General features: G+C 43.4%; 102 protein-coding genes, 3 pseudogenes and 1 riboswitch (1 of these 106 running past the window's edge). Of the genes and pseudogenes, 63 read left to right on the plus strand and 42 right to left on the minus strand.

What is annotated here, in order from left to right:
* From MED222_RS21150 to MED222_RS21140, 3 genes are all read left to right on the plus strand, one after another.
* The coding region (locus tag MED222_RS21150) for an MBL fold metallo-hydrolase (RefSeq protein WP_009844733.1) at positions 1–957 on the plus strand (957 nt) is incomplete at its 5' end.
* 67 nt (positions 958–1024) lie between these two features.
* Complete coding sequence (locus tag MED222_RS21145; RefSeq protein WP_009844734.1) at positions 1025–1789, plus strand: fumarylacetoacetate hydrolase family protein; 765 nt, start codon at positions 1025–1027, stop codon at positions 1787–1789.
* A gap of 191 nt (positions 1790–1980) precedes the next feature.
* Positions 1981–3339 (plus strand): Na+/H+ antiporter NhaC family protein, encoded by a 1359-nt coding sequence (locus tag MED222_RS21140; protein WP_009844735.1) that lies wholly within the window; start codon positions 1981–1983, stop codon positions 3337–3339.
* Positions 3340–3482: 143 nt separating this feature from the next.
* Here the strand turns inward: MED222_RS21140 and MED222_RS21135 are convergent, their stop codons facing one another.
* Positions 3483–4043, minus strand: a complete 561-nt coding sequence (locus MED222_RS21135; protein ID WP_009844736.1) for a cysteine hydrolase family protein — start codon at positions 4041–4043, stop codon at positions 3483–3485.
* Positions 4044–4132: 89 nt separating this feature from the next.
* On the opposite strand from MED222_RS21135, the gene MED222_RS21130 reads away from it, so the two are divergent.
* Positions 4133–5065 (plus strand): GlxA family transcriptional regulator, encoded by a 933-nt coding sequence (locus tag MED222_RS21130; protein ID WP_009844737.1) that lies wholly within the window; start codon positions 4133–4135, stop codon positions 5063–5065.
* Positions 5066–5130: 65 nt separating this feature from the next.
* On the opposite strand, the gene MED222_RS21125 is transcribed toward MED222_RS21130, so the two are convergent.
* The 3 genes from MED222_RS21125 to MED222_RS21115 all read right to left on the minus strand — a co-directional run bounded on the left by MED222_RS21125 (position 5131) and on the right by MED222_RS21115 (position 8910).
* The gene (locus tag MED222_RS21125) at positions 5131–6327 is read right to left on the minus strand and encodes a multidrug effflux MFS transporter (RefSeq protein WP_009844738.1); all 1197 of its coding nucleotides are present in this window, start codon (positions 6325–6327) and stop codon (positions 5131–5133) included.
* Between the two features lie 287 nt (positions 6328–6614).
* The gene (locus MED222_RS21120; protein WP_009844739.1) at positions 6615–6995 is read right to left on the minus strand and encodes a hypothetical protein; all 381 of its coding nucleotides are present in this window, start codon (positions 6993–6995) and stop codon (positions 6615–6617) included.
* A 202-nt stretch (positions 6996–7197) separates the two neighbouring features.
* Complete coding sequence (locus MED222_RS21115; protein WP_009844740.1) at positions 7198–8910, minus strand: RluA family pseudouridine synthase; 1713 nt, start codon at positions 8908–8910, stop codon at positions 7198–7200.
* A gap of 291 nt (positions 8911–9201) precedes the next feature.
* On the opposite strand from MED222_RS21115, the gene MED222_RS21110 reads away from it, so the two are divergent.
* Positions 9202–9654, plus strand: coding sequence for an NUDIX hydrolase (locus tag MED222_RS21110; RefSeq protein ID WP_009844741.1), 453 nt, complete (start codon positions 9202–9204; stop codon positions 9652–9654).
* Between the two features lie 17 nt (positions 9655–9671).
* On the opposite strand, the gene MED222_RS21105 is transcribed toward MED222_RS21110, so the two are convergent.
* The 10 genes from MED222_RS21105 to MED222_RS21060 all read right to left on the minus strand — a co-directional run bounded on the left by MED222_RS21105 (position 9672) and on the right by MED222_RS21060 (position 20407).
* Entirely contained in the window at positions 9672–10109 is a 438-nt protein-coding gene (locus MED222_RS21105) for a bifunctional diaminohydroxyphosphoribosylaminopyrimidine deaminase/5-amino-6-(5-phosphoribosylamino)uracil reductase RibD (protein WP_009844742.1), read from the minus strand.
* 261 nt (positions 10110–10370) lie between these two features.
* Positions 10371–10898 (minus strand): DUF4823 domain-containing protein, encoded by a 528-nt coding sequence (locus MED222_RS21100; protein ID WP_009844743.1) that lies wholly within the window; start codon positions 10896–10898, stop codon positions 10371–10373.
* 76 nt (positions 10899–10974) lie between these two features.
* Positions 10975–11562 (minus strand): nucleotidyltransferase family protein, encoded by a 588-nt coding sequence (locus tag MED222_RS21095; protein WP_009844744.1) that lies wholly within the window; start codon positions 11560–11562, stop codon positions 10975–10977.
* The gene (locus MED222_RS21090; protein ID WP_032555117.1) at positions 11562–11849 is read right to left on the minus strand and encodes a putative quinol monooxygenase; all 288 of its coding nucleotides are present in this window, start codon (positions 11847–11849) and stop codon (positions 11562–11564) included. Before MED222_RS21090 ends, MED222_RS21095 begins: the two co-directional genes overlap by 1 nt.
* Positions 11850–12848: 999 nt before the next feature.
* Entirely contained in the window at positions 12849–13706 is an 858-nt protein-coding gene (locus MED222_RS21085) for a hypothetical protein (RefSeq protein ID WP_009844746.1), read from the minus strand.
* The gene (locus MED222_RS21080) at positions 13706–14560 is read right to left on the minus strand and encodes an ABC transporter ATP-binding protein (protein WP_009844747.1); all 855 of its coding nucleotides are present in this window, start codon (positions 14558–14560) and stop codon (positions 13706–13708) included. Before MED222_RS21080 ends, MED222_RS21085 begins: the two co-directional genes overlap by 1 nt.
* Positions 14557–14928, minus strand: coding sequence for a GntR family transcriptional regulator (locus MED222_RS21075; protein WP_009844748.1), 372 nt, complete (start codon positions 14926–14928; stop codon positions 14557–14559). The genes MED222_RS21080 and MED222_RS21075 overlap by 4 nt, the downstream gene beginning before the upstream one ends.
* A gap of 226 nt (positions 14929–15154) precedes the next feature.
* Positions 15155–16897 carry an EAL domain-containing protein gene (locus MED222_RS21070; RefSeq protein ID WP_009844749.1) on the minus strand — a complete coding sequence of 581 codons (1743 nt, stop codon included), beginning with the start codon at positions 16895–16897 and terminating at the stop codon, positions 15155–15157.
* Between the two features lie 847 nt (positions 16898–17744).
* On the minus strand, positions 17745–19688 hold the full coding sequence (locus MED222_RS21065) for a putative bifunctional diguanylate cyclase/phosphodiesterase (protein WP_009844750.1): 1944 nt from the start codon (positions 19686–19688) through the stop codon (positions 17745–17747).
* Between the two features lie 161 nt (positions 19689–19849).
* On the minus strand, positions 19850–20407 hold the full coding sequence (locus MED222_RS21060) for a hypothetical protein (RefSeq protein ID WP_009844751.1): 558 nt from the start codon (positions 20405–20407) through the stop codon (positions 19850–19852).
* Between the two features lie 540 nt (positions 20408–20947).
* Between MED222_RS21060 and MED222_RS21055 the strand changes: the two genes are divergently transcribed.
* Both MED222_RS21055 and MED222_RS21050 read left to right on the plus strand, forming a co-directional pair.
* Entirely contained in the window at positions 20948–21634 is a 687-nt protein-coding gene (locus MED222_RS21055; protein WP_032554994.1) for a response regulator transcription factor, read from the plus strand.
* On the plus strand, positions 21627–22976 hold the full coding sequence (locus MED222_RS21050; protein ID WP_009844753.1) for a sensor histidine kinase: 1350 nt from the start codon (positions 21627–21629) through the stop codon (positions 22974–22976). The genes MED222_RS21055 and MED222_RS21050 overlap by 8 nt, the downstream gene beginning before the upstream one ends.
* Before the next feature lie 153 nt (positions 22977–23129).
* On the opposite strand, the gene MED222_RS21045 is transcribed toward MED222_RS21050, so the two are convergent.
* Positions 23130–23681, minus strand: coding sequence for a GNAT family N-acetyltransferase (locus tag MED222_RS21045; protein ID WP_009844754.1), 552 nt, complete (start codon positions 23679–23681; stop codon positions 23130–23132).
* Positions 23682–23907: 226 nt separating this feature from the next.
* Between MED222_RS21045 and MED222_RS21040 the strand changes: the two genes are divergently transcribed.
* Positions 23908–25173 carry an HD-GYP domain-containing protein gene (locus tag MED222_RS21040; protein ID WP_009844755.1) on the plus strand — a complete coding sequence of 422 codons (1266 nt, stop codon included), beginning with the start codon at positions 23908–23910 and terminating at the stop codon, positions 25171–25173.
* Between the two features lie 155 nt (positions 25174–25328).
* Here the strand turns inward: MED222_RS21040 and MED222_RS21035 are convergent, their stop codons facing one another.
* From MED222_RS21035 to MED222_RS21020, 5 genes are all read right to left on the minus strand, one after another.
* Positions 25329–26048: a DsbA family protein gene (locus MED222_RS21035; RefSeq protein ID WP_009844756.1), complete on the minus strand. Its 720-nt coding sequence runs from the start codon at positions 26046–26048 to the stop codon at positions 25329–25331.
* Positions 26049–26171: 123 nt separating this feature from the next.
* On the minus strand, positions 26172–26741 hold the full coding sequence (locus MED222_RS21030; protein ID WP_009844757.1) for a protein disulfide oxidoreductase: 570 nt from the start codon (positions 26739–26741) through the stop codon (positions 26172–26174).
* A gap of 3 nt (positions 26742–26744) precedes the next feature.
* A complete protein-coding gene (locus MED222_RS21025; RefSeq protein WP_032555119.1) occupies positions 26745–28808 on the minus strand; it encodes a protein-disulfide reductase DsbD family protein in 2064 nt (687 codons plus the stop codon).
* Positions 28809–28903: 95 nt separating this feature from the next.
* Positions 28904–29380 (minus strand): hypothetical protein, encoded by a 477-nt coding sequence (locus MED222_RS22250; RefSeq protein ID WP_009844759.1) that lies wholly within the window; start codon positions 29378–29380, stop codon positions 28904–28906.
* 328 nt (positions 29381–29708) lie between these two features.
* A complete protein-coding gene (locus MED222_RS21020; protein ID WP_009844760.1) occupies positions 29709–29957 on the minus strand; it encodes a hypothetical protein in 249 nt (82 codons plus the stop codon).
* A gap of 252 nt (positions 29958–30209) precedes the next feature.
* Between MED222_RS21020 and MED222_RS21015 the strand changes: the two genes are divergently transcribed.
* Together MED222_RS21015 and MED222_RS21010 are read left to right on the plus strand one after the other, a co-directional pair.
* Positions 30210–31814: a mechanosensitive ion channel family protein gene (locus MED222_RS21015; RefSeq protein WP_032554995.1), complete on the plus strand. Its 1605-nt coding sequence runs from the start codon at positions 30210–30212 to the stop codon at positions 31812–31814.
* 357 nt (positions 31815–32171) lie between these two features.
* Complete coding sequence (locus tag MED222_RS21010) at positions 32172–33005, plus strand: RecX family transcriptional regulator (RefSeq protein ID WP_009844762.1); 834 nt, start codon at positions 32172–32174, stop codon at positions 33003–33005.
* Between the two features lie 111 nt (positions 33006–33116).
* On the opposite strand, the gene MED222_RS21005 is transcribed toward MED222_RS21010, so the two are convergent.
* Positions 33117–33911, minus strand: coding sequence for a response regulator transcription factor (locus tag MED222_RS21005; RefSeq protein WP_009844763.1), 795 nt, complete (start codon positions 33909–33911; stop codon positions 33117–33119).
* Positions 33912–34215: 304 nt separating this feature from the next.
* On the opposite strand from MED222_RS21005, the gene MED222_RS21000 reads away from it, so the two are divergent.
* The 3 genes from MED222_RS21000 to MED222_RS20990 all read left to right on the plus strand — a co-directional run bounded on the left by MED222_RS21000 (position 34216) and on the right by MED222_RS20990 (position 36784).
* Entirely contained in the window at positions 34216–35088 is an 873-nt protein-coding gene (locus tag MED222_RS21000) for a DUF3187 family protein (protein WP_009844764.1), read from the plus strand.
* A 155-nt stretch (positions 35089–35243) separates the two neighbouring features.
* Complete coding sequence (locus MED222_RS20995) at positions 35244–36284, plus strand: hypothetical protein (RefSeq protein ID WP_009844765.1); 1041 nt, start codon at positions 35244–35246, stop codon at positions 36282–36284.
* A gap of 188 nt (positions 36285–36472) precedes the next feature.
* Positions 36473–36784, plus strand: coding sequence for a hypothetical protein (locus MED222_RS20990; protein WP_029222827.1), 312 nt, complete (start codon positions 36473–36475; stop codon positions 36782–36784).
* Between the two features lie 94 nt (positions 36785–36878).
* On the opposite strand, the gene MED222_RS20985 is transcribed toward MED222_RS20990, so the two are convergent.
* Positions 36879–38726, minus strand: coding sequence for a M3 family metallopeptidase (locus MED222_RS20985; RefSeq protein ID WP_009844767.1), 1848 nt, complete (start codon positions 38724–38726; stop codon positions 36879–36881).
* Between the two features lie 221 nt (positions 38727–38947).
* Here MED222_RS20985 and MED222_RS20980 point away from each other — a divergent pair, with 221 nt between their 5' ends.
* From MED222_RS20980 to dbpA, 3 genes are all read left to right on the plus strand, one after another.
* Positions 38948–39541 (plus strand): hypothetical protein, encoded by a 594-nt coding sequence (locus MED222_RS20980; RefSeq protein WP_009844768.1) that lies wholly within the window; start codon positions 38948–38950, stop codon positions 39539–39541.
* Positions 39542–39758: 217 nt separating this feature from the next.
* A complete protein-coding gene (locus MED222_RS20975; RefSeq protein ID WP_009844769.1) occupies positions 39759–40667 on the plus strand; it encodes an aldo/keto reductase in 909 nt (302 codons plus the stop codon).
* Positions 40668–40815: 148 nt separating this feature from the next.
* Complete coding sequence (dbpA, locus tag MED222_RS20970) at positions 40816–42195, plus strand: ATP-dependent RNA helicase DbpA (protein WP_009844770.1); 1380 nt, start codon at positions 40816–40818, stop codon at positions 42193–42195.
* 140 nt (positions 42196–42335) lie between these two features.
* Here the strand turns inward: dbpA and MED222_RS20965 are convergent, their stop codons facing one another.
* Positions 42336–42509 (minus strand): hypothetical protein, encoded by a 174-nt coding sequence (locus MED222_RS20965; RefSeq protein ID WP_009844771.1) that lies wholly within the window; start codon positions 42507–42509, stop codon positions 42336–42338.
* Positions 42510–42771: 262 nt separating this feature from the next.
* On the opposite strand from MED222_RS20965, the gene MED222_RS20960 reads away from it, so the two are divergent.
* Positions 42772–43608 (plus strand): DUF6279 family lipoprotein, encoded by an 837-nt coding sequence (locus MED222_RS20960; RefSeq protein WP_009844772.1) that lies wholly within the window; start codon positions 42772–42774, stop codon positions 43606–43608.
* 82 nt (positions 43609–43690) lie between these two features.
* Here the strand turns inward: MED222_RS20960 and MED222_RS20955 are convergent, their stop codons facing one another.
* The 3 genes from MED222_RS20955 to MED222_RS20945 all read right to left on the minus strand — a co-directional run bounded on the left by MED222_RS20955 (position 43691) and on the right by MED222_RS20945 (position 46112).
* Positions 43691–44314, minus strand: coding sequence for a 3'-5' exonuclease (locus tag MED222_RS20955; RefSeq protein ID WP_009844773.1), 624 nt, complete (start codon positions 44312–44314; stop codon positions 43691–43693).
* Between the two features lie 84 nt (positions 44315–44398).
* Entirely contained in the window at positions 44399–44803 is a 405-nt protein-coding gene (locus tag MED222_RS20950) for a PPC domain-containing DNA-binding protein (protein ID WP_009844774.1), read from the minus strand.
* A gap of 109 nt (positions 44804–44912) precedes the next feature.
* Positions 44913–46112 (minus strand): DEAD/DEAH box helicase, encoded by a 1200-nt coding sequence (locus MED222_RS20945; protein ID WP_009844775.1) that lies wholly within the window; start codon positions 46110–46112, stop codon positions 44913–44915.
* A gap of 433 nt (positions 46113–46545) precedes the next feature.
* Between MED222_RS20945 and bluB the strand changes: the two genes are divergently transcribed.
* The 3 genes from bluB to MED222_RS20930 all read left to right on the plus strand — a co-directional run bounded on the left by bluB (position 46546) and on the right by MED222_RS20930 (position 50651).
* The gene (bluB, locus tag MED222_RS20940) at positions 46546–47202 is read left to right on the plus strand and encodes a 5,6-dimethylbenzimidazole synthase (RefSeq protein ID WP_009844776.1); all 657 of its coding nucleotides are present in this window, start codon (positions 46546–46548) and stop codon (positions 47200–47202) included.
* Between the two features lie 132 nt (positions 47203–47334).
* A complete protein-coding gene (locus tag MED222_RS20935; protein WP_009844777.1) occupies positions 47335–48990 on the plus strand; it encodes an ABC transporter substrate-binding protein in 1656 nt (551 codons plus the stop codon).
* Between the two features lie 197 nt (positions 48991–49187).
* Positions 49188–50651 (plus strand): hypothetical protein, encoded by a 1464-nt coding sequence (locus tag MED222_RS20930; RefSeq protein ID WP_009844778.1) that lies wholly within the window; start codon positions 49188–49190, stop codon positions 50649–50651.
* Between the two features lie 119 nt (positions 50652–50770).
* On the opposite strand, the gene MED222_RS20925 is transcribed toward MED222_RS20930, so the two are convergent.
* Positions 50771–52402, minus strand: coding sequence for an NAD(P)/FAD-dependent oxidoreductase (locus MED222_RS20925; RefSeq protein WP_009844779.1), 1632 nt, complete (start codon positions 52400–52402; stop codon positions 50771–50773).
* Positions 52403–52656: 254 nt separating this feature from the next.
* Here MED222_RS20925 and fdxA point away from each other — a divergent pair, with 254 nt between their 5' ends.
* A complete protein-coding gene (gene fdxA / locus MED222_RS20920; RefSeq protein WP_009844780.1) occupies positions 52657–52980 on the plus strand; it encodes a ferredoxin FdxA in 324 nt (107 codons plus the stop codon).
* Positions 52981–53077: 97 nt separating this feature from the next.
* Here the strand turns inward: fdxA and MED222_RS20915 are convergent, their stop codons facing one another.
* From MED222_RS20915 to MED222_RS22385, 3 genes are all read right to left on the minus strand, one after another.
* On the minus strand, positions 53078–53812 hold the full coding sequence (locus tag MED222_RS20915; protein WP_009844781.1) for an RNA methyltransferase: 735 nt from the start codon (positions 53810–53812) through the stop codon (positions 53078–53080).
* A gap of 191 nt (positions 53813–54003) precedes the next feature.
* Entirely contained in the window at positions 54004–55056 is a 1053-nt protein-coding gene (locus MED222_RS20910; RefSeq protein WP_017099787.1) for an aldo/keto reductase, read from the minus strand.
* A gap of 349 nt (positions 55057–55405) precedes the next feature.
* On the minus strand, positions 55406–55552 hold the full coding sequence (locus tag MED222_RS22385) for a hypothetical protein (protein ID WP_009844784.1): 147 nt from the start codon (positions 55550–55552) through the stop codon (positions 55406–55408).
* A 349-nt stretch (positions 55553–55901) separates the two neighbouring features.
* On the opposite strand from MED222_RS22385, the gene pepT reads away from it, so the two are divergent.
* The 3 genes from pepT to MED222_RS20895 all read left to right on the plus strand — a co-directional run bounded on the left by pepT (position 55902) and on the right by MED222_RS20895 (position 58732).
* The gene (gene pepT / locus MED222_RS20905) at positions 55902–57134 is read left to right on the plus strand and encodes a peptidase T (protein WP_009844785.1); all 1233 of its coding nucleotides are present in this window, start codon (positions 55902–55904) and stop codon (positions 57132–57134) included.
* A gap of 76 nt (positions 57135–57210) precedes the next feature.
* Positions 57211–57678, plus strand: coding sequence for a DM13 domain-containing protein (locus MED222_RS20900; RefSeq protein WP_009844786.1), 468 nt, complete (start codon positions 57211–57213; stop codon positions 57676–57678).
* A gap of 211 nt (positions 57679–57889) precedes the next feature.
* Positions 57890–58732: a mechanosensitive ion channel family protein gene (locus tag MED222_RS20895; RefSeq protein ID WP_009844787.1), complete on the plus strand. Its 843-nt coding sequence runs from the start codon at positions 57890–57892 to the stop codon at positions 58730–58732.
* A 115-nt stretch (positions 58733–58847) separates the two neighbouring features.
* Here MED222_RS20895 and MED222_RS20890 read toward each other — a convergent pair whose 3' ends face one another.
* Entirely contained in the window at positions 58848–59291 is a 444-nt protein-coding gene (locus tag MED222_RS20890) for a dCMP deaminase family protein (RefSeq protein WP_004731749.1), read from the minus strand.
* Between the two features lie 259 nt (positions 59292–59550).
* Here MED222_RS20890 and MED222_RS20885 point away from each other — a divergent pair, with 259 nt between their 5' ends.
* The 3 genes from MED222_RS20885 (at position 59551) to MED222_RS20875 (ending at position 64870) form a co-directional block, all read left to right on the plus strand.
* A complete protein-coding gene (locus MED222_RS20885) occupies positions 59551–60687 on the plus strand; it encodes an efflux RND transporter periplasmic adaptor subunit (protein ID WP_009844788.1) in 1137 nt (378 codons plus the stop codon).
* Between the two features lie 11 nt (positions 60688–60698).
* Positions 60699–63851 (plus strand): efflux RND transporter permease subunit, encoded by a 3153-nt coding sequence (locus MED222_RS20880; RefSeq protein ID WP_009844789.1) that lies wholly within the window; start codon positions 60699–60701, stop codon positions 63849–63851.
* Between the two features lie 332 nt (positions 63852–64183).
* The gene (locus MED222_RS20875; protein WP_009844790.1) at positions 64184–64870 is read left to right on the plus strand and encodes a MaoC family dehydratase; all 687 of its coding nucleotides are present in this window, start codon (positions 64184–64186) and stop codon (positions 64868–64870) included.
* A 212-nt stretch (positions 64871–65082) separates the two neighbouring features.
* Here the strand turns inward: MED222_RS20875 and MED222_RS20870 are convergent, their stop codons facing one another.
* On the minus strand, positions 65083–65898 hold the full coding sequence (locus MED222_RS20870) for a phosphate ABC transporter substrate-binding protein (RefSeq protein WP_009844791.1): 816 nt from the start codon (positions 65896–65898) through the stop codon (positions 65083–65085).
* 253 nt (positions 65899–66151) lie between these two features.
* Between MED222_RS20870 and MED222_RS20865 the strand changes: the two genes are divergently transcribed.
* The gene (locus tag MED222_RS20865) at positions 66152–66514 is read left to right on the plus strand and encodes a DUF3024 domain-containing protein (protein ID WP_009844792.1); all 363 of its coding nucleotides are present in this window, start codon (positions 66152–66154) and stop codon (positions 66512–66514) included.
* A gap of 257 nt (positions 66515–66771) precedes the next feature.
* On the opposite strand, the gene MED222_RS20860 is transcribed toward MED222_RS20865, so the two are convergent.
* Positions 66772–67578 (minus strand): helix-turn-helix domain-containing protein, encoded by an 807-nt coding sequence (locus tag MED222_RS20860; protein ID WP_009844793.1) that lies wholly within the window; start codon positions 67576–67578, stop codon positions 66772–66774.
* A 114-nt stretch (positions 67579–67692) separates the two neighbouring features.
* On the minus strand, positions 67693–69699 hold the full coding sequence (gene rnb / locus MED222_RS20855; RefSeq protein ID WP_009844794.1) for an exoribonuclease II: 2007 nt from the start codon (positions 69697–69699) through the stop codon (positions 67693–67695).
* 308 nt (positions 69700–70007) lie between these two features.
* Between rnb and MED222_RS20850 the strand changes: the two genes are divergently transcribed.
* The 3 genes and pseudogenes from MED222_RS20850 to MED222_RS20845 all read left to right on the plus strand — a co-directional run bounded on the left by MED222_RS20850 (position 70008) and on the right by MED222_RS20845 (position 75716).
* Positions 70008–72089: a DEAD/DEAH box helicase gene (locus tag MED222_RS20850; protein ID WP_032554996.1), complete on the plus strand. Its 2082-nt coding sequence runs from the start codon at positions 70008–70010 to the stop codon at positions 72087–72089.
* A gap of 170 nt (positions 72090–72259) precedes the next feature.
* Positions 72260–73581 (plus strand): annotated as a pseudogene (locus MED222_RS21160) (IS4-like element ISVbsp1 family transposase).
* Positions 73582–74522: 941 nt separating this feature from the next.
* Complete coding sequence (locus tag MED222_RS20845) at positions 74523–75716, plus strand: acetate/propionate family kinase (protein ID WP_009844798.1); 1194 nt, start codon at positions 74523–74525, stop codon at positions 75714–75716.
* A gap of 314 nt (positions 75717–76030) precedes the next feature.
* Here the strand turns inward: MED222_RS20845 and MED222_RS20840 are convergent, their stop codons facing one another.
* Positions 76031–76669: a hypothetical protein gene (locus MED222_RS20840; RefSeq protein WP_009844799.1), complete on the minus strand. Its 639-nt coding sequence runs from the start codon at positions 76667–76669 to the stop codon at positions 76031–76033.
* Between the two features lie 486 nt (positions 76670–77155).
* Between MED222_RS20840 and MED222_RS20835 the strand changes: the two genes are divergently transcribed.
* The 7 genes from MED222_RS20835 to MED222_RS20810 all read left to right on the plus strand — a co-directional run bounded on the left by MED222_RS20835 (position 77156) and on the right by MED222_RS20810 (position 85899).
* Positions 77156–79192, plus strand: coding sequence for a TonB-dependent receptor (locus tag MED222_RS20835; protein ID WP_009844800.1), 2037 nt, complete (start codon positions 77156–77158; stop codon positions 79190–79192).
* A 189-nt stretch (positions 79193–79381) separates the two neighbouring features.
* Positions 79382–81505, plus strand: coding sequence for a TonB-dependent receptor family protein (locus MED222_RS20830; RefSeq protein WP_009844801.1), 2124 nt, complete (start codon positions 79382–79384; stop codon positions 81503–81505).
* Positions 81506–81592: 87 nt separating this feature from the next.
* On the plus strand, positions 81593–82570 hold the full coding sequence (locus MED222_RS20825; protein ID WP_009844802.1) for a Fe(3+) dicitrate ABC transporter substrate-binding protein: 978 nt from the start codon (positions 81593–81595) through the stop codon (positions 82568–82570).
* Positions 82567–83622, plus strand: a complete 1056-nt coding sequence (locus tag MED222_RS20820; protein WP_032554997.1) for a FecCD family ABC transporter permease — start codon at positions 82567–82569, stop codon at positions 83620–83622. The genes MED222_RS20825 and MED222_RS20820 overlap by 4 nt, the downstream gene beginning before the upstream one ends.
* Positions 83622–84593: an iron chelate uptake ABC transporter family permease subunit gene (locus MED222_RS20815; RefSeq protein ID WP_009844804.1), complete on the plus strand. Its 972-nt coding sequence runs from the start codon at positions 83622–83624 to the stop codon at positions 84591–84593. Before MED222_RS20820 ends, MED222_RS20815 begins: the two co-directional genes overlap by 1 nt.
* A gap of 2 nt (positions 84594–84595) precedes the next feature.
* Entirely contained in the window at positions 84596–85360 is a 765-nt protein-coding gene (gene fecE, locus MED222_RS21165) for a Fe(3+) dicitrate ABC transporter ATP-binding protein FecE (protein WP_020477206.1), read from the plus strand.
* 152 nt (positions 85361–85512) lie between these two features.
* Entirely contained in the window at positions 85513–85899 is a 387-nt protein-coding gene (locus MED222_RS20810) for a hypothetical protein (protein ID WP_009844806.1), read from the plus strand.
* Between the two features lie 144 nt (positions 85900–86043).
* Here the strand turns inward: MED222_RS20810 and MED222_RS20805 are convergent, their stop codons facing one another.
* Complete coding sequence (locus MED222_RS20805; RefSeq protein ID WP_009844807.1) at positions 86044–86976, minus strand: LysR family transcriptional regulator; 933 nt, start codon at positions 86974–86976, stop codon at positions 86044–86046.
* Between the two features lie 206 nt (positions 86977–87182).
* Here MED222_RS20805 and MED222_RS20800 point away from each other — a divergent pair, with 206 nt between their 5' ends.
* The gene (locus tag MED222_RS20800) at positions 87183–88208 is read left to right on the plus strand and encodes a zinc-binding alcohol dehydrogenase family protein (RefSeq protein ID WP_009844808.1); all 1026 of its coding nucleotides are present in this window, start codon (positions 87183–87185) and stop codon (positions 88206–88208) included.
* 151 nt (positions 88209–88359) lie between these two features.
* Here MED222_RS20800 and MED222_RS20795 read toward each other — a convergent pair whose 3' ends face one another.
* Positions 88360–88857 carry a CIA30 family protein gene (locus tag MED222_RS20795; RefSeq protein WP_009844809.1) on the minus strand — a complete coding sequence of 166 codons (498 nt, stop codon included), beginning with the start codon at positions 88855–88857 and terminating at the stop codon, positions 88360–88362.
* Positions 88858–89033: 176 nt separating this feature from the next.
* Entirely contained in the window at positions 89034–89300 is a 267-nt protein-coding gene (locus tag MED222_RS20790) for a DUF3081 domain-containing protein (RefSeq protein WP_009844810.1), read from the minus strand.
* A gap of 380 nt (positions 89301–89680) precedes the next feature.
* Here MED222_RS20790 and MED222_RS20785 point away from each other — a divergent pair, with 380 nt between their 5' ends.
* A complete protein-coding gene (locus MED222_RS20785) occupies positions 89681–90097 on the plus strand; it encodes a VOC family protein (RefSeq protein ID WP_009844811.1) in 417 nt (138 codons plus the stop codon).
* 174 nt (positions 90098–90271) lie between these two features.
* Here the strand turns inward: MED222_RS20785 and MED222_RS20780 are convergent, their stop codons facing one another.
* Together MED222_RS20780 and MED222_RS20775 are read right to left on the minus strand one after the other, a co-directional pair.
* Entirely contained in the window at positions 90272–91171 is a 900-nt protein-coding gene (locus tag MED222_RS20780; protein WP_009844812.1) for a DMT family transporter, read from the minus strand.
* 42 nt (positions 91172–91213) lie between these two features.
* Positions 91214–92188: a LysR family transcriptional regulator gene (locus MED222_RS20775; RefSeq protein WP_009844813.1), complete on the minus strand. Its 975-nt coding sequence runs from the start codon at positions 92186–92188 to the stop codon at positions 91214–91216.
* A gap of 100 nt (positions 92189–92288) precedes the next feature.
* Between MED222_RS20775 and MED222_RS20770 the strand changes: the two genes are divergently transcribed.
* The 5 genes from MED222_RS20770 to MED222_RS20750 all read left to right on the plus strand — a co-directional run bounded on the left by MED222_RS20770 (position 92289) and on the right by MED222_RS20750 (position 97864).
* The gene (locus tag MED222_RS20770; protein ID WP_009844814.1) at positions 92289–93641 is read left to right on the plus strand and encodes an MATE family efflux transporter; all 1353 of its coding nucleotides are present in this window, start codon (positions 92289–92291) and stop codon (positions 93639–93641) included.
* Between the two features lie 249 nt (positions 93642–93890).
* On the plus strand, positions 93891–94136 hold the full coding sequence (locus tag MED222_RS20765; RefSeq protein WP_009844815.1) for a hypothetical protein: 246 nt from the start codon (positions 93891–93893) through the stop codon (positions 94134–94136).
* 381 nt (positions 94137–94517) lie between these two features.
* The gene (locus tag MED222_RS20760) at positions 94518–95522 is read left to right on the plus strand and encodes a response regulator (RefSeq protein ID WP_012600962.1); all 1005 of its coding nucleotides are present in this window, start codon (positions 94518–94520) and stop codon (positions 95520–95522) included.
* A 1-nt stretch (position 95523) separates the two neighbouring features.
* Entirely contained in the window at positions 95524–95961 is a 438-nt protein-coding gene (locus MED222_RS20755; protein WP_009844817.1) for a PAS domain-containing protein, read from the plus strand.
* 859 nt (positions 95962–96820) lie between these two features.
* The gene (locus tag MED222_RS20750) at positions 96821–97864 is read left to right on the plus strand and encodes a GMP reductase (RefSeq protein ID WP_009844818.1); all 1044 of its coding nucleotides are present in this window, start codon (positions 96821–96823) and stop codon (positions 97862–97864) included.
* Positions 97865–97977: 113 nt separating this feature from the next.
* Here MED222_RS20750 and MED222_RS22765 read toward each other — a convergent pair.
* Positions 97978–98064, minus strand: a pseudogene (locus MED222_RS22765) (integrase); the annotation flags it as partial.
* 35 nt (positions 98065–98099) lie between these two features.
* Between MED222_RS22765 and MED222_RS20745 the strand changes: the two are divergent.
* The 8 genes and pseudogenes from MED222_RS20745 to MED222_RS20710 all read left to right on the plus strand — a co-directional run bounded on the left by MED222_RS20745 (position 98100) and on the right by MED222_RS20710 (position 105901).
* Entirely contained in the window at positions 98100–99428 is a 1329-nt protein-coding gene (locus MED222_RS20745; protein WP_009844819.1) for a hypothetical protein, read from the plus strand.
* A 157-nt stretch (positions 99429–99585) separates the two neighbouring features.
* Positions 99586–100023, plus strand: coding sequence for a BspA family leucine-rich repeat surface protein (locus MED222_RS20740; RefSeq protein WP_032554998.1), 438 nt, complete (start codon positions 99586–99588; stop codon positions 100021–100023).
* Positions 100024–100049: 26 nt separating this feature from the next.
* Positions 100050–101096, plus strand: a complete 1047-nt coding sequence (locus tag MED222_RS20735; protein WP_009844821.1) for a BspA family leucine-rich repeat surface protein — start codon at positions 100050–100052, stop codon at positions 101094–101096.
* A 233-nt stretch (positions 101097–101329) separates the two neighbouring features.
* Positions 101330–101587 (plus strand): annotated as a pseudogene (locus MED222_RS20730) (IMP dehydrogenase); the annotation flags it as partial.
* A 406-nt stretch (positions 101588–101993) separates the two neighbouring features.
* The gene (locus MED222_RS20725) at positions 101994–103310 is read left to right on the plus strand and encodes an AAA family ATPase (protein ID WP_009844823.1); all 1317 of its coding nucleotides are present in this window, start codon (positions 101994–101996) and stop codon (positions 103308–103310) included.
* A gap of 4 nt (positions 103311–103314) precedes the next feature.
* On the plus strand, positions 103315–103995 hold the full coding sequence (locus MED222_RS20720) for an HNH endonuclease (RefSeq protein WP_009844824.1): 681 nt from the start codon (positions 103315–103317) through the stop codon (positions 103993–103995).
* Positions 103996–104405: 410 nt separating this feature from the next.
* Complete coding sequence (locus tag MED222_RS20715; protein WP_009844825.1) at positions 104406–105176, plus strand: hypothetical protein; 771 nt, start codon at positions 104406–104408, stop codon at positions 105174–105176.
* Between the two features lie 152 nt (positions 105177–105328).
* The gene (locus MED222_RS20710) at positions 105329–105901 is read left to right on the plus strand and encodes a hypothetical protein (RefSeq protein ID WP_009844826.1); all 573 of its coding nucleotides are present in this window, start codon (positions 105329–105331) and stop codon (positions 105899–105901) included.
* A 214-nt stretch (positions 105902–106115) separates the two neighbouring features.
* On the opposite strand, the gene MED222_RS20705 is transcribed toward MED222_RS20710, so the two are convergent.
* The gene (locus MED222_RS20705) at positions 106116–106790 is read right to left on the minus strand and encodes a glutathione S-transferase family protein (RefSeq protein WP_009844827.1); all 675 of its coding nucleotides are present in this window, start codon (positions 106788–106790) and stop codon (positions 106116–106118) included.
* A gap of 506 nt (positions 106791–107296) precedes the next feature.
* On the opposite strand from MED222_RS20705, the gene MED222_RS20700 reads away from it, so the two are divergent.
* The 10 genes from MED222_RS20700 to thiM all read left to right on the plus strand — a co-directional run.
* Positions 107297–108394, plus strand: coding sequence for a YdcF family protein (locus MED222_RS20700; protein WP_009844828.1), 1098 nt, complete (start codon positions 107297–107299; stop codon positions 108392–108394).
* A 107-nt stretch (positions 108395–108501) separates the two neighbouring features.
* Positions 108502–108753, plus strand: coding sequence for a DUF2999 family protein (locus tag MED222_RS20695; RefSeq protein WP_009844829.1), 252 nt, complete (start codon positions 108502–108504; stop codon positions 108751–108753).
* 244 nt (positions 108754–108997) lie between these two features.
* On the plus strand, positions 108998–109726 hold the full coding sequence (locus MED222_RS20690) for a helix-turn-helix domain-containing protein (protein WP_009844830.1): 729 nt from the start codon (positions 108998–109000) through the stop codon (positions 109724–109726).
* 85 nt (positions 109727–109811) lie between these two features.
* Positions 109812–110729 (plus strand): DMT family transporter, encoded by a 918-nt coding sequence (locus MED222_RS20685; RefSeq protein ID WP_009844831.1) that lies wholly within the window; start codon positions 109812–109814, stop codon positions 110727–110729.
* Positions 110730–110827: 98 nt separating this feature from the next.
* Positions 110828–110939: riboswitch (TPP riboswitch) on the plus strand.
* 96 nt (positions 110940–111035) lie between these two features.
* Entirely contained in the window at positions 111036–111944 is a 909-nt protein-coding gene (thiD, locus tag MED222_RS20680) for a bifunctional hydroxymethylpyrimidine kinase/phosphomethylpyrimidine kinase (RefSeq protein ID WP_009844832.1), read from the plus strand.
* A complete protein-coding gene (locus MED222_RS20675) occupies positions 111934–112692 on the plus strand; it encodes an ABC transporter ATP-binding protein (protein WP_009844833.1) in 759 nt (252 codons plus the stop codon). Before thiD ends, MED222_RS20675 begins: the two co-directional genes overlap by 11 nt.
* Positions 112685–113500, plus strand: coding sequence for an ABC transporter permease (locus MED222_RS20670; protein WP_009844834.1), 816 nt, complete (start codon positions 112685–112687; stop codon positions 113498–113500). The genes MED222_RS20675 and MED222_RS20670 overlap by 8 nt, the downstream gene beginning before the upstream one ends.
* 120 nt (positions 113501–113620) lie before the next feature.
* Positions 113621–114577 (plus strand): ABC transporter substrate-binding protein, encoded by a 957-nt coding sequence (locus MED222_RS20665; RefSeq protein WP_009844835.1) that lies wholly within the window; start codon positions 113621–113623, stop codon positions 114575–114577.
* An 8-nt stretch (positions 114578–114585) separates the two neighbouring features.
* Positions 114586–115254 (plus strand): thiaminase II, encoded by a 669-nt coding sequence (tenA, locus tag MED222_RS20660; RefSeq protein WP_009844836.1) that lies wholly within the window; start codon positions 114586–114588, stop codon positions 115252–115254.
* Positions 115255–115325: 71 nt separating this feature from the next.
* On the plus strand, positions 115326–115343 hold the start of the coding sequence (gene thiM, locus MED222_RS20655) for a hydroxyethylthiazole kinase (RefSeq protein WP_009844837.1). The gene runs 768 nt beyond the window's last position; 18 of the gene's 786 nt are visible here — the first part of the coding sequence; it begins with the start codon at positions 115326–115328; its stop codon lies off the right edge, out of view.

The following is a 115343-nucleotide window of genomic DNA, read 5'->3' on the forward strand; positions in this document are numbered from 1 at the left end:
AAGAAGTTTGTTAACAGTGAGCTGGAATACAAATCGGGTATGTCTGATATTTTTTCAATCTTGAAAGCATACGTGACAGTGGAAAGGAATGAGCCCGTGCCGCGCGCTGCATTGCCTTTGATTCCAATGACAGCTGAGCAATTGATCGAAGAACAAGACGACGTTGCTTACCGCTTAGGTCACTCCAGTGTGATGATGAAACTGGATGGGAAGCTAGTGATGACTGACCCTGTGTTCAGTGATCGTGCATCACCCGTGCAATGGATGGGGCCAAAACGTTTTCATCCGACACCAATCTCACTGCAAGAACTGCCTGATATTGATGTGGTGGTGATCAGCCATGATCACTACGACCATTTAGATAAAGGTGCGGTTAAAGTATTAGCCGACAAAGTAGGGACATTCTTGGTGCCACTTAGAGTCGGAGCGCTACTTGAAAAGTGGGGCGTGGATAAAGCAAAGATCATCGAGTTGAACTGGTGGGAATCGGCAACGGCCTCAGACATTGAGTTTACTTTGACGCCGACACAGCACTTCTCTGGACGTGGCTTGCTTGATCGTGACCAAACACTGTGGGGTAGCTGGGTTATTAACGCTTCAGACAAGAAAGTCTTCTTTAGCGGTGACTCCGGTTACTTCAGCGGCTTTAAAGAGATTGGTGAGCGCTACGGGCCGTTTGATTTAACCATGGTCGAAACGGGCGCATACAATTCACTTTGGGCGGATATTCATATGTTCCCAGAACAGAGTGTTCAGGCACACATTGATCTGCAAGGTAAGGTGATGATGCCAATCCACAACAGTACCTTCGACCTTTCTATGCACGATTGGCAAGACCCAATGGAACAAGCACTGGCGATAAGCAAAGAGCGAGATGTACAAATGGTAAGCCCTGTGATGGGTGAACGTTTGGTGATCTCAGAGCCCGTACCTGTTCAGGCATGGTGGAAACTGTAATTGGATGCCTACCCACAAGCTATAAATTTCAGTATTATAAAGCCCTATAATTTCAGGGTGATAAGACATGCAAAGTAAGTTTAAACAAGCGGCAAAAGAGTTACTAAGCTACCGAGTTGCTGGTATGAAAGCAGCGCGAATGAGTGAGCAATTTCGCCCGAACAACCTTGAAGATTCTTTACACATTCAAGCATCAATGGTTGACCTTCACCGCAGTAAAGTCGGTGGTTGGAAATGCCTGTTGCCATTGAGCGAAGAGAAGTTGATCGTTGCGCCTATTTTCGAAGATAGCGTTCAGTTTGGTTCTGAATGCGAGGCTTTTTCGGATAACGGAGTAGTTCGTATTGAACCTGAAATTGCTTTTGTCTTGGCCAAGCCTTTACCAGCAAATTCCAATGGTTACACTGAAGAGCAAGTTAATGAGGCTATCGGTTCGTGTCGCATGGCTTTAGAGCTTATTCAATCCCGCTTTGCTGATGATAGTGGCGTAGAGTTCTATGAGGTGTTGGCCGATGGCTTAGCTAATCAAGGTTTGTTTCTTGGTCCTGAGCTTAGTAAAGAGAGCGCTTTTGCAGCAGCGAACTTTGAGATTACTATTACTCAAGATGAGAAAGTGCAAGCCTTCTCTGGTAAGCACCCAAACTCACTACCACAAACTCCTATCTATTGGCTGATTAACACTATGACTCAACGCGGTGTTAGCTTCGAAGCGGGTGAGGCCATTATTACCGGGTCATATTGTGGTGTTGTTGAAGTCGAATTCGATCAACTAACGACAGTACGTTATGACGAGTTAGGCGAATATGAAGTGATATTTAAACAAAAGTTATAAAGCTTTCTGCTTACATGATCTGTTATCCAAAGGCTGCTTACTTGGTTAGTAAATAGCCTTTTCTATTATGTGATGTTCAATGGCGTGCTTATTACTTTGCATTAAATTGGGCGTTTAGACGTCTAGACGTTGACAACCTCTAAGTGTGACATTAGTCTGCTCATCTTCCTGTTCTATTGCGTTGATGTTCCATGTCCAATTCAAAAAATTCTAATGCGGTAATTGCCCCTTCGGCAGTTGCGCTTATCCCTCTTATCGTGTTCCTATCGTTGTTTATTGGCGTAGGTACGTACTTGTCGCTGCAAGGCGTCGATTTTGCTTTCTATCAGCTTCCAGCTCCAATTGCAGCTTTGCCTGCTGTGATGTTAGCGTTGTTGCTAAGCAAAGATAAATTGAACCGCGCTATCGAACAATTCTTAGGTGGAGTAGGTCACAAAGACATTATCGCAATGTGTATGATCTACCTATTGGCGGGTGCTTTTGCGGCTGTGGCTAAAGCGTCTGGTGGCGTGGACGCGACGGTAAACCTAGGTCTATCGGCGATTCCGACAAGCATGATCCTACCGGGTATCTTCCTAATTTCAGCTTTCATTGCGACCGCAATGGGCACATCTATGGGTACTATCGCTGCGGTAGCCCCTGTTGCGCTAGGCATTGCTGACTCAGCTGGCATGAGCATTCCTCTAACCGCTGGCGTGGTGCTAAGTGGCGCTATGTTTGGTGACAACCTGTCTATCATCTCTGATACCACGATTGCCGCGACACGCTCGCAAGGCTGTGAGATGAGAGACAAGTTTAAAGAGAACATCCGTATTGCACTGCCTGCTGCACTTATCGCGATTGTTATCTTTGCTTTCAACAGCACAGCGACTCAGGTGCCTGAAACGGGTCCAATCGAGTGGCTGAAAGTACTTCCGTACATCACTATCCTAATCCTTGCGGTATCGGGCATGAATGTATTCGTTGTGTTGACGATTGGTATCTTGCTAGCGGGTGGAGTGAGCCTAGGTTCTGTTGAGAACTACGGTATGACTGATTACGCTCAAGACATCTACGCAGGCTTCGGCAACATGCAGGAGATTTTCTTATTGTCGATGCTAATTGGCGGTTTGAGTGAGCTCATGCGTCGTCAAGGTGGATTAGCGTTCCTGACTAACTTAGTAAGTGGTGTGATTCGTGCGTTTGGTTCTTCACACTCTAAGCAAGCAAATGGCCGCGCAAGTGAGCTAGGCATTGCAGGCTTGGTATCAATGGTGAACCTATGTACGGCAAACAACACGGTAGCAATCATTGTGTCTGGTAGTGTTGCTCGCCAATTAGCTGAAGAGAACGATGTATCTCCTCGTCGCTCAGCGAGCTTATTGGATATCTTCTCGTGTGTGATTCAAGGCGTGTTGCCTTACGGTGCGCAGGTATTGCTATTAGGTTCGGTATTTAACCTATCGCCTTTGGATATTGTAGCTAACTCGTACTACTGTTTTGCTCTTGCAATCGTGGCTGTGGTTGCTGTGTTTATCAAACACCCAGCGCGTCAAGTGGCTCAAGCTTAGTAGCAATTGTTCAAGTTGAGTGATCTCAGACTCTAATAAGAAGGCTCCGAAAGGGGCCTTTTTTGCGCCTGAAAGAATTGTTTGGAAGCTAATTCTGATTTGAATATAGACAAAACCGCCCATGTGGACGGTTTTGAGTCTGACTAAAGTTGGCTTTCAAGCTCGCTGGCCGTTGCGACATTGCAGTAACCAAAGCTAAGCGCTGCCATGAAAGCGGCATGGACATGAGCTGCTGGAACCTTAACGCCATTGAACTCCATGTCTAAGGTTGTGCAAGCGTCATGCGCTACGTGGCATTCGTAGCCAAAATCGGTAGCCGCACGAGTCACTGCATCAATACACATGTGGCTCATTGCGCCAACGATGATCAGTTTCTCAATGCCTTGATCTTTTAGCACCTTGTTCAGTTCAGTATCTCTAAAGCTATTGATTTGATGCTTTATGATAACAGGTTCACCCTCTAGCGGAGTCACGCTGCTGTGGATTTGAGCACCGTCTGATTCTGGTAAGAAGAACGGAGCATCAACCGTCGGAAACTCATGACGTACATGAACCACAGGAAGTTGCTTGTCTCTGAAAGCGGATAATAACTGTGCACCTTTTTCTGCTGCTTGCTCTGTTTCAGACAGCGCCCATTTTGCGCCCTCGTATGAAGGGAAATAGTCATTTTGAAAGTCGATAAGTAGTAGTGCAGTGTTCTTCATATTCTATACCTTTGTATTTAGTGTGTTGCGGTGTAGGGGTATTATGAATACTCTGTAGTTTTTATCGCACGTCAAAAATGACAGACTCTATGGCAATAGTGACAAAATCAGTTGTGGTCGAAATCATCGACTACCCAGGCTCTCTGCAAAGTGCCGTGTTTGGCGTGAAAGAGTTTCTGCAGATGGCAAATTCTCTTGAACCTTCGCCTGAGAAGACTCAATTCAACGTTCAGATCCAAGCGCATGACAGTGTTAGCGTGTCGAACGCCGATATCATCATACTCCCACCGAATTTAGATGGTTGTTACTATCTAGAGCCGAGTGACACCTTGCTTGAGTACCTGATTGAGTCTCACCAAAGGGGGGCGATACTTTGCTCAGCTTGTGCCGGCGTGTTCATTTTGGCGAAAACAGGTTTGTTAGAAGGGCGAACCGTGACCACGCACTGGCAAGCGCAGCAGAAGTTTACGGAGCTTTACCCACAGATCGCAGTCGATATCGACAAAATCTTGATTGATGATGCGGATGTGATGACCGCTGGTGGTTTGATGTCGTGGATGGATCTCGCTTTGTTTATCCTGACCAAATACACGACACCGACCAACACTCGTAATCTAGGTAAATATTTGGTGCTTGATACGGGCTTGAGAGAGCAGCGCTACTATCAGAGTTTTGTGCCGAACTATGCTCACGGCAATGACAAGATTGTGTCGGTGCAGCGTTTTATTCAGAAGCATCATCATCTCCCTTTGTCGCTCGATCAATTGGCAGAAGAAGCCTTCATGACACGAAGAACCTTTATCCGACAATTTACTAAAGCGACCAGTTTTACGCCTATCAATTATATCCAACACGTACGTATTCAAAGCGCATGCGAGTTATTGGAAAGCTCTCATAAACCGGTAGAGCAGATCAGCTATTTGGTTGGTTATGAGGACGTAAACAGCTTCCGAAAAGTCTTCATGAAAATCATCGGCTTAACACCATCAAGATTTCGTTCTAGATTTCTCTCTGAGGAATGATTTTTTAATACTCACCATTCCTCATGTTTATCGACTCGTACAGTCAGTGATCATCTTGAAGGGGCCTAATTCAGTTTCTTAGTCACATACTCTTTGTTTCTGACCATTAGCCACATCAGGCCGCCTAGCGTACCGATGGATAATTGGATAAAGCCGAGGTTTTCAATCAGCGACTCTGGGCGGATTGAAACCAACACCATACCAAGTGAACCACAAATCATGCTAAAGAACTGAATCAATGCGACGGCAGAGCCCGTGTCATGATCTTGCTGGTTCAGCATTAAGTTGGTGCCCGGTACTCGCATGATGATAACCATCAGCGTCGCTGGTGCTGCGATAAACATAAAGAACCAAGGGGACAAGTCGCCGATGGTTAGGGTAAAGATTCCTGCTATCGCCAATAAAGCAAAACATCCAGAGATGACCTTTTGAACTGATATTCTGTAGGACAACTTCATATAAATTGTTGGGCCAAATGAGGCGCACAATGCATTGAATGCGAACGCGTAACTAAACTGTTGTTCGGTCAATCCAAAGTGATCGATGTAGATATAAGAACCCGCCGCAAGAAAGCCCATCAATGCCATCGGTATGATAGAGAAAATGACCAGCAGCTTGAGGAACGAGCGGTTTTTCATGACCACGCCCATCCTTCCCCATGAGCGGAACATAGAACCTTGGTATTTGGTTTCGAGTGTTTCTCGATAGCAGCAAGCTAAAACTGACGCAAATGCACCAAAAATGGCGAGGGTGACGAACATCATTCGCCAAGACGCAATTTTCAGTAAGAAGGCACCAAATACAGGCGCAACCATTGGCGCGATGATCACCAGTGACATGATAGTCGCCATGATCTTTTCACGTTCTCGGCCGTCATAAAGGTCTTTCACGATGGCGGTTGCGATAACGGTGATGGCACTGCCCGCAAAGGCTTGGAATATACGGGCACCAATCAACTGCTCAATGCTGTTGGTCATGGCACATAATACGCTCGCCACCATATAGCTTGCGATGCCAATGAGTAGAATCGGCTTACGTCCAAACTTTTCGCTGAGCGGTCCCCAGAACAACAGGCCAACCGCATAGGTCACGAAGTAGCTGCTCAGGGTTAGGTTGACCATCGATTGGTCGGTATTGAACACCTCAACCATTTGCGGAAGGGCTGGCAAATACAGGTCGATGGTCAATGGAGGAAACGCACTGATGATGACGAGGAAAAATAGCATACCGGTCTTACCCAGTATTGGTTGTGGTTTCTTCAAGGTATTTCCCCGCTATCCAATAAAGGGCTTTTAATGGATGTGATGTTGGCTTTCAGAAGGTTTAAGACACGCTAGACATGAAGGATGGATTCGCTCAAGAACTTGGCGGAAAATCTCTAATGGTTTGTCTTGGTACTTATTGTATTACAAAATATTATCACTCTTATAGTGAACGAGTTCAACCTGTTAGTGACTAGGTTAGATTGCAATGATGATCGATAGATTGTAGTGCGGATAGATAGTTTGTAATGCTCATCGAAAGCTTGTAGTAGCTGTGAGTTAGCTGGTTATCTTTTCTTTGGGCGCTTTTCTACCAAGCCGTTGCGTTCTAGGCCGCGTCTAACACTACTGCATAGCTTACCAAAACGGCGTAATTCTTCGAAGTTAGGGCCTTGGCCGATTGAAATACTGTGTTCCCAGTACATCAATTCACTGTCGACCATCTCCAATAATTTCTTAGAGCAACCAGAGCAGTTTCCTTTCGGTCCACAGATAAACGTCTCCGACTCGTAAAGAGGGAGTTCGTTTTTAACTTCTTTAATTAGATTGAGCATTGCCGAGTTTAAGTCTGGCTTTTTGTTTGTGAGTGGTTTCAAGCTTAGTGCTTGCGAAGCGATCACGGAAGAAGTCGTTGTGTTGGGTTGTATATTCAAAGCAGCTGATGACATATCAAAGGCCTCAAGGAAAGAAGAAGAGGCGCATGCTACTCCTCACAACAAAGTGGACCTTGATGTAGTGCAATAAGCGTGGTGAATTATCCGAAAGGGGTAGGAGAAAGAGGGAGTCAGAGTCACAAATGGTTTGTGACTCTGGTTTATCTCCTAGGCTCAACGCAGAAAATAGGCTTAACGCAGAAAGTAGTCTTAACGCTTAGAATTCGGCGTCGAACTGGAACTCCATCCACTCTTTGGTGACTGGGTGGTGTAGTGCTAGCCTTTCTGCGTGTAGGTGCAGTCGGTCGGCTTTGTTGCCATATAAGCCGTCACCAACAATAGGCATGTTAAGCCCTTCTTCATGTGAACAGTGAACACGTAATTGGTGTGTGCGGCCCGTTTTCGGGTGCAGATAAACCTTTGTTGTGTCTTGGCTTCGCTCAATCACTTCCCATTTCGTTTCAGCAGGCTTGCCGTGTTCGAAGCAGACAATCTGACGAGGACGATCGTATAAATCTCCACGTAGTGGTAAGCGAACATAACCTTCATCTTGCTCTAAAACGCCTTCTATCATTGCCACGTAACGCTTCTCAACTTCACGAGTAATGAACTGCTTCTGTAGGCTTTTGTTCGCACGTCGTGTAAGCGCAAATATTAGAATGCCAGAGGTCGCCATATCCAAGCGGTGGATAACAAATGGCCCTTCAACATCGGGATGCATTTCTTGAACACGAGTGTAGGCCGAATCTTTTATGGTTTTACCCGGTACGGATAGAAAGCCTGCTGGTTTGTGTACCACAACGATGTGATCGTCTTGGAACAGGATATCGAGGTCTTTGCCTTCTGCTGGGTTCTCTAGCAATGGGTTGGGATCGACTTCCAAGCCTTTCATCATATGGCCTAAAATCGGTACACACTTACTTTGGCAAGACGCGTAGTATTTCTTGTGCTTACGGATTTCCGATTTCGGTGAACGACCCCACCAAAATTCAGCCAATGCCAGCGGTGTGTAACCGTTCAAATACGCGTATTGCAGCAGCTTGGGAGCGGCACATTCGCCAGAACCCGCTGGTGGTATCTTGTTTGGGGTGTCTTCAAAGATCTGGTTGAGATCCTCAATGTTACCTTCCGCATTCTGGAAAGCGTATTGTGAAAACAGTTTGTGCTGAAGCTGATGAGAAAGGTGTGCTCTTTGCTCTTTTAGCTCAGCCAGTTGAGTCGTGAACACATCAACTTTAGCCTGCAACACTTGCAGAGTCTGTTCCCAGTTGAGTTTTAGATACTTCTGTTGGTTCTTGTCGGCAACACTGGCTTTGTTTAGCTCGTTATTTAGCTGTTCGAAGGCTTGCTCATCAAGGTTTTCTTTACATTGTTCGCGTTGTTCTTTACGTGTTTTTCGGCCTTCTATAATTAATAAACGCTGAGCTTCAATCTCTTGTTCAGCTTGTGCTTTTTGTTGTGCCAGTTGCTCGCACAGTTCAAGGTAATCAGCGTTTGCTTGCAGCGCTTTAAATTTCGCATTCACAGCCATCATGTCGGCCGTGTCTTGATGGAAAAAGCTGTCGCTACTCAACATGTCGAATACGGGCGGAACAAAGTGATGCAGTAGGTTTTGGTCGGCGATTTTTCCAGAGAAAGCAGAGAAGTAACCAAGCTCACCTTCAGGGCTTTTCACCAGTAACACACCAAACATTTTGCCGCGACCTGCGTCAGAATCTAAGCCGAAGTCATGTTGCCAATCGGTTTGCGTTTCTAGATATTGTTGAAGCTGATGAGAGGCGATTTCACACAGTGGATGCGGTTCATAATAGAACGGGAATGTGAAACGCTCAGGCAACGAATATGACTCGATCGGCTGTTGAAAACGAGTGAAGCAATGCTCAGGAGTATGGCTGTTTTCTGAGTCGTGCGTTGGTTTTGATGAGTGCATAGTCGTATTAATACTTATATCGTGGTGATAAATGGTTGTGAGTCTACTGTGTATGTTTAAAGGTTTTAAACACAGTACAAGGCGGCGATTCTACTCTTTATCGAAAAGCGCCTCAAATAAGAAATGGTTCTATTACTGGATAGCTAAGCGAGACGGTTAACACGGAACCCATGAGTTATGGCTTGAACTTCATTAATTGATGAGTAACTTCTCGTTTTTAATCATAGAAGGTAACTTCACAAACGAAGGGTGGTAGCCTTGCCGCCCTCTTATGAAAACTAAGGTAACGTTATGATTCCACTCAATACTTCGATTGTCTCCGGTGTCGCTCTTTCAGAGATCGACGGACAAATGAAAATGCTATTAATGAAGCGTGTAAAGGGCGAGTTTTGGTGTCACGTCGCAGGCTCGATTGAAGCGGGTGAAACAGGCTGGCAGGCTATCGTGCGCGAGTTTGAAGAAGAGACCCAAATTAAAGTGGAAGCTTTGTATAACGCGCAGTTTCTGGAGCAGTTTTACGAGGCTCACGTTAATGTGATTCAGCTAATCCCTCTGTTTGCGGTGCTATGCCCACCCAACCAAGCGATTGAACTGAATGACGAACATACAGAGTACCGCTGGTGCGATTTAGAGGAAGCGAAAGCACTTGCGCCGTTCCCCAACCAACATGCCGTCTACGATCATATTTGGTCGTATTTTGTCGATAAGCCAGGCAATCCGCTTTACCGAGTGAAATTGAATTAGCACTGGCTGTTTAAGATCTAGGACTTACCAAGATACGGGGTTAAAAAGGCGTTTACCTGTTCTTGGCATAACCCTACATCGACTTTCACGCCGTGCGACTCGAGTATCGCCACACCACGACCATTATTGCGAGGGTCTGGGTCTAGCATCGCCACTACTACGTGTTTTACACCTGCTTTAACCAATGTACTGGCGCAAGCGGGTGTTCTGCCAACAAATGAACATGGCTCTAAAGTTACGTAAGCGGTAACGCCTTCCATTTCTCCATCCGTTTCGCAGTCATAGCCATTCAGTGCTTCAACCTCGGCGTGGTTTCCACCGACCTTTTGCGTATATCCAACAGACACCACCTTATCGTTTTTCACCAAAACACAACCCACAGGCGGGTTTGGTTGGCAATCGGGTAGGGCTTGGCGCGAAGCTTCAAGAGCTTGCAGCATGTATTGTTGGTTCATGGTCGTTACTCAGTATGACGAGAGAGCGTAGCTGCTAGTCGCCACGCGCGGTTGATGAGTTGGTTAGTTACTAACTTACTAAGCTAATAAATTGATAAGCTAAGCAAGTGGGGGCATGTTCGATCTGATTGGGCTTTTAGTCAATGGTTTTACAGAGGCAAAGTTTGATTCGACATAGGTTAACCATGCTAACTACGGTGTCATAAGGTAGAGTTGATGTTGTCTACGCAATAGAGCTCAATTATTGAATCACCACGATAATTAATTTAATAGGCTAGCCATAAATTCGCTGACCGGCTCTGACAATAAATCTTGTGGGTGGTCACCGCCAAAGGTAGCTAGCCCGCTTTTTCCTTCGATTATGCCAGACTTAATAATTACTTTTGTTTTAACATCAACAACTGTAATTTTTACGCTTACTTTATCTGGCTTTGCTGACCATTCAGTCGCGCGATCTTCCCAGTGTAATATGGTAGGAAAAATTAAGTAGTCGAACTCATTGCTTTTCGCATATTCAAGGACAAAATTGTAGTCAGCTGCTTGGTTAGCGATTGCGACGTTGTTTAGTTTTGTGAATAACTCTGATTGAAGAGCTTTACTCACCATTAGTCCTGAGCCTGAATAATAGTGCTTCCCATACTCCCCATTCTTTGAGCGGCCGATTAAAACTGAATCACTTGTTTCAAATTTAGCTGTCGAGTTTACATCCGTAACCTGAAGTTTATGTGTATCAGCACACCCAATGATAACTAAGCTTATAAGTATCAGTAACGCACGTAAAATCGACATAATAGCTACCTTATATGGATGTGAGTTAATATTAACCATAGTTTATATTAAACATATTAATGTATAAAACTTGCGACTAATTAGTACGAGCGACAAAGGACCCTTTGAGACTCAAACAACCAATAGTTAACTTCGGCCAATGAGTTAACCAGTTTTTAGACTGAACTCGTTGATCAAACACGTCTCTGCTGCGATTGGGATTCGGTGTGATCTTTAAATCAAACAAACTCTCTAAACCAAAAGCCGAAATGCACTCGATTTCCCCTGTCGGGCTTTGCTTGACGGCGACTGCGGTTTCTTTCTCTGGCCAGTAACGCATCGCATCCAATGAGCTTTGATAGGGCTCATCCTCGTTTCGAGTATGCATGTTGGCTTGATTGCGAACTTGCCAATTTAATTCAGGCAACCGTTGTTGAAGTAGAGCCTCGTATCTAAGACCCGATTCGTAGAAGGTATCAATAGGATCAAAGTAGATCACATCAATATCATTAAGTGGAGTCGGGGAAGCATAACCATGTAGGTCGTCCCAAACTAGGTTTCTCACAAAGCCCGCAGCGACATAGCACTGCGGTAAATCCAGCTGATCGACACAGTCTAAAACCTGCATTCGTAAGGGATCTTGTTTGATCAACGTGACGATGTGGTTGGCTAGCGGACGTATCATTATGATGTCGGAACGTCGGTGACTTGGTAATGACGTGTCACGTTCTTGGAGGTTTCACCCCATTCAGACGTTTTTACTCGCTGTTGGTGCGCTTCAAACGCCTCACGGCTAGTGAATTCTTCATACACTTCAAAACGATTAGGTTGAAGTGAGCTTTGACTGACTCGAAACACGATACAACCGGGTTCTGAGAGTGTGAGTTCCTTATGAACAACCAGCGCTTGTGTGACGGCTTCTAGGTCGTTGTCTGGCACAAGAATATGCCCTTGTAGAATGACTTTACTCATGATCACGTCCATTTGATTTTATCCATTACTGTCTTTTTCTATTAAAAGCTCTTCCGTTACAAACATAATCCCATTTTGAGTTTGTGTCGTATAGGCCTGTGTGAATAAAAAATAGTCAATACAAAAAGCACGCAAGTTACAACGTAACTTTAATTGGGAGGAAGACAAGTATTACGCGAGAAAGGCCAGTTAATGGTAGGAGTAGGAAAGACAAATTATTGGGAACTAAATCTGTGTTAGTCCGGTCTATTAAATACGTATCACTGAACTGTATTGATACTGAAATGAATTTGTCATCTGAGATAACTAATCTAAATTTCGAACAACGGCTTAATAGATTGAATTGAGCCATAGTTGATAACTAGGTCATACTTTGATGTAAATGGTACTCGAAACTCTATATATTTTGTGACTTGTATCATTGATCTGGCCATCAAACACCGTTAGATTCGAATGGTAGGCAATAAAAATAGCTCATGAAGAGCAGATAAAGAAAAGGAAATATCCCTTATGAAAAAAATGAGAAGAGCACAGCTTCATCGCGTTCGCATCCAATACTGGAAAGACACAGCGAAAGAAGCTTCAAAGAAATAAGCTTTAAATCGTAAAGCTTTAAATCGTAAAGCTTTAAAAAAGCTGAACAGCTTAATCAAATGTAAAACGCAACAAACCGATTTCAATAGCACTCTCAAGGACCTTCATCTGGTCGGCGACTAAAGAAATTACCCCCCAAAGAGCTGGCAGGCATTAACAGTAATGCAATTCAATGTCAGCTCATTAATACCTCCTAGTTTATCTTTACCCGCTCAGCACTCTGAAGCAAAACCAAAACCAACCACCAATCCGTACCTTTGCCTCTATCACGAAAACCGTTGTTAGAATTCAAAGCACCTAACAATAAAACAGCGGCCAATAAAAAAGCTCCCGATTTCTCAGAAGCTTTGATTTAGATTTTGATATCTGATTTGGTTACCCGTTGAGAGTTCAGAATAAGTGACTCTATCGATGGAACAGCGTCTTCAAACTCACATCGTCCGTTCTATTTAGCTTCAAGCTCAGTAGACACCCGCCAACACCAATCAGTACATAAATACCCAAAGACAAAACCGGCGCTTCTGCAATCGCACTGAATGGGTTGCTCGCCGTTAGTACCTTTATTGGTAGTGATGCGATGAGAGAGAAGAAGTCATTGATGCCATAGAATCCAAATACGGCGACCGAGAGTAACTTAATCGCATAGCTTGAGATAAAAATGACAAGCAGTGGAGAATTCACTAACTGCGAAATTGCCAGGGTAACGGTTGCTAGTGGCAATAAAACCAGTGCAACTAACATCATTCGCCCAAAGAATACCAACCAATTGCTCAGCACATAAAACAGTGATTGCTGCTCTACTATCAATGCCAATTGTTGTTCGCTTGAGACGTTCAATATCCAGAATAGGAAGTCAGCGAATAGAACTAATAGCGCGCAGATAGCCGGAATAACCACTAGACCGAAGCCTAGCTTAACGCCGTGAGTCATGGCATTGGATACTGGCATACTTCTCCAAAACATCGAACTGCCTTCTTGGCGCTCTTTACGCAGTGTTTTAGGGATGTAAAGCGTTGAAAGTATGAGTGAAATAAGGCCAGCACCAAAGTAGATCACTGAGTTGAGGTCTTGTGCAAACTCTCTGTGGATGTCGCTCACGTCGCCATTCACTTCCATTTGGAAGAAGAACTCATGCTGCGCTACGCCATTGAAAAACAAACTAACGAACAGCAAGAAACCACATAACGCGATAAATAGAGGTAATCGAGTGTTAATTTTGTGCTCGATCAGTTCTTTTTCTAGCATATAAAAAGTTGGGTGCATTATGCCTTCTCCGTCTGTGTTGCAAGGAATAGGTCTGCGAGACCAACGTTGTAGATGTTACCCAATGATTCAACTTGCGCTTTGTATTGGCCTTCCAATAACCATTTAGTGGTTCCTAGCCCAGGTTGTGAGGTCAGTGGATTAAGTTTCTGGATTTCGCTTGAGTGGTTGTTTGCGACATCGATAATGAAATAGTCGTTCTCGATGTCTTCCATGCTCTTTTGCAGCACACAATGGCCTTGTTTCAGAATCAACACATCCGTTAATAGGTGTTCAATCTCTGAAACCTCATGGCTGGCAATGATCATCGCGCGTTCGCCGTCATGGAACCACTCTAGGAGGTGGCGATAAAAAGTATCGCGGTAGAGCAGATCTAGACCTAGCGTTGGCTCATCTAAGATCAACACTTGAGTGTCGGTCGCGATAATGATTGCAAGGTGAAGTTGTACCTTCATCCCTTTAGAAAGCTGTTTGATCGTTGAAGACAGCTTAATGTTGGTGCTACTTAACGTCTGTTCTGCTTTTTGCTTGTTGAAGCTTGGGTGCACGCCTTGGGTGTATCGAAGCAGTTGTTTAACGGTCATCCACTCGGGTAGCACATTAACATCTGAAATGTACGACAGGTGCAACATGAGTTCTGCATGCTGGTGGATAGGGTGATAGCCGTTAACTTCTATCTCACCTTGATAGCTGTGTCCGCCAAGCAGTGATTTGATCAGAGTCGATTTCCCTGCGCCATTGTGGCCTAGCAGACCAAGCACTTGCCCCGGTTTTAACTCAAAGCTGATGTTCTCGACACCCACTTGATTTGAATAGGTTTTGGTTACGTTTTTCACTGAAAGTAAAGTACTCATGACTTGTCCTTTATATGTTGTTCTAGCTGTTTCACGAGTTCTTCGACACTCATATCAATGATGCCTAGCGTCTCAGCGATGGCTGGGATCTGTGTGTTGATGAATGATTGATGTGCGGACTCTTTCAATTTTTGAAGTGCCCCTTCTGCGACATACATACCTTGGCCGCGTTTTTTCTCTACCAAGCCTTCATCCACCAGTAACTGGTAGCTTTTCATGACAGTAAGGTGGTTGATCTTGAGATCGGCGGCAACCGCACGCACAGAGGGCAGTGCTTGTTGCTCTAACCAAACACCTTGAAGAATTTGGTCACTGATCTTTGCCGCTAGCTGCCTAAAGATCGGTTGGTCGTCTTTCCATTTGGTCATAATTAAAGCTGCATGGTGATATACATGTGTATAACACTAAACTTTTTATTCAGATTGGCAAGGTTTTTATAAAAATGAAGAGTATATTTTTATGTTTGAGAGAAATGTATTGGGTTATGAGAACGCTTGAAGCCTACTTCCTTGTGGGCTCTCAAGTCGTTGTATGATCAATGGCAATTAAACAAGAAAAGGGAGGTCATCAATATTTAAATGAGGTGGTAGATAATTACTCCTCCGAGTGACTAGGTCTACTGTACAGATAACCTTGATGTAGGTTGTAGCCTAACTGACATAAGATATATTGCTGCCTGCGCGTCTCGACACCTTCATAAATCATCGTGATGTTTGATAAGCGTCCAATCTCCGATATATTAAGCAATACTCCTTGATGATAATCTCCTGATTCAATGTCTTTAACAAAACAACGATCCAGTTTTAGGTAGGTCGGAGAGATAGCACTAATTATTTCAATGTTGTTGTTACCTGTACCAAAGTCGTCTAGCGCGATGGTGATTCCAAGATCTTTGATCATTTTGATGTTGTCGATGACCTCATAGCCATAGCCAATGTTTGAATACTCTGTTATTTCTACGACAAACTCATTCGCTTCCATCGTGACTAAATGCTCTTTGAGCTTTGTAAAGTTAGATCCCACCAACGCACTCGGGCACACATTGACACCGTAGATATCATGGCTGTTGTCCAACTTCGCTTTTTTTACTGTTTCAATGATTAAAATAGTATGAAAGGTCAACAAATTAGTACGTCTCATGGTGTTGATGAAACTCAGAACGCCTACGTTACGCACTCTAGACAATAACTCGTAATATAAAACGCTATTGTCGTCAGTGTTGATTATGGGCTCTTCCTCGAAGGATATGTGTCGCCAACGAAGCAGGTAAATGCCAAAGCCAAGAATATATGAGCGATAAAGTAGCGTGGCGATCACCAGAGAAAAAATGACCCACAGAAGCACAATATCATCACTGTAGAAAGTGATGGTTGCACCGGTTGGAAGTGGGGCTTGATAAATAGGCTGACTGTTTTCGCCTAGGTTTAATATGTAGTGACCATTTTTTTGTATGGAAACTGAATCAACCAAAAGAGGGAGTAATGAGTTCTTATATCTAGCTTCAATAGACCATTTAGAAATACGCGCAATGAGTTCGATGTCCTCTTTGGGGTCTGAGAAGCGTGAATAAGCAAAATCTAGGCTATCGTCAAAATTTTCAATTTGGTCTAGTTCAACCATTTTTGATTGTGTTTTGGATATGTAGCATGAACCATAAGGCGTTGTCATCAAAACAGAATCAAGGTTAAGTGAGTGCCTCAATGCGTACACTGCAACTTCGCTATCACAGCCATAGTTCATTATTTCCTCTACTATTTGCTTTGCGTTTTTACTGTATTCATCTGCAATTTTCGTTGTATAAAGGATTTGGAAGAAGTAGACAACGAACAAAAAAAATGAAGAAACGGTACAAACGGTTATAAAGCCTCTGATCAACTCTTTTTGGTAAGTGTTGAGCATCAGCTTCAACATCTCGATATGGCTGAGCTTGAATTGGTTGATGTTGTATTTTGGTGTTATACGGTTGGTTGTACTTTTATCTAGGTCGATAAAATAACCAACCTTATAAAGGTTCGAGATAAGTTCACTATTATTGTTAATTTTGGCTTTCTTACACAGATTCCTATACTTTTTTCTTATCGAAGCAATAATGTTCTTTAAAGCGTACAAGCTGAACTCTTCATCGAAGTGTAATTTAAATGACTTTTCAACATCTCTAGCAGATTGAGGGTTTGATATCGATGAATGCTCAATAAGATATTTGAAAACAAAACTTTCTTTACTATTAAGACTTTCCTCTGATATCTTATTACTGTTCCTTTTTATGTATATTTTTTCTTCATTATAAATTAATTGCAAGCTCTCATAGTTATTGTTTATATTGAAAGAACAATGCATAGCTTAACTCCTAAGCGATAGTTATTATATTTACGTGATTGATATGTGATGCTGAGATTTTCATTCAACCTAAGAGTCCTTTCTAAATAACATAACTAAAATGTCACTATTTCTCTCAAGATGTTGATACTAATCGCAGAATTTTGGGGTCAATAACAGGTTATAGAGATGTTCACCCAAAACTTGAATTTATAAATAAAAGTTGATGATTTACAAGGGGGAAAGTGGATTTATCCATTTATTTTGGCATTTATCCATTTCTAGGGGCTGGGTTTTTACTTTTTGTCTTGTTCTGTAATTTTTGTCATTCCCTCTTTGGAAAGCTAATTTGGATTTTGGTTTTATATGATTAAATTATTTATATGTCAGATCGCCCGGTTTTTTATGATTGTCTCGATATGGTTTGTTTATTGTTAATTTTGAGAATATAGTTTTATTTTCTATGTTAATTTGTATTGCACTTATTTTTACTTCTGTAGTTGGACTGTTTCTATAAGGATGGCTTGATTTTATTTTCATGTCATTTAAGTTTATGTAAATAAAGGAAATAAACTCAAGATTACCCGATTTATAAGAAAGGTAATATCTAGTATCATTTTCCAGGGCATACTATAAGTATGTCTACTTTGGTTGGTTGGATATTGATGATTATATTAAGTTAGCGTTGGGAGTAATTTAAATGGTAATTTCATTACAACCAACCAAAGTATAAATTATCTAGACTTGGGTATGACGTAAAAGTTACGTAAGCGGTATAGTTGATAGCATTTTCGCATCTACCACTTACATAATTATATTGTGCTTGGGGAATTTAATTGCTTTAGTAAGTAACCCCCTTAGAGTCGAGTTATCTACTAGACAAAAATCGCATTTCGACTTCATCGGGTGGGATAGGTTTGCTGAACAGAAATCCCTGTAAATATTGATATCCGCAACTGGTTAAGAAAGCTTTTTGTGTTTCAGTTTCGACCCCTTCCGCAACCACCATAAGCCCCAATTTTTCACAGATAGCATAGGTGGCTTGGACAATCGCTTCGCTCCCTTTATAGGTGCCATGGACGAAGCTTTTATCTAGCTTAACGGTACTAATTGGCAAGTCATGCAACATAGAGAGAGAAGAGTAGCCAGTGCCGAAGTCGTCAAGGTGTAGCTCAACGCCTAACGCTGAAATATCGTCTAATGCTTGTCTGACTTCACCGTGTTTGAAGATCATTGAGGATTCAGTGATCTCAAGGGCGATACTTTTAGGTTGTATGTTGTAGAAGTTGAGCATTGCCGATAGTTGCTCTGCAAAAGTAGTGTGCATCTGAATACACGAGATATTGATGCTCATTACCAATTCATCATCAAATTTTCGGTGCCATATCGACAGTTGCTTAAGTGCAGAGTTAAGGACCCACTTTCCGAGTGGAACAATCTGTCCAGTTTCTTCCGCTAGGCTAATAAACTCATCGGGCTCGATGTTGCCCAGATCTTTATCCGACCATCTAAGTAGGGCTTCAAACCCTTTAACTTTATTGCTATTGGTGTCCATTATCGGTTGGTAATGAAGATTGAGGTCATCACCTTCTAGTGCCAGAGTTAACCTATGGCGTATCTCTACTTGCCGATGCAGAATCTGCGCTAAATTTGGAGTAAAAGTTTGGAAGCGGTTCCGACCATTGGCTTTGGCAACATGCATCGCCATTCCGGCCTGCTTTAACAATGATTCTTTATCCGTGGCATTATCTGGAAAATGAGCAGAACCTATGCTGCAACCTACAGATAAGGTGCCAATTCCTTTTATTTGGAAGCTTTTGTTCAAAGAATCGATAATGCGAGAGCAGAGTAACGGGATATTTTGATTTTTTCGGGCGTGAGCAATCACGATGAACTCATCACCACCAAAGCGACCGATTGTGCATGTTTCGTCGAGGATCTGTTTAAGACGCTTGCCAACTTTTTTGAGTAGTTGGTCACCAACACTATGCCCATAAGTGTCATTCACCAACTTAAAGCCATCAAGGTCCACAAACATCAATTCAAAGGGCGAGTGACAGGCAATACTCGATTCGAGCCTTTTGGTGATCCCGCGGCGGTTGTAGAGCTCAGTGAGACAGTCGTGCTCTGCGTTATATCGAGCTTTAATCAAATTTTCTTTTTGTTTGGTGGTACAGGTTAGGTTTAATAGCAGTTCACTTTTGTCAAACAACCACTTTCCATGAACATCAAAGTGGTGGGTTTTATTTTCAATTTTACAGCTGACTTCCTCCAAAATGTCTCGACCTTTGCGAGCTGAAAATAACCATTGGTCTGCAACTTCTTCGCTTGAAACAAAATCGGATAGGCGACTAAACGGCGAGCCGTAGTTTTTAGAAAAAGCGGAGTTTGCACTCACTACGCTTCCCACTTTGTTGAATAAAAGAGAGAGGTTGGAACCATCAGAGTATGTGAGATCGCGTTTTAAGCTCTCTTCTTCTGCGATGACTTGCGCTAGCATCCCTGTTCGGCCATCGGGTAATGGGATTCCAGAGAAAAGACATAGTGCGCGTTTAGAAATGTATTTTGGGGTGAAGTTCCACCAAGTCTTTACACTTTGATTTCGCTGAAATTGTCTCTGATATTCTTCAAGCGTTGCTTCGATCGCTTTTGACATTTCAATACCAAAATCGCGTGAGGTCAGTTCAAATAGAGATTCAGACTCCCAAAGAGGGAGGGCACTGCTGTTTGCCCAGGTTATTCGCTTATTATCAATGTCATATATCCAGATAGGACACTTTAGATGTTCGAAAGGTTGGTAGCTGGTCATCATAATAAATTCGGGGAACTCATACTTTAATCGATTTATGCAGACAGATGTCGTGCTTTGGCAGTGCGTCTATCAAATTGAACTCTGATCTTTAACAGCCATGAAGAAGCTATGTGTTAAAGAAAAATCAGGCACTAAAGATAAATTAGCGACAAAAATAGCGTTTAAAGATTCAGTGAACGGATAATTTTGGTTACTTTTCCTTCCGGGGTGCTTTCAATCGCATAGCCTTTATTGTCCCCAAAAATTTCCCCGTTGATGAAGTTCCAACCTATTGATGTCTTGACGATTTCTTTCGGGAAGCGATCGTCGAACATTGAATGATTTGTGTATACCGTTTCAATGGCTTCAAATAATAATTGAGCTTGCTCTTGGTTAGTGACGATGAAGTCTTCTTTCAGGCACATTATTAATTCTGGAAGGGGTTGAGTAGTGAAAGGTTCAGTCATCGCGCCGACTACCCCATTATGTGAATAAAAGCGATATGAACCAGAGCTGCTTTCGTTGCCATCTGGAGACTTAATGCTTGGGGTTGTTAGATAGAAATTACAGTTGAAGACCATCTTTTGGATAATACTATTTTGTGGTGTGACTTGAATATCTATCCAAGAGCTTACTTGCGCTTTGATTTGATTCATCACCTCATGTTTATTCGGGGCAGCGGTGACTCGTGTTGCCAACAAAGCGGTCATGGTCAGTAACATTAAAAGCGATTTATTCATCTTTAAGTGGCCTTGTGACAAAGTGACTTTTGTTTAATCAGTAAGTCACGGTTGTTTATTATTGGAGTGAATGATTAGCCGAATAAATGTTACTTGAAGAACACTCTATTTTATAGAGGTGGGCATATGCTTGAAGGTTGGAAATACTAGCTGGTGGGTTATGTAATCGTTTTCTTTGGGTTGCAAAATGATCTTGATAGTTATAAAGCCTATCAACTTGTTCATTTGCAGTGTTACTAACTGTTGTGTTATTAATGTGTGGTAAGTTGATTTGAATGAGTTTTGTAAATTCTTTTAATGTAAGTGCACGTAAGAAGGTAAGCAAACGTAAGCGCTTAAGAGTCTAAGTTTTTCCGATTTTGACTGAAAATCAATCAATAAGTGAGCGTTTTTGTTGCTGAACGATGGTTTGTAAACGTGTATGTACAGAAGCGATTAATATGTTTTGCGTACGGTAAATTGGTGACTTTAATAACAATATTGATGATATATGAACAGTATATATACTGCCCTCGCTTTTAATAAATGCTGGTGATAGAAATGTCGAAAACCAAAGTGCTGATTGTCGAAGATGACCAGGCGATAGCGCGTTTAACTACGCTTTACCTCGAAGCTGAAGGCTACAATGTTAGCGTTGTCCATGAGGGGGATTTGGCAATTGAAGCGATCCGCAGTATTGAACCCGATCTCGTTCTGTTGGACTTGATGCTTCCTGGGTTGAGTGGTGCACAGATTTGTCGACAGGCTCGCGAATTCTACAATGGATTGATCTTAGTTTTGACGGCCTCTGCCGATGAAATGAGCGAGGTTAGTTTATTTAAGTTTGGCGCGGATGATTACGTCGCAAAGCCTATTCGTGGTCATGCTTTATTGGCGCGGATTGAAGCACTATTGCGTCGTGCAGCCCCTGTTGCTGAGCCTGACACGACCGCTGAAACCCCAGGTGAAATTGTGATCAACAGTACAGCTCAAAGTGCCACTCTGTATGGACAGAATCTAAAGCTCACCTCTGCCGAGTTTGAAATTCTAAATCTTCTTGTTAATAACATTTGTCAGGTCGTTACTCGAGATCAATGTTGCCAGTTATTTAGAGGTATTGATTATGCCTTTAACGACCGCTCTATTGATATGCGTGTTTCAGGGTTGCGCCGGAAGCTGCGTATGCATGCAAAAGATAAGCAGTTGATCCGTACGGTTCGTAACAAGGGGTATATGCTGGTTGTATAAGTCTATTGCGGTGAAACTTCGCTCTGTTTCTATGTTTACTCGTTTGTACCTTGGGATCGTGACTGGGATGTCGGCAACGATATTTTTGTTTTGGAACCTTGGTGAAGGACACATGCGACGAACCGAGATCGAAATGTTCCTAAATGATGGCATCTACTTTTCTGAGCAGTATGTTCGTCAACACAACCGAGAAAATTCGCTATATAAAGAACTCGACAGAACAGGCTACCAACAATTTTACATCTTTAATTTACACTTGTTGGAGAATTGGTCGGGAGAGGCTCCGTGCCAACGATGCGAGTTATTTACCATCTTAAATGGTGTACCGATATACCTAAGTGAAAATAATCTCTATTCGGCAGTATTTCAGCTACCAAATTCTAAGTTTAGCTTTGTGTTCAGTGAGGTAGGTGATTTCTTCTCACCTGAGATTGAATGGTATGAAGATTCAGAAAGAAACTTTTTTATAGGGCTTTTGTTGGCCGTTATCTTCGCTATCGGTGCAAGTGTTTACTTACCTGTGAGGCGTTTTCAAGAAAGAATAGAGTTACTTGTTGAGAAACAGAAGCAGTTTGGTAAGGGGAAGCTGAGTACTCGTTCGGAGTTAGATGAGATACATCCAGTGTCTGAGTTAGCTAATAGTTTTAACATCATGGCTGAGGAGATTGAGAGCAAAGTAAAACAAAGTCATATATTTGCTCAAGCAATTCCACATGAAGTCCGCACACCGCTAAGCCGTATTCAATTGGCGACGGATCTCTTAAGGCGGGAAGCACCAGAGCATCATCAGGTTTTTTTCGATGATATCGATACCTACATCGGGGATATCAACGACCTCACGTCAGAAATTATCATGCTGTCGAAATTGAATGTCATGGATAACTCTTTTTTCGAGCTTGTTAAAGTAAAAGCAGACCTTCGCGAGTATTGTTTAGATAGAATCCGTTACTCGGAGTTAGACAATGTTATTTTTGAGTCCCAAGTAAAGCTAGAGTGCAAGATTAAGTGTGATTGCTCGATGGCGCGTTTGGTTTTTGATAACGTGATTAAGAACGCTGGGAATTACACACTAGACAAAGTCTGGGTAACTCTGGATGAGAACTCAGAAAATTGGCTTGTTCTCATCGAAGACAATGGTCCCGGAATACCAGTGCATAAGCGTGACGAAGTATTCCTTCCGTTTTCTCGCCTAGATGCTAGCAGAGCATCGGCAACTGGTGGGTTAGGGTTAGGCCTAGCGATAGCGATTTCAGCGGCTAAGAAGCTTTCTTGGGATATTAGGATCTGCGATAGCAATCGCGGTGGTGCTAAGTTCTGTATCTTAATTCCAAAGATTGCGTAAATGATTTTAGTAAGAGACCAATTAGGCTCTTAAAAATGAAAGCCACGGTTTAATATCGTGGCTTACTATTTTAATTAATTAATTTACCAATTACCAATTACCAATTACCAATTGTCATTCACTATTAATTGGCAAAATTTACCAAGTAGAAAATCAAGCTTCGATGTTGTTGGCGCTTAAACGGTGAAGGCCATAAATAGCATGATCTATGATACGGCCATTTAAGTTCTCGTTACGAGTTATGATACCTTCTAATGTGAAATGTAAGCGCTCACAAACCTTGCGACTACTCTGGTTGCCAGTTGCAGCTGATATCTCCACCTTTTCCATATCTAACTCATTGAAAGCAATATCAATGAGCTTCTCAACTACGCGTGTAACGATCCCGTTACCTTGGTAAGTCTCAGACAACCAATAGCCTATCGTGACTTTCTGTTTGCTGTGGTCAATGGTGTTAAAGCTACAGTTACCGACGATATTGTCTTTGTACACAATCGCACATGTCATGCTTTTGCCTTCCGCGTAATCATGTAGCGAGCGCTGGATGAAGATCCTAAAGTCCTGCTCTGTTTTACAGTGCGGTGGCCATGCTAACCACTGGCTAAGATACTCATTTTGGCTTTGTGAAATTTCCGCGTAATGAGAAGCGAAGTTCTCTTCAACCAGAGCGATGGATAACTCTTCATCGATAACTGTTTTAAACATGTTTTCCCTTTTCTTTTGGCTGATGATTTAAGTGTCTTTTGGTCGGCAGGTTATAATGTCGCACAATTTTCAATATGCAACCATTTGTGGCACGAATTTTTCGTGATACGTTAAATCTATCACGAAACACATTAAACCTTATAATAATTGCGGGTATGATCGTTAGTCCTGCATTAGTATTAGCAGTCTAACTATATAAAATATATAAAAATACTAGGCTTAAGTAATGAATCAACATTGCCAAGAGGTAACCGTAGACCTAAGAAAGGCTCTATTTGGTATTGCTAAGGCGCTTGATAACGTCGGTTTTGAAAGCAAAAACCATGGACAGAGGGTGGGTTACATCGCGTATCGATGTGCTCTGAGCGTGGGGTGGGAAGAGGAGCAGGCACAGCTCGCATTTTCGTTAGGGCTAATTCACGACTGCGGAGTGTCGCAAATAGACGAGCAACGTCGACTGAATTCGGGGTTTGTTCCCGACTCGACTTATTACCATTGTCAAAAGGGCTACCAAATTTTAAAGGAGTGCCCTGTTCTTTCTATATTCGCTAAGCCAGTTCTTTATCATCATACCCCTTGGTTAGATCTAAAGACTATGAATATCAGTGAATTAGAAAAGGAACTGGCTGCAGTTGTGATGCTTGCTGACAGAGTTGACTATCTATATGGCATAACAGCTTCTGATCGTTATGGGAACCTAACCCCAGACGGTAAAGCGAGCATTATTGGACGTTTGACTGAGCAAGCGGATGAGATGTTCGAAACCAATCTTGTACAGCACATGTGTGAGTTGGTTGATCTGGATGATTTTTGGTTCTCGATGGAGACCCCTTACATCGAGAATATGAGAGATAACTTTGAACCTGTGCCCTTTTTCTCTCAGCAAATGTCGCTGGATGAGACAGTCGCCTTTGCCGAGTTTATTGCTAATGTCGTTGATACGAAAAGCTCGTTCACTTTCAAGCACTCGTTGAAGGTAGGGCAACTTTCTGAATATCTAGCTAAACAACTTGGTTATTCACACACAACGCAGAGAAAGCTCTATTTAGCTGGTTTAGTTCACGATATTGGCAAACTGCAAACCCCTGGTGACATTCTTCATAAGCCAGATTTGCTCACTGACGAAGAATACTGTTGTATTAAACGCCATGCGACAGATACTCGATTCGCGCTGCAGGAGCTGTTTAGTTCGCCTCAGGTGTGTCAGTGGGCTTCCGACCACCATGAAAGGTTAGATGGTTCAGGCTATCCGATGGGTAAAACGGCTGAAGATTTAGATCAACCTAGTAGAATTGTTGCTGTAGTCGATGTATTTCAAGCATTAACCCAGTCTCGCCCTTATCGTAAAGGTATGACACTGGAAGAAACTCTAGCGATATTAACGGACCAAGTTGATAGTTATAAGTTGGATCGAGAAGTGTTTGAATGCCTTAGAAAGCACGCAGAGTACTGTTTTGAACTATCGACGGACAAAAGAATGTACGCGTTTTAACTTTGGTCGTTTTTAGGATTCAACTCACCTTTAAATCTAGATTTAAGGTAAATGAAATATCTACTTTATTCAAACAATGAAAAAGCCGACTGTGGGTTGCGCGAGTCGGCTTTTATTCACTTCTCTTTCGAGTCTTTATCTCTATCTACGCACGATTAAAAAGCGTCATCCACGATATCTTTAAGTCGGTCGTAAGGCACATATCCTGGTAAAACATCTCCGTTCATCATCATGGTTGGAGTGCCCGTTAAGCCGAGTGCACTGAAGGTTTGGTGGTTAGTGGTTAGAACCTGGTTTTGTTCTTGAGTTGTTTTTAGTTCCGCCTCTGTTCCCGTCTTCTTGGCAACGGCTTCTAGTGAGCTTTTCGAGTGAATACCGCTTTTCGCCATCAGCAATCTATCAACTTCAGGGAATGCTTCTGGATTATCTTTCCATACTTTCATCGCGTATAGAGCTGCATTGGTATCAAGGCCATCTACTTGTTGCTGCTTAAATGACAAGTACACATTGATGATTTTGATATCACTATTTTCAGAAGCTAATTTCACTAAGCCTTTCTCTAAGCGTTTACAGAAAGGGCAGTTGTAGTCAGTGAAGTTAACGATGACTGATTTTCCGTCAGGGTTGCCCGTGATTGGGTGAGTGTCATTGTTATACAACCAATCGTGACTCTCCGTTTGAGCTTTCTTTGCTTGCGCTTGGCCTGCTACATACTGCTCTAAACTGGTATGCAGCCCTGAAATCGTAGAAGGGTTTTCCTTCAGGAACTGGTTAATTTCTTCGAGTTGCTGGGTTTGTTCTGTGCTTAACTCAGCGAAGGCACTTGTACTCATTAGTGAGCCTAAAATCAGTGTGCTAATCAGATGTTTTTTCATGTTGTTTATTCTCTAATTCTTGATAATCGTGAGCGCGTTTTGGGTCGCGCTCACGGTATTATTGTTTGTTAAATTGGCTTTAATCGGTTCATTTGCTCTGCTCTGTTTTTCTTAGTGAGCGAGTTATGCAAAGTAGGTTCTTAACCACAGGCCGATAGGGGAAGTAACGCCGGTTGCGATACTGCTAATCTTTCCATCTTTGATGATGACAATACTTGGCGTGACATTGACTCCCCAACTTCTGCTGATCGATCCAGAGAGATCATTGATAACAGGGAAGTCATACTCTTTGGCGTCTAAGAAGCGCTGAACACGTTCGTCTGGGCCAGATGAAAGTGCGACAGAAACTACTTGATGGGAGTCGCTGAAGCTATTAACCGTCGGGCTCACCAATTTGCACGCGCTACACCAAGTCGCCCAAAAATAGACAATAACGGGCTTACCGCTTTTGCTTAGCTCGATAACATCAATATCCTCACCTTGGATCGACTGACCCACGATTGGAATCGCGTCTCCTTGAGGCATGCTTCTGCTGTGGTAAAAATCCATGGCAAACGAAACCACGCCAACGATCAGTATCATTGAAACGAGTTCCTTTCCCCACTTCTTAAGACGGCTTGGCTTTTTGGTTTCAGCCTTTACAGCGTTGTCTTCAGCAGAGCTAGGCTTTTGTTCATTGTTGGGCGTCTTCATCAATTATCTCGCAGCGTCGATGGCTTGAATAACAGTGTCACTGTCTAGAATCACGGGTAATGGAATACCATTTTTATAGCTCGGGCCATAAACGATATTAAATGGCACACCAAATCGCCCATTATTTTGTAAGTATTGAGTGACACTTTCACTTGGTGTTGTCCAATCGCCTTTCATCAAAACAATGTCTTCTTGCTGTAGGTGGCTGTAGACAGGATCTTGAAGAATGACGCCAATTTTGTTGGCTTTACAGGTGATACACCATTCAGCAGTAACGTCGACAAAGACGGTTTTTCCTTCTTCGACCAACTGAGGGATTTGTTTCGCATCCAGTTTCTGCCAATCAAGGTTATCGACAATTGGCGTTGCCCAGTTATCAGCGGTAACACTGCCGACGATCAATGCAGCACCAAATACCAAGGTTGTGGTTGCCATGATAGGAATCAGTACCTTGCGCCCTAATTTCATGCCAATCCAAATTAATACTGAAACGATGATAAACAGTGACAACAAGATGGTTGGGAACTTGCCAATGAATGGGCTCAGTAGGCTTGTTAACCACAGAGTGGTGATGAACATCATTAAGCCGAATAGCAACTTAACTTTGAACATCCACGCGCCCGGCTTTGGTAGCAATTTAGTTAGGCTTGGGAATAACGCGAAGATCAACCAAGGTGCGCTCATACCAATGCCGAGTGCGATAAAGATAGCCCACAACTCTTGGTAACTTGCGCCCAGAGCATAAGCCACTGCAGTTCCTAGGAATGGAGCACTGCAAGGCGTCGCCAGTAGTGTCGCAAACATGCCTTGGATGAAGTGACCGGAATGGGAATCATCGCCTTTGGTTGCCATCCAAGTGTTTAAGCCTGACGGAAGCCTGAATTCGAATAGACCGAGTAGGTTAACTGAGAACAGTAGGGTGATGATCAGCATGAACCCGATGAACCAAACATTTTGGAACTGGATTCCCCAACCAATCGCATTGCCACCCATTTTTAGAACGGCCATGCCTAGAGCTAGTAGCGCAAACGAAGTGATAACCCCCGCAGCAGACGCTAGGAATGAGAGTCGGATGTGGCGGTTTGAAGCACCTTGGTTCTGAATGATGCTGTTTAGCTTCATCCCTAACACGGGTAGAACACACGGCATGATGTTGAGGATCAAACCGCCCACTAACGCAAAGCCGAGCATGACTAGAAAGCTGTTGTTGCTTGTTTGGTAAGCTATCGGGTCTGACCCAACTTGCGCGGTCATCTCTTCTGCAAAGTTAGTATCTGAAACGGTAATACTCACTGTGCGATCCGTTAAGTCGACCTCGCCGATCCAGTTACTCACATCGAATACTGCGGTCATTGTATTGTCTGTGATGTGGACGGTTGGTGGAGAGAAGAAGTCATCAAGCACTTCTTGTCCATCAATCAATACCATCGGTTTATCCCAGCCTTCCTTACTTGTTAGCTGAGTCACCAGTTGTTGTTTGCTTTTATCCCAGAACAGGCCGTTCACTGAAGTACGGTTAGCTTCTCGTGGAGATTGGCTCATGCCTTGATTGAACAAGAACATCGCTTCTTCATCGAGCTCTAATGTTTGCGGATCAATCGGCAGCTCGATGTCGTAATCGGTTAACACACAGATATTGGTACACGACGGAAAGGTGAACGACGCCTTGAACAGTGCTGGCTTTGTGTTGTCTTTCAGTGTCAACGTAACGGGAAAGCTAACGTGTTTTTTGTAGCCTAACGTCATCACGTCGAGTTGTTCGTAGTACTTAGGGATCGGCCAATGCCACTCTACCGATTCTATGTTTGTTGAACCAGACCAGTCCCAACTTGGCGGGATACCACCTTCGCCGGGGCTACGCCAATAGGTTTTCCAATCGCCATCGAGAACGACATCAAGCACCGTTTGAATCTTAGAACCGTCGTCCGATTGTTCACCCGTCGACATCATTCGCATCTTGACTGGTGGATGTTCAGGCACGCTGAGCCAGCCCGTCGTCTGTGCCAAAGCAGTAAATGACGTCATAACCAAAAGGGTAGTGACTAGCGCTTTCGCGCATGTACGCATGCAGGATGCCGCCGAATCGACAAACTTAGTTAGTAGTGTGTTGTACACAAATGTATCTCCAAAAAATAAATAAAAGGGTGTAGTTGCCCGGTTATTTACTCTCTAAATATACAGTGCTTTAGATGTAAGCGGTGTTTTGTAGGTCGAGAAGAGCGATGGTTATCTCTAGACAATCTCGATATGTGCGGTGATAGGCTGTACGCAACAGCAATAAACAGGATAAAAGGAATCAGCCAACCTGTTTTAGGTGTCGCGAATGTGAGCATTTTGGAGCTTAGGCTGCACGCGCTAGAGTTTGGCGCTGACAGAGTTTTAGAAGCTTCTAAACCAAAAACGCTGGCATAGAGCTCAGACATTTTATCGAAAGATGCGACGATTGCTTGTGGGTGGCTGGTTTCTGCGCCGACAAGTATTGATTGTCCAATTAAGGAAGCTGAAGTGGTTACTTTGTTTGCAGACAGCGTACTCGCCAGACAAGTTACGATAACCAGTCCGGTAAGGAACAGCGCACAAAGCGAATGCTTTTGTCGGCGGTTCTGTGTGGATAAGATAAGTAGCGATGTGTTCAGCAAATCAGTCAGTAATCTAATCAGTTAATAGTTAATAGTTAAAGCGAGCTCATTGAATTACGGTTAGCTTAAATAAGATCTCTTCGAGTCACAAGTCATGAAATTGTTAAAGTGAAACGATGCATAAATGCGATATACCGTAGATACACGATGCATAAACAACAACTCACGCGAATACGACATTGAGTTCTAGATAAAGTTCACAACAACTGGAAGTTATCGCTAATTTATCCTGTATAGAATGCTCTATTCATCATGAGGAGATACAAAAAAGCCCAACAGATCGCAGATGGACATATTGGGCTTTAACCATTGGTGCTATTGGAAAGATTTAGTGAGAACGGCGAGGACCGTTGCGCACAAGGTCTTTACCATTTTCAAAGATTTCTTTAGTGATCCAGCGAGCGAGTAAAACCTTGTGACTGCTGTTGAATACTGCAACGAAATGACGACCATCAGAATTATTGGTAGCCATACCTACGCCTTCAACGTCTTCAAGACCTAAGCCCCCTGCTTCTACTGAAATTAGGAATTGCTCTAGCTCTTCTAGAGACTCAATAACATCAAGTTCGTTGTTCATTTTTATGCTCTTTTGCTGTGAGCCAACATAGGATTTAAGGCGATTTAGTACATGCACCTAAATGACGATATTGGCTGTTGTTCTTTGTTGGTTGCGTACTCTACAGGTCATAAGAGGGGATTGGAACTCTCAAATATTAGATACAGGCTGATAATTTGCAAAGTTTTAACACAACATACGTTTAAATGCTTGTTATCCATCTTCTTTTTACTACTATTTATAGGGTCAATTTAGACAATAATAGGAATTAGTATGATGAAGGTTTGGCGTTGTCTATTGTTAATGTTGGCGTTTGTCGCATTTGGAAGTTTTGCGCAAAGCGTCGATAAAATAGCAGAAGTACAAGACCAGCTAATGCTGGACCTAGCCACATTAGAAACAGCGCACGATGCTGAAAAGCCGTTTCTAGAAGACATATTGCGAAGAAAGAACCAAGCACTACGTAAAGAGATCTCCTCTCAATTATCATCTGATAAGAAGCAAGGCTTAGACGCTGTTCTTGCCCAGCAAGTCGAGCTTTTACAGCATTTACTGTCATTGAACGAAGTTAAAATTGTCTCTATGAGCAAAGACAACCGTTCGGCTGAAGGGGATGCAAAAAAGCGTCTTGAATTGTTGATTCAAAAACGTATCGGAATGATGGATGACTACTATCAGCAACTTTCTAAGACCTTAAGTTGGTCAAAAGATCGAGGTGTTGATGTATCGGCTGCGGAAAGTCAGTTAAAAACCGCACTAGTTTCTCGTTCGCAATATCTGACAAATGCGATTCTCTACACAGACACGCAGCGTCAAGATTTAGAGCGCCGTTTGTCTTTTGTTAGTGAAGAAGAAAAGGCGACGATAAAAACTGAGTTAATACGTCTCAGAGAACGAACCAGCGTTATGGTTGCCAGCTTAGAGAAAAGTATCTCCATGATGGTGCCATTTGGTGTGGATGTCACCTCGTACAAGCGTATTCTATTAGCGACCACCGGTGACATTAACGCTGATGTATTGGATGTTGATGTTGCACTGGAGTTGTTGGATGGTTGGCTTCGTTCATTCAGTTCATGGGCTTTTGAAAATACCCCTTCATTTATCGTTAAACTCGCGCTTTTCCTCGGTATTTTGTATGTAACTCGCCTTATTGCTAATGTGGCTCGTAAAACCGTTCGTAAGAGTGTTTCGCACTCTAAAATGGACTTTAGTGTATTGATGCAGGACTTCTTTGTATCAATTGCATCTAAAGCGGTCGTGTTTGTTGGTTTGCTGATCGCCCTGTCTCAAATAGGGATTGAGCTAGCACCACTATTAACGGGTTTCGGTGTTGCGGGTGTCATCATTGGTTTTGCATTGCAAGATACGCTGTCTAACTTTGCATCGGGCTTGATGATCTTGATCTACCGTCCGTACGATGTTGGCGACATGGTCAAAGTCGCTGGTGTTCAAGGCACTGTAAAAGACATGAGCTTAGTATCGACAACCGTTCAAACCATCGATAACCAACGCTTGGTGATCCCAAACAACAAGATCTGGGGTGACGTGATCAACAACATCACAGCAGAGCGTGTGAGACGTGTTGATATGGTTTTTGGTATCGGTTACTCAGATGATATCGATAAAGCAAAATCGGTATTGAACGACATCATTCTTGCTCACCCTCTAGTGTTGAAAAAACCAGAGCATATGATCAAGCTTCACACCTTGAATACGTCTTCAGTTGATTTTGTTGTAAGACCTTGGGTTAAGACAGATGACTACTGGGAAGTGTATTGGGATGTGACGGAAACCGTGAAGAAACGCTTCGATGAAGAAGGCATCACGATTCCATTCCCTCAACGTGATGTACATGTTTACAATCACGAAGAGAACTAAACGAAAGAGCTAATCCAAAAAAACTAAGTACGGCTTAAGGTCGATTTCTACTTAATGTGATATCAAATGGACGCTGAATAAGCGTCCATTTTTATTGGCTGCCAGTTTATACCAATCACAGTAAGTAAGTGATCAGAAATAGCGCAGGAAAAAGGCTTGAGAACAAGGCAGAAATTTTTGATAAGTAGTTATTCTACAATCAAAAGTTCTAACGCCGTTATCGAGCGTTTTAACCAGCTAGGGTGAACAGTTATTTACTACGATTGGTATTATATTGAGCTTCACTCTTTTAGGTAACTCAACCACCTTAGAATTACGTTATGATGGGGTAGGCTTAGTTTGGACAGTTGAAATCGAATGGATGATTCACAGCAAAAAACGAATGGTAGAAATACAACGGTAAGAAAAGCGACGCGAATCGAAAGCGTCATGAACTCTGCGATGTGGCATTTAACTCAGAGAGATATGACAGAAAGTGAGTTGGTAGCGAAGCTCAAAGTGAAAACCGACAATCAAGAATGGATTGATGAAACGTTGAATACTTTGAAAGGGTTTGGGTATCTCAAATCTGACCAAATGTTTGCTGAACAATTCGTAGAACAAGCGTTCTCAGGTGAATTTGGTTCTCGGTATATTGTTGAAAAATTGAAAAAGAAAGGCCTGACGGACTCAGTGATTTCTGATGCTATCCATAAGGTGTCTTTCGAAAAGTCTATTGATGAACAAACTATCTTGATAGACCGAATCAACCACTACTACTCAAGCTTTACCATGAGCCGTGAAAAATTGGTTGCGACGCTGCAAAAGCGTGGCTTTAGCTATCAGCAAGTTAAGGTAGCGATTGACCAGCACCCACAAGCGCATGAACTGAAGAGTAATATTCAAATTAAGGCAGAGAAAGCCGATTTGGAAAAAGAAGTGCTTAAGTATGCTCGTAAAGGCAAAGGCTTGACTGCTATTCAGCAAGAGCTTAGACAGCGACAAATAGACACGAGCGAACTGTCATCGTTAGTCGATCGGTTAATTAACGAAGAGCAACTGGATTTTTACTCTTCGTGTTTAGAACAACTACAAAAGAAATCTTATGACCTCAACGATCACAAAGAGCGCTCAAAGGCTTACGCTATGCTAAGTCGAAAAGGCTTTTCGTCGGATGAAATTAAATTTGCTCTGAGTGAAGGTAACGAGTAGCCAGTGTCCTTAAACTCAAGAAATATAGAACTTTCAGAAATACAGCACCTTCAGATATAAAGAGCTGAAGGTCATCGAACACAGAATGATTTACAGGGTCAACAGATTGCTTTAACGCGTTGTGTGCAGGTTTTCTGTAATACCTAACCCATTACGCAACGCGAACTGAAGAAGGTCATTGTGGTTGTTCAAATCGAGCAACCCAAGCATTCTGTACTTATGCGATTCTATAGTTCGAGAGCTTAGATGGAGCTGTTCCGCACACTCTTTTGCACTTAGGCCTTGAGCAATAAGTGCCAACACTTTGGTCTGCTTCTTGGTGAGTAAGAGTAATTTGTCACTGTCATCTTCTAGCCGATTCTCATTTTGCTTTAATGTTCTGGCTAGTGTTGAGTGCTGCCAATAACAGAGCCAAAGCTCACAGACTAATTTTAAGCGCTGGATGTCTTCGAGATCGAAAGTGGTATCGTTGTCGTGAAAGTTAGTAAAAGACAGTGCTCCCCAGCGTTGGTTAAAGAGTTGCAAAGGAATGATGCAGTGCCATCGCCCCCCTTCTTTGTATAACTGCTTTAATACGTAATTCTGAGTGTTCTCGAGGTCGTCTTTCGAAAACGCGAGATAAGTTTTTTTGGTCTTTAGCAGCTTTAAATAATCAAGATAGTTGCCACCAATGAGATTCTGTTTATTGACCGGGGGTATGTTCGCTTTCGATACTGAACAAGTCTTTCCGTCTTCCAGTAAGACCATTGAATTAGGGTAGAGTGTTAAACGATCCATCCCGAACCAATCGAGTACGTCAAAGCTCGCCTCTGACCAGGTGGTTTGAAAACACTGAGGATCGCTATTGATGAGAGTCGTCGATTGCTTCATCAACAATTGTTCAAAATTTAGGTTAGTAGCCGACATACCTTTCCTCTATCAATATATTCATCAGGTTAATATACCGAAGACTATGCGTTCGTAAAGCACAGTGCAAGATAAGATGTTTACATTTTCGAGAGGTTCTAATTTTCGTTTTTTTATAACTCTTTAATCTAAATGTTAGGATGATAAGCGGTAGATCTACTGCATTAATTGAACGGTGTTTTTTAATAAAATCGGGCATTTATACAACCGAGTAAACACTGTGATAAGTTTAAGGGCGTTACTGAGTATTTCAGTCTCGATACTGACTTTTTTTCATCCTACTGCAAGCGCGAACGCATCCCCAATGTTTGTCTATGCGCAGTCACCTATTCATTCAAATGTGCTTTCAACACAACTTCGTTCTGCTCAGCCCAAAAGGGTGGGGACTATTGAGTTCAAGTCCTCTTATACCCAAGCCAGTATATGGGCACACACCGACGCTTATGGTCTTGATTATTACCAAAATCAATCGAATATTGCAGTTCAATGGCAGGCATCTTCTGTATGGAAGGTGGAGTTGGATTATCGAGTGGTAACAGCCAAAGATAATGGTTTAGACAGTTTTGTGATGGGTTTTCACGATCTGTTTGGTATTGGACAAAATGGCCGTGATGAAGTGGCTGAAGATCAGTTCACCATGGATTTTAATCATGCAGGGGTTCATGTGTCTGATTTTGAGGGGGATGATTTAACCAATGCGCTGACTTTTTACAATGAGCTTCTGTTGCATTCTAGAGGGCCGATGTCGCTCTCTGCTGGTGGCTCTTTATTTTACAACAACGTAAAAAGTGGCCGGTTTGCCAGAACTAGCTTCGAACAAGGCGTCCAACTTAACTACAGCTTTATCACCTTAAGGCATAACTTTTTTTCAACGGTAGGTTTGGTTCACCGTAACGGTGATGACTACTTAGTTAGTTTAGAGGGGTTCAGCGCAAGTTGGGCATTAGGGTACGAGTATATGTTTAATGCTCGGCACAGTTTGTTAGTTGAGTCTTTAAATTATCAAGGGTGGGCAACGGATGAACCAGATTTTTCAGAGCCGTCTAATGAAGTGGTGCTAGGTTATAGGTACCGATTCAATAGGTTTAGTTTAGAAGCCTTGATGACAGAGAATATTCGCAATATGGATAACAGCACTGATATTGGGTTTACGCTTGGGTTGCGCTTCTCAATATAAAAGTAATATCAACATATCATTATGTAATTAAATTCATCGCAACGATAAAATTCCAGTAGTTTTACGGTATATCCACAACACAAACTTTTGAACAATAGCGCTACTCCAAAAGGCCGGACTAACAAGGCCGAATCAATATATAGGTAGTGGTTATTATGAAAAAGACATTAGTAGCACTTGCGATTGCAAGCATTTCAAGTTCAGCTTTCGCGGTAAATACAAGCAGCCAAAACAGCCAAAATGAAGACATGTTCGCATTTGATTCAATGCATAAAGATCAATTCTCAGTATCTGGTGCTATGGGTGTTGGCGGTTACTACGACACTGGTTCTAAAGCATTCTACGATGACTGGGCTACAGGCCTAACACTTGCAGTAAACTACCGTAACAACCGTATTGTTGGTTACTTCGAAACAGACTTGATGGTGAACTACACAACAGACAATAACGTTTCAGCGAATGATTCAGTTAACTACAAGTGGACAAATGGCATCGATACTGGCCCTGCTGCTGATGTAGACAAAGCTTGGCTTGGTTTTGACACTGGTTTCGGTATCGCTTCATTCGGTTGGGAAAATGATACAGCACTAGATAAAGTTGACGGTGCTGGTGATAACACTTACGAGTTTGGCGCTTCTGCTGGTGATGCTTCTGACGGCTTCAATGTTGTTAAGTTCCAGGGTGCAACAAGCGGTATCGCTTACGGTATCTCTTACTTCGAAACGAAAGATTCTCGTAACAATGATAAGTTCGACAAAGGTGTGAACGGCTACATCGGTCTAGAGCAAGAGGTATTCAACCTATACGCAGGTTACGAAAACCGTGATTACGAAGCTAATTACGAAGTTTACACGGTAACTGGTAACGTAAAAATTGGTGACCTAACACTAGGTATGAACTCTTGGATTGATGACGCAGATTCTGAGAAAGACACGGGTTACTACGTTTCAGGTGGTTACGCGGTTTCTGAAGACCTAACAATTGCAGCTGGTTACGCCTCTAACAGCAATGAACTTGATGGCCAAGCGGACGTAGATGCTTCTTACATCAACATCGCGGCAATGTACCGTATTGCAGACAACGCTGACATGGGTATTGATATCAAACAAGATATTGATGGTGCACGCATGGGTTCAACTAGCGCACAGTACGACGAAGAAACACACGTATTCGCAGCAGCTTACTACTACTTCTAAGCTCTTAATAGCTTAATAGCTTAATAGCTTAATCGCTTTGAGAGCTTAAGAACTTTAAATCTGATTGCTATGGTGTGTCGCATGCCCGGTCGTTACACCATGTTCTCTTCGTTTTGCCGTTTAAGTATCCAACCGATATGTGGTTTGGCACTCAGTGTTATGAGTGGAATGATAATCTGGAGAATGTAATGGTTAAGAGCATTACTGCCAAGGGTGTTATTTACGGAAATGACACTCTGTTTACATGTAAACCGAATCGAAATGGATTATTTGAATTGGCGCGTAAACATGGAAGAGTTGCAGGTACTCGCCCGCAAGATCTCAAGAACAAGGTTTATGCTGAATCTCTTGATGAAGCTTGGAATTTACTCAAAACAGAAAAGTTTTATATTGTTTTGACAGGGCAGATATGTGGTATTCATAGGAAATCACTAAGAAGCCTTGATTCTGTCGACATTATTTTTGATGTTCAATCTCGTTTAAATTGTGTCACTGTGTAGGGTCGATGCTGTAAATAAAAAGGACGATTAAATATCGTCCTTTTTTTCGTTTGAGTTTTTTGGTTCAACCTTGCTTACAGATGCTCAGCACCCGCTATCGGCCGTATTGCCCAACGATAAAGTGTTCAAACTCATCACACATTTGAGAATTTGATTTGTCGTTATTCGCTAATTCAGTTGCTCCATCGACGATCGATATCTTCGCATTCAAATCAGCGACTGGTGCTCGCTCTCTTGTCGACAGCTGTTTGATTTTTTGATCTTCAATAGCCCAAGCTTCTTCTGGCGATAAGTTGCACTCGTCAGCGAGGTACTTGGCATTAAAACCTTCCCCAGTCAGGCTTTCGATTGTCCCATTATGATTCACGCTATTTCCTTGGTGCCAATAGTGCTTAGCTAACAAAGGGCCGATCTCCGGGTTATCCGTTAAGTAACCAAACTTATCGGTGAAATATGCACGAGTTTGATACACGGCCATATGAGCTAATAAGTAACCCTGATATGCGCAAGAGGCTTCATCCGACAATAGATGTGGAATCGCCATCAATGGGCGAGGGCTACAAGCCAATCCAAGAATCGTTTTCTCACTGCTACGAGCAAGAGCAGTGATCTTTTCAGGTGTCAGATCTTCATCCGCCAATTCGTAAAGTGCTCGTTCGAAATAGGGAACAACAAGAATGCTTCGTTCTTGGTAGGCTCTGAACGGTTGTTTGTTATCTATGATGGCTTTGATTAGCTCATCAGGTACTGCTTGGCCTTCTGAATCCAGGGCATATTGTTTTAGCCAATCGGCGTCATTCAATAAGCTGTCACAGAACATGGATTGAGTTTCGGCATAAGCCATCGATGTTGGTGCAAATTCTTGAGAGAAACAAGGCGCATTCATTTTAACATTAGCGAAATGTGCAGCGTGGCCGCCCTCGTGAAACAGCGTATTGATACCATCATAGCCGCTGCCGATTTGGTCGGGCTTGGCGTTGCTCGTGAAGTTAACTTGAGCGGCTACCCAAGTATCTTGGTCGTAGAAAGAAGGTATTGGCCCATGACAGAAACCGTTTGGATACTTTCCTTTACGATCAAGTAAATCTAATTTCAATGTTGCTTGTGAGTATTCGATATTAAGACGACCAAAAGACTCAACCCAACGCCTTAGTGATTTTGAAAAGGGTACATAAGGGTCGAGATCATTCATAACGTCACCAGCAAAAGAGTAGGTGAAATTATGGGCTTCTAGAGCACTCTGACCTTTTTTCTGAGTTAAGCTCTCTAGGCTTTGTTGATGGTTATCTCGCGTGCGAACTTCAAAGTCATCCAGAATTGTAAACAGTTGCTCAGTTGTCATCTGCTCGGTTTTAACGACGGAATAATCAAAGAAGGTTTTAAACCCCAGTGATTGAGCAAATTGGTTACGTTTTTTGATGAGTTCAATGAAGCCGTTAGCCAGCAGCCACTGCTCTAAACCTAATAGTGTTTGGTGAGCTGAAAGCCTAACTTTTTCATTACTATTGGTTCTTATTGTTGAACCTAGAACCGGTAATGACCCTTCTGTGTGTTCGCCCGCTTCATTCACGTAAGTCATTACATGATTCTGTTTTTTCTCAAACAGTTCAGCCTCAAACTTTATGAGTTCGGCTTTAAGCTTCTGTGACTGCTCAGACTCAATAGCGTGAGATCTAAAGGTCGCTAACCAACCATTCAAGCCTGTTAGCGTGCTCTCTTTTTCTTGAGGGTCTTGAATTTCTTCGATAGTAGCTAGCTGCGTTTCGATAGCAGCAATTTGCTCGGCAGAGCTAAGAAATTCAGTCCATTGGGTCTGCGCGAGTGTCGAGCCATCATGGTCGTCACTGATCCCCATATAAGTATCCCAAAAGAAGTCTTCTTTCGCTTTATGAGTCGCAAGATACTTTTGGTTCAATTGGTTGAGATAGTTCGTTGCAGTCATGGACGTTCCTTGTAAATTATTCATTAATTTCAACATTATGACACATTCATGGGGTGTATTGTGTGACGACAGATATAACAGAGTGCAACTCTTCTTAGTATCAAGTTTGTTAATCTTATCGTTGAGCAATATTTTTAGTTTTATAGATGTAAATCGAGCAGTTGTTTGTTGATTGGTCACGTATAATGCACGCTCCATACCGCGTGAAATAAGCACAAATAATGAGAACTCTTCCTAGCTTAATCCTACCTTTGTTATTGACTCTGAATACCCTTTCATTTTCTGCGCAGGCGAGTGAAAGCTGGTGGTTACGGACGGTATTCAATAGCAACCCAACTCAACCGAGTTCTCAAAACTATATTAACGATATCGATCTTATGGATTGTGGCGAAGTTGAAGGCACTCTGTTGTGCAGTGACTTAACCCAATATTACGATTTGGATGTTTATGTTGAACTGGAGTTGGGTGACTCAAGCGTCGAAGTGGTTCGCCTTAATCTGCCATATTCGAACCTAAGTTACACAAAGCTTCAGGCATATCTTCGTCAAGATGGCTTTGCTCTCAGTTCAATTCGCATTGGAGAGGATGATTTTGATGTCGTCGCTCAACTCGAACAAGCGAAACGTGAGGGAGTTGGTTACGACAAGGTAGATAAACAACTCGTAGAATTCATCAACTCACCACATCATTCCTCTGAGCAAATGAGTGTATGGAATGTGCCTAGCTCTTCCTCATCTTCTTCTAGTTCTTCAGCCCCTTGGATTCAGTTACATAGTGATGGTGACAACTTAACGGTTGAACTAAATCGCTTTTAATTGCTCAAATTTATAGATGGTTTCGTCATTCATCAGAGTAAACAAGCCTTTCAGGAGAACGGCTCACGGGCAGACAGCAAGTTATAATTCATTTAAGTGTTCGTTTTTCTGTGGCTCTCACATTTTTAGTAAGCGTTTACCTTTGCCATTTGTTATACGTTGAGCCTTCGGTAAAACGAGCTTAGGATACGTTCAGTATTGATAAAGGAGACAACCCATGGTTGCAAAAGTAACGGTAGCGCCACAAGGCCCAGAACTTTCTGAGCTGGTGCAAGGATACTGGCGTACAGCTGAGTGGGGTATGACCCCGCAACAACGTCTGACTTTCCTAAAGCAGCACATTGATCTTGGCATCACAACGGTTGATCACGCGGACATTTACGGTAACTACCAATGTGAAAAGTTGTTTGGTGAAGCATTAGCGCTTGAGCCAAGCCTTCGTGATGATATTCAAATCGTCACCAAGTGCGACATCAACTTGTGTGGTGACCACACTCCAGATCGCAAGATCAATCACTATGACACCAGCGCGCACCATATTTACCAATCAGTAAATAACTCTCTAGAGCGTTTGGGTGTAACCGAACTTGATGTATTACTGATTCATCGCCCTGACGTATTGATGGACGCGGATGAAGTAGCAGAAGCGTTCGCTGAACTACATAAGGTAGGTAAAGTTAAGCACTTCGGTGTCTCTAACTTTTCACCGCGTCAGTTCGACTTACTGCAATCTCGACTAGGTAAGCCACTAGTGACTAACCAAGTTGAAATCAACCCATTGAACTTCGAAGTAGCTCATGATGGCACGCTAGATCAACTGCAGATGAACCGTATTCGTCCAATGGCGTGGTCTTGTCTCGGTGGTGGTAGCATCTTTAGTGGCGATTCAGCACAAGCGATTCGTGTTCGTAATGAACTAGAAGCCATTCGCCAAGAAGTGGGTGCAGATAGTATTGACCAAGTAATTTACGCTTGGGTTCGTCGATTACCGTCTAAACCGATTACTATTATTGGTTCAGGTAAGATTGAGCGAGTGAAAACGGCCGTTGATTCACTGAAAATCGAACTGACTCGTGAGCAATGGTATCGCGTTTGGGTTGCCTCTAAAGGTCACGGTGTGCCATAAGAAGTAATTCGAAAATGACGATAAGCCAGCCAACAAAGCTGGCTTTTTTGTGTTCGCCTAACCTATTTCTTCAAAACTGTGATTAAGGTGGAATAATTTTCAAAAACACTCATAATGCACTCTGTTTTTCACCAGTTGGATATTTCCATTGAGCACTTCAAAATTCTCTTCAATCGCCCTTAAGCCAGAGCTTCTAAATACGTTAGATTCTCTTGGTTATACTGAAATGACGCCTATTCAAGCGTTAAGTCTTCCTACTATTCTGGATGGCAAGGATGTTATCGGTCAGGGTAAAACGGGTTCAGGTAAAACAGCTGCTTTTGGTTTAGGCGTGCTGCAAAACCTACGCGTTAAGCGTTTCCGTGTTCAGTCTTTAGTGTTATGTCCGACTCGTGAGCTAGCAGACCAAGTAGCAAAAGAGATCCGTACTCTTGCTCGTGGTATTCACAATATTAAAGTGCTGACACTATGTGGCGGTATGCCAATGGGCCCACAAATTGGTTCATTAGAGCATGGCGCACACATTCTGGTGGGCACTCCTGGTCGTATCCTGGACCACCTAGAGAGAGACCGTATTGACCTGTCTGAGTTGAACACACTTGTGTTAGATGAAGCCGACCGCATGCTGGAAATGGGTTTCCAAGATGCACTAGATGCTGTTATTGAAGCAGCACCAAAAGATCGTCAAACGTTATTGTTCAGTGCAACTTTCCCTAAACAGATTAAATCTGTTGCAGACCGCATCATGAATAACCCTGAAATGGTGAAGGTTGAATCAACGCATGATCACTCAAGCATCCAGCAACACTTTTATAAGGTTGAAGGTACTGAAGCTCGTGATGACGCACTAGAGCTAATGCTTCTTCATCATCAACCAGAGTCAGCGGTTGTGTTCTGTAATACTAAGAAAGAAGTACAGAACGTAAACGACGAGCTAAGCCACCGTGGCTTCAGTGTTATTGAGCTTCATGGCGACATGGAACAGCGTGAACGTGACCAAGCTTTGGTTCAGTTCTCAAATAAAACCATCTCTATCTTGGTCGCAACAGATGTTGCTGCTCGTGGTCTTGATGTTGATAACCTAGATGCTGTGTTCAACTTTGAGTTGTCTCGCGATCCTGAAGTTCACGTACACCGCATCGGTCGTACTGGTCGTGCAGGAAGCAAAGGTGTCGCAATTAGCTTCTTTAGCGAAAAAGAGATGCACCGTGTTGCTCAAATTGATGAGTACATGGATATGCCAATCGAACCGTCTCAGTTGCCAGCTAAACCAATTGCCAAGCCGTACTACTCAAACATGGTAACTATCCAGATTGACGGTGGTAAGAAAGCGAAACTTCGCGCAGGTGATATCCTTGGTGCGTTGACAGGCCAAGGCGGTATTGATGGTAAGTCAGTAGGCAAGATCAACTTGTTCGCGATGCGCGCTTACGTTGCTGTAGAAAGATCAATGGCTAAGAAAGCATTAGGAAAAATCGAATCAGGTAAGATGAAGGGTCGTCAATTCCGCGCCCGAATTCTGAAATAATTCGAGACTGAATCCCTTTGCTGCGATATGTCTAATTAACGAGATTGCTACTTAATGACATTGCAGTAAAGGGTGTTTCACAAAATGCCACTCAAGTTGACTCACTTAGGTTTATCGACCTAGTTCTCTATACCAAAGCATTATTCATCGGGTCTTATAGAATAAAGATCGTTGATATGTTTTCCCTCGCTAAGATACCAAGTCATCGCTTCCTTTCGATTGTGAACCAATATCGTGATTGTGGTTATTGAACCATCGTCAAAATAACAAAGCTCATATTCTAAATCGCTTGGATGATCAGGAATAGCGGCCATAGCTCCCCTCCCAAATATCAATCATTTGAAATACGCCAACCCAACTCATTTATAGGGGTTCGTATTGCGTCAAATGAGTAATAAAAATCAAGTTACATCACTGCCATTAATTATTTTTAGTTTAATCATTTGCCGAAATGGTTAGATTAGCAAGTCTGAGTCTCAATTTATCCGAAAGTTTTTACGAGAACCCAATTTTGTAGCTAATGTTATAAGATCGTCTTGAGGTTCGTTGTTGAGTAAAATGTTGTGAGAGGGTGTAATGAGAAAGTGTCGTTGGTTAGTCTTATTAAGCTGTTTTCTATTCTCTGGCTGCGGGACTAAATTTGCCTATAACAATATAAGCTGGTTTGCGGTTAGCTATATTGAAGACTTTGTAACTCTTTCCAATAGTCAGGAATCAGAGCTCGAAGAGCGCCTCGACTTATTACAGCAATGGCATAAAGAAACTCAACTGCCGTTATATATTTCGCAACTGCAAGTGATCCAAAACACAGATCGTTCTGATATGAATTCTGCTTTTATCTCTGAACAAAGTGACAAAATTAAAGACCATATTCGTTCAATCGCTAATAAGTTCTCTCCTGATATTTATGCATTAAGTATGCAGCTTACCCCTGAGCAAGATAAGGAATTCTTAAAGAACTTTAGAGAAAAGCAACACGAGTATTACGAAGAAAGATTATCATTGGATGATGAAGATTCGAGAGAGCGATATCGGAGTCGAATAGAAGATAGGCTAGAGCGATGGTTAGGGACGGTATCGAAAGAGCAAAAAAAGATTATTCTTGCTTGGTCCCAAAAGTGGGTAAATACCAACGATAACTGGCGCCAATATCAAAATAATACCTACCAAGATTTATCGACACTGATGGAAAAGAAAAGCGACTTAGATATAGCTCAGCCGATTATTATGAACTTACTTTTGAACAATGAAGCTTATTATCCTAAAGAACTGGAGTCTAAGCTTGATAAGAATATGCAGACATCAGCCAATTTTTTAGTCGATATCGTAGAAAGCAGCACTAATAAGCAGTGGGCTTATTTCATGGGTGAATTAGCAAGCCTTAAAGGAACATTTGAATCACTGCAGGAGTAGAGTCTTCTTTCGTTCTAAAGGCTAGTAGTTATCCATGTGACTAGCCTGTCAATCAAACTTGAAGGGGAGAGAGTTTAGATATTTAATTTTTGTTGCTCATCAGCAGCTTTGGAATAGAGCCTTTAGCGGTCTTAGATATTTTCTGCATCAGTTGAAAACTCGGCTGTTGAATGCCGTGGTCACTTTGAAGCTCATCAATCATCAATAACCACAACCGTGCTGTCATTTCTGAATCGGCTAACGCTCTGTGGAAAGTACCGTCGTTGTCGATATTCTTAAAGCGCACAAGGTCGCCTAGCTTATGAGTCGGCGCATCTTGGATTAGGCGGCGAGCAATCAACATTGAGCAAGCGAACTTGCCTGTGTAGTCTCGGCCAATAAAGTCTAATTCCGCATCGAGAAAGCGCTTATCAAACGATGCATTGTGAGCAACAAGTTGGCTGCCTTGGATAAAGTTTGCAAACTCATCCATCACTTCACTGCAACTGGCCGCTGTGCTTAACATACGGTTACTGATTCCGGTATAGCTTTCAATGAATCCACTAACACGAAACCCTGGGTTCATGAGTTGCTGAAAGGTGTCGACGACTTCGCCGTTAACTAATTTAACCGCACCGATTTCAATCGCTCGGTCACCCATGTTTGGTGATAAGCCTGTGGTTTCGAAATCGAGAACGATAACGGAGTCTGCGGAGTTTGGAGCCATCGTGTTTCCTAATTACTATTGGGTGGTATCGCTTTATATGGGGCGCTGGTGTTGCTATGGGTTAATCTATTGCGTGTTGTTGTTCTATTGCGTGTTGTTACTGATAGTGAGCTCAGTGTAACCCGTTGAATCATCATGCTCTCTGTTGAAGGTCAAAGTATCGTAACGGTGCACAATCAATTCAGCGGTGGTGGCGATAATCGTTCCCTCCAACAGATGACCGCCAATCACGTCACCATTTTCATCAGCAACGGATATATGAATATGCTGGTGGTTCGGGGTTAGCGTTGCCATCACAGATACGATTTCGAATGGAGCTTTGATTAGCTTGGTGTTGTTCGCATTAGCTAAACGAATATTGAGTTGAGAAACACAACCGACGCACGACGCGATAGAACCTGCCGAGATGTTCTGTGTGGTCACTAGTTTTTGTAGCTCAAGCTTTAGATCTTGGCCTCTAGTTAATCTCGTTGCGATAGGAGTGATCATCTTATTGCCTCAACTTTATATGTATTTCAAAGAACAAAACGAAGCCACATAGGGCTTCGTTTTATTTTCATTTTGGCTAACGCGACTTTCGCATTGTCTAAACCTGACATTACTCAGGTTGCTGTAGGTCTCTTTTCTTTTTAGGCACGAAGTTCAATACAGAGATTGGCACTTCTTTGCGTGGTTCGAAACCTTCAACGACGCGACGCTCAATCAAGTGACCAAGACGTTTTTCGATAATGCACAGGTTCTTGAAGTTATCTTTCGATAGGAAAGAGATCGCTTCACCAGACGCATCAGCACGGCCTGTACGACCAATACGGTGAACATAGTCATCCGCTGGGAATGGGATGTCGTAGTTGACTACGCGGCTTAGATTATCAATATCGATACCACGAGCAGCAACACCTGTCGCAACTAGATATTTTAGACGGCCTTTTTTGAAATCAGCCAGAATCTTTTCACGAATCGCTTGGCTACGTCCACTGTGGAAAGCTTCCGCTTCGATACCACGCTTTTCAAGTTGGGCAACTAGCTTAGCCGCGCCGTGTTTGGTCTCGATAAAGATAAGCGCTTGGTCCCACTCACCGTCAGTGATCATGTGGCTTAACAGTGCAGATTTGCGGTCTTTATCTACAGTAACTAGCCATTGTTCGATGTTCGCTTTAGAAGCGTCAGTTTTGGCAATTGAAATCTCTTCTGCTTCACTGATTGCGCTTTTCGCTAGCGCACGAACTGGCGTTGATAGCGTTGCTGAGAACAATAGATTTTGAATGTTTTGTGGCAAACGCGCGATGATCTTGTTGATGTCTTCAATGAAACCCATGTCTAGCATGCGGTCTGCTTCATCAAGAACCAGAACTTCTACTTCATCAAAGTGAACGGCACGTTGTCCGTACATATCGATCAAACGACCTGGTGTTGCCACAAGAATATCGACGCCTTCAATCAAGCGGTCTTTCTGGTGTTGGTAAGATACGCCACCGTACATAGCTAATGATGTTAGGTTTAGAAACTTCGCGTACTTAGTAATGTTCTGTTCAACCTGAATCGCAAGCTCACGAGTTGGTGTCAGAATAACAGCGCGAATGCGTTTTTTACGTTGTGTTTCACCTTTACTTAGCATTTCTAAGATAGGGAGAACAAAGCTCGCAGTTTTACCTGTACCTGTTTGTGCAGCAGCAATTAGGTTCTTACCAGAAAGCACAATCGGAATTGCTTTTTCTTGAATAGAGGTTGGCTTTTCATAGCCTTGTTTTGCAACGGCTTTAACAATAGGTGAGCTTAATCCAAGCTTGGAAAATGGCATAAGTTTCTCGGTATGATTTGGCTAAATAGCGATGGAAAGGTTCAACAATCTTATACAAGGATAAGATTAATGGCGGCATTCTACCATGTTGCTTGTGTACTACTAGGGCATGTTGACCTTTCGAGCTGATTTTTGCAGCGAGTTGTTGGGTATTTATACAAGGCAGAGGCTTTGATGTGTAGCTAGCCTACATGAGAAGCCGATAACGTAGTAGAAATGACCAGCAAACGCTGCCCGAAGGGTTCGGCTAAAAGCGTTTTACTCTTTGTTGAGGGAGATTTGCTTAGAGTGACTAGGCTACTTCTCCCTCGCCGCGATTAAAACGCTTTTATCTCGAACAAAATTTAACCACGAAAGGTCAGCACGCCCTAGCAACATAGACACTTTAGTTGGATAATACTGGCTCAATAAGACGACGATAAGACAGGGATGTATGGAAATTACGCCGAATGAACGCGATGCAGTATATAAAACGATTTTTTCTCGCCGAGATGTTCGTGGTCAGTTTCTTCCTGATGAGATCCCAGAAGACGTTTTGATGCGTGTGCTAACCGCAGCGCACCATGCTCCCAGTGTTGGCTTTATGCAGCCTTGGGATTTTGTCGTTGTCCGTGATATCGAAACCAAGCAACAAATCAAAGCCGGTTTTAATCAGGCTCATGCGGAATCCGCGGAAATGTTCACCGATGAAAAGCAGGCAATGTATAAGCGTCTAAAGTTGGAAGGCATCGTCGAATCACCTATCGGTATCTGTGTGACCTGCGACCGCAATCGAACCGGAAAGGTCGTGCTAGGCAGAACCATCAAACAAGAAATGGATTTGTACAGCACCGTGTGTGCGGTTCAAAACCTATGGCTAGCAGCAAGAGCCGAAAACCTAGGCTTAGGGTGGGTGAGTATTCTTCACGACTCAACACTGCGAGACGCATTAGATATCCCAGAAAACATCGATATCGTGGCGTATCTGTGTATTGGTTACGTTGACCACTTCAAAGATAAGCCCGAACTTGAAACCATGGGCTGGCTACCAAGAAGAGACGTCAATTCAGCGATTCATGAAGGGAAGTGGAGCCCTAGTAAAACGGAGTGATTAAAGGCTTTTTTATCTAATTTATTGATATTTAAAGCCAAAACTTGTGATAGATATTTCAGTGTAAAGTTGAATTTATAAATTCATACTGATATTAATGACATTTGACATACAGCTCTAGTCTGGAATTCAATGAACGACGCTAACTTACGTAGACTTCAACAACTTATTGCAAAGTATGAAATAGGTGAAGAGTATCATCTAACGATCGATGATCTCGAACACTCGCTATCGACTTCTCGCAGAAACACTTCGATCATTCTTAAATGCTTATCGGAATATCGCTGGATTTGTTGGATTCCGTCTAAAGGGAGAGGGAAGCTTAGCCAATTTAGAATTTTGGTCAGCTTTCCCGAAGCATTAGAACAAGTGTTAGCGCTTCAGTTAGAACAGGGGGGCTTTAATGTTATTCCCCGTCTTCTAGAAAGCTATGGTGATGCGGCAATAAAGGCACTGACGCTAGCGACTGAAAAACATAGTCTGTTCAATCAACAACATGACCATTTACTGATCACTCAATATCCGTGGGTCGATAACCTTGAGCCAGCGAAAACATACCGAACTGCTGAACATCACATCTTAAGAAGCCTCTACAATACGCTACTAGTCCAAGATCATGATGGAAATCCCCAAGCGAGCCTCGCGCACCATTGGAAGATGGAAGGGCCCTTTCTGCATTTTTGGTTGAGACCGAATGTGTTATTCCATGACGGTGAAACTTTAACAGCCAAAGATGTTGCTCAATGTTTGTTGCAGCTAAAAAATATTGAAGGTCCGGTACAGTCTTTATTTGATCAGGTCAGTGATGTTCAAGTGGTGGGTGATAAACAACTGACTATTGAGCTGACATACGCAAACCCAATGTTTCTCCATGCTTTGACTAGTCCACACGCGTCTATTTATCGTCGTAAGCGTACTTATTTTTCGAGTGGCCGCAGTGCCTATATCGGAACAGGACCTTTCTCATTGGATGATTGGAGCGAAGAGCGCTTGGTTCTTAAACGTCACCGAGGTTACTTTGCTCAAAATGCCTTGTTAGAACAAATAACGCTTACCGACATAGAAGGTTTAAATGACCACACTCTGAGTTTTAATCAATCTGGCGTCGCTGAAGAAACCACCATCAATGCACTTTCGTATCTTGCGGTTAATCGTAGAGAAAAATCAGGTATAACCCCTGAAGAACTCGACAGGCTGGTATCGTTTATTAAGTCCAGTAGTAAAGAGTTCGATGCTGATATGGTGGCCGATGACTTGTCTTTCTCGCTTAGCGAACTAGCGTCCAGTAATCCAATTCCTAATTTGACGGGCACTGTTGTCCTAACACGACCTAGAATGACGATTCCTTTACTTCAAGAGATGGCTGATTGGCTACAACAAACTATTGTAAAGACAGGTGTTGCTATTGAAGTTGTTGAGCTTCCCAACATCAGTGACCCTAGCTCCATGAGTGAATCGGCAGACTTGTTATTCATTGAAGAAGTTATCGAACAGCCTGCCGATTACGGCCTTTACGATTGGCTACTTGCTTCATCTGGGCTTAGATTCATTTTCAACAGTTCTGAGATGAAGGCGCATTGCGAGAGAGTTAGAGCCGCTGTGAGTGGCGAGAACCTAATGAGCGACTTGAAAGAGATTGAAGGTTCGCTTTATCAACAGAAGTTACTTTGTCCGTTATTTCACGGTAAAGAGAAGGTTTTTAATAGTGTTGAGGTTCATGGCGTAGAGGTTAACCAAACCGGTTATAGTGATTTTTATAAGCTTTGGATAACTTCGAGCGAGAAGTAGTTAGTCCATTTTTACCCCATTTACCCATTTTTTAGTTTCTGTTCAAAATGAAAACATGCACGAATCGGCTAGCACCCTTTCATGTTTCTTTTGAATACCAATCGCTATTATGACTGGTCATGACTATCACAGTCATTCTCGGTCATCCCCCCAATGGCAACCCTACTTATTAATGTATTTTATTAGGATCTCATCGAATGAAACTTAAGCTTATTTCTATCGCACTTATAGCTGGTGGTCTTGCTGCTTGTGGCGGGGGAGGAGGCGGTGGTAGCAGTACAAGTGCTCCCGCTCCTCAAACAAAAACCTTACAAGGTGTTGCCATTGACGGGTATATTTCCGGTGCGACCGCGTTTCTAGACATCAATTATAATGGTGTATTGGATGAGGGAGAGCCAAGTAGTATCACGGACGATGAAGGCAGTTATCAATTGTCTTTAACTGGTTCTAACTCTGACTGTATGGACTATGCCCCAATTGTAGTGAATGTTCCGGTTGGTGCTATTGATGCGGATAGCCCTAATTCGCCGATTACTGAACCTTATCAATTGGTCTTCCCACCAGTAATGACAGTGAGTTCTGACCAAGAAATTAAATCTACTACGCCACTTACTACCGTTTTATGGAATCAGATCCAAGCCGACCTATATAAAGGTGGTTTAAACAGTTGTTCCGCTTTGAAGCAAGCTGTAAACACTCAAAATAGCATTATCCAAAATGTGAAGGAACATGATTTCCGAATTGCGAATCGATATAACATTGCAGTGAAAGACTTGTATGGCGACTTCGTTAAAGCCCAAAACACTGAGCTTTATGAATTAGCGCAGAAAATGATGCCAGCCATTAAAAAGTCGTATCAAGAGACTAAAGATATTCAAAAAGAAAACCCCAAAGCTCAGCAAGCCTATGTTGATTATTATTGGGAGCATTGGGACTATTCTAAAAAGAACGAAATTAATAAGTGGTATAAAGTTAAAACAGTGATGACCGCTGACAAGCTGATTGTTATTGAACATGAAGTGTCAGCTGATCTTCAAACAGAACTAGAATTAAATAAGCACATTGAGCGTAATAGCCAGAAGAAAAATGGTTTGGAATATGACAAGGAAGCTTGGTTTTCATTGAGCAGTGATGGAACGCAGCACTCGTGTTCAGTTCAGGAAACAATTAAACAACAGGTGCAACCCAATTCACTAACCACCTTTGGTGTAAAGAATAGTGGTTGGTCTCAACAGCCTGATTGGGAAAGCTGTTCCACTCAAAGTGTGGGTAATGGATTTAGCCAAACTTTAACGTCAGATGTTGTTGGTGATTATAAAGACCAGTTTACTCAAACTCAGGTGAAGTACCATTATGGTTCAAATGCTCCTTACCCTGAGTGGGTCAATTTAGGTGATACTTTATCTAATATCTCACGAAGCGACTTTGATGTATTAAACTATCTATCAGTTGATTTCAATGAGAACACTGCACACGGTTCAGATAGTTGGACTCGTCATAAATATGCGCACATTGAAAATACACCTTTTGATTATACTCAGACGATAACGTCTAAAGATTCTCAAGGTAACTGGACTAGAGGTTATTATTACCAGAATGGGACAAGTCTGTTTGAGTGTTCAAATGATGGTGTGAACTGGTCAAAAAACACTTGTAAGTAAAGCCCGTCGATACCGAGTAAATCTAGATAATCCGTATGCAATAAAAAATCCAGTGTCTACAAGGCACTGGATTTTTAGTTTTGGCTGACCGTTATTTAGCTTTGGTTTATCGAAAGAGTCTAAGCGATCTCAATCTTCTCAGCTTGGTTCTGTTCGACCATAGACAGTGCCAGCGCTTCCGCCGCTTTAATACCATCGATACCAGCAGATAGGATACCACCCGCGTAGCCTGCGCCTTCACCTGCAGGGAAGAAGCCTTTAAGGTTGATGCTTTGGTAGTCTTTGCCACGTTTGATGCATACAGGAGAAGACGTACGAGTCTCAACACCGGTTAGTAGGCCATCTGGCGTAGAGAAACCTTTGATCTTCTTCTCGAACGCTGGGATTGCTTCACGAATCGCTTCGATAGCAAAATCAGGCAGCGCTTTTGAAATATCAGTCAGGTGGATACCCGGTGTGAATGATGGTTTTACTTCACCGATTTCACTTGGATCGCGACCTTTTAGGAAGTCACCGATTTTCTGTGCAGGGGCGTCGTAGTTCTCGCCACCAAGAACATAAGCCGCACTTTCTAACTCACGCTGTAAACGGATACCTGCTAGTGCGTCACCTGGGTAATCACGCTCTGGGTCGATACCTACAACGATTGCGCTGTTTGCGTTACGTTCTGCACGAGAATATTGGCTCATGCCGTTCGTTACTACGCGGCCTTCTTCAGACGTTGCAGCTACTACAGTACCGCCTGGGCACATACAGAAGCTGTATACAGTGCGGCCATTCTTACAGTGGTGAACCAGTTTGTAGTCCGCTGCACCTAGGATTGGGTTGCCTGCGTTCTTACCGAAACGAGCTTCATCGATCATCGATTGCTTGTGTTCGATACGGAAACCAACAGAAAAAGGCTTAGCTTCCATGTAAACGCCACGTTCGTGCAGCATTTCAAACGTATCACGAGCACTATGGCCAACAGCCAGTACAACGTGGCGAGATTTGATCTCTTCACCGTTAGAAAGCGTCAAGCCAGTGATTTGACCGTCTTCCATGTGAACGTCATCAACGCGAGTGCTGAATCGGATTTCGCCACCTAGCTCAATGATAGAAGCACGCATCTTCTCGATCATGGTAACCAGTTTAAAGGTACCGATGTGCGGCTTACTTACGTATAGGATTTCTTCAGGTGCACCTGCAGCTACGAATTCTTCGATTACCTTACGGCCGTAGTGCTTTGGATCTTTAACTTGGCTGTATAGCTTACCGTCAGAGAATGTACCTGCGCCACCTTCACCAAACTGTACGTTTGATTCAGTGTTCAGAGTGCGCTTACGCCAGAAACCAAAGGTATCTTTCGTACGTTCACGAACTTCTTTACCACGCTCAACGATGATTGGATTGAAGCCCATTTGAGCAAGCACTAGGCCTGCGAACAAACCACAAGGGCCAAAACCGATAACGACAGGGCGCTCAGTTTGGTTCTCAACCGCTTTAGCCACGAATTTGTACTCCATGTCAGGAGTCACTTTTACGTGCGGGTCGCTAATGAATTGCTCTAACAACTCAGCTTCGTTTTCAACGAGAACATCAAGCGTGTAGATAAGTAAGATTTTTGATTTCTTACGAGCATCGTAGCCACGTTTAAAGATATTAAAAGAAAGTACCTGATCAGAATTAATGCCAAGCTTCGCTTCAATAGCAGCTTGAATGGCTGATTCTTCGTGGTCTAGAGGGAGTTTAATTTCGGTTAAACGTATCATTTCGATGTCTCGTCTTTATAGGTGTCTTAGCTAGACCGCTTCTAAACGCAGAGTTTGATGAAAACGCTGATGTTGAAAGAAGCGATAAGCTCACAATGGCGCGCATTTTACGAGAAATTGATTTATCTGTCATACTAATTTGGAAACATGGAGCAAATAGACACGATATTAGAGCCGTATGATGTTGAATTTTGCCTTGGGATGAGTATTATCCTCCATTCTTCAATTTTGACTAACTTATAGAGCAGAGCATCATGGCATTTGTCGTAGGCGATAACTGTATTCAATGTAAATACACGGACTGTGTGGCGGTATGCCCCGCAGATGCGTTCCATGAAGGCCCGAATTTCATGGTAATCAACCCAATCGAATGCATTGATTGTGGTTTATGTGTACCTGAATGCGATGCTCAAGCGATCTTCCAAGAAGATGATCTGCCAGAAGATCAAAAGATCTTTATTGAAGTGAATGCCGAGCTTGCCGAAATCTGGCCGGTACAAACTGAAGTCAAAGCACCGATGGATGAAGCTGAAAAGTGGAATGGTGTCGCTGATAAGTTGGCAATGCTAGAAAAGTAATTGTTGAAAAGAACTCAAATAAAAAGGCGTACTAATTTAATCAATACGCCTTTTTTAATATCTGAGCAGTGTCGACTGGCTCGTTAGCTTATGAAATTTAGCTATGCTGACGACGCATGTTGTCGAGAATAATACCTGTCGCCATTGCTACATTCAGAGACTCTGCGCCACCGAATGCTGGAATCGTAATCTTGTCTGTCACGAATTTAGCGGCGTGTTCACGAATACCGTGAGACTCACTGCCCATCAGTAAAATACCGTTGGCAGTAAATTCCGTCTTATGAACACTTTCACCTTCTAAGAACGCTCCGTAAACAGGCAGGTTCGCTTGCTCTAAGTATTCAGGTAAGTCTGTTTGGCTTACGTGTACTCGGCCAAAGCTGCCCATGGTCGCGCTGATCGTTTTCGGGTTGTATGGGTCTGCACAATCGCTGCTCGCAACGATATGCTTAATGCCATACCAGTCTGCTACGCGAATAATCGTACCTAGGTTGCCCGGATCAGATACACCATCCAGTGCAATCATTAACCCAGTAGCTTTTGGTAATTCAAACGTTGGGATCTCAACAACAGCAATCGCCGCATTGTTACTCACCAAAGTACTCGCTTTGGTTAGGTCATCAAGCGAGGCTTCAACACAATCAAACTCAAACAGTGACGCGTGATTTTCAGATAAGAAATCAGCCGTAGCAAAGACGTTCTTTACGACTAAGTCACTATTGAACAGCTCAAGTACGTTTTTTTCACCTTGAACTAGAAACAGGCCGTGGGCTTTACGTTGTTTCTTTTGGCCCAAAGCACGAAGGAGTTTTAATTGGTTTTTTGAAATCATGTTTTTATCCTAGATATAAGCCCGCGCATTATAGAGCAAAGGTTGGATAACCAAAAGCGTGATAACTCAATGCGATCCACTAAAAAGCAAAAGCAACCCACTTAAAAAAGAAAAGCGCACTAAATAGCGCGCTCTTATCTGATTTTATCATCTAACATTAAGCTGAACCCAAGATTAGCTGACCTGTATGATTAATATGGGGCAGGGTAGCGCTTAAACACTGTGTTGATATCGGTAAGGATCTCTTCTGACAACGGTTTGCTGAACGCTGCTACGTTCTCTTTCAGTTGTTCCATTGTGGTTGCGCCAATAATAGTGGAGGTGACACCATCAACTTGATTACACCACGCTAAAGCTAGTTGGCTCGGTGTAAATCCGTGAGCGTTCGCAACTTCGACATATCCTTTTACGGCTTCATTGGCAGACTCAGTGTCGCGGAAAATGCCTTTACGCTGCATGTAAGTCCAACGGCTTCCTTCTGGTCTCGCACCATCAATGTATTTGCCACTCAGCATGCCCGCTGCTAACGGTGACCATGGTAGGTAGGCGACGTCTTCGTGCACACAGTTTTCAATCAAATAAGGCCAGTCTTTCGCGTGCAGCAGGCTAAATTCATTCTGAATAGAGACCATTCGCGGTAAATCATGCTTCTCACTGAGTTTAAGGTAAGTGTTAATGCCCCAAGTGGTGTCATCAGACAAACCAACATGACGGATTTTTCCGGCTTTAATGCAGCTCGCTAGTGCTTGGAGGATCTCTAGCATCTCCGCTTCATGCTGCTTTCGGTCGATATCACTGAATCGAATATGATTCGGGAAATGCTTGCCAAAGTGAGGCGTCGTTCGGTTTGGCCAATGCAGTTGGTAAAGGTCGATATAGTCCGTTTGTAAACGCGCTAGTGAAGCGTCAACCGCTGCAATTACAGCTTCCCCCGTGATTGGCCCGCCATCTCGAACCCAAGGCAATCCCGGACCTGCAATTTTGCTGGCGATGATGACTTCTTGGCGGCGCTGCGGATTGCGAGCTAACCAGTTACCTATGATTGCTTCCGTTTTACCGTAGGTGTCTGGAGACGGTGGTACTGCGTACATCTCTGCGGTATCGATAAAGTTAATACCTTGGCTTAGCGAGTATTCGATTTGTTGGTCAGCTTGTTGTTGCGTATTTTGCAGCCCCCAAGTCATGCTGCCAAGGCAGATTCGGGAAACGGGAATTTGACTACTTCCTAGTTTTGAGTATTCCATTAAATTCGGGGTTCCTGTAGTGAGGCTCGTTAGTGCTCGCAGTGTGGATATTGAAAAAGGGCGAGTGAGGAATGAAAACGAATATAAATTATTAGCACAAAATGGCAACACAGGGTATGGCTTGGGCAAGTTTAATGAGTCATTTCTCATTGCAACAAATGAGTCTGCTTGATGATTGAGAAGCAACATACAAAAGACGCGATAGATAACAAGGTGTTAATAGATCAGGCGCCTGAATGAAGCTGCATTGGGATAGGAGAAAGGTTCAGAGACAAAAGAGCTCTACATCAACGAGAAGTAGAGCTCTTTTTTTAGGGGTTCTATAAACAAGTTCTGAGTATTGATTAAGTTACGAGGTCGCGTTGGTGTCAAAACCACCTTGAGATTGCGCCTGTCTTAGAGCTTCCTGCCTTTGAACTTCTTTCTCAGTTAATACTGGTTGAAGCGTTTCCTCAGAGGCTTGAGGAGAGAAAATGAAATATTTATTAATCGTCATAACTGTGTCTCCGTGTAACGTATGACAGATTCTGCATCAAGGATAAATTGTGATCATCATCCACTTTGTACTTTTTTTAGGCTGAGAGCGGAGGGCGTAGAATGCGTACAAAGCGATCGCTTATCATCCGTATGCAATGTTGAACTGACGAAACCCTCTGTTTTCAAGTATAGGAAGCGCATCTAATTTCGCACAACAATGATTTAGAGCAATTACATACATGGTCAGGGGCGTAAGATGAAAAGCCTCGCGACTGACTCTGCGTACGTATTTGTCTAAAAATACATCGCTTATCTATCTTAATAATTAGGTCAGTAAATCAATTACTTAATCCATGGTGAGATGAATTATGGAAAAGCTTGTAGAACGTTTCCTGAATTACGTTACTTTTGATACTAAATCCGATCCTTCTAATCAGCAATGCCCAAGTTCACCGGGTCAAATTACTTTTGCTGAAGCCTTAAAGTTAGAATTGGTTGCATTAGAGTTAGTTGATGTGTCTTTAGACGAAAATGGCTATTTGATGGCGAAACTGCCGTCGAATGTCGATTATCCAGTGCCTGCGATTGGCTTTGTGGCGCATATGGATACCGCTCCTGATGCTTCAGGAGCAAATGTGAAACCACAAGTGATTAAAGATTACCAAGGTGGAACGATTGAATTAGGTGAAAGTGGCGAGAGTTTGAACCCAAGCCAATACCCAGACCTTGATGCCCTGCATGGTCATGACCTAATCACGACGGATGGCACGACTCTGCTTGGTGCCGATAACAAAGCGGGCATCGCTGAAATCATCAGTGCGATTGCTTACCTGAAAGCGAATCCAGACATCAAACACGGCGACATCTGCATTGGTTTCACACCGGATGAAGAGATTGGCCGCGGTGCGAACCTGTTTGACGTTGAAAAATTTGGCGCCGAGTGGGCGTACACCATCGATGGTGGGCCAGTAGGGGAGTTGGAATTTGAGAACTTTAATGCCACGAGCGCTGATGTTATCTGTCATGGCGTGAACGTTCATCCAGGTACCGCCAAAGGTAAAATGGTGAACTCAATGAACATTGCAGCGCAATTCCAACTGATGATGCCTGCGCAAGAAACACCAGAGTGCACAGAAGGTTATGAAGGTTTTTACCACCTGAAGTCGGCTGAAATGGGTGTGGCTCGCTCTGAACTGGGATACATCATCCGTGATTTTGAACGTGAGGGTGTAGAAGCGCGTAAGGCATTCATGCAACAGAAAGTGGATGAGCTGAATGAGCGTCTTGAGAAAGGCCGTGTTGAGCTGGTGCTAACCGATAGCTACTTCAATATGAAAGAGATGGTTGAACCGCATCAACATATTATTGAATTAGCGAAGCAAGCGATGATTGAGTGCGATGTTGAGCCAATGATCAAGCCTATCCGAGGTGGTACAGACGGTGCTCGCTTATCTTTCATGGGGCTACCGTGTCCGAATATCTTTACTGGTGGCTACAACTTCCACGGTATTCACGAGTTCATTACCATTCAAGGCATGGAACAAGCGGTAGAAGTGATCGTGAAACTCTCTCAACGTACCGCTATTCACTATCAAAAATAGCCGCCTAAAACGCGATATCTCTTTGTATTTTTGAGAGTATTCATTAATACTCTCTTTAAGCATAAGGGAGTACGCGATGAAAAATTTAGTTTTACTTTGCACCCACTTAGCCGTGGGTGCTTTTGGTTTTGGGCTTGGTGTCTATGCACTACCTATCTTGATTGAGCCTGATTCTCCTTCCTCAAGTTCTGTTGAAGCGATCAGTCAGCAGGCGATCTATACAGGTGAGTTCACCAAAGACCGACAAGACAGTGACTTTTTGCATTGGGGAGAGGGCATCGTCTCTGTCTCTGAAAGTGCGATAGCTTTTGAAGGTGAATTGGCGCCGGGGCCGGATTATAAGGTTTACCTATCACCTAAGTTTATTGAAACCGAACAGGCATTCAATGACAGCAAGAGTGAGTTACTGAGAGTCGGAGATGTGAAAACATTCGACCGATTTATGGTTAACCTCCCAGAAGGTACTGATCTTAATCGATTTAATACCGTTGTGATTTGGTGTGAAACTTTTGGCCAATTTATTACTTCTGCCAAGATAAAATGATAGCCTTACTAGGGCGTGTTGATCTTTCGAACAAAATTTAACCGCGAAAGGTCAACACGCCCTAATAGCTGATAAAAGCATGAAAAGGAGCGCTCTATTTTTGAGCGCTTTTTTATAATGCGTTTATTGGATTGAGTCAGTCGCTGTAAAGCTCATCGTTTTAATGCTCGTCGTTATAAAGCTTAATTGTTGTAATACAAAGGAATAAATAATGGAAAAGATGTGGCAAGTAATAGATTTCTTACTCGCTAATAAGTTTATTTTTAGTGTGCTGATCATCTGCATTATATTAATAATCCGACGAATCACTTTGTCTCGAATCCGTGGTGATGTCGCTTTTCTTAGTGAAGACCAACGTAACTGGATGTCACGTACCAAAAACGGCACATTCGCGATTATTGTTGTGACGTTATTCGTGCTGTGGAAATCCGAAATCAGCGAATTTGCGCTGTCTGTTACAGCTATTGCGGTTGCGATAGTCGTGGCTTCAAAAGAGATCATTCTCTGTTTTACTGGCTCTATTCAGCGTGCGAGTTCTCGCTCATTTCGAATTGGTGATTGGATTGAAGTGGGCAAAATCAGCGGTGAGGTGATTGAGCACAACTTGATGGCGACTGTGATTCAAGAAATCGATTTGTATCATGGGCAATATCACTTCACTGGCAAGACTGCCACGCTGCCTAATAGTATGTTCTTCACTTATCCGGTAAAGAACCTCAACTTCATGAAGCGCTACGTTTATCATAACTTTTTTGTGACGGTGAAAGACTTTGTAAACCTATACCCTATGGTGCCGGGTCTTATTGTGAAAATTGAAGAGCATTGTGAAGAGTTTATCGATGTTGCCCGTCGTTACAATGGTGTGATTGAGAAGCACGCTGGGGTTGACCTTCCTGGCTCTGAACCGCACATTCATATCACGAGCAGCTCAACGGGTGAGCAAGAAGTCCATTTTATGATCTTCTGCCCGACAGAGAAAGCGATTCACCTTGAACAGGATATCCGTAAAGATTTCATGGAAGCTTACGCGTTGGCATTTCCCTCAAGTGACTAATACGATGCTGGAAGCTAACAAGTCCGAATAAAAAGAAAGCCGAGAGCGATAATATCGACTCTCGGCTTTTTTGTATTTGAGATCTAGACTTAGACCTGAGACCTAGCGTTAGAGATTAATCCAGGTCAGCGAGTGGCAACCAGTCTACTTCTACACCAGCTTGCTCAAACATATCTTGGCTTATCTTGATCTTATCTCCCCAACGAGAAAGGAAATCTTCACTTTGCTCTGGGCAATGTACCGCTGAAATTCCAGTTTGGATGATTTTTGCTGCACAGTTCGGACAAGGGAAGTGAGTGACCCAAACTTCACAACTGTCTAAATCACGTTTAGCAAACAAGATTGCATTTTCTTCAGCGTGAAGTGTCTTGAGGTATTTCATCTCGCGATCGTCAGTATCCGCACTATCAGACACGCCATGTGGGTAGCCATTAAAGCCAACTGAAACAATACGGTTGTGCTTAGTGATGACGGCGCCGACTTGAGTTGAAGGATCTTTACTCCAAGAACCGACCAATTCCGCCATTTGATAGAAACGTTTAGCCCATTTTGAAATCATGAGAATTCCTTAACAATTAAATGTGAATGCTTATCTGTCTGACAATACATGATGTTAGACAATATCCATAGAGAACAAAAGCTGAGAGGTTGATTTACTTAGAAATTGTAACGCGTTTGTAATTACTTTATAAGCACTTAGTTTCAATTAACATATTGATACACTTTGGTTCGTTATAATTGATATTCCTCGGACAATAGTAACGGGTGTGTTACGTAAATTTTATACTGTTCAAATACTAACAAGTGACGGTATAACCATGCGTAAAAAGTTGATCCTTACGGCTCTTGCAAGCTCTCTTATTCTTGCTGGATGTGGGCAAGATGCTCAAAATGCCAAGCAAGCGCCTCTACCTCTCGTAGCTGTACAGGATGTTAGCGTTGTTTCTCACCAGCAAAGTAAGTCGTACATCGGTCGTATTGAAGCCGTTGAAGACACGGCTATCACAGCGCAGGTTTCTGGCTATCTACAAAGCCGTCATTTCAATGAAGGTCAAATGGTTGAAAAGGGGCAATTACTGTACTCCATTGAACCCTCTTCATTTGAAGCTGAAGTAGCAAGCGCAAAAGCGTCTGTTGCTCAAGCGAACGCGAACCTTAAAAAAGCCGAGCTTGATTTTAACCGAGGTAAGAACCTTCTCCCTAAGGGGAGTATTTCTCAATCGGAATTTGATGCATTGACAGCAAACTTATTGGGTTCTCAGGCACAGCTTGAAGCAAGTCAAGCACAGCTCAATGCAGCCAATGTTCAGCTTTCTCATACCAAAATTATTGCGCCTTTCTCTGGACGAATTAGTGACACCAAAGTGAGCACGGGTGATCTGGTTTCACCGTCTTCAGGTGTACTGACTACGTTGGTTAGCCTAGATCCAATCCATGCATCGTTCAGCATCAGTGAGCGTGAGCGTATTGAGCTGGGTATGGATCGCATCGAAGGCGACGGCAGCAGCGATTCTGCAGGTGTTGAAGTTCAGATCATGCTTGAGAATGGTGAAGCGTTCGAACATCTAGGTCAGCTTGATTTCTTGGGTAACCGTATCAACCTCAATACTGGTACGATCGCGATGCGCGCAATTGCTGATAACCCGAACCAGCAATTACTTCCAGGCCAACACGTTCGCGTTGATCTACGTGAAAAGCAATCTATTGATGTTGTGACTATTCCGCGTCGTGCGGTTCAAACCGACCTAGAAGGTGACTTTGTGATGGTATTGGTTGAAGGTGAAGCCGCACCAGTTGCTGAGCGCAGAAACATTGAGATGGGGCGACAAGTTGAAGGTGGTGTGATCGTTCATTCTGGTCTAGAGAAGAACGACGCAGTGATCACTCAAGGCCTACAGCGTGTACGTAATGGTATGTCTGTTCGTATTCAAGCTTCTGCTGAACAAGCTGAGTAAGGGGGCTATTTATGTTAAGTCGTTTCTTTATTCAAAGGCCTAAGTTTGCCCTTGTCATATCCATAATATTAACGCTGGCGGGTGCGATCTCTCTCGCTATCTTACCAGTGGCCGAATATCCAAAAATTAGCCCACCATCGGTCAGTGTGTCGGCATTCTACACGGGTGCCAGTGCTGAAGTGGTGGAACAGGCGATAGCCGACCCCATAGAGACATCGGTGAATGGCGTAGAAGATATGATCTACATGTCTTCTAAAAGTGCTAATGATGGTTCATACAACCTTAACGTGACCTTTGATGTCGGGACTGATGCTGATATGGCTCAGGTCAACGTTCAGAACCGCGTTGCTCAGATCGAATCGAAACTTCCACAAGAAGTAAGAATGGTGGGTGTAACGGTCAAGAAGCGTTCACCTGACCTATTGATGGTATTGAACTTCTACTCGCCGAACGGAGAGTACAACGACCAATTCCTTATCAACTACGTGAACTTGAACATTAAAGACCAATTGGCTCGTGTAAAGGGCATCAGTGAAGTTAACGTGTTGGGTGGTGGTGAATACGCGATGCGTGTTTGGTTAGATCCTGAAAAAATGGCTAACCTCAATATAACTACCTCTGACGTGAATCGCGCTTTGGCGGAGCAGAACGTTCAAGTCGCTGCAGGCCGTATTGGAGCAGCGCCTTATAACAACGCGCAAGAAGTGCAATTCAACTTGGTGACAAAAGGCCGATTAGAAACGGCTGATGAGTTTGAAAATGTAGTGCTTCGTGCAAATCAAGACGGTTCAACGGTTTATTTAAAAGACGTTGCACGTGTTGAGCTAGGTAAAAAGTTCTACGATGGTAACGGTAAATACCGTGGTCAAGACGCTTCAATCGTAACGCTGTCACTTCAGTCAGACGCTAATGCGCTGGAAAGTGGTAAAGCAGTCATGGCGATGCTAGACAACCTAAGCAAAAATTTCCCTGAAGGCGTTGCTTACGAGGCGAGTTACGACACCACACTATTCGTTGCTGAGTCGATTAAAGGTGTAGTTAAAACACTCATCGAAGCAATTTTGCTGGTTATCGCAGTAACGTACTTGTTCTTGGGCAGTGCCCGTGCAACCTTGATTCCTGTGGTTGCGATTCCGGTATCTTTGATTGGTACTTTTGCGGTCATGCAGATGACCGGCTTTACCATCAACACAGTAACCCTGTTTGGTTTGATTTTGGCGATTGGTATCGTAGTAGATGATGCGATCTTGGTTATCGAGAACGTAGATACTACGATGGCCAAAGATCCTACCATTTCACCGCGAAAAGCAACACTGATCGCGATGAAAGAAGTGACCGGTCCAATTGTGACATCTACATTGGTACTGCTTGCCGTGTTTATCCCTGTAGCGATGTTGCCAGGTATTACCGGCATCATGTATCGCCAGTTTGCTCTGACTATCTGTATCGCGGTTGTGATCTCTTCTATTAACGCTCTAACGCTGTCGCCAGCATTGTGTTCATTGGTTCTTAAGCAGGGCGGTGGTAACACAGCACGTTGGTACCAAGCGTTTAACCGTGGTCTTGAATCAGTAACCAGCAAGTACGGTCAAATTGCAGGCTTCCTTGTGAAAAAGGGTGTTCTGCTGTTTACCTTCTTCGTTGTGGCGCTAGCAGCGGTAACTTACTTCGCGAAAACCACGTCTACGGCTTTCGTACCTCAAGAAGATAAAGGCATCTTGCTGGTTAACGTGCAGCTTCCTGACGCGGCATCGCTGTCTCGTACAGAAGATGTGACAGAGCAGTTACTAGAGATGGTTGAGCAAGAGCCGGGCGTTGATGGTGTGACACTGGTTAACGGCTATGCATTCATGACGGGCGCTTCAGCTTCGAATGGTGCGTCGATGTTCATCAAGCTCCACGATTGGGAAATGCGTAACGCACTAGACGGTCAACATTCAGCGCAAGCTATCTCACAACGTATTAATGGCCGAGCAGCAACAGAACTGCCTCAAGCGATTGTATTTGCAATGGGACCTCCTGCGGTTCCGGGCATGGGTGCTGCGTCTGGTTTTGAGTTTGTTCTCGAAGATACATTAGGTCGTAGCCGCACTGATCTGGCGATGGTAATGAATGACGTGATTGCTGAGGCAAATAAACAGCCTGAGATTTCACATACCTTCAGTACCTTCCGCGCCAATGTACCTCACTACTATGTCGATATTGATCGTGAGAAAGCGCAACAGCTAGGTATTCCCCTATCGGAAATATTCCAAACGCTACAAGGCAATCTTGGGTCAATGTACGTGAATGACTTCACCATGTTTGGTAAGAATTTCCGTGTCACCATGCAAGCAGACAGTGAACACCGTAGCAGCATGGATGACCTACAACGATTCCACGTGCGTTCGTCTAATGGCGAGATGATCCCGTTAAGCACATTGGTGACTTACGATCAGATCTTTGAACCAGACGTAGCATGGCGTTACAACATGTACCGCAGTGCGGTGATTCAAGGCCAACCAGCACCGGGTTACTCAAGCGGTGATGCGATTGCTGCAATGGAACGTGTCGCAGCTGACGTGCTGCCTCAAGGCTACCAGTACGAATGGACAGGCATGGCTTATCAAGAAGTATTGGCAGGCAACCAAGCGATCTTTGCTTTTGCACTGGCTCTGATCTTCATCTATCTGTTCATGGTGGCGCAGTACGAGAGTTGGACAATCCCTATAGCGATTATCTTAGTGGTACCGGTTGCAACCTTAGGTTCTTTCTTGGCGCTGAACCTGACAGGCACACCGCTGAATCTCTATGCACAAATTGGTTTGGTCCTCTTGATAGCTTTGGCCGCGAAGAACGCAATCTTGATTGTGGAATTCGCAAAGGTTGAGCGTGAAGAGAAAGACGCACCGATTGAAGATGCGGCGGTGAAGGGCGGTACGCTGCGTTTTCGTGCTGTGAACATGACGTCTTGGTCATTCATTTTAGGTATATTCCCGCTTATCTTCGCTGCGGGTGCTGGTCACGTGAGTCAAAACTCATTGGGTATTTCTCTGATTGGTGGCCTGCTATGTGTGTTGTTAGCGGGTACGTTCCTAATCCCTGGCTTCTATGCATTCGTGCAACGTAAGCGTGAGAAGGCACACGGTGGCAATACCAAGTTGATTCCACTGGACGATGAATAGGGAAGTTAGTGTCTTGTAGGATGAGCCCTTTACAAGGTTTCTCCTTGGTAATTAATTTCTTGTAAAAACGAAGGCTTAGCATTGTGCTAAGCCTTTTTTATTCCACTTGTGAATAAAGAATCTGTTTATATAATGAAATGTTTATTATAAGGTAGAGTTAATACTCCAATTAAAGCTCTCCAATAAAATGGTGTTTTATTCTTAGGTTGTTGTTTTTGTTGGATATATAAGTGTTCGGCTAACACTTGTATGCTCGAAAGTATTTGCACAATAGTGTGAAGTGTTTCAAAATTACCAAGTTATATTGAAATATTTTGTGCATTGAGGTTCTTATGAAAGTCATTGATTTATTTAAACACCGAGGCGACAGCGTGTCTTCGCAACACTCAGAGTTTATGCAATGGATGTCTCCAGCTCTTAGAGATTACTGGGGAGACTTTCTGAATCGCACGCAAAATAGTCATTTCTTTGCGTGGGTTCGTGATCACCACAAACCTGCTGTCAATGAAGATGCGCCAGAGATGCCTGTTGAACCACAGATCGTACTTAAGCCAGAAGCACAACTTGTATTTGATGAGCTTGAACAGCAGATCGGTGAAGTGATCCATACTGGTGATTGGATCAATGTAAGCCAAGACAGAATCAACCAGTTTGGCCTCGTTACTGAAGATATGCAGTGGATTCATACAGAGCCTTCTAAGGCTGAAACAGATTCTCCGTTCAAAACAACCATTGCACATGGTTTTCTGACTTTGTCTCTGCTTCCTCGACTGACAGACAGTGTTGATCCTGACAAATCTCAATTCCCAACGGCGAAGATGGTTGTAAACATTGGTCTTAACCAAGTACGTTTCCCATACCCTGTAAAATCGGGCAGTAACGTTCGCGCTAAAAGTACGCTAACAAAAGTAACGCCAATTAAGAAAGGCCTAGAGATTGAACGCGAAATCCGTGTAGAAATCGAAGGCATCCGTCGTCCTGGTGCTGTGATTGTTTCGGTGATTCAACTTCACTTCTAGAGCTTTTTTATAAGTAGAATTGCTTTTAGCGAAGCTTATAGATTCAAAAAAGAGAGAGCTTAAGGCTCTCTCTTTTTGTTTTTGTCTATCAAGGCGATATCATCAGCATCCTAACAACATCACAAAAGTCGTTATCTTACTTGATACGTGTGTAGTTATTTAATGCGTTTGTAGTTACTTAATGCGTTTGTAGCTACTTAATGCGTTTATAGTTACTTGATGCGCGTGTAACCGTACTCTTCGATAAGATCTTGCCCTTGTTTTGACTTCACGAACTTAATGAAATCTTTGCTCTCGTCAGAAACTGATTCAGTTTTGTGCAGCAATAAGAATGGGCGAGCCAATTCATAACTGTGGTTGGCGATGTTCTTAGATGTCGGCTCAACGCCTTCAAATGTGATTGCTTTGATCGAACGGTCGATAGAGCCAACAGAGATGAATCCAATCGCATGTGGGTTATGGTTAACAATCGTTTTTACCATGCTGTTGCTGTTTACAACCAAGTTATTTGGGTTGATGTCAGACACTAGACGGTCGTTAATGATTTTTGTCAAACCAAGTAAGCTCTCGAAGCTGTAACGTGAACCAGAAGAAGCTTCACGAGTTACAACTGCGATAGGTTGATCCGCACCACCTATGGCTTTCCAGTTTGTGATTTTTCCTTTGTAGATATCGAATAGCTGTTCACGTGTAACGTTGCTTACACCGTTTGAACGGTTAGTCACGACGGCTAGGCCGTCAAAGGCAATTGGAAATACCTTCAATTTTTCGCCCTGTTCGCGGTCAGTTAAGTAACGTGAGCTCATACCAATATCAGCGACACCTTTATTGACCATGGTAATACCCGCTGTAGAACCGATGCCTTGAACCGCAATATAGTTATCAGGGTGAGTCTTGTTGTACTCCTCAGCCAATACATCCATCACACGTGATACCGAAGTGGAGCCCGAAATATTGGTTTCTTGTGCAAAAGCAGCGTGAGAAGACAGGGCTAAGGATAAAAGAGAGGCAAGCGCGACTCGTAACATAAACAACTCCTAGTTAATAACATTTGCCGGCTATGATAGGTCGGTTATATGACAATTTTGTGAAATTCTATCCGCTCAATGTGTCGCTATTAGCTTGATGAGTGAAAGCGAGTTAGGTTTACAAAAGCAGGATTCGTTTCTGGGAGCAGGACGGGTATTTTGTTTGCGCTAGTTCGCTAAAATGTTGGTTGAGTCCTAAGCTAAACAAAGGAATTCACTACTTAGAAGTTTCTATGAAGTTACAAGAGGTGTTATGTCCGTCATTCATATCGAACTGAATCGTCTTTTAATTGGAGCTGAGAAGCTCTGTACATCTCGAAATCGCAGTTTACCTGTCGAGCTAGGCAAGTCCCTTTATGAAGAGTGTGAGGGTGGTGTGCTGTTTTCTCAGGCTCATTATCTGCTCGACTCATCTCATAGCGATTACACAAATGAGATCGCCTGCGTTAGTTTTGATGAGTCACTGTCATGTTGGTTGGTAATGGTGCCGCTAGAAGGTGATGTAAAAACCGATTCAGTAAATTGGGGGCCTTATCCTTACTTACCTCAATCGAAGGATCTTGATGCTATTTTGTCTGAAATAGAAAAAGACCCTAAATCGTACTTCTGGTCGTGATTATTCTGTTGAGATGTTTGCGAGGGGCTTGATACCTAAAACGAACAACTTTTTTTAACTCACCACATTACAACCTATCTGAGTCACTAAAAACAGTCTACGTTAATAAAGCTTATCTGCGTCAGTAAAACGATCTATGTTACTAAAACTATCCGCATCACTATAAATGATGGATGTCACTTCAAATTATGCCAATAAGATTGCGTAGTTATACCAATCACAGTGAGTAAGTGATCAGTGATTTACTACGATTGGTATTAATAAGATTGTGAAACCAAAGACCGGAAATCTTTTGGTGTTTTGCCGTGATAGGTTTTAAAGGCGGTACTAAAATGCGCCGCACTTTTAAATCCGGATTCATAAGCAATTTGAGTAATCGATTTGTTCGATGTTCTGAGCTGTGTGGCTGCGTGGGCGATTCGCTTTATCTTCAAGAGGTTTGAAAACGAAAGGTCTTCCGCCGATAAACGGCGTTTAAGTGTGGCTGGTGACATCCCCATATAGCTGGCTAGGGTATCGAGTGAGATATTATTTTCTATATTCTGTTCAATGTAATGAATGACCTTTTGTGTCACCGTCAATCTAGAAATTCGGCTAATAATCGTTAATAGTTCCGGATACTGCTCAACCATTAAAGACAGCAAACCTAAGCCTAGCTGGGTGAGTGCGTAATCATTCTGAGTCGATGAATTGGCCAGGGACATGATGAGCTCTTTCAATTGGCAGATTTCGGTATCCGTTTGATTGAACTTAATGTACTTATCTGGAGTTTGAGTGGATTCTAAATCACTGAACTGATTTATGAACTTTTGGAAAATTGCCAAATCAAAATCTAAGCAAATCGCACTAAACTCACCATTTTCAGTGTCGACCGTGATGTCTTTAATCTGACCAGAATTGTAAAGCGTGAAATCTCCCGCTTTTAACGAGGCTTGGGTGCCATTGGGCAGCATAAAAGATATGCTTCCTTTCGATACCATAAAGATACCGTTTTTAGAGGCGGGGTAGCGTTCGCGTTTCCTGGGAATAAAGTTTCTGAATTGAGTGACCGTGATTGATGGCATAGTGAGCTTCTTTGGCGTTGTAGATTAATTGCTTTTTTTAGTATTGTTTAAGCATGAGACATTTACAAAAAAGGCGCTAATAATTAGCGCCTTTAGAAGTAAACCTATCAGAAATTAGGCTTCGGTTTCATTTGTCGTTTCAGGCCCGCTAGGCAAGTCCGCAAAAACTTGTGTAGGTTTTGCTACCAAGTTACGGTTTTCCTGATTAACTTCTGAGAGAACTACTTCTAAAACGTCTCCCAGTTTGTATACCATTTCTTTATCGATAGATACAGTACCCATATCACCGTTGCACTCTATTCTCTCTTTATTATCAAGAATGAGAGAGCCAGGGATAAACGCCGCTGCACCATTGTCAAGTAGGCGTACACGCATACCTGCGCGGTTAATATCGAAAATCTCTGCTTGGAAACGAGTTTCTTCAACTGGAGCGTTCGCTAGAGTACGAGCATACAACCAATCGCCAACGTTACGTTCAGCCATACCGTGGTGACGGCGGTGCAGGGCAAGTTCATCACCAATGGTTTCGTCTGGTGTTTGAATTGGCGCTTTACCTAGGATGTGTGCTTTAAGCATGCGGTGGTTAATCATGTCACCGTATTTACGAATTGGAGAAGTCCAAGTTGCGTAAATGTCTAATCCCATTGCGTAGTGCGGCGCAGGTTCATTGCTGATCTCGCTGTATGCTTGGAATTTACGAATACGGTTGTCGTAGTAGCTGTTGTCTAAAGAACCTAACCAACGACGCAGAGTAGCAAAACCTTCCAGAGAAACGATCTGCTCTTCTGTAAACGGCGTCTCTGCTTCTGGGTTAACCAGCTCCAGAACGTCTGTTAATTTCTCAGCTTTAAAACCAGAGTGACAGTTAAAGACACCTTGGTTAAAGCTTTCTTTTAATACTCGACCTGCACAGATGTTCGCGCTGATCATAGACTCTTCAACCAACTTGTTTGCGCTACGACGCATGTCCGCGTGGATAGCGACAACATCGTTGTCTTCGCTAAGTTCAAAGCGGTAGTCAGGACGATCTGGGAACACAACAGCATTGGCTGAGCGCCATGCTGAACGCGCTTGTGCGAATTGGTGAAGATCAGAAACAATTGCAGCAATCTCTTCTGACGGTTGCCATTTCTCTGATGCACCTGTTTCTAGCCAGTCTGATACGTGGTCGTAAGCAAGACGAGCGTGAGATTTTATGTTTGCAGCGAAGAAGTTAATGTCATCACCGATAACACCATCTTTAGATACCGTTACTGTGCAGCAAAGTGCCGGGCGAACTTCGTTCTCTATGAGTGAACATAAGTTGTCAGCTAGATCGCGAGGCAACATTGGGATGTTACGACCAGGCAGGTAAATAGTGAAACCACGCTCGCGAGCCACTTTATCCATTTCATCATCTGGAGAGATGTAAGCGGTAGGATCAGCAATTGCGATAGTCAGTTCGAAATCACCGTTCTCTTTCTTCTTAGCGTAAAGCGCATCGTCCATATCTTTTGTGCTTTCGCCATCGATAGTCACAAAAGGGACGTGAGTCATGTCTACACGTTCAAGATCAGCGTCGTCTTTGATCTGCCAGTCGTCGATGCCTTCAGGTTCGCTGTTTGGTAGGTCATTTTGCGCTAGCGTTACCCACCAAGGCGCGATTTTGTCATCAGCGTCTGTGATTTTCTCAGAGATCTGAGCTAAGAAGCCGTTGTCACCTTTTAACGGGTGTTGAACGATATGAGCAACAACCCAGTCGCCTTCTTTAAGCGTTTCAGGGTTCAAACCCTTCTGTGCTTTCGCTTTAAGCTGCAGTTTTTTCAGTTGCGGGTGATCTGGAACAACGTTCAATCGACCTTTGAAAAGCTTAACTCGTGCAATAAAGCGAGTAAGACCCTGTTCAATCAACTCCTCTGGCTCTGCAACTTCGCGCTCTTTCTCTGTGCGAATGATGGCAATCACCTTGTCACCGTGCACACATTTTTTCATGTACGGCGGTGGGATGAAGAAGCTAGTTTTGCTATCGACTTCGAGAAAACCAAACCCTTTTTCAGTGGCTTTGATCGTACCTTCCTTTTTAGGGAGGGTTTCTTGGATTTGCTGTTTGAGTTGAGCGAGTAGAGGATTATCTTGAAACATTTGACTTTTATCTATCGAGGACAATTGAGCACACTATAATCATTGCGAGGCTTGATTACTACTTAAAGGCGAAGTGAGCGTAAATTAATTGCCCTCTTATTTAACTAGGTCAATTTGCTAGAAGTTTGGTGCTGTGACGAGATATTCATCAAGTTTTGACGATATGATAGCCAGTGTTGATGTAAAACCGAAAAATATGTGATGTATTTCAATTTTTTCTGGCTTTTTTTATGCATTTAAGGAATAATCCGCCTCCCTTAGACGTCCCTAATGGCTTGAAGTGTTTTATTACTGCTTCGTAACTCTGAATGGAATCAGTATCTGATTGGATCAGTATTGGAATTGATAGAGCTCCCGGGACCTTTTGTTTACTTATATATAGTGGGATCCCAATGTCCGAATCTGTAATTCAATTTAATGAATTAGCCCTAAACGAAAACATTCTTTCAGCTCTTGATAGCATGGGTTTCGTTTCTCCGACTCCAATCCAAGCAGCAGCTATTCCTCTTCTTCTTGAAGGCCGTGACGCACTAGGTAAAGCACAGACTGGTACTGGTAAAACAGCAGCATTCTCTCTGCCTTTACTTAACAAAATCAACCTGAACCAACATAAACCACAAGCAATCATCATGGCTCCTACTCGTGAGCTAGCGATTCAAGTTGCTGCGGAAATCAAAAACCTAGGCCGTGATATCAAAGGTCTTAAAGTTCTTGAAATCTACGGCGGCGCTTCAATTGTTGACCAAATGCGCGCTCTAAGCCGCGGTGCTCACATTGTTGTTGGTACTCCAGGTCGTGTTAAAGACTTACTAACTCGTGACCGTCTACACCTAGATGAAGCGCACACATTTGTTCTTGATGAAGCAGATGAAATGCTAAAAATGGGTTTCGTAGATGACGTTACTTGGATCCTAGAGCAAGCTCCAGAATCTGCACAACGTGTACTTTTCTCTGCGACTATGCCTCCAATGGTTAAAACTATTGTTGACCGTTACCTACGTAACCCGGCTAAAGTTGATGTTGCTGGTACTAACCACACAGTTGACAAAGTAGCGCAGAACTACTGGGTTGTTAAAGGCGTAGAAAAAGACGAAGCAATGTCTCGTCTTCTTGAAACTGAAGAAACTGACGCGTCAATCGTATTCGTACGTACTCGTCAAGACACTGAGCGTCTAGCTGATTGGCTATCTGCACGTGGCTTCAAAGCTGCTGCACTGCACGGTGATATTCCTCAGTCTCTACGTGAGCGCACTGTTGATCACATCAAACAAGGTGTTATCGATATCCTAGTTGCAACTGACGTTGTAGCACGTGGTCTTGATGTTCCACGTATCACTCACGTATTCAACTACGACATCCCATTTGATGTTGAATCTTACATCCACCGTATTGGTCGTACTGGCCGTGCTGGACGTAAAGGTAAAGCGATCCTACTAGTTCGTACTAACCAAATTCGTATGCTTCGCACTATCGAGCGTGTAACTAAGTCTCAAATGGAAGAAATCCAACTTCCACAACGTGACGAAGTTGCTGCTGCACGTGTTGCTAAGCTTGGTGCTGAGCTTGAAACTGAGAAAGAGAGCAAAGCTCTAGAAAACTTCGCAGGTTTAATCTCTACACTACAAGAATCTCTAGAAGTTGATGCTGCTACTCTAGCTGCAATGCTTCTTAAGCGTCAGCAAGGTAAGAGCCCTCTATTCTACGTTGGCGAAGACCCAATGATCGCTGCTATTGAGCGTGATAAGAACCGTCGCAAAGAGCGTCGTGAAGATCGTGACAATGGCCGTGACGGTGGTGGTCGTAACTTCAATACTCAAGATTGGGATACATACCAACTACAAGTTGGCCGTGAGCAAGGCGTTCAGGTTAAAGACATCGTTGGCGCACTAGCAAACGAACTAGGCCTAACTAAAGGTTCTATCGGTGCTATCAAGCTAGACCAAGGTTCTACTTACGTTCAACTGCCAAAAGCAATGAACTCTGAAACTGCTGGTAAGCTAAGCAAACTTCGCATTCGTCAAAAAGAAGCTGGCGCTGTAGTTGTTGATTTCAATGACTTCCGTGAGCCTCGTCGTGGCGGCGGCGGTCGTGATGGCAACCGTGGCGGCGGTCGTGGCGGTCGTGATGGTGGCGGCTACCGTGGTAACCGTGAAGGCGGTAATCGCGAAGGTGGTAACCGTGAAGGTGGCAATGGCGGTCGTGGTGGCTACCGTGGCAACCGTGACGGCGCACGTGATGGTAACTCTGCTGGTGGTCGTGATGGCGAACGTCGCTTTGACCGTAACCGTGGTGGCGATCACCGTGGTAACCACCGTGGCGAACGTGGCCATGGCAACGCAGCAGGCAATGGCGGCAACCGCGGTCGTCGTCCAGAGCGCAACGAAGGTTAATCAACCTTTAGTTTAAGTGGAACTTACAAGCCAAGTGCTTATAGGTGAATAGCTTAAACAGTGAATTTAAAAGCCGAGCATAATGCTCTAATGCCGATCGTTTAAGAAGACTTGAACGATCTTGCAGTTAGCAGATAATCCCCATCAACAACGTTGATGGGGATTTTTTTATGCTTGAACAAGAATTAGCAATGGCACATGAGACCATTGAAGATGCCGATAATTATGAATCTGTTGTCGACGCCATTCAGATTGAGTGGATAGAACAAGCTCTTCTTGAAACTAATAAAGCGAGCATAAGACGACGTCGGCTTCCCGCTCAGCAAGCTGTCTGGTTAGTTATTTGGATGGGGCTGCAACGCAACATGTCTATCAAAGAGGTGTGCAGTTCATTAGACATTGCACTTCAGCCTAAACCTGAAGATAGCTGGTCTCGTGTTGCACCCAGTGTCCTAACTGATTCACGCCGACGTCTAGATGAGAGTCCGTTAGCGGCTCTGTTTCACACAACGGTAAAGGCTTGGAACGGAGATATCCTTCAACAAGACAAAGACTTAGAGCTTAATGTTCTTGCTGTGGATGGGACAACATTTAGGTGCCAGATTCCCCAGAGAACGCTGAAGAATTTGGGTTCATCTCTAAAAAATTGAAACCTTACCCTCAACTTCGTTTAGTCGCTTTGATGTCAACAGAAACTCGAATGATTATGGGGGCGGCTTTTGATGGCTGTCATGTCGGTGAAACGACCTTAGCTAAGCGCCTATTCAATGATATCCCCGCACATTCATTGACCTTATTTGATCGTTGTTATTTCTCGGCAGACCTCTTGTTGTCGTGGCAAGAGAGTGCGGAAAATGCTCACTGGTTAATGCCTGCAAAGCGTAAGCTACGCTATGAAGTGTTGGAGAAATATGCGGAGAACGACATGCTCATCTCAGTGCCCATCTCTCCTCAAGCTCAACGGCAGAATCCGAATTTACCCGCACGTTGGGAAGCCAGATTAGTCCTATATCAAGAGCCAAAAGGTGAGATAAAAGGTTTTATTACTTCACTTACAGACCCTAGTAGATACTCGCTAGAAAGCCTGCTGCGTATTTATTGGCAACGCTGGGAGATAGAAGAAGGTTATGGTGAAATTAAACAGACTCAACTGCAAAGTCACGTCACTTTACGAAGTCGTTTTTCTGCCGGTGTGAAGCAAGAGCTGTGGGGCGTATTACTTGCCTATAACTTAGTGCGATTAGAGATGGTTAAGATAGCTTCAGAAGCCGGGGTTCGAGCGACTAGGGTCAGTTTTACCGCCGCAATTAACCTTATTGATGCGCAATTACGTTGGTTAGCTTTAAGTCCAGACGGAACTCTACCTGTAAAACTGAAAAGGATGAGAGACAGTTTGAGTCACTTCATTCTTCCAGATAAAAGAAAAGACCGAACGTTTCCACGTTCAGTCCTCTTTGTCCCAGCCAAATATCCGTTCAGGTTCAAGCAATAATGCTTATCCGAACGGCATTAGAGCATAATGCTCGGCTTTTTTGTGCCTGCTATTTGAACTTAAGCTTTGGTTAGTTCTATATATTCGGCAGCTTACTTCAACTAAACGTCGTCCCTATATCTAATGTTAGCGCCTAAACTTAGCTGTATCGCGTTCTAAGTCTACATTGAAATAACGTGCTACAAGATACTAAAACAATGAGTGAAGGCTATCTAAGCGACGTTACAGTTCATTTATTCGTAGAGTTGTACTCGAATGCAATTAAAAGAAGATCGGATTTCGTCGTTCACTATTCCCAACTCTTGTGATCTTTTTGATGCAAACATTGAGCAATTGAGAAATCGAGCAAAAAGTAATCGGTAATGATAAGCAGACAAAAGGGAAGGGGCTAGGCGGATTACGTGCATTGGTTCGATTCACTCTAGTTAACTTAATCGAGTAGAAATTAGGGCGTGTTGATCTTTCGAGCTGGTTTTTGCAGCGAGTTGCTGGGTATTTATACAAGGCGGAGGCTTTGATGTGTAGCTAGTCTACATGAGAAGCCGATAACGTAGTAGAAATGACCAGCAAACGCTGCCCGAAGGGTTCGGCTAAAAGCGTTTTACTCTTTGTTGAGGGAGATTTGCTTAGAATGACTAGGCTACTTCCCCCTCGCCGCGATTAAAACGCTTTTATCTCGAACAAAATTTAACCTCGAAAGGTCAACACGCCCTAGTGTGAGCAGTCCTTTACTTCGTTTATTGACCAACTGTCATATTCAACTATTTTTTAATTTCGCTCTCGAAATAAATGAACTAATGACTCAGATCAACTTAATTGTGTTCATTTGGTGCTTTTTGTAAAACAAAAGTTGAAAGATTCAAAAATTATTGAATAATGGGCTTAACTAAAATTGAAGTAAACACTTCATCCAATTCGTACTGAAACAGGATCCATATCCAATGTCTAATTCGTTTGTTCTGGTTATTAACTCGGGTAGTTCATCCCTAAAATTTGCTGTTATTGATTCTGTTTCTGGTGAAGCCGTATTGAGTGGCTTAGGGGAGTGTTTTGGTCTTGAAGATGCTCGTATGAGCTGGAAGTATCAAGGTCAGAAAACTGAAATTGCCATTCAAGGTGAAGATAACCACCACAAAATTGCCATTGGCAAACTGGTTGGATTGATGGAAGATCTAGGCTTCACTGCTGATATAGTGGCTATCGGGCACCGTATCGTTCACGGCGGCGAGAAGTTCACTCAAACGGTTCGTATTACTGAAGAAGTAACGAGTGAGATTGAGAGCCTATCTGACCTAGCTCCACTTCATAACCCTGCAGGTGCTATTGGTATCCGCGCTGCGATTGAAGCTTTCCCTTCTTTACCTCAATTTGCTGTATTTGATACGGCTTTCCACCAAACAATGCCACAACGTGCATTTACTGGTGCAATCGCAAAAGAACTATACACAGACTTCGGTGTTCGTCGTTACGGTTTCCACGGTACGAGCCACTACTTCGTTAGCCGTGAAGCTGCGAAAATGGTCAACAAGCCAGTTGAACAAGCTAGCTTCATCTCTGTTCACCTAGGTAACGGTGCATCTGTATGTGCTATCAAAGACGGTAACAGTGTTGATACGTCAATGGGCTTCACACCGCTTTCTGGCCTTATGATGGGCACACGTTGTGGTGATTTAGATCCAGGTATCATCGAATACCTACTTAAAAAAGGTTGGTCACAAGAGCAAGTCTTTAATTCTCTAAACAAGGAGTCTGGCTTCCTTGGCGTGTCTGGTCTTACGAGCGATGCTCGTGGCATCCTAGAAGCGATGGAAGAGGGCCACGAAGGCGCTAAGCTTGCTTTCGAGGTGTTTACTTACCGCGTTGCTAAATACGTTGCTTCTTACCTTGCAACGCTAGACTCTTTAGACGGCATCATCTTCACTGGTGGTATCGGTGAGAACTCTCTACCAATTCGCCGTGAGATCCTAAGCAACCTTAAGATTCTTGGTTTTGTTGAAGACGTTGCAGGCAATGAAGCCGCTCGCTTTGGCGCAGAAGGTATCATCGCTAAATCAGAGATGTTAGACGCAGTAGCAATGGTTATTCCAACGAACGAAGAGTTCGTGATTGCTCAACAGTCGGTAGAACTTCTGTAATAGAGTTTAAGAAAATCAGATAATGAAAAGCGAGCCCAAGTGGCTCGCTTTTTTTATTTTCTTGTTCGGGATGAGTTGTAGTAGATCTGCTTGTTACCTGTCTTCTCTATTCGTTATCGAAGGAGAAAAAAGGCTACTAATGTAGCCTTAGAGTCATCTTGTATCGAAGCCCGCATCACTCGAGGGTGATACGCGCTATGACGATGTCGTAAGTTATGTCGTTTTGAGGGGAATGCTCGTTAGTTGAATTCCCCGTTTCTGCGAGAACGCTAAAAGACGAGAGTATGGCATGCCTTCTTTGCTAATCATGTTTGTCAGTCAACATAGGCTACTGAGCTTGGTTCTTTGTAGATACAATCAACTCCAGTTACATTTCCGTTGCCGTCTTGATACTGTGCATAAACTTTCCACAAGCCATTTTTCCTCTCCCCTAAAACAGTAACCCGGGTATTATTCCCATAAGTAGTACCGTTAGAGCCATTCCCTTTACCGAAAGACACTTGAAACTCCTTTTTTATCGCTTGCTGTATTTTTGCTCCATCAAAGTCCCTATTTGGCTGAACATGCAAAAACTCAAGCCCGCCTCCTTTCCCCGGTCGGATAGCAAACGTACAACCTGTTAATTGAGTGGTAACAAGGAAGTTTGCAGAATCATAGTGGGTGACTTTAGAAATGGACTCAGGCTTAAGTTGTTCAAACTGAGATACCGGTATGTGGATGCATTGAAGAGCTTTAGCGCTACTTGATAGCGCCGTTTTAGATAAGCGCAAACGCATCTCTGGCATTTGAACACCTTGATTGATACCAAGCGCCGTATCTCCGAGGCTATATAAATAAAAGGTAAGTGCTCCTTTTGATTGGCCAGCACTACTAATGGAAAGCGGACAACGATGTAAAAATTGTTCTAAATTTCGATTCATTAGCTGAGCAGCTTGATCTAATGTCAATGGCATAAAACAGTCCTTTGTTATTATTCATGATCTGTATGAATGCTTATAAAAATAAGCTTCCGTTTATAAGCATATATGAACATATCTAAGACTTCGATATTTGCTAGCCATTAAGTGATGTCGACTTGAATTATTGAACATTATTTTGAGGTATGACCAGTTAATAGGCACGCCGTGCTAAAGGGTATTAATCCCATCCGTTACCTGGCTCAAACCTTTATTTATTTGCTGTCTTTCTCCCTATCGAAAAGTCCTTTTTCTGAGTATTCCCAACCGTCGAACCTCGTTTTTACCTACTTTTATACGACATTATCCAATGTCTTAAGAGGCTTGTTCTTTTTATGATTTTGTTTTTATTGATTATTTTGTAAATAGCAATGTTGCATATCGTGCTGGAGGGGTAGGCGGTAAAATATATATTGCAAATATAAATGATATTTGTTCTTATTCGCGTCCATTGTGATTTATAAACTAAACCGGAATTAGAATATGAACGTTAGATTGGCTTTCACCCCCCTCGCTTTGGCAATTGGAGGTGCATTAACCACAGTGGCTACCGTGTCGAATGCAATGGCTTCAGAAGAAGTAACGGTGGATGAAACCGTGCAAGTTATTGGTCATCAGTACGAAGGCTACGCGGAGCACATGCCGCAATCGGGTACCAAAACGGATGTCGAATGGCTCGATGTCCCACAAGCCGTTTCAGTGGTCACTAAAACAGAGATGGAAGACCGTGGTGCGGTCCGTTTAGTGGATGCTCTTGATGGTGTTGCTGGTGTTAATAATACTTTAGGTGAAGGTAGTCGAGACCAATTTGTAATTCGTGGCTTTGATGCACTGAATGACATGTATCGTGATGGCATGCGTGATGATGGAACTTTACAGTCGTATCGAAGCCTATCCAATATTGAGCGTGTTGAAGTGGTAAAAGGCCCTGCAGGTGCTCTGTATGGTAGGGGCTCTGCTGGCGGCATCATTAACTTAGTTACCAAACGAGCGAATGGCGACAATTTTACCAATGTAAACGGCAGTGTTGGCAGTAACAACCAATTTGTAGGGCAGGTGGATAGCTCAATGGCGTTTTCAGATAAGGTCAATGGACGTATTAACCTGGAACACCGACAGGCTGATTCGTATGTAAACCATGTCGATTCTAATGATTTCTTTATTGCACCAACCATTCGAGTGCTGCCAGCTGAAGGGCATACCGTTGACTTAGATGTCGAATATGCACACCAAGAGCTGGTGCCATATCGTGGTGTTCCATCCAAAAATGGCAAACCTGTCGATGTCTCTGAGAGTTCTTTCTACGGTGGCACTAACGATTATCAAGAGTCCGATAGCCTGCGTGTTGGCATTAATTATGAGTGGCGCTTGAATAGCGAGTGGGTATGGACAAATCGAGCGGCATACAATCATATCGAACTTGAGCAAAAGGGCACGCGTCAAGGCACTGTGACGGGAGATAAAGTCTCTCAAACCGTGAACAATTTCGGTTATGACCCTCGAACCACAACGACGATGCAATCCGAGTTAGTGTGGGAAACCGATTCTAACCAAATGATGATTGGTGCGGATTATAACCAGATCAATATCGATTTAACGCTAGCAAGCGATAAAACCTTACCTCCGAAACACATCTATAATCCCGTCGTAGGAGCAACGCCTGATCCGGGTTTCAAGCCTTTCCGTGATAACACAACGACGACGACGGGTATCTACCTTCAAGATGTTTACACCTTGGGTGATTTATCGGTGATAGGTAACGTGCGCTATGACTCTATGGAACTTGAGCAGCAAAAAGCCGGGAAAGCCCAAGAGAAGCTAGATGATAACAAAGTGAGCTACCGTGGTGGCTTGGTCTATCGTATCAACAACGATATGTCGGTATACGCAAGCTTAGCTCGTTCGTGGCAATTGCCTTACTCCGGTATTTATATCAACCCTAAACTGGCTGAATTCTTCCATACCGATCTAAAAGAAGTGGGTGCGAAAGCTTACTTACTCGATAACGCTTTGATGCTCAATGCCGCTATTTTCCAAATTGATCAAGAACAACCACAAACCAATATTAATGGCGACGTTATCAATAAGATTGAAGCACGTCACCAAGGTATTGAACTGGAAGCTCGCGGTCAGATTACAGAGTTGTGGGATATTTCAGTTGGTTATAGCTACTTAGATGCAGAAGATAAAGATACAGGTAAAAAGCCGAATGATGTGTCTGATCATCTGTTCTCACTCTGGAGTACTTACCAATTATACGAAAACTGGCGTTTGGGCGGTGGTGTGAAATACGTAGGCGACCGCTACGCAGGCAACAATGAAGCCGTCGCATTAGGCGATTACACTACTGTTGATTTGATGGCTGCGTACACCACGGGTCGTCACAAAGTTCAAGCGAACGCTTATAACGTACTTGGCGAGAAATACATTCTCGGGGCAACCAGTGGTAAGTCGGGTACTAACCAGATTGGTTACGGAGCGCCAGCTGAATTCATGCTCAGCTACGGCTATCAGTTCTAAAAGCAAGTTCTGCTCGAAGATTTAGTTTATTTCTAAAAGCTATTTCAACTGAAAAAACTATTGATTTGTTCGCTACGAGTGAGTGAACAGTTGGCCTCATTTTGAGGTCGTTTAGCCCCATGGGTCAAAGCGTTGGTATAACTTAAAAGCACAGCCTTTGACCCTAATTTGCCTACTTAGGAGATTTTCATGCCTTACCAGAATTTGGATGGTAAACCCCACGCGCAACATAAACTGCGCTTGACCGTACTTGCAACAGCCATCGCTTCAGTGACTTCCATGAGTGCATTCGCTGCGTCTGATCCGCAAACGACGACCATGGAAACGGTTGTCGTGACGGGCAGCTTGATCGGTAATTCAGAATTAGAAGATGTGAAAGAGTATCCGGGAGCGCGTACCGTTCTAACTAACGAACAAATTAAAAAGACTGGCGCACTCTCTATTGATTCAGCATTTCAAAGTGTACCGGGCATTAAGGTTCAAGACGAAACGGGCACGGGTGTATTGCCTAACATCTCGGTGCGCGGCTTGAAAGCGAGCCGCAGTGGTCATGCTCAATTTCTAATGGATGGTGTACCACTGACTCTTGCGCCTTATGGTCATACCGGACAATCTATTTTCCCAGCAACGCTATCTATGCTTGACCGAATTGATATCGTACGTGGTGGTGCGGCTGTGCAGTATGGGCCAAACAACGTGGGTGGTGTGATCAACTTGGTGACTAAGCCTATTCCACACCAATGGCAAACGGAAATCAGTAATCGCTTTACGGTATTTGAAGATGGTAATACACCGCTTAATGACTTTTACCTACGCACGGGTGGTTGGTTAACCGATACGCTGGCACTTCAAGTGGAAGGTAACTTCCTAAAAGGTGAAAGTTTCCGCGATCATTCAGATACAGATGTAAAAAACTTCCAAGCGAAGTTGCAATGGTTACTCAGCGATACCCAGGAGCTACAAGCATTCGTTCAGCGTTACGATGCAGATACCCAAATGCCGGGCGCTTTGTCGCCAAAAGATTACCAGCAAGATCGTACTCAATCGAAGCGACCATATGACGAATACAAAGGCACATCAACGCGTTGGAGCCTGAAGTATTTGCATGATTTGAATATTGCGGATGGCGCAGAATTGGAAGTGCTAACATTTGGTCACCACTCTGAGCGTTTCTTCCAATGGGGCTTTAATAGCGCAGGCGGTCACTGGGCGGATCCAGCATTACCATCAACAGATATTCGTACCTCACCACGTGAATTCGCTGTTTATGGTGTGGAACCTAAGTTAGCGATGTACTTTGACGGTAATACGGTGACGCAAAACTTGATTGTGGGTGCTCGCTATGTAAATGAAGATATCGATTACAAGCTAACGCAAACGCCAATTACTGGCGGAGTAACAAAAGTGCCACGTGATTGGAACTTGAAGACCGATGCTTTCGCAGGTTACATCAGCAATGAAGTTGGCCTGTTTAACGACGTGCTAAAGGTTACTCCGGGTATTCGTTACGAATCGATTGATATGACCTTTAATGATTTAGGTAAAGCACAGAGTACAGACAACAAAGTGACCGAGTGGTTACCGGGCTTAACCGTGGCATACCATTTAACTGAGCAATGGGTTGGGTACACCAATGCGCAGAAATCTTTGCGCGCACCACAAATCGCTTACATCCGAGGCAAGGGTGAAGAGGGCAGTGAGCTAGCATGGAACTACGAGTTGGGTGCTCGTTACAATCAAGATTCAACTAGCTTTAATGTTGCGCTCTACCGCATTGATTTTGAAGACCAACTCCAATGGCAAAGCGGAACACAGACCTTTGATAATATTGGTAAAACGCTTCATCAAGGTATTGAGCTCTCAGGTCGTTATGTTCCGCAGGCTATGCAAGCTCTGAGTTTAGGCGCGGGTTATAACTATTTGGATGCGACGATAGAGGCAGAAGGTGCAAACAAAGGTAAGCAACTTCCTTACACATCGGAGCATCAACTTAGCTGGGATGCGACTTACGCCTTTAGCAAGGTAGATACGACCTTATCTGGTTACTATTTCAGTGAGTCTTATTCTGACAATGCCAATACCAGTGCTGAAGATGCATCGGGTGCGAAAGGCAAAGTACCTGCTTACATGGTATGGAACTTAAACCTAGGCTCAGACTTGTATAAAGATGAAAACAGTAAGTTACGCATGAATGTTGCAGTGAACAATTTGTTTGCTGAGGACTACTACTTCCGCGGTATTGATACCAGTCCGGTTGGCCGCTATCCAGCGCCAGGGCGTTCATACACTTTGGATCTGAACTATCAGTTCTAATCGGTAATTGATTAAAAATAATAACGAATATAAGTCGCCAATATTATTGGCGACTTTCACGGTTCTAGTGTTTAAGGAAAAGTAAATATGGAAAACAGTTCTCGACTTTTATTTTCGAATCAATGGCTGCTGCCGAACGGACTGCTGTCATTCAAAAGGCATTTTTTATTCAGCAGGATAGCGATAACCTTAGCTTTGTTGGCTTTAAGCTTGTTCTCATTCTCCAGTTCAGCAAAAACGAGGATCATTCAAGATGAGCAAGGTCAGTTTGAGATAGCGACTACCCCGCAACGCGTTGTGGTGTTGGAGTTCTCATTTGTCGATGCGTTAGCTGCGGTAGGCGTGTCTCCGGTTGGTGTTGCCGATGACAATGATACTTCGCGAGTGATTCCGGCGGTGCGTGAATTAGTGCAACCATGGGAATCGGTCGGGATGCGTTCGCAGCCTAGTCTAGAAGCCATTGCGGTATTAAAGCCCGACCTGATCATTGCCGATGCAGAGCGTCATCGTACGGTTTATCAAGATCTACAGCGAATCGCACCAACTCTGCTGCTCAAAAGCCGTGGAGAGACTTATCAAGAGAACTTGGAATCTGCGCTTAAGGTCGGTATCGCCCTCGACAAGCAATCGGCAATGGAACAAAGAATTCACCAACATCAACAAGCTATGGTGGAATTTAAAAGTCATTTCTCGCTTAAACAAACTGTCCAATTTGCTGTTGTGTCGGAAAAAGGAATGTGGCTACATAGCCCTGCTTCTTATGCCGGAGGTGTACTCACCACATTAGGTATTGCTAGCCCAATAGTGGATCCGACAGACAAGGCGTACTTACCAACCAGCTTTGAGTTGTTGTTGAAAACAAATCCTGACTGGTTGCTCCTTGGTGCTTACTCAGATCCAAATATCGTTGATGATTGGCAGAAAAACCCACTGTTTAATGTATTAACATCCGCGAAGAATCAACAAGTGGTGGAAGTGTCACCAGCACTATGGTCATTGAATCGAGGCATGTTGGCCGCAGAACAAATGGCGAAAAATCTAGAGCAGATCTTGGATCGTTCATGAGTTCGATGTTGCTCTCTAGAGGTAAGCGACGTTCGCTTATAGTGTCGTGGCTTACGGTATTAGTGTCGTGGCGAGTCACGTTATTTACGGCTTTAGTGTCGTGTTTGGCGATGTCTGGTTACGTGGCCTCTATGCTAGGTTGGTCGAATTTCTCCCTAACATTGAGTGACTTAGTTCACTATTGGTTTGCGTTTGATGAGAGCAATATGACTCATCAAATATTGGCGACACTAAGAGCTCCGAGGGCTCACGCTGGGTTATTGATTGGTGCAAGCTTAGCCGTCGCCGGACTGTTGATGCAGGGATTAACACGTAACCCACTTGCGTCTCCATCAATTCTAGGTATTAACGCTGGCGCAGCCTGTTTTATGGCTTTAGCTGCGATAGGCATACCTGTGGTGAGTGATTTAAACCCGATCCTTAATGCCGTTCTTGGTGCATTGCTAGGCGGTGGCGCTGTGATGCTTCTCGGTGGCTTCTTCTCCGAACGTTCTCATCCGTTACGTTTGGTTTTAGCGGGTATCGCCATTACTGCTTTATTGATTGGGTTAACTCGAGCAGCGTTGATTCTAGCTGATGATATGGCTTATAGCGTGCTGCATTGGCTTACCGGTTCATTGTCTAGCGTGGATGAGGGACAGTGGCAACAGCTTTGGCCGCCAGTAGTGATTGGTTTGGTGTTGGCTGTTAGCCTTGCTCGTAACCTCAACTTATTGGCGCTTGGTGAAGAAGTGGCTGTGGGGTTGGGCAGTAATATCCGGCTTACTCGCCTCATGAGTGGATTGGCTATCGTGTTGCTTGCGGGTGCCAGTGTCGCTATCGCTGGTCCCATTGGTTTTGTAGGATTGTTGATTCCTCATTTGGTTCGGCCCATGGTTGGGCACAATTACCATCTACTGATTCCTATCTCCGCAATGGCAGGTGCAGCATTAGTGTCTTGGTCAGATGCGTTGTCACGATCGATTGCTTTCCCGACTGAAACGCCCGTTGGTGTTATTACAGCCCTACTTGGGACACCTTGTTTTATTTTGATTGCGACGAGGAGATCTTAATGCACCATCACACTAAGATAGTTTTGTTATCAGGGGTTCTCATATTAGTGGCATCTGCGGGCTTGTTTGTCGGTGCAGCGTCACTTTCTATTCCTCAAGTCATCGAACATTTGGTCGCCTTTTCCAGTGACGACTTTGTTATCCATCAGTATCGGCTACCACGTATGTTACTCGCGATAAGCGTGGGCGCAGGGTTGGGGCTATCTGGCGTATTAGTGCAAGGTGTGATACGTAACCCGTTAGCATCGCCTGATCTTATGGGCATTAGCGCCGGGGCAGGGCTTGCTGCGACTGCGAGTTTAGTGTGGTTCCCTAATGCGGCAGTTAGCGTACTGCCTGTGGTGGCGATGTTCGGTGGGGTATTGGCTGCTGGGCTGATTGCGCTATTGGCATGGTGGTCAAGGCCAACACCCGCCAAGTTGGCCTTGATTGGTATTGCAGTGAGTGCGTTTCTGGCGAGTTGCATCGACTTCTTGCTTGTCACTAACCCCATCGAGATCAACACTGCGATGGTATGGCTAACTGGCAGCCTTTGGGGGCGAAATTGGCAGCAAGTTCCCTTTATTTGGGGAGCATTGCTCTTGTTGTTGCCAATGGCATTTTGGCTTGCTTGGCGATTGGATGTGATGGGGCTTGGTGAGGAAAGTGCCACCACATTGGGTACTAAGCCAAAACAGATACAAGCTCTTGCGCTATTGGCCGCTGTGTTGCTTGCCAGCGTCAGCGTTTCAGTGGCTGGAACGATCAGTTTTGTGGGTTTATTAGCACCTCACTTAGCGCGCTTGTTGTTTGGGCATAATCATAAGTTGTTAATCCCGGCGTCTGCTCTGGTGGGCGCGATTTTGGTTACTTGTGCCGACGGCTTGGCAAGAGGTCTACAACCACCGATTGAATTGCCTGCAGGGGTACTTACTTCTGTCATTGGCGCGCCTTATTTCATCTTTCTTCTCTATCGCTATCGAGGTTGGTAACCATGCTAAAAACGCAGAATCTTTCCGTCGCGTACGGCAAACAAACGATCATACCGAACCTTTCGGTGTCCATCCCAAAGGGAAAAATCACAGCCTTAATTGGACCCAATGGATGTGGTAAATCTACCTTGTTAAAGACGTTAGTCAGGATCAATAAGCCGGTGACAGGAGAAGTGTTATTTGAAGACAAACCGTTGTCGAGCTATGGCGATAAAGTGCTCGCGCGTTCGTTGTCGCTTCTGCCGCAAATATTGGTCAGCCCTGAAGGCATTTCGGTCAGAAAACTGGTTGAATATGGCCGTTCTCCTTATGTGTCCCATTGGGGAAGGTTAGGGCAAGAAGACCAAGCTATTGTCGAACAAGCAATGCGTGATACCGGCGTACTTGAGTTTGCTGATAAACCGATTGAGTCACTGTCGGGTGGGCAGCGTCAAAGAGCATGGATAGCGATGATAATAGCGCAAGACACAGATGTCGTGATGTTGGATGAACCGACCACTTATCTTGATATGTCTCACCAAGTTGAATTAATGAACTTGATGCAGCAGATGAATGACAAGGGAAAAACGGTGGTGGTTGTGCTCCATGATCTGAACCAAGCGAGCCGTTACTGCGATCATTTGATCGTTTTAGAAAGAGGTGGTTTAGTGGCTGAAGGCACCCCCGATGAGGTGATGACCGAGACATTGCTGAATGATGTTTTTGATCTCAAAGCGAGCGTATTTCGTGACCCTATATCCAATACGCCGATGTGTGTGGCGATTTAAGCAAATAGCCGATGATTAAAGTTGTCAGTATGGCTTGCTGTGCATCCGGTTAAAATAATCAGAGCGAATCAATTTTTGGTGTTGATTGAGATAGTATTTTGCTATAAAACGCGCATAATCTCGCTATACAACACTTAAAGAAGAAATTACCTATGACGACCTTTCAATACTACTTTCACCAACTGCCTTGCTTCGACTGTAAAAAAACGACAGTAAGTACTGATCTTGGTTGGTTAACGCCTGCGATGAAAGATACTGCTCTAGAGCAAGTGACAAAGACACTTGCGGAAGGTGAAGTTACGCCTGATCTTTCAGCAAATGTGGTTTGTACCAAAGACGAAGCTCGCGAGTATCTATTACTGAATTTCTTCGGTTATTCAGAAGAAGAGTTAGCGAGCGGAATTGAAGCTGATGATGAGCAAGAAGTCGCGGATGAAATTGCAGAACTTCTAGAAGAAGGCCAAGATACAATCACCTTCGAACATGAAATTGCTCTTCAGTGCTGTGCTGATTGCGATGTTGAAGAAGAGTCAAACTAAGCACTCGTATTAAAGTATTAGTATTAATGTAGATACATCCATTAATACAGTGTGATGTTCAAATGAAGAAAGGCGTTAGTGGCTTCAAAGTTCACTAACGCCTTTTTTGTATCTCTACATCTTATCTCTAAGCAGCATTAGATCCTATGATGCTTTATTTTCTAGAATACCTTGGCCTCCCAATTGAGAAAGGATCTCTGCGGTTTTCTCGCGGAATAAATCTCTTAATAAGCGAACCGTTGGTGTGATGGATTGACGACTAGGGCAGACTAACCACAACTCGGTTGGTGTTGGTTTAAATTCAGGCATAACTTTAACCACTTCGCCCGAAAGCAAATGCTTCGACATATCTAAACAAGACTTTATCGCCACGCCTTTACCGGCAACACACCAACGTCTAACAAGGTCAGCATCGTTCGATGCACGATTCCCTTTCAGCTTCACTTTGTGATCCTGCTTACCATCGTTAAACACCCATTCGTCTTGCAACATATCATGCAGCTGATAAAGCAAACCATTATGTTGAGCTAAGTCACTCGGGTGTTTTGGTGTTCCCATTTCAGCCAAATATTCAGGAGCCGCACACAATATTCTCGGCACATCGCAGATCTTGAAACCATACATGTTGGCGTCAGTAGGGGAGCCATAGCGAAGCGCCATATCAACGGAGTCACGGTAAAAATCGATATTACTGTCACTGATGCTCGTTCTAAGTGATGCTTTAGGGTATTCAAGCAAGAACTCATCTAACCAAGGTGTGATGAGGTTGCGGCCTAGATCCGATGAAAGCGCAATGCGGATTTCTCCATCGAGAATACCAAGCTCTTCGCGCATGCTGAGCTTGGCTTGCTCTAATATTTTCAAGGCCTGTTCACACTCAGGTAAATAGCGTTCGCCTGCTGAAGAGAGCCTTAAATGGCGAGTGGTTCTTACAAACAGTTCAGCGCCTAGTGCGGCTTCAACTCGTTTGACGGCAGCACTCGCGGTAGCAGTACGCATGTCTAGGTTGGTGGCTGCTGCGGTGATGCTGCGAAACTCCGCCACTTTTAAAATGACCTGTAAGTCTTCAAGAAGCATCTTATCTACCTGTGTTTGATAATGTTCTAAACATTGTATTGAAATCTTTGCTAATCACAAAGCGGGTTAACCCTTATTTACCTCTTCTAAGCTAACTTTATACGCTTAATTATCAAAATATATTTGAAAATCATTCAAATGTTAGACGGTTTATCTAGAGTGAGAATTGACTAAGATTAACTCGTCTAATTCAAGGAGAAAGCACAATGTCAGTACCATCAAAAATGAAAGCTATTGGATTTACTCAGTCATTTGCGATTACAGAGCAAGACAGTTTATTTGAGTTTGAAACGAGTCTGCCAGAACTAAAAAATAATGACTTGCTGGTAAAAGTGAGCGCGACTTCTATCAACCCTGCTGACGCAAAAATTCGTATTCGTAGTGCTAAGGATAAAACACTCGAACAGCCTAAAGTGCTGGGCTATGACGCAGTCGGTGAAGTTGTCGGTAAAGGTACAGACGTTGAAGGTTTTGAATTAGGTGACCGTGTTTACTACGCGGGTGACGTCACTCGTATGGGAGCTAACGCGGAATACCAAGCCGTTGATTACCGTATTGCGGCGAAAGCACCAAAGAGTCTTTCTGATGAAGCTGCTGCTGTGATGCCGCTAGCGACACTCACTGCGTGGGAAGCGTTGTTCGATCGCCTACGTGTTCGTCCTGAAGAGCAAAAGTCGATTCTGATCATTGGTGGCGCTGGTGGCGTAGGTTCAATCACTATTCAATTGGCGAGCCAACTGACTAACCTGACTGTCATTGCGACGGCTTCAAGGCCTGAAACCGAGCAGTGGGTAAGGGATATGGGTGCAGACCATGTGGTGAATCACCGTAACTTGGTTGAGTCTGTGCGCGAGCAAGGCATCCAGCATGTCGATTACATTTTTAATGTTGCGGATACCAAAGGGCACTGGGAATCGATGGTGGAGCTGATTGCACCACAAGGCATGATCAGTTCGATTGTGGAGTTCGATGGTGGAATTGATCTGTCGGCGCTTCAAGGTAAGTCTGTAGGTTTTGTGTGGGAGCTGATGTTTACACGTTCACTGTTCAACACAGACGATATCCAGAAGCAACAAGACATCTTATTCAAAGCTGCGAACTTGATTGATGCAGGCCGCATTAAATCGACACTAACGACGACGTTGAATGGCTTTAATGTTGAGACTCTGAAAGATGCGCACCAACGTATTGAAAGCAGCGCTTCGATTGGTAAAACAGCCATTAAATATTAATAGTTAATGATTTAGATCTTTGACGGTTTGAAGCATTGATCTTTTGAACGCTTGAATAGAAAGCCCCTGATATCTATCGCGAATCGGTAAGATATCAGGGGCTTTTGTTCGTCTGTGGTTTATTCAGACTTTACCTTATTCCAACAAAGCGTTACTCCGTTTCTTGCGAGGTTTTGAATTGAATCTGAAGTAAGTTTAGCTCGAAGGGCAGAGGCTGTTTGTCTGCAATCAAAAAGCCGATCTGTTTAATGTCTTGAGCTTTAAGCCCCGGAGCTTCGTGGAGTAACCGACCTCTAAACACCGCTTGAAAGTCGTTTAGTCGGAAGATTTTCTTGAGTTGTTCACCTTTAATTGTCTCAAAGTTGTGCTTGTAGTTGGTCCTGTTTCCATCGATCCACGTTGTGAACCTTAATTGGTAAGTACGATCATCACCCACAAACGTCAACTCTACGCTGTCCGTTTCAGAGCTTAGTGTTTTAACAGAGCGATTGATTGAACTGAAGCCACCATTGTTCTCTAACGATAGTTCGCCCTTAAATTGACTCGTCTCGCCATCATGAATAAGACCGCCTGTTGAGATGCCGCCCATCACATTGTCGTTGGTCGCTGTCCAATTCTTCTGTTCGTTCGCTTGTGTAAAATCAATCATATCTATTCCTGCTACAGATACTTGAGACCATAAAAAAGAAAGGCTGAGTATTAGCCACAAAGAAGCGATTCGTTTAGCCACAAAGAAGCGATTCGTTTGCGCAGTAAGTGCGTTTTAAAGTCAGTTTCGTGCATGATTTTATCCATTAGTTGCTAGGGCGTGTTGACCTTTCGTACTTACGGAGAAGGCTCTGTAGCAAGCATAGCCAGACAATGGTTGATGAAGTCTTCATAGTTCGACGCTTTGTCGTATTCGATTTTTAATGAACCGTGGAACATCAGGGTTACCGTAACGTCTCTGTAGCTTAGCCAACAGGTGTAACCGTCGTAATCATGCCAAGCCGTCATTTCGCCTACTTGATATTTGTTGTCCAGCTGTTCGCCCGTTGAACGAAGGTAATCGAACACTCTGAGAAATTCTTTGATGGTAATTCTGCTGTCCATGTATCACTCCCGCTACGCAGTCGACTAAAAAATGCTAAGTGCTTGTATTCCAATTAACTACGGTTTGGTTCTGCATTGCGATCACTGAGGGGAGGCCTGTATACAACATCCATTTCATCGCTTCACTTTGTGGGAGGTGTGGTTTGGAGAGAACACCTCCCATAAAGTCACTGGTATTAAGTACAAAGAACATAATACGAGGCAAGAGAGTTACATTGGATTAGGTCGTCTAAACTTACAGTTTGTATGTAGTCAAAGCAGAGCCATTTGGACTCTAAAGACGTTCTCGAAAATAAACGTAAATTAGTTCTTTACCTCAACTTAACTTGAGGTATTAGGATATGCAACGTTGCTTAAGAGAATACTTTAAGGAGAGAAGAATGATCCAACTTGAACATGTAAATTTAGTGGTTAAAGATATCCCAGAGATGCTGACTTTCTATAAAGCAGCTTTCCCTCACTGGTATGTGCGTGATGAAGGGCAAGGCGAATGGTCTGGCAAGCCACGTAACTGGCTACATTTTGGTGATGAATACCAATACATTGCGTTGAGCGATCACGGCGAAGGAGAAAACAGAGATTTGGCTGGGCATTCTGTCGGTCTCGCGCATTTTGCTTATGTAACCAACAATATCGAGAGCGTGATTGAGCGTCTTATTGATGCGGGTTTCCCTATTGCCAAACCTGGAGCTGAAGAACCTTATCGCAAAAACGTTTACTTTGTTGATCCTGCGGGCTTTGAAATCGAATTTGTAGAGTACTTGAGTGATGATCCCAAGCTGCGCAATGCCACGTAGTAGAACTCGTAATCGAGTTGGTGTACTAGAGCAAGATTGTTCGAAATAAAACGTCTAAGAAAGGGGGCTAGGAAGACTCACAGAAAAGGGCATTATGGAATATTCCGCAATGCCCTTTTTATATCTATTAGCTGGTTGGCTAACTGATCTTTACTCTGCTAGTCGCTTAGTCGCTTACTTAGCTTTAAACGGTACTAACAGTTGTTTGCCAAACACATTGATCAAGGCACCTGTTACGATCAGGCCACCACCTAGGTAAGTCCAAACGGATGGAATCTCATTGAAGATCCACACGCCTAACAGCGCTGAGAATACGATTTGAACGTATGAGTAAGCCGAAGCTTTACCGGCAGCTTGAGTTTGCATCGCTTTGGTTAAACCGTATTGGCCTATCTGAGTGAAAATCCCGACCAGAACCAACATAACGGTTAAGAATAAGCTCGGCCATACAAAGTCGTTCCAGATCAGGGCTGTTGAGATTGGAAGAGCAACCAGCGGGAAATAGAAGATGATCACTGAGCTATCTTCAGTTTGGCTAAGCTTTCTCACAATTACATAAGCAATTGAGCTACCAAACGCGCCCAATAACGCCACCATAATGCTGAACATGGGTAACTCGCTGTTTACGCCACTGTTCATGCTTGGTTGTACCATCACCAACAATCCCGCGAGGCAGAATGCAATGCAGATCATGGTCGACTTTTGCACGCGCTCTTTTAAGAACAACACGCCAAGCAACGCGGTAAACACGGGATGTACGTATTGTAGAATGGTTGCTTCTGCTAATGGCAAGGTGGTGACAGCGTAGTAAACACACATCAACGCCGCAGTACCGACAGCACCACGAACAAACAACAAAGGTTTGTTATTGCCCCAGATCGAAATGCCTTTTCGTTTCACATCGATATAGCTGATGACCAAAGACACCAAAGCCCTTGCTGCAACGATTTCAAAGACAGGTATCCCGTAGTTGCTGATGTATTTCACACAAGCAGACATCAGTGCGAATCCAAAAGCGGAGAGGATCATGAACCTAACCCCAACAGGGATCATTGAAACAGAGAAAGAAGGCATAAAAATATCAATCGGGTGAGGGAAGGGGAATCATAGCTTAATTTAAGAGAGTCGACCAAAGCCTTTGTCTTGCTCTATTACACCAAACCATTGATATTGCTGTGCGAGTGATTTCAGCAACTCGATCTCTTTGGCTGTCTCTTCCCTCAGCCATTCAATAAGGTCATTGATGATAGGCGTGTGTGTACGCTGGTGCATGAAGTAAGTCCAAGCACTGTGTTGAATCTTTGCATCCTTAGGGCAGTACAAGAAGCCCCGTTGTAGATCCTGCAAAACCAACAGTAAATCCGTCACCGTGACCCCTTCACCCGACAAGCAAGCACTGAGTGCCATATCCAAAGACAAGAAGCTGGTATTTCTAACGGGCTTTTTCGGTGGGAACTCGACATCAGCCAGCCACACTTTCCAGTCGTGATGATCTAAGGTCGGGTGGAGCCTTGGTAAGGTTAATATCGAATCGAGGTCAGTATCTTTGTTCGTTAAACTAGTCGAACAGACTGGCGCCATAAACTCTTCACGCAAGAAGGTGATGTTAGGTGCCTTGTCATAGCGTTTTTTGAAGCGCGTGTGAAAGATCAGTAGGTCATATTCGCTGCTGTTGATCGATTCGTCTTCCTCAATCACAGGCACAATGACGATTTCATAATCTTGATAACGCTCGTTTAATTCCCGGACTTTAGAGATCAATACGCGCGTCGCGAAACTCAAGGTCGCTTTGATCACAATACGTTTCTGCTTTGGCTCGCCCCAAGAAGCAATAACCGTTTCGACATTGGCATAGCTTTCACGTAAAGCCACATACAAATCGTGACCTTGTTCTGTTAGTTCAATCGCTCGATGCTTACGAATAACCAATGATGCGTTTAACTCATCTTCAAGCTGTTTAATCTGACGGCTGATCGCACTTTGTGTCACATGCAGTTCATCGGCGGCCAACGTAAAGCTCATCAGCCTTGCAGCAGCTTCGAAGGCTTTTAAGCCATTATGGGATGATGGCAAGCTAGGATATGGGGTCATAATTCGTTCGCATGAGTTTATGGAATGTTAGAGTCGCAAATTTATCAATTGAACGCCAGCCTCATCGATCGTATTTTGGGCGAAATTACCTGAGGCGCTCATGAAAAAAATACTCACACTCGCATTCCCTTTGATCATTTCACAGCTGATCTCTATGGCGTTAGTCCTTACTGATGTTTGGATGATGTCGCGTATCAGTGTGTCAGCCCTTGCGGCTGGTGGCCTAGGCGCCTCTATCTACTTTTTCATCTTTATTATTGCGAGCAGCACCGTGGGTTGTGTCGCGAACTTGATTGCGATCGCTTACGGTCAGCGAGTGGCTCGTCCTGAGTTTGGTAACACACAAATTAGATTAGCCGTTAAAGGCGCAACAATGTTGGCATTTGTGTTGAGTGTGACCTTAATGGCCAGCTTTTGGTTTGCTCCGTTGGTATTAGAGGCAGCAAAACAGCCCCAAGAAGTGATTACTTTAGCAATGGAATATGTGCATGCCTTGAAATGGGTGATGCTGCCTTCGCTTATTTTGTTGGTACTGCGTGGATTAACCAGTGCGTTTGGTAATGTGCGCTCTATTCTGGTGATGTCTATCATCACCGTAATTCTGAATGTGCCAGTGAGCTACTTCTTAACTTTCCAATTAGACATGGGTTTAACCGGTTTAGGGCTAGGTACGGCTATCGCGGCCTTTATCGTGATGCTTGGATACACGGTTTGGGTATTCAAGCGTGACGAGTTTAAGCAGTTCGCCCCTTGGTTAAACACAGAAGAGTATTCAATCAAATTAATGAGCCCTTTATTGATGATGGGTTTGCCTATTGGGCTCGCTGCATTACTTGAACATGGCTTGATATACGGCGGAACTCTGATGGCGGGGACGATCAGTATTGCTTCTCTAGCACTGCACCAAATCCTACTGCAATGCTTAAGCTTTACTTGGAACTTCAATTTCGGTTTCTCACAAGCTGCGGCGATTTTGGTTGGCCGTGATTTCGGTGCGGGTAACTACGAAGGCATCAAAAGAACCTCGATTCTAAGCTTTATCTTGGTGTCTGTGTTGAGTGTAGCCTTGTCTGCCGTGTTCATCATCTGGCCAGAAATGATCGCGTCTATCTTCAAGTTAGACGATGGTACGGGCGCAATGACTTCGCTATTGGCCTCTGTTATTTGGGTGGTTGCGTTGTGCTTTATTGTAGACGCCTGGCAGTTACTGGCCATTAACCTGTTGAGAGGGATGAAGATTGTCTCAATGCCAACCGTAATGACAGCCATTGGCTACTGGGTATTTGGTTTGCCAGCGGCTTGGTATTTGATGTCTAAGTTTGAATTGGCAGGGATCTGGGGTGGAATCGGTGTTGGTTTAGGTGTGACAGGTATTCTGCTGCTTATCCAGCTGATGCGTGTCATTCAAAAGAACAGTAAGTCTCCGGATCTCTCGACTCATGCTTATTCGTGATCTGCTTGTGATGCTCGCTTTTACCACGGAACCTTGAACGATAAACTTTGTAATGCTGACCAAGAACTATCAATGACCAGTTACCAGTTTCTAATTACCAACAATGGGCTATAAGCTATAAGCTATAAGCTATAAGCTAAAAGCCCTGAATTGCGTACTTCGTAATTTAGACCTTGGTCTTACAGAAACCGTAAGCAAAGGTGGCTAGAATGATTTAGGTCGCTCATCGTTTTATCAAGGAAAATGCAAATGGAAGTTGGATTGTTTTGGGCTGAGAAAGGAATGCTAGTACTTGGCGCTCTGTTTGTTTTGACGAGCATGATGCAGTACGGAAGACGCAGTAGTGATTGGAAAGGCGTGATTACTATGTTTTATAAGCGTATCCCAATGAATATTGCGGAATACAAATGGTACCGTCTGGGCATCGCTTTACTGGTGTTTGCTGTGGTTATTCGTTTCGCATTACTGATTCTATGGCCTACATATCAGTTTTAGCTCCCTTGTACTCATTATGTAAAACGGATAAAAACGTCAACCTGATAAACGCGTAGTAGGCGATCAACACGTATAGACGTTCAACATGTATGGCTGTTGCGTGAATCGGCAAGTCGAGCCTTAGTAGGCTACTTATTAAGGCTGTTATTCTATAAATTGTCGCGGTCATTTCATGAAATAGTGCAATTACTTTATAAAAAGGCTTGTTACTATCTCTGTAGCATATTGTTTTTCATAAAGAATAATCAGAGATAATCGAATATCCGCTTTTCCCATCAATCTGACTAATAATCTACATATAAATTCATTCACCCCGTACCTGATACGATAATGATCTGTTACACTCCTCGAAATTAGCTTTAATTTGTCGGTGGTGCATTTATGTCGTTCCCAGTTCTTATATGTGATGATTCTGCATTAGCAAGGAAGCAGATGGCTCGATCACTGCCTAGTTCTCTAAATGCAGATATAACTTTTGCTGTTCATGGGCTTAATGCACTTGAAGAGTTAGCTCAAAACCAGTTTAAACTGATGTTCCTCGACTTGACCATGCCAGAGCTAGATGGCTATGGCACATTGGAAGAGATGCAACGCTTAGGTGATAACACACCTGTTGTCGTTGTTTCCGGTGACATCCAGCCAAAAGCGCAGCAGAGGGTCATGGACCTCGGTGCTAAAGCGTTTTTACAAAAACCGATCGATAAAGAAGCGTTAAAAGGCATTTTACGTGAACTTGTTGAGCCGCCAACGCAGCCTCAGGTGGTTACTCCTACCGCTTTAGATCTTCCAATACTACGCAGACGCGATATCTACATGGAAGTGGCGAACGTAGCAATTGGCCGCGCCGCCGATGCACTAGCGCGCCATTTTGATGTATTTGTCCATTTACCACTACCGAACGTGAATATTTTGGAAGTGAGTGAATTGCACATGGCACTTCGTGACTTAGCAGACAACGACCAAGTGTCGGGTGTTTGCCAAGGCTTTAGCGGAGAAGGTATTGCAGGTGAAGCGTTAGTTTTGCTGAGTGATTCCAGTGTGAGCGATCTTAAAAAGCTCATGAAGGTGCCAACAGAAAGCGAACAGTTAGAAGAATTAGAGCTGTTGATGGATGTATCTAACATCCTTGTGGGTTCATTCCTGAACGGGTTAGGGGAGCAGTCAGAAGTTCGTTTCTTCCAGAGCTCTCCGGTGTTGCTGGGTCAACACATCTCAATCGATTCCGTTATTGAAAATACCGGCGGCTCATTCAAGAAAACGATGACTTTCGAAGTCAGCTATAACATAGACGGCACTTCAATTCGTTGTGACCTCCTATTCATGTTTGTTGATGAATCTTTGCCACTTCTAGATAATAAATTGGCCTACCTAATGGAGGAGTTTTAATATGTTGAATCTTCCTGCTGAATTTGAACAGTTCCACTGGATGGTGGACATGGTTCAGAACGTCGATATGGGGCTGGTGGTTATTAATCGCGATTTTGAGGTGCAAGTTTGGAATGGCTTCATGACTCACCATAGCGGTAAGCAATCACATGATGCTATCGGTAAGTCGATCTTTGAGTTATTCCCTGAAATCCCAGAAGAGTGGTTTAGGCTGAAAACCAAGCCAGTCTATGATTTAGGTTGTCGCAGCTTTATTACATGGCCACAAAGACCTTACCTGTTCAAGTGCCGTAATGTTCGCCCTGTTACTCAACAAGCTGATTTCATGTACCAGAACGTGACGCTAAACCCGATGCGTTCGCCTACTGGACAAATCACTTCATTGTTCTTGTCGATTCAAGATGCGACGGCAGAAGCGTTAAGCGCTCAAAAGAATTAGCACCAGTCTTAATTCGATACTCAATAGCTTGTACAGAACAATTCAAAACATCGAATAAAAATGGCTAAGGTTAATTACCTTAGCCATTTTTTTTGTTTTTTATTCTTCAAATCTAATCTTTCCCCTAGCTTTTCACACAAACCAATCCGCTTTTTCTATGCGCTTTACTGAATGTTCCAGGTTACATGAACGAAAGGGCAGCCACGAAACGTGCTTTCGGCGCGGCAATGCTACGGGTTAATCGAAACTGGATTTATAAAGTTTGAGTTTGAAAGCTTCATTTAATGGAGTACGAGGGCTGAATTATCAAACCCAAGTGAGTATTGGCCTCTAGATTGAGTCGTTTTCACTCTACTTTTCCAAGTGACCGCAAAACAGAAACGTCACGAGACTGCCCAATTTGGTCAAAAACCGATAAAAATTAGAAAAAAATCGAATTTATTTAAGAAAAAAGGCATTTTTTTGTTGGAGAAAAGTGTGGTTTTTATGTGATTTCGAGGCACTTTCTTCACATATTTGCTTTGTGAGGGGGATATTACGTAAAAAAGGGAGGAAAACGATTGCGCAATAAACCGACAGCGTTTGCGTAATTGGTTCGCTAAGTTATTAATTAGTAAGAATTTAGTAGGGAAGTGTTACTTGGGAGCTTTTACCAGATATGGAATCTTCGAGAGGATAGCACAAAAAAAAATGAAATATCAGACTTGCTGTTACTAAATCACGACCTATAATGCTGAAAACCGGAGCGTCTGCCAACGCTCCGGTTTTTTTGTGTCCGAAGAAAAGTAAACTCGTCTGCCAACGGTTTTACTACGCATTTCGCGAGAGACACATAATTTTATGAATCAAGGAAAACACCATGCGTATCGAACAAGAACTTAAGTTAGGTTTCAAAGATGTACTCTTCCGTCCGAAGCGTTCTACCCTTAAAAGCCGTTCTCAAGTTGAATTAACCCGCGATTTTACATTCAAGCATAGCGGTCGTCAATGGTCTGGTACTCCAGTAATTGCAGCTAACATGGATTCGGTAGCAAGCTTTGAAATGGCAGCTGCTCTAGCAGAGCACGGTGTTATGACTGCAGTACACAAGCACTACACAGTAGAGCAGTGGGCTGAGTTTGCTAAAACAGCAGACAAGAAAACTCTGAACAACGTTTTTGTATCAACAGGTACGTCTGAAGCTGAGTTCGAGAAAGTTAAGAAGATCATGGCGCTTAGCGAAGAGTTTGTATTTATCTGTATTGATATCGCTAACGGCTACTCAGAGCACCTTGTTGAGTTCGTGCAGAAAGTACGTGCGGAATTCCCAACTAAAGTTATCTCTGCGGGTAACGTTGTAACGGGTGACATGGTTGAAGAGCTAATCCTAGCGGGCGCAGACATCGTTAAGGTTGGTATCGGCCCAGGTTCTGTTTGTACTACACGTGTTAAAACAGGCGTAGGTTACCCTCAACTTTCTGCAATCATCGAGTGTGGCGACGCAGCACACGGCCTTGGCGGCATGATCATCGGTGACGGTGGCTGTTCATGTGCGGGTGATGTATCTAAAGCGTTCGGCGGCGGTGCTGACTTCGTAATGCTAGGCGGCATGCTAGCTGGTCACTCTGAGTCAGGCGGTGAAGTAGTAGAGCAAGACGGTAAGCAATACATGAAGTTCTACGGCATGTCTTCGCAGTCGGCTATGGACAAGCACTCAGGTGGTGTTGCTAAGTACCGTGCTGCGGAAGGTAAAACTGTTTTACTTCCATACCGTGGTTCAGTTCACAACACAATTTCAGATATCCTTGGTGGTGTACGTTCAACTTGTACATACGTAGGCGCAGCAAAGCTTAAAGAGCTAACTAAGCGTACGACTTTCATCCGTGTACAAGAGCAAGAGAACAACGTATTCGGTAAAGAATAACGTTTAAAACACTTGTTTAAAATTTTAAGAATTGAGCCACTTTAGAGTGGCTCTTTTTTTACCTGAAATTTGGCAAGTGGCGACAGCCGAGCAAAAAAACTTGTGGCGACAGGTTACAAGTTAGAAAGAGGGTTATGGATAATTGCTTCAGATAGGTGATCAGGTGCGAAGTGGGCATAGCGCATCGTCATGCTGACGTTGGGCTGTCAGCTTAGAGCATCCAACCGCAGAGCAGGTGTTCGACACCCTTTCAGGTTTAACAGGGCTTGAGTTCAGCTTGCCTGATGCGGATTACATCAAAACAACCATTCCAAACTTTGTTAGCCAGGGAACGGGCTATCAATGTTTAGAACAAGTCGCCAAGGCGTTCTCTATTCCTGATTGTGTTTGGTTTCAACATACTGATCAGGTGGTTTACTTCGGTTCGCATCAAAATAGTCACTTCCACAATAAACCGATGGTACTACCGGAAGAGTTCACCAGTCGTGAAAGTGGTAACAGTGTCACTTTTGTACCATTCCCAATGCTTAGACCGGGCAGAGCCATGAACGACAAGCGCGTCAATCGAGTTGATTTAATTCAAGACGAAATGACCGCTTATTGGAAGGCTGAACAATCCGAGGTACCACCCAAGAAACGTGAAACGCTGCAGAACTTCCCAGAGTTGGCAGCAGGTTTTCATTTGCCTAAGTTTGGCCGTGTTGAGGTAGTGAGAGACACCGCGACAGCCGGGCAAGTTGCTGACCCATTCCGCCCAAGGTTTGCAATAGATGTTCAGGTGCTCGATGAGAACTTAAACCCAGACATAAACGTGCCTGTCTATCGTTCGATTCCATTGCCTGTTCACATGAGTGGACATGAATCTGGATTGCTGTCTTACCCTTTAGAGGGAACATTGGTTGAAATCGCTTTCGCCTATGGCCGCAATGACAGACCTATCATTCGTGGTATTTATGGTCGTGAATATGCGTTGCCGTCAATAGAGCCCGGTGAGCAACTGCAGCAGCAACGTGAAGAGGTAAGCACCCGAATTGATGCAGCAGGAAATACAACCCAGAAGACCGACCAAACACAAAACCAACGAGCATTTGAAAAGCATGATCAAGCAGAACGTTACCGGGGGGAATTTGGTCAGATCCATATTTTGGTAGATGAGCACAGCATTGAAGAAGTGATCGGCAAAAAGCTTATTGAAGCACTAGGCGCCATTAACCTAATTGCAGGTGATGACATCGTTCTCGGCAGCTTGGGTAACATGCAGACCGCGACCGCGGGCGAATTGGTGGAGACGATTGGAAAAGTACGCCGAAGCATTGCTGCAGAACACCAATGGTTACAAGCACCCAAAACATGGATTGGTTCAAAAGAAGAGAACGTGCTGATTTTGCTGTCTGAACTTATGCAGGTAGTGAAAGAACTAGCGGACACGCTAGCCAGCCACACGCATAGCGGTGTTGTAGCTGGGTCATCAACAACCCAAGCCCCAGTGCAAGAAAGTGGCATTCGTGGTCATGGATCGGATAGCTCCAAACTTAACGTGCGATTAACCCCATTGATTCTTTAATCTGATTAATAACGTAATTGTTATTAATTGGGGTTATTTTCTAGGGGAGGGACTCAATTTATATATTTAGGGGGATTCTCCATCTGAAAAAGTGAAAAGAACCAGCGATCTTTCTGTATTATTTCGAACTTATTTTAATTAAATCATGATTTTAACTATGAATTTACGTTCGATTATTACCGCCTGTGCGCTGCTGACTTGTAGCCACACCTTTGCTAGTGAGCCTGAAACGGTGACTTGCGAATCAAATAAACCAGGAACCGTCATGGTTCAAGAAGATGAATTGTTTGTGGTCGTCAATGACGCACTCATTCGCAATTCTGACTACTGGCAAAACTTTCTGGATGGCAACATTCAGCTCTGCACCACTCACGTAACAGACATGAGTGACCTGTTTTCTAAAGACCAATACTTCAATCAGGACATCAGCCGCTGGGATACCTCCCGTGTTACCAATATGGATCGCATGTTCTCTGGCGCTAAGCGCTTTGACCAAGACTTAACCTACTGGAACGTCAAGCGCGTCTCACGCCATATCGACTTCGCAAAAGGCAGTGGCCTGTCTGAAGATAGTTTTCCAACTTTTACGCAATAACGTCTATTCAACCCTAGGAAAATACAATGAAAAGAACCATAACCTCACTTCTCGTGGGCGCCACCGCGCTTGCTAGCCAAACTGCTTTTGCTGCTGATATCTCAGTAAAGTGCCCTGACCAACCTGTTAACTCCGTGATGCTTGAAAATGGTCAAGTTTATGTGGTGGTCGATAATGCACTTATTCGAGATAAGACTATGTTGGATTATCTTGAGAGAGGACAAATTCGGTTTTGCACCACACAGGTGACGGATATGACGTACGTATTTCTGGAGCGTAAATCGTTTAATGCAGATATCGGTTCTTGGGATGTTTCGAGTGTGACCAATATGAGTGGCATGTTTTCTGGTGCAAGTGAATTCAACCAAGACATCGGTTCTTGGGATGTTTCGAGTGTGACTGACATGAGTAGTATGTTTAGAAGGGCAAACGAGTTTAACAAGGATATTGGTAATTGGGATACGGCAAGTGTGACTCGTATGAGTGAAATGTTTTTTGCCGCAGATGCTTTTAATCAAGACATAGGCTATTGGGATACATCAAATGTGATTAGTATGCATCAGATGTTCGCTTTGTCATCTTTCAATCAAGATATAGGTTATTGGGATACTTCCAAAGTGAAGGATATGTCATGGATGTTCTATCGTACAAAAAACTTTAATCAAAAGATAGGTTATTGGGATACCTCGAATGTAACCACTATGAGCGCAATGTTTGGGAAGAACATGTACTTTGAACAAGATATTGGTCGCTGGGATACATCTAGTGTGACCGATATGTCTAGGATGTTCGAAGAGAACTTGGCATTTAAACGAGATATCGGTGATTGGGATGTGTCAAATGTAATCAATATGGATCAAATGTTTGCTTTCCGGTTTAGATCTTATGGATTCAATCAAGACATAAGTAAGTGGGACGTATCGAAAGTCGTTGGGATGGAGCGCATGTTTGACAGAAATGTTAGCTTTAGTGCGGACTTAAGCAACTGGAATGTAAGCAATGTTACAAGGCATGGTGCTTTTGCTCGAGATAGTGGCTTGACTGAAGAACAACTGCCATATTTTGTAGACTAATTATCTATCGGTCTAGCTAAACAAAGGCCAGTGTTGATGGATTCAACGCTGGTTTTTTGTTTACAAGTGATGCTGGGATAACAGAGCGAATAAAGTCCAATAAAAAGTGGCGGCAAAAATGGCGGCATTCATTGCAAAACAGCGTTATTTATGGGTATAAATCGCCACTTGCTACTGTTTTTATATACACCAATATTAGAGTAAATCGTTGATTTTATGTAATATTACTTGTTTTCGTTAAGTTCTACGGCATGTCGTCTCAGTCGGCTATGGACAAGCACTCAGGTGGTGTTGCTAAGTACCGTGCTGCGGAAGGTAAAACTGTTTTACTTCCATACCGCGGTTCAGTTCACAACACAATTTCTGACATCCTTGGTGGTGTACGTTCAACTTGTACATACGTAGGCGCAGCAAAGCTTAAAGAGCTAACTAAGCGTACGACTTTCATCCGTGTACAAGAGCAAGAGAACAACGTATTCGGTAAAGAGTAATCTGAACGAGTTCGAATAGTTTGAAAATCAAGAGCCGCTTTTTAGCGGCTCTTTTTTGTTTGGCACTTATAAAGAAATTTTTGATGGGCTGCCTACACCACCCAATCAAATCCCTTGATAAAGGTGGGTAAAATAAGGCGTATGAGTTGTTTCAATGTTAGACGTTTACCTAACACATTATTGCCCCATTTTTAGTTAGAGCGAAGACTCATGCGCATCCTTTACATTATAATTTGCAACTGAAAATCTAATGAGAAAGTATGCGTCAAGATTAAACACAATCTCATTCAATAGTAGTTAATTTGTGAGCATCGTAAAATACCACATATAGATTTTTAAATTTTGTTGTTTCTTCTCTAAGTGTCTGAGTTATATTATTTTAATACCTAGTTGACTGGCTAAAATAATGACCAAACAAATCCAAGATATACACGTAAAGTTAACTCATAGTAACAACTCAGTAAGAATAGAACCTAAAGGCAAGAACATAATTATCACGGGTGCTAATGAGTGTGGAAAGACCAAGTTTTTAGAACAACTTAATGATGCTTTAGTACGGATAGCTGACGTTCAAAATAGAAAGTCATACCAAGTCTTATATGAAGACTATCAACAAAGTGAGCGTCAGCTTCAAAGTCTTACCACGACAGACCCCAACTACCCATATTTCAAAAAACGAGTCAAAGAGCTCCATGATGAAATGGAGGTTGCTCAAAAAGTAGATTTACTTTTGAGCGATCAGACATCTTATATTGAGGGCTATAATGAAAAAACGTTTCTTTTTGGCTTTTATCAAGCAACTAGACAATCTCAGATCCAAATTCTCCAACAAAAACCAAGTTTGAAAGCACTGTTAGACTCGAAAGTAAACACACCCCTATCGGCAGACTTTGGTACAGTCTTTGAGCAATACTTGGTAGCTATGAAAAGGCTTTCTAACGATATTAAGGTTGATGGCTCTTGCGAAGAACAATCAGATGCCGACCGTATTGACAGTTGGTTCTCGAAAGTCCAAGAAGACCTCAGAGAGTTGTTTGAAGATGATAAACTATGTTTAAGATATAATCGTGAGGAAGAATCCTATTTCATAGAGCAGCCTTCAAAGACACCTTTTAGGTTCGACCAATTGTCGTCTGGTTTTTCGGCAATAATGAGTATCTACGCTGATTTGCTGATGAAGGTAGAACTTAAGAGTATCTCTGCAGGAGAGCTTGAGGGTATCGTCCTTATTGACGAAATCGATGCTCATCTCCATGTATCGTTGCAACGCAAAATCCTTGCCTTCTTTGTAGAAGCATTCCCTAAAGTACAGTTCATTGTGACAACCCATTCGCCATTTGTAGTCCAATCTATTAAAGACGTTGTTGTGTATGACCTATCACTTCTAGAGCAGCTGGAAAATCTATCCGCGTATTCATATGAAGCAATACTAGAAGGTTTACTTGGAGTTACGGCTAATTCTCTGACACTAGAAGATATAATGGATGATCTCTCGGACGAAATCGAACTAGGCGCTCCAAACCCAGAAACAGTGGCTAAATTACTCGAACGACTCAGTCCACATGAAGCTAATTTGAGTGGTGAAGCCCAATTGTTTGTATCGAAAGGAAAGAGACTCTTGAGGGAGTACAGAAAAAGTGAACCGACTAATGACCGACAAAATGTTGAATTAATGGCTATGGAAACTAAGTCTACAACTACCGATCTTAATGAAAAGGAGTAGGCTTATGTTCAAAGTAAAAAGGCCCAAAGTCGCTCCAGCTGGGTTGATAAAAAAATACGACTCTGAAGACGTTGTTCTTAAACTTAGAGATATATTTTACGGCAAATGTTACTTGTGTGAATCCAAATGGCCTTCTGCACCAGAAGTGGAGCATTTTGTACCACAATCTCTAGATCCGAAACGCTTAGCTACTGACTGGGACAACCTGTTTTATGCATGCCGTCGTTGTAATAGCATAAAAACAGCTAAAGACGCTAAATTGTTGGATTGCACAAAAGCGGACGTTTTCAGCGCGATAATTTGCGAACTACCAACAAGAAAATCTAAACCTGTAGTAGTTGAAGTGAATCAAGGATTCGAGTCACCAGAGGCAGAAAACACCGCAGCTTTGCTGAGAGATTGCTTCAATAAAGATAACACTGGTTATAGAAAAATAACCAAAGCTCAACTTCGGAACGAATTGGTTCGGTATTGTACAAGGTTCATGAAATACAATGACATTTTACTAGATTATGAAGCTGGCCGAAAAGAGAAAGAATATGCTGCGGATCGGCTTGAGAGAATGGTGCAACCAGACTTCCCGTACCATGCATTCTGGCGTCGAATGTTTATGGAAGATTCTGATCTAATGCAGTTCTACCCTCACTTAATAGACCCTGAAGAAGATTTGGAAAAAGTTGGGTAAACAAATGTTTAGTATTTTTCTTATCTAAGACCATCGAGTTAGATTATCATACCTAACTAATAAGAATAGGTGTTGTGCGGCCTGCACCTATTCTGGATACCGAACAAGCCTGAATTTGTTCTGAGGTATAACGCTATTTATCTGAATACGGCTTTGTAGAGTCAATGATCTAACTTGTTCCTGTCCGGAACCGTTATAGTTAGTATTTTCAAACTCGAAATTGCCCCAAAGTGTGTTTAAAGCGCATGAAGCTATCATGTGCAGGTACAGAACTGAAGAACTTAAATCATTGTTATTTATATTAAAAAATATGTATCGTTTACGTCATTAAGATACTAGACAGAATAATTCTATATTTAAGTACAGAATTATTCTGTCTAATATAGCTTTTAGCACTCAGGAGGTATTCATTGAAAAAATGTCAGCTGTGCCTTTGTAAGTCTGAGTTATGTAATTCACATGCAATACCTGATTCAGTATTTAGATCTTTATTTAAACAAGGGAATGGTCAGGCTATCGAACTTTCTTCTGGTGAGTTAATCCCCAATAGAAAGTCCCAGGACAGTTGGGCTACTGACCAGTTGTGTAGTGGATGTGAGGTAAAGTTAAACATTACCTATGATCAATATGGTTTGAACTTATTAAGAGGAAAGGTTGGAAAAGTTATTCGACATGAGGACGGCGTCCATTTTTCCGATATCGACTCTCTAAGATTTAAAAGCTTCGTGTTGTCTATCTTCTGGCGGGGTGCTGTTTCAGAGCATGAAAACTATAAAACAATTCAAGTTGCCCCACGTTTTTTAGAGCTAATTCGATCTAGTTTGGTTAGGCAGGATAATGTTTCAAAGAATTCATGTACTGTCATTGTGCAGAGATTGATTGATACAACAGATGGGGGGGTTGACGAAAGTCATCTCAGAAATTTTGTTGTTTCACCATTCCCTAGGAAATATGAAGTTAGAGGGCAATTTTACAGCTCCATCAGCATGATACTTTTAGGGTTTTACTTTGAGATTTTTTATAGTCATATACGTTTTTCTGAAAAAGTATCTAAGTTTGCTTTGGGTAGTCGCTCGACAACCTATATCGCGCCATATATTGAGGTCACTGAAATACCCGAGGTTTTTGATTTAATGGTTAACAGTCTTAGAAAAGAGCATAAAGGTTTAAGCAATTTGTGACTAAAAAAGAGTTCAACAAACTGTTCAAGAGGGATTCGCAACGCGTGGCATTTTCACTATGCGTTGTTTTTAGTGGTTAAGGTGGTATGCGGCGGCTTCGGTATTGCGTTGCTCACCCCTTAACAGGAAGTTAGCATTTCCTTGGTGGAATAATGGAAAATTATAAATATATAGTAGATGCTTTAAGCTCTACGGCAGCTTTTGTCGCAATACTGACTGTATTGATTAGTTGGTATAAAAATGCACAGCCTGCATTGAGAATTGAGCGTGTAGTCGTTCATAAAAGACAATCACATAGTGACTATATTATTGTTGTACGAAATCGAAAATCTTATCCAGTAACCATCAGCTCAATATCATGTTATAAAAAGTTATCGTACATGGTAGAAAAAGAGAATGGTCAACCACCTGAATACCGGGAAGCATTATCGGAATCTGATCGAGTATTCTCGAAAAATGAAGTGTGGGAGTTTGCTGCTAACGGGCATACTGACATTTGGATTAAAGGTGGTGTTATTACCGAGGATATATCCAAACTTTTGTTTTCCGCTCAAACTTCTCATGGATATCACAGGCAAGTATGCAAAGATATTTTGACTGTGAACATGACAGGAAAAACCAAAGTAATGGGTATGGAGGTCATGTTCAATACTGAGTCGAAACTAAAAGCAAAGGTAAAGTATGCATGGCTTAGTTTATGTAACATGTGTGCGCGGGAAAGATAACAAGAGACTATGGTTTCAAGATACTTTTTCATACCTGATCTTGATGCAACTAAGTCATTTCAGCCAAGAAGCTTTTGTCCAGAAATGTGTTTTGGATAAGTGGATTATAAAATTGTGACGTTTCAATAGATTTGAACATAAAGAGCCGCTTTTTAGCGGCTCTTTATGTTTGAGTTCTAGCTATCACTCAGTAGAGCGTTAACTTTCCATTTTTCTACTTCGCATAATTCGAAGGAAAGAGTGCTCGTTTTGCCTCTTCATCACGTTCGGTTTTAAACTCAATGCCGTTACCAATCTTGCGGGCACGTAGTGCCGCTGGGCGAGTGTTGATTACGTTAAACCAGCGCTTCAAGTTCGGGTAAGGTTCTAAGCCTTCTTCACCAAGCACGACTGGTGCTTTATCAATCCAACCCCATGCAGCGACATCGACAATGGTGTACTCATTTCCGACGATAAATTCACGACCTTCCATATGCTTTTCTAACACTTCGTAATGACGTTGTGCTTCACGTAGGTAACGGTTCACAGCGTAGTCTAGGCCTGCTGGCGCTGCATGACGGAAGTGTACAGACTGCCCAGAGTATGGACCAAGTCCGCTGGCGATAAACATCATCCAAGAGAGCAGTTCGGCTCTGTCTTCTGGTTGTCCACCAAGCTTGCCTGTTTTCTCTGATAGGTACAAAAGGATAGCGTTTGAATCGAACACGCGTTGCCCATCGTCTTCAATGGCTGGTGTTTTACCGTTCGGGTTAATCAAACGATATTCCGGAGTGTGCTGCTCACCCTTTAAGGTATCAACAGGAACGAGTTCAAAATCTAGGCCTGTCTCTTCTAGAAACAGAGCGATCTTCATTGGGTTGGGTGTTTGGTGAAAATAAAACTTAAGCATGGGGTAACTCCTTGTATTGGTAATTCATTAAAGCACCACTTGAACGGTCGTTCAATAGTTGATTTCAAATTGTTTGAAAATACGTCGATTCGTATTTAGAAGCCATACGTTTAGAACTTCGTTATCAGGGGGGAGAATTAGCATCGAACAATTCAGTGTGCTGGATTTTAAGTTGCTGAAAAAAGGAGCTTAAATCAGCTTAAAGCAGCTTTTTGATTCGTCGTTTTATGTGGAGTTTGGCTTTGTTATGGGTGGTTTCTGCGGAATAGGGCGTATGTAATCCTCAGTTAGATATTCCAAAATTACCGATGAATTTCCCTTTAAACCAAAATTATCTCGATACACAGGCTTATTGGTAAGTTCAAAATCGTGATCTGTTGCCACACCTTATGCAACAAATGAATATTAACCTCGGAGATTCTGGTGTGGTTCACAGTTTTTTAATCTTAGGGACTTACATTGGTGAGCAAATCTGATGTGAACACTTAACGACACAGGATCTTTCCATGAAAAAGAACATTATCGCCCTCGCTCTTGGTGGCATGCTCGCTTTTGGCGCAACACCTTATTCTTTTGCTGCTAACGATGGCGCAGTACAAGCCTCTGCCGATTACGCGCAGTTGGTGACTAAGCGACAAGTTGTCGACCAATTACTTCTTGATGCGTTGCAGGCGTTTAAGTCTCCGGCAAGAATTTCTCACGCGGGCTTCACGGCAAAAATGCCAAGCAACATGGAAATTGTGACTAACCGATTGTTAGAAGCGTACCAGCTAGAACCTTACCGTACTGACTTGTTGATCTCGGCAGCGAACGCTCAGATCTACAACAAGAACGCAGAGCGCGCTATTGAGTTGTTTGAACAAGCACTGACGGTTGCGCCAGACGATGTCGACCTTCATGCGTATCTAGCGGTTTGGCAGCGATTTGAAGGCAATGACAGTGAATCGAATAAGCATATGGAGAAGCTGGAAAGCCTGAATAAAGGCAAAGCAGAAGACATCAAACGTATCTTTGCTACAGTCGACCGCGTGTTAGAAACACCGCTTAAAGAGTCTGCAGATAAGGGACTGTTGAGCGACCACGGTGCCATCGTTACTTTGGGCTATGCGCTTAACCCTGATGGTTCTATGCATGAAATCTTGATTGAACGTCTTGAAACGACATTAGCAATGTCGAAAGCTAACCCAGACGCGATGATCGTGTTAACCGGCGGCGTGCCTAAGAACCATAAGACAGAAGGCAAGTTAATGGCGGATTGGCTTATCTCAAAAGGGGTAAGCAAAGACCGCATCATTGAAGAGAACTACGCGACCAGCACGGTAGGCAATGCCTTGTTCAGTAGCTATGCGCTTGCTCGTCATGATATTAAACATGCGACCATTATTAGCTCGGCAAGCCATGTTCGTCGTGGTCAAACTCTGTTTGAAATTGCTAGCTGGCAAACTGGCCCTCAGGGCATCACCTTTGATACGGTTTCTTACCCAGATAAGCCGTTAGAAGATCTTAAGAAAGCGAGCAGCGGTGAGCTGCTAGGTATTTACCGTGACGCTCTTAGAACTTATGGCATGTGGAGTTACCGCTCTTACCCATTAGAGTCTCGCTAGGCTTAGGGTTATTTCACAGTAGGCAAAGTATAAGTTGCTAGTACAATCGAGCACAGCTAGATGGTATGCTGTGCTCCTACTTAATTTAGTGTTTCAAAGGCAAAAAAATGAACCCGATTTTAGCAATGTTGAAAGAGAACAATATTAGCGACGAGCAGATCAGCGAGATTTTCAAAACGTTGACCGAGAACCCTCTTGCAGCAATGGCGACAATCAGCCAACTTGGTTTACCACAAGATAAGCTTCAAATGCTGATGGGTCAGGTAATGCAAAACCCTGCGCTAATCAAAGAAGCAGTTGAAGAGCTTGGCCTAGATTTTTCTAAGGTTGAAGCCGCTAAAGAGCAACTTCAAAAATAATAGAGTGTGAATGAGCGATTTTGTTAGCGAGTGATAGCCGATTCGGTTAACTGTTCTTGAGATCGCGAATTAGACTCCAATAAAAAGTCGTTTGAGCATTGTGATTGATGCTTGAGCGGCTTTTTTGATCGCCATTAGAATGGGTTAGGGTACTAACAAATGCCAACCCGATGTGACTCACTTGTTCAAATCATGTACTTTCGTATTTTAACTCGTTCTAAACCGATCTACTCCGGCGTTGCTCATGAAATCTAGCTTAAGCATTCGATCTTACACCAAGCAATTTAATACCCATGCTCATGATGACCATCATCAATTGGTATTGCCGATCCAAGGCAGTATCAATATCGAGATGGTGGGGTATGTCGGCAAAGTGGCCGTGGGCGAATGTGTGGTAATTCCGGTAACCACTGCGCATGCGTTTAAAGCGGATGAAGCCGCACGGTTTATTGTCGCAGACATGGTGGAGTTGCCGCAGCATTTGTTAGAGCATGAGCTCTCGGTTTTCACGATAACACCACCTTTAATGAGCTTCTTGCTGTTTGTTGAAAAGCAGCTGGAATATCAGGTCGATAGTGGTATTGAGTCATCAGTTTTGGATGTGTTTTCATTGCTGTTAGAGCAACAACAAGTCAGCAAGAGCATCGACCCAAGAATCCGTGCGGTACAAAGGCTGATAGCGGATAATTACGCCCAACCTCTCTCTATTCCACAACTTGCAGAAACGGCTTGTTTGAGTCCCACCCAATTCAAAAAACGCTTCAAAGAGTGCTTGGATATCAGTGCGCTTAAATACATCACTCGCTATCGTATGGAGAAAGCTCAAGCCCTGTTAACTCATACCGATTTACCCGTTCAATTGATTGCTGAAAACGTGGGCTATAGTGATGTTTCTGCTTTCAGTCGTCGCTTCTCTCAGCACTTTGGAATGTCTCCAAGGGCGTTTTTGGGTTCGATGAAAGAGAGTCTTTAGAAACAATAATAGCGTCCTTTCAGCAAACTAAACCTTATCAATCTTCACTATTATCTATTTCAGAAATGAAAAATGGATAATAGAAATGAATCTTGCCATCAATCGCGTTAACGAATTCCAAACAGGCACTTTGGCCATCTTGTTTGCTTCTATTTTATGGGGCACGACAGGCACTGCCGCAAGTTTTGCACCTGATCTAAGCCCATTAGCGATTGGTGCTTTCTCTATGGGCGTCGGTGGTCTAATGCAAGCGGGCTTGGCGTATCGAAAAATCCTATTCGCTTTCGACAAACTTTTGCAGAACAAGAAGCTGTTGGCAGTGAGCGCTTTGGCTTTGGCGGTCTATCCTTTAGCTTTCTATTCCTCAATGAAATTATCAGGTGTGGCGATTGGCACCGTGGTTTCGATTGCTACCGCACCTTTCTTTTCCGCATTGCTAGAGTGTCTGATTAGCAAAAAGAACAATATCAACCTACGTTGGCTTACAAGCTTTGCGATTGGTGTGGTAGGTATTGGGCTGTTGGTGTTTTCAGAAGCTTCATCGGCGAATGAATCCGGTGAGGATCTAAAGCTATTGGGCATTGGCTTAGGTCTGGTCGCTGGTTTGTGTTACGCCATTTATTCTTGGGCGACAAAAGCACTGATCGATAAAGGGATTAAGTCACAAGCGGCGATGGGCAGTATTTTTGGCCTCGGTGCGATGTTGTTGCTGCCAACGCTCTGGTTTACTGGTGATAACCTGTTTTCCTCGGAGATTAACGTATTAGTCATCAGTTATCTTACGTTAATTCCACAATGCTTGGGCTATATCGCGTTCAGTTTTGGTTTACGCCACGTGACTGCGAGCAGTGCCAATCTACTGACCTTGTTTGAACCCGTAGTTGCAGCGGTGCTTGCCGTCTGTGTTGTCGGTGAGCTGATTCCTTTTACAGGCTGGTTAGGTATGTCTCTGATTGTGTTGTGCTTGTTTATACAGTCGAAGCCATCTAAAGGAACGTTATAAGTATTTGTTTTGTTTTGCCTAATTGAAATTTTTTCATGTGTAATTCTTATAATTGAATAAAATCAGTATCTCAGTTGTGAGAGTGCTGTTACTATCGCTATCAATAGTCGGGGGGCACACACCTTATTTGGTGTTTGCTGAGATCGTTAATCGAGACCCGTTGAACCTGATTCAGTTAACACTGGCGTAGGGAACTATAAGCACTCGATCTACGTCTGCACCCATGAAAGCTTTCATGAGCCTAATGCGACTTCTCCTTCGATCAGTGTTCGTTCTCCTACGTCTTGTAAGATAGTAGGAGCGACAATGACACACAGTTCTATTTCAAAAGATTTAACGCCAAAAGCCTCAACTCCAAAATCCTCAACACAGCAGCACTCTGCTGAAGGCACGATTCGCACGAGTACTCCGATTGTTTTAACCATCGCGGGTTCTGACAGTGGCGGCGGTGCCGGTATCCAAGCTGATATTAAAGCCATGTCTGCTACCGGTAGTTTTGCTTGTTCTGTGATTACCGCTATCACTTCCCAGAACACTCAAGGCGTGTCAGCTATTTTTCCTATTCCACTTGATCATGTCGCTAGCCAGCTAGATGCGGTTTTCACTGATCTCAATATCGTGGCAGTGAAAGTCGGCATGTTGGCGGATTCGCAAATCATCAAAGTCGTTGCAGACAAAATCAAACAATACCAACCTAAACACTTAGTGATTGACCCTGTGATGGTCGCGACAAGTGGTGATCTGCTGTTAGAAAACTCGGCAATTACGACGCTAAAACAAGAGCTAATTCCATTGGCAGACATCATTACTCCTAACTTGCCAGAAGGCGCGGCGTTAACAGGCAAGCCAGTACCTGAAAGCGAAGCCGAAATGCAGGGCATGATTGAAGACTTACGCGCACTAGGTGCTAAGGCTGTCCTGCTAAAAGGCGGTCACTTAGAGAAGGATGAGAACAGTAACGACTTACTGATTCTGCCAACCACATCTGCTTTGATTAGCGCTAAACGTTTTCCTACCAAAAACACCCATGGCACGGGTTGTACGCTATCTTCTGCCATTGCTTCTTTCTTGGCTCAAGGCAACACGCTTTCAGAGGCTGTTGACCTAGGCAAACAATACATTTCGCGCGCAATTGCTCACGCTGATGAGTTGCAAGTTGGTCAAGGTCATGGCCCGGTAAATCACTTCTTCGCTGGACACGGTAATGTCCGTTAATACGGTTGGTGTTCAGCTCAGCAACGCCTCTTTACGTTATAACGACAGTGAGCACGCAACCTTATCTGGGTTGTCGCTTAGCTTAAACGCAGGTAAGTGGACGGTATTACTGGGTCGAAGTGGCTGCGGAAAAACCACGGTATTGCGTTATCTGGCTGGCTTGTTGGACGACAAGGTGGAGTGGCAGGGCACATTGGCAACGTCCGATGAACTGCCTTTAACGGATCGCATCGCTTACATGGCGCAGCAGGATTTATTACTGCCATGGCTATCGGTTATCGATAATGTTTGCCTGAGTCATCGCTTTCAAAATCCAGTTTCTGATAAAGCACAGCAAACCAATCAAGCACTAGAGTTGCTCGCTGCGGTTGGTTTGGCTGATCACGCGTCTACTATGCCGGATCAGTTGTCTGGTGGTATGCGCCAGCGTGTTGCTTTGGCTCGCACCTTAATGCAAGACAAACCTGTTGTGCTGATGGACGAACCTTTCTCTGCGCTGGATGCGGTAACAAGACATAAGTTACAGAGCTTAGCTTGTGAACTGTTAAGAGATAAAACCGTTGTGTTGATTACTCATGATCCACAAGAAGCGGTGCGTTTGGCGGATAACTTGTATGTGTTGCAAGGCACTCCGGCGAGTGCACAGTCACTGTCTGTGCCTAATACAGCGACACCAAGAGTGTTAGACGGTGAATGTGCTGAGTTACAACAAGCGATCTTAGATCAGTTGGAGCGTGATTATGAATGATCTAACGCGAAGCGAAGCTGTGGCGCGTTCAGCTAACGTACAGACTACCACAACACGCCCTCGTCAGATGAATCCCGTTATGCGTTTGCTGATCAGCAGTGCTGTGATTCTAGGTTTATGGCAAATGGTGGTGGTTATCTTCGAGATGCCTAGCTTCATTCTGCCAGCGCCTGCAGAAGTCTTCATCAAGCTAATTGAACGTTACGATGTGCTACTCAAACACACTTGGGTGACTGCGCAGGAGATCTTACTTGGCTTGCTACTCGGTTTATCCATGGGGCTGTTTTTTGCTCTGCAGATGCTGATGTTCGAACCACTGAAACGCTGGTTGTTGCCTATCTTAATTGCTAGCCAAGCAATCCCTGTGTTTGCGATCGCACCAGTGTTGATGTTGTGGCTGGGTTATGGCATCGCGTCAAAAGTGGTGATGGCGGCGATCATTATCTTTTTCCCCGTGACCACTTGTTGTTACGACGGCCTGCGTAATACACCGACAGGTTACCTTGATCTTGCCAAGACGATGGGTGCATCGAAATGGCAATTGCTCCGTTATATCCAACTGCCTGCTGCATTGCCAACACTGGCGTCTGGCATTCGTGTCGCTGTGGTGATTGCCCCAATTGGTGCGGTTGTCGGCGAGTGGGTGGGTTCGAGTGAAGGGCTGGGTTACCTAATGCTGCAAGCCAACGCACGCATGATTATCGATGAGATGTTTGCGGCCTTATTCATCTTGGCGGTGCTGTCTATCTCGCTCTACTTCATCACAGACAAATTACTCAAAAAAGCTATCCCTTGGGAGAACCAGTGATGGTTAGCTCAATAACTCTTTGTTTAATAAAGCTTCGCTCAAGGCTATTTATCTAAACAATACCTCGTTAAAAATTAGTTCTAGAAACACAATAATAATATTCAAAAGGAAAGGTTAACTATGAAAAATACCAAATTGGTAGGTGCAGTGGCACTGCTTGCTTCGCTAGTTTCAGGTCATGCATTGGCGGATTCTGAACAAAAGAAACTGACACTGATGTTGGATTGGTTTGTGAACCCGAACCACGGCCCAATTGTGATTGCTCAAGAGCGTGGCTACTTTGCTGACCAAGGCCTAGAGGTTGAAATCCAAGAACCAGCCGACCCAAGCACACCAGCAAAATTGGTTGCGGCAGGCAAGGTCGATTTAGCGGTAACTTACCAACCAAGTTTAACCATGGATGTAGCGGCAGGTTTGCCTCTCGTTCGTGCATCTACTCTTATCGCAACGCCACTGAATACGTTGATGGTTTTGGATAATGGCAAGAACGATTCGTTAGCGGATCTGAAAGGCAAAAAGATTGGTATTGCGATTGCGGGTAACGAAGAAGCGACCATCGGCACCATGCTAGCGCAAGAAAATGTTGCATTTACAGACGTGCAAACCATCAATGTCGGTTGGGCACTGTCATCTTCATTGGCATCAGGCAAGGTAGACGCAATCTGGGGTGGCTTACGTAACTTCGAAACTAACCAACTAGCTCTTGAAGGCTTTAAAGCGAAAGCGTTCTTCCCAGAAGAGCACGGCGTACCCGCTTACGACGAGCTTATCTTTGTTGCGAACGCAAAGCAGCACGACGACGAAGCCATCAAAGCGTTCAACAAAGCATTGGAACAAGCAACGACTTACATTGTGAACCACCCACAAGAGTCATGGAGTGAGTTTGTGGCGTTCTCACCAGATACGTTGAACAACGAACTTAACCAACGCGCATGGAACGACACGCTGACTCGTTTTGCACTTCGCCCTTCTGCTGTAGATATGAAGCGTTACGACGATTACGCACAGTTCATGTTCGACAAAGGCATCATCAAATCACTACCAAAAGCCGCTGATTACGTACCGACTTTTGACTAAGGAATCTCATGAAATACCAAGACTTAATCCAAGCCTGTCAGCAAGATTGGCAAGACTACACCGAGCATGATTTTGTTAAAACGCTAGCAAACGGCACACTTGCTCAGCCGTGTTTTCTGCATTACTTGAAGCAAGATTTTCTGTTCTTAAAACAGTATGCCCGCGCTTATGCGTTGGCGATTTACAAGGCAAAAACGTTGGCTGATATGCGTCGTGCACTGCCTAGTGTTCATGCTCTATTAGATTCTGAAATTTCACACCATGTGACTTACTGTGGTCAGTGGGGTTTAACCGAATCTGATTTAGAAAACGAACCTGAAGATTTCGGCACAGTCGCTTACACGCGCTACGTTCTAGATGCGGGTATGACGGGTGATCTTGTCGACTTATATGCGGCATTGGCTCCATGTTCAATTGGTTACGCTGTTATCGGTAAAGCGTTGTTAGAAAGCAGTGATACCGTATTAGAAGGCAACCCATATGCTAGCTGGCTACAACTTTACGGCGGAGAAGAGTTTCAGTCTGGTGTAGCAACGGGCGCGGAATACTTCAATCAACTGCTTGCTGAAATTGATATCAACAGCGAGCGCGGTCAAAACATCGTTCATATCTTCAAAACAGCAACACGTATGGAAGTGGCTTTTTGGCAGCAAGGCTTGAATGCACTTAATGACTAATCACGGCTAAACCTTGTCGCTAGCCAACCTGCAGCGGCTTAAAACCGACTTTCACGAATAAGGATTTATCCATGCTAACTGAACAAATC

The organism is Vibrio sp. MED222 (assembly GCF_000153005.1).
In the GTDB taxonomy this organism is placed as follows: domain Bacteria; phylum Pseudomonadota; class Gammaproteobacteria; order Enterobacterales; family Vibrionaceae; genus Vibrio; species Vibrio tasmaniensis_A.

What these genes read in the sequence shown, in the direction of transcription:
- MED222_RS20955 (WP_009844773.1), bottom strand. Translation starts at nt 44,314, where the DNA reads ATGGCTCCAAACTCCGCAGACTCCGTTATCGTTCTCGATTTCGAAACC.
- MED222_RS20945 (WP_009844775.1), bottom strand. Translation starts at nt 46,112, where the DNA reads ATGCCATTTTCCAAGCTTGGATTAAGCTCACCTATTGTTAAAGCCGTT.
- MED222_RS21080 (WP_009844747.1), bottom strand. Translation starts at nt 14,560, where the DNA reads ATGAGTACTTTACTTTCAGTGAAAAACGTAACCAAAACCTATTCAAAT.
- MED222_RS21105 (WP_009844742.1), bottom strand. Translation starts at nt 10,109, where the DNA reads ATGAACCAACAATACATGCTGCAAGCTCTTGAAGCTTCGCGCCAAGCC.
- MED222_RS20910 (WP_017099787.1), bottom strand. Translation starts at nt 55,056, where the DNA reads ATGGAATACTCAAAACTAGGAAGTAGTCAAATTCCCGTTTCCCGAATC.
- fdxA (WP_009844780.1), top strand. Translation starts at nt 52,657, where the DNA reads ATGGCATTTGTCGTAGGCGATAACTGTATTCAATGTAAATACACGGAC.
- MED222_RS21045 (WP_009844754.1), bottom strand. Translation starts at nt 23,681, where the DNA reads ATGTTTAAAACAGTTATCGATGAAGAGTTATCCATCGCTCTGGTTGAA.
- MED222_RS20950 (WP_009844774.1), bottom strand. Translation starts at nt 44,803, where the DNA reads ATGATCACTCCTATCGCAACGAGATTAACTAGAGGCCAAGATCTAAAG.
- MED222_RS20685 (WP_009844831.1), top strand. Translation starts at nt 109,812, where the DNA reads ATGAATCTTGCCATCAATCGCGTTAACGAATTCCAAACAGGCACTTTG.
- MED222_RS20965 (WP_009844771.1), bottom strand. Translation starts at nt 42,509, where the DNA reads ATGGCCGCTATTCCTGATCATCCAAGCGATTTAGAATATGAGCTTTGT.
- MED222_RS20915 (WP_009844781.1), bottom strand. Translation starts at nt 53,812, where the DNA reads ATGATTTCAAAAAACCAATTAAAACTCCTTCGTGCTTTGGGCCAAAAG.
- MED222_RS20760 (WP_012600962.1), top strand. Translation starts at nt 94,518, where the DNA reads ATGTCGTTCCCAGTTCTTATATGTGATGATTCTGCATTAGCAAGGAAG.
- MED222_RS20780 (WP_009844812.1), bottom strand. Translation starts at nt 91,171, where the DNA reads ATGCCTTCTTTCTCTGTTTCAATGATCCCTGTTGGGGTTAGGTTCATG.
- MED222_RS21030 (WP_009844757.1), bottom strand. Translation starts at nt 26,741, where the DNA reads ATGAAGACGCCCAACAATGAACAAAAGCCTAGCTCTGCTGAAGACAAC.
- MED222_RS20960 (WP_009844772.1), top strand. Translation starts at nt 42,772, where the DNA reads ATGAGAAAGTGTCGTTGGTTAGTCTTATTAAGCTGTTTTCTATTCTCT.
- MED222_RS20805 (WP_009844807.1), bottom strand. Translation starts at nt 86,976, where the DNA reads ATGCTTCTTGAAGACTTACAGGTCATTTTAAAAGTGGCGGAGTTTCGC.
- MED222_RS21040 (WP_009844755.1), top strand. Translation starts at nt 23,908, where the DNA reads ATGAATCAACATTGCCAAGAGGTAACCGTAGACCTAAGAAAGGCTCTA.
- MED222_RS21025 (WP_032555119.1), bottom strand. Translation starts at nt 28,808, where the DNA reads ATGCGTACATGCGCGAAAGCGCTAGTCACTACCCTTTTGGTTATGACG.
- MED222_RS20750 (WP_009844818.1), top strand. Translation starts at nt 96,821, where the DNA reads ATGCGTATCGAACAAGAACTTAAGTTAGGTTTCAAAGATGTACTCTTC.
- MED222_RS21110 (WP_009844741.1), top strand. Translation starts at nt 9,202, where the DNA reads ATGATTCCACTCAATACTTCGATTGTCTCCGGTGTCGCTCTTTCAGAG.
- MED222_RS21015 (WP_032554995.1), top strand. Translation starts at nt 30,210, where the DNA reads ATGATGAAGGTTTGGCGTTGTCTATTGTTAATGTTGGCGTTTGTCGCA.
- MED222_RS20720 (WP_009844824.1), top strand. Translation starts at nt 103,315, where the DNA reads ATGTTCAAAGTAAAAAGGCCCAAAGTCGCTCCAGCTGGGTTGATAAAA.
- MED222_RS20790 (WP_009844810.1), bottom strand. Translation starts at nt 89,300, where the DNA reads ATGGACAGCAGAATTACCATCAAAGAATTTCTCAGAGTGTTCGATTAC.
- MED222_RS20825 (WP_009844802.1), top strand. Translation starts at nt 81,593, where the DNA reads ATGGAAAACAGTTCTCGACTTTTATTTTCGAATCAATGGCTGCTGCCG.
- MED222_RS21075 (WP_009844748.1), bottom strand. Translation starts at nt 14,928, where the DNA reads ATGACCAAATGGAAAGACGACCAACCGATCTTTAGGCAGCTAGCGGCA.
- MED222_RS20820 (WP_032554997.1), top strand. Translation starts at nt 82,567, where the DNA reads ATGAGTTCGATGTTGCTCTCTAGAGGTAAGCGACGTTCGCTTATAGTG.
- MED222_RS20900 (WP_009844786.1), top strand. Translation starts at nt 57,211, where the DNA reads ATGAAAAATTTAGTTTTACTTTGCACCCACTTAGCCGTGGGTGCTTTT.
- MED222_RS20875 (WP_009844790.1), top strand. Translation starts at nt 64,184, where the DNA reads ATGAAAGTCATTGATTTATTTAAACACCGAGGCGACAGCGTGTCTTCG.
- MED222_RS21085 (WP_009844746.1), bottom strand. Translation starts at nt 13,706, where the DNA reads ATGCACCCAACTTTTTATATGCTAGAAAAAGAACTGATCGAGCACAAA.
- MED222_RS20675 (WP_009844833.1), top strand. Translation starts at nt 111,934, where the DNA reads ATGTCCGTTAATACGGTTGGTGTTCAGCTCAGCAACGCCTCTTTACGT.
- MED222_RS21115 (WP_009844740.1), bottom strand. Translation starts at nt 8,910, where the DNA reads ATGCACTCATCAAAACCAACGCACGACTCAGAAAACAGCCATACTCCT.
- MED222_RS20990 (WP_029222827.1), top strand. Translation starts at nt 36,473, where the DNA reads ATGGTTAAGAGCATTACTGCCAAGGGTGTTATTTACGGAAATGACACT.
- MED222_RS21140 (WP_009844735.1), top strand. Translation starts at nt 1,981, where the DNA reads ATGTCCAATTCAAAAAATTCTAATGCGGTAATTGCCCCTTCGGCAGTT.
- MED222_RS21100 (WP_009844743.1), bottom strand. Translation starts at nt 10,898, where the DNA reads ATGTCGATTTTACGTGCGTTACTGATACTTATAAGCTTAGTTATCATT.
- MED222_RS20995 (WP_009844765.1), top strand. Translation starts at nt 35,244, where the DNA reads ATGAAAAAGACATTAGTAGCACTTGCGATTGCAAGCATTTCAAGTTCA.
- tenA (WP_009844836.1), top strand. Translation starts at nt 114,586, where the DNA reads ATGAAATACCAAGACTTAATCCAAGCCTGTCAGCAAGATTGGCAAGAC.
- MED222_RS20800 (WP_009844808.1), top strand. Translation starts at nt 87,183, where the DNA reads ATGTCAGTACCATCAAAAATGAAAGCTATTGGATTTACTCAGTCATTT.
- MED222_RS20690 (WP_009844830.1), top strand. Translation starts at nt 108,998, where the DNA reads ATGAAATCTAGCTTAAGCATTCGATCTTACACCAAGCAATTTAATACC.
- MED222_RS20775 (WP_009844813.1), bottom strand. Translation starts at nt 92,188, where the DNA reads ATGACCCCATATCCTAGCTTGCCATCATCCCATAATGGCTTAAAAGCC.
- MED222_RS21020 (WP_009844760.1), bottom strand. Translation starts at nt 29,957, where the DNA reads ATGAACAACGAACTTGATGTTATTGAGTCTCTAGAAGAGCTAGAGCAA.
- MED222_RS20740 (WP_032554998.1), top strand. Translation starts at nt 99,586, where the DNA reads ATGAATTTACGTTCGATTATTACCGCCTGTGCGCTGCTGACTTGTAGC.
- MED222_RS20885 (WP_009844788.1), top strand. Translation starts at nt 59,551, where the DNA reads ATGCGTAAAAAGTTGATCCTTACGGCTCTTGCAAGCTCTCTTATTCTT.
- MED222_RS20860 (WP_009844793.1), bottom strand. Translation starts at nt 67,578, where the DNA reads ATGCCATCAATCACGGTCACTCAATTCAGAAACTTTATTCCCAGGAAA.
- pepT (WP_009844785.1), top strand. Translation starts at nt 55,902, where the DNA reads ATGGAAAAGCTTGTAGAACGTTTCCTGAATTACGTTACTTTTGATACT.
- MED222_RS21000 (WP_009844764.1), top strand. Translation starts at nt 34,216, where the DNA reads ATGTTTGTCTATGCGCAGTCACCTATTCATTCAAATGTGCTTTCAACA.
- MED222_RS20870 (WP_009844791.1), bottom strand. Translation starts at nt 65,898, where the DNA reads ATGTTACGAGTCGCGCTTGCCTCTCTTTTATCCTTAGCCCTGTCTTCT.
- MED222_RS21095 (WP_009844744.1), bottom strand. Translation starts at nt 11,562, where the DNA reads ATGATACGTCCGCTAGCCAACCACATCGTCACGTTGATCAAACAAGAT.
- MED222_RS20710 (WP_009844826.1), top strand. Translation starts at nt 105,329, where the DNA reads ATGGAAAATTATAAATATATAGTAGATGCTTTAAGCTCTACGGCAGCT.
- MED222_RS21130 (WP_009844737.1), top strand. Translation starts at nt 4,133, where the DNA reads ATGGCAATAGTGACAAAATCAGTTGTGGTCGAAATCATCGACTACCCA.
- rnb (WP_009844794.1), bottom strand. Translation starts at nt 69,699, where the DNA reads ATGTTTCAAGATAATCCTCTACTCGCTCAACTCAAACAGCAAATCCAA.
- MED222_RS20810 (WP_009844806.1), top strand. Translation starts at nt 85,513, where the DNA reads ATGACGACCTTTCAATACTACTTTCACCAACTGCCTTGCTTCGACTGT.
- MED222_RS21010 (WP_009844762.1), top strand. Translation starts at nt 32,172, where the DNA reads ATGGATGATTCACAGCAAAAAACGAATGGTAGAAATACAACGGTAAGA.
- MED222_RS20935 (WP_009844777.1), top strand. Translation starts at nt 47,335, where the DNA reads ATGAACGACGCTAACTTACGTAGACTTCAACAACTTATTGCAAAGTAT.
- MED222_RS20880 (WP_009844789.1), top strand. Translation starts at nt 60,699, where the DNA reads ATGTTAAGTCGTTTCTTTATTCAAAGGCCTAAGTTTGCCCTTGTCATA.
- MED222_RS20835 (WP_009844800.1), top strand. Translation starts at nt 77,156, where the DNA reads ATGAACGTTAGATTGGCTTTCACCCCCCTCGCTTTGGCAATTGGAGGT.
- MED222_RS20975 (WP_009844769.1), top strand. Translation starts at nt 39,759, where the DNA reads ATGGTTGCAAAAGTAACGGTAGCGCCACAAGGCCCAGAACTTTCTGAG.
- MED222_RS20735 (WP_009844821.1), top strand. Translation starts at nt 100,050, where the DNA reads ATGAAAAGAACCATAACCTCACTTCTCGTGGGCGCCACCGCGCTTGCT.
- MED222_RS20890 (WP_004731749.1), bottom strand. Translation starts at nt 59,291, where the DNA reads ATGATTTCAAAATGGGCTAAACGTTTCTATCAAATGGCGGAATTGGTC.
- bluB (WP_009844776.1), top strand. Translation starts at nt 46,546, where the DNA reads ATGGAAATTACGCCGAATGAACGCGATGCAGTATATAAAACGATTTTT.
- MED222_RS21055 (WP_032554994.1), top strand. Translation starts at nt 20,948, where the DNA reads ATGTCGAAAACCAAAGTGCTGATTGTCGAAGATGACCAGGCGATAGCG.
- MED222_RS20770 (WP_009844814.1), top strand. Translation starts at nt 92,289, where the DNA reads ATGAAAAAAATACTCACACTCGCATTCCCTTTGATCATTTCACAGCTG.
- MED222_RS20840 (WP_009844799.1), bottom strand. Translation starts at nt 76,669, where the DNA reads ATGCCATTGACATTAGATCAAGCTGCTCAGCTAATGAATCGAAATTTA.
- MED222_RS21145 (WP_009844734.1), top strand. Translation starts at nt 1,025, where the DNA reads ATGCAAAGTAAGTTTAAACAAGCGGCAAAAGAGTTACTAAGCTACCGA.
- MED222_RS20865 (WP_009844792.1), top strand. Translation starts at nt 66,152, where the DNA reads ATGTCCGTCATTCATATCGAACTGAATCGTCTTTTAATTGGAGCTGAG.
- MED222_RS22385 (WP_009844784.1), bottom strand. Translation starts at nt 55,552, where the DNA reads ATGACGATTAATAAATATTTCATTTTCTCTCCTCAAGCCTCTGAGGAA.
- MED222_RS20925 (WP_009844779.1), bottom strand. Translation starts at nt 52,402, where the DNA reads ATGATACGTTTAACCGAAATTAAACTCCCTCTAGACCACGAAGAATCA.
- MED222_RS20895 (WP_009844787.1), top strand. Translation starts at nt 57,890, where the DNA reads ATGGAAAAGATGTGGCAAGTAATAGATTTCTTACTCGCTAATAAGTTT.
- MED222_RS20830 (WP_009844801.1), top strand. Translation starts at nt 79,382, where the DNA reads ATGCCTTACCAGAATTTGGATGGTAAACCCCACGCGCAACATAAACTG.
- MED222_RS21060 (WP_009844751.1), bottom strand. Translation starts at nt 20,407, where the DNA reads ATGAATAAATCGCTTTTAATGTTACTGACCATGACCGCTTTGTTGGCA.
- MED222_RS20845 (WP_009844798.1), top strand. Translation starts at nt 74,523, where the DNA reads ATGTCTAATTCGTTTGTTCTGGTTATTAACTCGGGTAGTTCATCCCTA.
- MED222_RS20795 (WP_009844809.1), bottom strand. Translation starts at nt 88,857, where the DNA reads ATGATTGATTTTACACAAGCGAACGAACAGAAGAATTGGACAGCGACC.
- MED222_RS20930 (WP_009844778.1), top strand. Translation starts at nt 49,188, where the DNA reads ATGAAACTTAAGCTTATTTCTATCGCACTTATAGCTGGTGGTCTTGCT.
- MED222_RS20980 (WP_009844768.1), top strand. Translation starts at nt 38,948, where the DNA reads ATGAGAACTCTTCCTAGCTTAATCCTACCTTTGTTATTGACTCTGAAT.
- MED222_RS21090 (WP_032555117.1), bottom strand. Translation starts at nt 11,849, where the DNA reads ATGAGTAAAGTCATTCTACAAGGGCATATTCTTGTGCCAGACAACGAC.
- MED222_RS20765 (WP_009844815.1), top strand. Translation starts at nt 93,891, where the DNA reads ATGGAAGTTGGATTGTTTTGGGCTGAGAAAGGAATGCTAGTACTTGGC.
- MED222_RS21035 (WP_009844756.1), bottom strand. Translation starts at nt 26,048, where the DNA reads ATGAAAAAACATCTGATTAGCACACTGATTTTAGGCTCACTAATGAGT.
- MED222_RS20850 (WP_032554996.1), top strand. Translation starts at nt 70,008, where the DNA reads ATGGAATCAGTATCTGATTGGATCAGTATTGGAATTGATAGAGCTCCC.
- MED222_RS20695 (WP_009844829.1), top strand. Translation starts at nt 108,502, where the DNA reads ATGAACCCGATTTTAGCAATGTTGAAAGAGAACAATATTAGCGACGAG.
- MED222_RS21005 (WP_009844763.1), bottom strand. Translation starts at nt 33,911, where the DNA reads ATGTCGGCTACTAACCTAAATTTTGAACAATTGTTGATGAAGCAATCG.
- MED222_RS20670 (WP_009844834.1), top strand. Translation starts at nt 112,685, where the DNA reads ATGAATGATCTAACGCGAAGCGAAGCTGTGGCGCGTTCAGCTAACGTA.
- MED222_RS20985 (WP_009844767.1), bottom strand. Translation starts at nt 38,726, where the DNA reads ATGACTGCAACGAACTATCTCAACCAATTGAACCAAAAGTATCTTGCG.
- MED222_RS20815 (WP_009844804.1), top strand. Translation starts at nt 83,622, where the DNA reads ATGCACCATCACACTAAGATAGTTTTGTTATCAGGGGTTCTCATATTA.
- MED222_RS21120 (WP_009844739.1), bottom strand. Translation starts at nt 6,995, where the DNA reads ATGTCATCAGCTGCTTTGAATATACAACCCAACACAACGACTTCTTCC.
- MED222_RS20725 (WP_009844823.1), top strand. Translation starts at nt 101,994, where the DNA reads ATGACCAAACAAATCCAAGATATACACGTAAAGTTAACTCATAGTAAC.
- MED222_RS21070 (WP_009844749.1), bottom strand. Translation starts at nt 16,897, where the DNA reads ATGCATTGTTCTTTCAATATAAACAATAACTATGAGAGCTTGCAATTA.
- MED222_RS20705 (WP_009844827.1), bottom strand. Translation starts at nt 106,790, where the DNA reads ATGCTTAAGTTTTATTTTCACCAAACACCCAACCCAATGAAGATCGCT.
- MED222_RS20665 (WP_009844835.1), top strand. Translation starts at nt 113,621, where the DNA reads ATGAAAAATACCAAATTGGTAGGTGCAGTGGCACTGCTTGCTTCGCTA.
- MED222_RS20700 (WP_009844828.1), top strand. Translation starts at nt 107,297, where the DNA reads ATGAAAAAGAACATTATCGCCCTCGCTCTTGGTGGCATGCTCGCTTTT.
- MED222_RS21065 (WP_009844750.1), bottom strand. Translation starts at nt 19,688, where the DNA reads ATGATGACCAGCTACCAACCTTTCGAACATCTAAAGTGTCCTATCTGG.
- MED222_RS20785 (WP_009844811.1), top strand. Translation starts at nt 89,681, where the DNA reads ATGATCCAACTTGAACATGTAAATTTAGTGGTTAAAGATATCCCAGAG.
- MED222_RS20755 (WP_009844817.1), top strand. Translation starts at nt 95,524, where the DNA reads ATGTTGAATCTTCCTGCTGAATTTGAACAGTTCCACTGGATGGTGGAC.
- thiD (WP_009844832.1), top strand. Translation starts at nt 111,036, where the DNA reads ATGACACACAGTTCTATTTCAAAAGATTTAACGCCAAAAGCCTCAACT.
- MED222_RS21135 (WP_009844736.1), bottom strand. Translation starts at nt 4,043, where the DNA reads ATGAAGAACACTGCACTACTACTTATCGACTTTCAAAATGACTATTTC.
- fecE (WP_020477206.1), top strand. Translation starts at nt 84,596, where the DNA reads ATGCTAAAAACGCAGAATCTTTCCGTCGCGTACGGCAAACAAACGATC.